Annotated in this window: 94 protein-coding genes and 1 tRNA gene; 67 read left to right on the forward strand and 28 right to left on the reverse strand. The window is 68.4% G+C overall.

Translation table 11 applies throughout. The features are described from left to right. Positions 1–1155 (reverse strand): DUF222 domain-containing protein (locus C566_RS0117630; RefSeq protein WP_018775679.1); only part of this gene is annotated, 1155 nt, incomplete at its 3' end. 290 nt (positions 1156–1445) lie between these two features. On the opposite strand from C566_RS0117630, the gene C566_RS0117635 reads away from it, so the two are divergent. Both C566_RS0117635 and C566_RS0117640 read left to right on the forward strand, forming a co-directional pair. Continuing rightward, on the forward strand, positions 1446–2618 hold the full coding sequence (locus C566_RS0117635; protein ID WP_018775680.1) for an NAD(P)-dependent alcohol dehydrogenase: 1173 nt from the start codon (positions 1446–1448) through the stop codon (positions 2616–2618). Next, the gene (locus C566_RS0117640; protein ID WP_018775681.1) at positions 2615–3043 is read left to right on the forward strand and encodes an HIT family protein; all 429 of its coding nucleotides are present in this window, start codon (positions 2615–2617) and stop codon (positions 3041–3043) included. Before C566_RS0117635 ends, C566_RS0117640 begins: the two co-directional genes overlap by 4 nt. Before the next feature lie 57 nt (positions 3044–3100). Here the strand turns inward: C566_RS0117640 and hrpA are convergent, their stop codons facing one another. Beyond that, the gene (hrpA, locus tag C566_RS0117645; protein ID WP_018775682.1) at positions 3101–7153 is read right to left on the reverse strand and encodes an ATP-dependent RNA helicase HrpA; all 4053 of its coding nucleotides are present in this window, start codon (positions 7151–7153) and stop codon (positions 3101–3103) included. Between the two features lie 158 nt (positions 7154–7311). Beyond that, positions 7312–7479 (reverse strand): hypothetical protein, encoded by a 168-nt coding sequence (locus C566_RS23015; protein ID WP_018775683.1) that lies wholly within the window; start codon positions 7477–7479, stop codon positions 7312–7314. An 81-nt stretch (positions 7480–7560) separates the two neighbouring features. On the opposite strand from C566_RS23015, the gene C566_RS0117655 reads away from it, so the two are divergent. Then, the gene (locus C566_RS0117655) at positions 7561–8526 is read left to right on the forward strand and encodes a GlxA family transcriptional regulator (RefSeq protein WP_018775684.1); all 966 of its coding nucleotides are present in this window, start codon (positions 7561–7563) and stop codon (positions 8524–8526) included. A gap of 10 nt (positions 8527–8536) precedes the next feature. On the opposite strand, the gene C566_RS0117660 is transcribed toward C566_RS0117655, so the two are convergent. Continuing rightward, a complete protein-coding gene (locus tag C566_RS0117660; protein WP_018775685.1) occupies positions 8537–8833 on the reverse strand; it encodes a protealysin inhibitor emfourin in 297 nt (98 codons plus the stop codon). A 43-nt stretch (positions 8834–8876) separates the two neighbouring features. Then, positions 8877–9950 (reverse strand): M4 family metallopeptidase, encoded by a 1074-nt coding sequence (locus C566_RS0117665; RefSeq protein ID WP_018775686.1) that lies wholly within the window; start codon positions 9948–9950, stop codon positions 8877–8879. Between the two features lie 421 nt (positions 9951–10371). Here C566_RS0117665 and C566_RS22175 point away from each other — a divergent pair, with 421 nt between their 5' ends. Next, a complete protein-coding gene (locus tag C566_RS22175; RefSeq protein WP_155846931.1) occupies positions 10372–12246 on the forward strand; it encodes a hypothetical protein in 1875 nt (624 codons plus the stop codon). A 175-nt stretch (positions 12247–12421) separates the two neighbouring features. On the opposite strand, the gene C566_RS0117675 is transcribed toward C566_RS22175, so the two are convergent. The 4 genes from C566_RS0117675 to C566_RS0117690 all read right to left on the reverse strand — a co-directional run bounded on the left by C566_RS0117675 (position 12422) and on the right by C566_RS0117690 (position 15624). Then, positions 12422–12494 (reverse strand) — tRNA-Arg (locus C566_RS0117675). Positions 12495–12693: 199 nt separating this feature from the next. Then, on the reverse strand, positions 12694–14295 hold the full coding sequence (locus tag C566_RS0117680; protein ID WP_018775688.1) for an FAD-dependent oxidoreductase: 1602 nt from the start codon (positions 14293–14295) through the stop codon (positions 12694–12696). Next, positions 14292–15164 carry an FAD:protein FMN transferase gene (locus C566_RS0117685; protein WP_018775689.1) on the reverse strand — a complete coding sequence of 291 codons (873 nt, stop codon included), beginning with the start codon at positions 15162–15164 and terminating at the stop codon, positions 14292–14294. Before C566_RS0117685 ends, C566_RS0117680 begins: the two co-directional genes overlap by 4 nt. A 22-nt stretch (positions 15165–15186) precedes the next feature. Beyond that, positions 15187–15624, reverse strand: a complete 438-nt coding sequence (locus C566_RS0117690; RefSeq protein ID WP_018775690.1) for an FMN-binding protein — start codon at positions 15622–15624, stop codon at positions 15187–15189. Between the two features lie 207 nt (positions 15625–15831). On the opposite strand from C566_RS0117690, the gene argS reads away from it, so the two are divergent. From argS to C566_RS0117745, 11 genes are all read left to right on the forward strand, one after another. Beyond that, positions 15832–17496, forward strand: a complete 1665-nt coding sequence (gene argS, locus C566_RS0117695) for an arginine--tRNA ligase (protein ID WP_018775691.1) — start codon at positions 15832–15834, stop codon at positions 17494–17496. Between the two features lie 5 nt (positions 17497–17501). Further along, positions 17502–19022 (forward strand): diaminopimelate decarboxylase, encoded by a 1521-nt coding sequence (gene lysA / locus C566_RS0117700; protein ID WP_018775692.1) that lies wholly within the window; start codon positions 17502–17504, stop codon positions 19020–19022. After that, on the forward strand, positions 19023–20339 hold the full coding sequence (locus C566_RS0117705) for a homoserine dehydrogenase (protein WP_018775693.1): 1317 nt from the start codon (positions 19023–19025) through the stop codon (positions 20337–20339). Next, positions 20340–21446, forward strand: coding sequence for a threonine synthase (gene thrC, locus C566_RS0117710; RefSeq protein ID WP_018775694.1), 1107 nt, complete (start codon positions 20340–20342; stop codon positions 21444–21446). A gap of 2 nt (positions 21447–21448) precedes the next feature. Then, complete coding sequence (gene thrB, locus C566_RS0117715; RefSeq protein ID WP_018775695.1) at positions 21449–22435, forward strand: homoserine kinase; 987 nt, start codon at positions 21449–21451, stop codon at positions 22433–22435. 88 nt (positions 22436–22523) lie between these two features. Next, on the forward strand, positions 22524–22685 hold the full coding sequence (locus C566_RS22795) for a hypothetical protein (RefSeq protein WP_155846932.1): 162 nt from the start codon (positions 22524–22526) through the stop codon (positions 22683–22685). 69 nt (positions 22686–22754) lie between these two features. Then, positions 22755–24878: a transcription termination factor Rho gene (gene rho, locus C566_RS0117725; RefSeq protein WP_018775697.1), complete on the forward strand. Its 2124-nt coding sequence runs from the start codon at positions 22755–22757 to the stop codon at positions 24876–24878. A gap of 258 nt (positions 24879–25136) precedes the next feature. Further along, complete coding sequence (prfA, locus tag C566_RS0117730; RefSeq protein ID WP_018775698.1) at positions 25137–26210, forward strand: peptide chain release factor 1; 1074 nt, start codon at positions 25137–25139, stop codon at positions 26208–26210. Between the two features lie 16 nt (positions 26211–26226). Next, positions 26227–27147 (forward strand): peptide chain release factor N(5)-glutamine methyltransferase, encoded by a 921-nt coding sequence (prmC, locus tag C566_RS0117735; protein ID WP_018775699.1) that lies wholly within the window; start codon positions 26227–26229, stop codon positions 27145–27147. Further along, on the forward strand, positions 27144–27893 hold the full coding sequence (locus C566_RS0117740; RefSeq protein WP_018775700.1) for an L-threonylcarbamoyladenylate synthase: 750 nt from the start codon (positions 27144–27146) through the stop codon (positions 27891–27893). The genes prmC and C566_RS0117740 overlap by 4 nt, the downstream gene beginning before the upstream one ends. Continuing rightward, positions 27890–28657 (forward strand): WecB/TagA/CpsF family glycosyltransferase, encoded by a 768-nt coding sequence (locus C566_RS0117745; RefSeq protein ID WP_018775701.1) that lies wholly within the window; start codon positions 27890–27892, stop codon positions 28655–28657. Before C566_RS0117740 ends, C566_RS0117745 begins: the two co-directional genes overlap by 4 nt. 21 nt (positions 28658–28678) lie before the next feature. Here C566_RS0117745 and C566_RS0117750 read toward each other — a convergent pair whose 3' ends face one another. After that, the gene (locus C566_RS0117750; protein WP_018775702.1) at positions 28679–29575 is read right to left on the reverse strand and encodes a glycosyltransferase; all 897 of its coding nucleotides are present in this window, start codon (positions 29573–29575) and stop codon (positions 28679–28681) included. A gap of 314 nt (positions 29576–29889) precedes the next feature. On the opposite strand from C566_RS0117750, the gene C566_RS0117755 reads away from it, so the two are divergent. From C566_RS0117755 to C566_RS0117815, 14 genes are all read left to right on the forward strand, one after another. Beyond that, positions 29890–31014, forward strand: coding sequence for an MraY family glycosyltransferase (locus C566_RS0117755; RefSeq protein ID WP_018775703.1), 1125 nt, complete (start codon positions 29890–29892; stop codon positions 31012–31014). Positions 31015–31143: 129 nt separating this feature from the next. Further along, positions 31144–31629 (forward strand): hypothetical protein, encoded by a 486-nt coding sequence (locus C566_RS0117760; RefSeq protein ID WP_018775704.1) that lies wholly within the window; start codon positions 31144–31146, stop codon positions 31627–31629. Next, positions 31622–31984: a hypothetical protein gene (locus C566_RS22500; protein ID WP_081627372.1), complete on the forward strand. Its 363-nt coding sequence runs from the start codon at positions 31622–31624 to the stop codon at positions 31982–31984. Before C566_RS0117760 ends, C566_RS22500 begins: the two co-directional genes overlap by 8 nt. Before the next feature lie 91 nt (positions 31985–32075). Next, on the forward strand, positions 32076–32876 hold the full coding sequence (gene atpB / locus C566_RS0117765; RefSeq protein ID WP_018775705.1) for a F0F1 ATP synthase subunit A: 801 nt from the start codon (positions 32076–32078) through the stop codon (positions 32874–32876). Between the two features lie 125 nt (positions 32877–33001). Continuing rightward, a complete protein-coding gene (atpE, locus tag C566_RS0117770) occupies positions 33002–33220 on the forward strand; it encodes an ATP synthase F0 subunit C (protein ID WP_003804776.1) in 219 nt (72 codons plus the stop codon). Between the two features lie 48 nt (positions 33221–33268). Then, positions 33269–33820: a F0F1 ATP synthase subunit B gene (locus tag C566_RS0117775; protein ID WP_018775706.1), complete on the forward strand. Its 552-nt coding sequence runs from the start codon at positions 33269–33271 to the stop codon at positions 33818–33820. Then, the gene (locus C566_RS0117780) at positions 33820–34647 is read left to right on the forward strand and encodes a F0F1 ATP synthase subunit delta (RefSeq protein ID WP_018775707.1); all 828 of its coding nucleotides are present in this window, start codon (positions 33820–33822) and stop codon (positions 34645–34647) included. The genes C566_RS0117775 and C566_RS0117780 overlap by 1 nt, the downstream gene beginning before the upstream one ends. An 83-nt stretch (positions 34648–34730) precedes the next feature. Further along, the gene (atpA, locus tag C566_RS0117785) at positions 34731–36368 is read left to right on the forward strand and encodes a F0F1 ATP synthase subunit alpha (protein WP_026266817.1); all 1638 of its coding nucleotides are present in this window, start codon (positions 34731–34733) and stop codon (positions 36366–36368) included. Positions 36369–36444: 76 nt separating this feature from the next. After that, complete coding sequence (locus C566_RS0117790) at positions 36445–37338, forward strand: F0F1 ATP synthase subunit gamma (RefSeq protein ID WP_018775709.1); 894 nt, start codon at positions 36445–36447, stop codon at positions 37336–37338. An 81-nt stretch (positions 37339–37419) separates the two neighbouring features. After that, positions 37420–38874 carry a F0F1 ATP synthase subunit beta gene (gene atpD / locus C566_RS0117795; RefSeq protein ID WP_018775710.1) on the forward strand — a complete coding sequence of 485 codons (1455 nt, stop codon included), beginning with the start codon at positions 37420–37422 and terminating at the stop codon, positions 38872–38874. Position 38875: 1 nt separating this feature from the next. After that, the gene (locus tag C566_RS0117800) at positions 38876–39160 is read left to right on the forward strand and encodes a F0F1 ATP synthase subunit epsilon (RefSeq protein WP_018775711.1); all 285 of its coding nucleotides are present in this window, start codon (positions 38876–38878) and stop codon (positions 39158–39160) included. A gap of 10 nt (positions 39161–39170) precedes the next feature. Further along, complete coding sequence (locus C566_RS0117805) at positions 39171–39602, forward strand: DUF2550 domain-containing protein (RefSeq protein ID WP_026266818.1); 432 nt, start codon at positions 39171–39173, stop codon at positions 39600–39602. Positions 39603–39607: 5 nt separating this feature from the next. Then, complete coding sequence (locus C566_RS0117810) at positions 39608–41017, forward strand: alpha/beta hydrolase (RefSeq protein WP_018775713.1); 1410 nt, start codon at positions 39608–39610, stop codon at positions 41015–41017. Between the two features lie 83 nt (positions 41018–41100). Next, positions 41101–43626 (forward strand): bifunctional lysylphosphatidylglycerol flippase/synthetase MprF, encoded by a 2526-nt coding sequence (locus C566_RS0117815; RefSeq protein ID WP_043467370.1) that lies wholly within the window; start codon positions 41101–41103, stop codon positions 43624–43626. Positions 43627–43801: 175 nt separating this feature from the next. Here the strand turns inward: C566_RS0117815 and C566_RS0117820 are convergent, their stop codons facing one another. Both C566_RS0117820 and nucS read right to left on the reverse strand, forming a co-directional pair. Next, positions 43802–44005, reverse strand: a complete 204-nt coding sequence (locus tag C566_RS0117820) for a cold-shock protein (RefSeq protein ID WP_011692441.1) — start codon at positions 44003–44005, stop codon at positions 43802–43804. Between the two features lie 287 nt (positions 44006–44292). Then, a complete protein-coding gene (gene nucS, locus C566_RS0117825) occupies positions 44293–44988 on the reverse strand; it encodes an endonuclease NucS (protein WP_026266819.1) in 696 nt (231 codons plus the stop codon). An 82-nt stretch (positions 44989–45070) separates the two neighbouring features. Here nucS and C566_RS0117830 point away from each other — a divergent pair, with 82 nt between their 5' ends. Both C566_RS0117830 and C566_RS0117835 read left to right on the forward strand, forming a co-directional pair. Then, entirely contained in the window at positions 45071–45442 is a 372-nt protein-coding gene (locus C566_RS0117830; RefSeq protein ID WP_018775716.1) for a hypothetical protein, read from the forward strand. Positions 45443–45452: 10 nt separating this feature from the next. Next, the gene (locus C566_RS0117835; protein ID WP_018775717.1) at positions 45453–46262 is read left to right on the forward strand and encodes an alpha/beta hydrolase; all 810 of its coding nucleotides are present in this window, start codon (positions 45453–45455) and stop codon (positions 46260–46262) included. 84 nt (positions 46263–46346) lie between these two features. On the opposite strand, the gene C566_RS0117840 is transcribed toward C566_RS0117835, so the two are convergent. Continuing rightward, on the reverse strand, positions 46347–47657 hold the full coding sequence (locus tag C566_RS0117840) for an AI-2E family transporter (protein WP_018775718.1): 1311 nt from the start codon (positions 47655–47657) through the stop codon (positions 46347–46349). A 193-nt stretch (positions 47658–47850) separates the two neighbouring features. Here C566_RS0117840 and C566_RS0117845 point away from each other — a divergent pair, with 193 nt between their 5' ends. From C566_RS0117845 to C566_RS0117880, 8 genes are all read left to right on the forward strand, one after another. Next, positions 47851–49737 carry a hypothetical protein gene (locus C566_RS0117845; RefSeq protein WP_051082358.1) on the forward strand — a complete coding sequence of 629 codons (1887 nt, stop codon included), beginning with the start codon at positions 47851–47853 and terminating at the stop codon, positions 49735–49737. Positions 49738–49854: 117 nt separating this feature from the next. Beyond that, complete coding sequence (locus C566_RS0117850) at positions 49855–50859, forward strand: tetratricopeptide repeat protein (protein WP_018775720.1); 1005 nt, start codon at positions 49855–49857, stop codon at positions 50857–50859. Next, entirely contained in the window at positions 50859–51959 is a 1101-nt protein-coding gene (locus tag C566_RS0117855; RefSeq protein ID WP_018775721.1) for an NADH:flavin oxidoreductase/NADH oxidase, read from the forward strand. Before C566_RS0117850 ends, C566_RS0117855 begins: the two co-directional genes overlap by 1 nt. A 118-nt stretch (positions 51960–52077) precedes the next feature. After that, the gene (locus tag C566_RS0117860) at positions 52078–52893 is read left to right on the forward strand and encodes an ABC transporter ATP-binding protein (protein ID WP_018775722.1); all 816 of its coding nucleotides are present in this window, start codon (positions 52078–52080) and stop codon (positions 52891–52893) included. Then, positions 52875–54446 (forward strand): hypothetical protein, encoded by a 1572-nt coding sequence (locus C566_RS0117865; protein WP_018775723.1) that lies wholly within the window; start codon positions 52875–52877, stop codon positions 54444–54446. The genes C566_RS0117860 and C566_RS0117865 overlap by 19 nt, the downstream gene beginning before the upstream one ends. Positions 54447–54505: 59 nt before the next feature. Next, on the forward strand, positions 54506–55288 hold the full coding sequence (nagB, locus tag C566_RS0117870) for a glucosamine-6-phosphate deaminase (RefSeq protein WP_018775724.1): 783 nt from the start codon (positions 54506–54508) through the stop codon (positions 55286–55288). A gap of 60 nt (positions 55289–55348) precedes the next feature. Continuing rightward, on the forward strand, positions 55349–55666 hold the full coding sequence (locus C566_RS0117875; protein ID WP_370122952.1) for a DUF3039 domain-containing protein: 318 nt from the start codon (positions 55349–55351) through the stop codon (positions 55664–55666). 227 nt (positions 55667–55893) lie between these two features. Continuing rightward, entirely contained in the window at positions 55894–57690 is a 1797-nt protein-coding gene (locus tag C566_RS0117880) for a DEAD/DEAH box helicase (protein WP_018775726.1), read from the forward strand. Positions 57691–57814: 124 nt separating this feature from the next. Here the strand turns inward: C566_RS0117880 and C566_RS0117885 are convergent, their stop codons facing one another. The 3 genes from C566_RS0117885 to C566_RS0117895 form a co-directional block, all read right to left on the reverse strand. After that, the gene (locus C566_RS0117885) at positions 57815–58162 is read right to left on the reverse strand and encodes a hypothetical protein (protein ID WP_018775727.1); all 348 of its coding nucleotides are present in this window, start codon (positions 58160–58162) and stop codon (positions 57815–57817) included. A 75-nt stretch (positions 58163–58237) separates the two neighbouring features. Next, a complete protein-coding gene (locus C566_RS0117890; protein ID WP_018775728.1) occupies positions 58238–58912 on the reverse strand; it encodes an isochorismatase family protein in 675 nt (224 codons plus the stop codon). Next, entirely contained in the window at positions 58913–60241 is a 1329-nt protein-coding gene (locus C566_RS0117895) for a nicotinate phosphoribosyltransferase (RefSeq protein WP_018775729.1), read from the reverse strand. 37 nt (positions 60242–60278) lie between these two features. Here C566_RS0117895 and clpS point away from each other — a divergent pair, with 37 nt between their 5' ends. The 6 genes from clpS (at position 60279) to rdgB (ending at position 64597) form a co-directional block, all read left to right on the forward strand. After that, positions 60279–60644 (forward strand): ATP-dependent Clp protease adapter ClpS, encoded by a 366-nt coding sequence (clpS, locus tag C566_RS0117900; RefSeq protein WP_018775730.1) that lies wholly within the window; start codon positions 60279–60281, stop codon positions 60642–60644. Further along, a complete protein-coding gene (locus tag C566_RS0117905; RefSeq protein ID WP_018775731.1) occupies positions 60637–61203 on the forward strand; it encodes a DUF2017 domain-containing protein in 567 nt (188 codons plus the stop codon). The genes clpS and C566_RS0117905 overlap by 8 nt, the downstream gene beginning before the upstream one ends. Before the next feature lie 85 nt (positions 61204–61288). After that, complete coding sequence (gene murI / locus C566_RS0117910) at positions 61289–62326, forward strand: glutamate racemase (RefSeq protein WP_018775732.1); 1038 nt, start codon at positions 61289–61291, stop codon at positions 62324–62326. Further along, positions 62323–63120 carry an MBL fold metallo-hydrolase gene (locus C566_RS0117915; RefSeq protein ID WP_018775733.1) on the forward strand — a complete coding sequence of 266 codons (798 nt, stop codon included), beginning with the start codon at positions 62323–62325 and terminating at the stop codon, positions 63118–63120. The genes murI and C566_RS0117915 overlap by 4 nt, the downstream gene beginning before the upstream one ends. Positions 63121–63164: 44 nt before the next feature. Beyond that, positions 63165–63923, forward strand: a complete 759-nt coding sequence (gene rph, locus C566_RS0117920) for a ribonuclease PH (protein WP_018775734.1) — start codon at positions 63165–63167, stop codon at positions 63921–63923. Continuing rightward, positions 63920–64597 (forward strand): RdgB/HAM1 family non-canonical purine NTP pyrophosphatase, encoded by a 678-nt coding sequence (rdgB, locus tag C566_RS0117925; RefSeq protein ID WP_018775735.1) that lies wholly within the window; start codon positions 63920–63922, stop codon positions 64595–64597. Before rph ends, rdgB begins: the two co-directional genes overlap by 4 nt. 127 nt (positions 64598–64724) lie before the next feature. Here rdgB and C566_RS0117930 read toward each other — a convergent pair whose 3' ends face one another. Continuing rightward, positions 64725–65492 (reverse strand): VTT domain-containing protein, encoded by a 768-nt coding sequence (locus C566_RS0117930; RefSeq protein ID WP_018775736.1) that lies wholly within the window; start codon positions 65490–65492, stop codon positions 64725–64727. A gap of 101 nt (positions 65493–65593) precedes the next feature. Between C566_RS0117930 and C566_RS0117935 the strand changes: the two genes are divergently transcribed. Together C566_RS0117935 and C566_RS0117940 are read left to right on the forward strand one after the other, a co-directional pair. Continuing rightward, on the forward strand, positions 65594–66610 hold the full coding sequence (locus C566_RS0117935; RefSeq protein ID WP_026266822.1) for an exonuclease domain-containing protein: 1017 nt from the start codon (positions 65594–65596) through the stop codon (positions 66608–66610). Positions 66611–66718: 108 nt separating this feature from the next. Further along, the gene (locus tag C566_RS0117940; protein ID WP_018775738.1) at positions 66719–67285 is read left to right on the forward strand and encodes a DUF4395 domain-containing protein; all 567 of its coding nucleotides are present in this window, start codon (positions 66719–66721) and stop codon (positions 67283–67285) included. Between the two features lie 750 nt (positions 67286–68035). Here C566_RS0117940 and C566_RS0117945 read toward each other — a convergent pair. After that, positions 68036–69211: an ADP-ribosylglycohydrolase family protein gene (locus C566_RS0117945; RefSeq protein ID WP_018775739.1), complete on the reverse strand. Its 1176-nt coding sequence runs from the start codon at positions 69209–69211 to the stop codon at positions 68036–68038. Positions 69212–69396: 185 nt separating this feature from the next. Between C566_RS0117945 and C566_RS0117950 the strand changes: the two genes are divergently transcribed. The 6 genes from C566_RS0117950 to C566_RS0117975 all read left to right on the forward strand — a co-directional run bounded on the left by C566_RS0117950 (position 69397) and on the right by C566_RS0117975 (position 77262). Then, complete coding sequence (locus C566_RS0117950; RefSeq protein ID WP_018775740.1) at positions 69397–69753, forward strand: YidH family protein; 357 nt, start codon at positions 69397–69399, stop codon at positions 69751–69753. Continuing rightward, positions 69750–70091 (forward strand): DUF202 domain-containing protein, encoded by a 342-nt coding sequence (locus C566_RS0117955; protein ID WP_081627373.1) that lies wholly within the window; start codon positions 69750–69752, stop codon positions 70089–70091. Before C566_RS0117950 ends, C566_RS0117955 begins: the two co-directional genes overlap by 4 nt. 229 nt (positions 70092–70320) lie before the next feature. Next, a complete protein-coding gene (locus tag C566_RS0117960) occupies positions 70321–71289 on the forward strand; it encodes an MIP/aquaporin family protein (protein ID WP_018775742.1) in 969 nt (322 codons plus the stop codon). 82 nt (positions 71290–71371) lie between these two features. Next, on the forward strand, positions 71372–72553 hold the full coding sequence (locus C566_RS0117965; RefSeq protein WP_026266826.1) for an exonuclease SbcCD subunit D: 1182 nt from the start codon (positions 71372–71374) through the stop codon (positions 72551–72553). After that, entirely contained in the window at positions 72550–75666 is a 3117-nt protein-coding gene (locus tag C566_RS0117970; protein ID WP_018775744.1) for an AAA family ATPase, read from the forward strand. Before C566_RS0117965 ends, C566_RS0117970 begins: the two co-directional genes overlap by 4 nt. Before the next feature lie 171 nt (positions 75667–75837). Further along, positions 75838–77262, forward strand: a complete 1425-nt coding sequence (locus C566_RS0117975) for an MFS transporter (RefSeq protein WP_081627374.1) — start codon at positions 75838–75840, stop codon at positions 77260–77262. A 106-nt stretch (positions 77263–77368) separates the two neighbouring features. On the opposite strand, the gene C566_RS0117980 is transcribed toward C566_RS0117975, so the two are convergent. Next, entirely contained in the window at positions 77369–78085 is a 717-nt protein-coding gene (locus C566_RS0117980; protein ID WP_018775746.1) for an IclR family transcriptional regulator, read from the reverse strand. Between the two features lie 189 nt (positions 78086–78274). On the opposite strand from C566_RS0117980, the gene C566_RS0117985 reads away from it, so the two are divergent. The 3 genes from C566_RS0117985 (at position 78275) to C566_RS0117995 (ending at position 81815) form a co-directional block, all read left to right on the forward strand. After that, positions 78275–78811 carry a flavin reductase family protein gene (locus C566_RS0117985; RefSeq protein ID WP_018775747.1) on the forward strand — a complete coding sequence of 179 codons (537 nt, stop codon included), beginning with the start codon at positions 78275–78277 and terminating at the stop codon, positions 78809–78811. 55 nt (positions 78812–78866) lie between these two features. Then, on the forward strand, positions 78867–80321 hold the full coding sequence (hpaB, locus tag C566_RS0117990) for a 4-hydroxyphenylacetate 3-monooxygenase, oxygenase component (RefSeq protein WP_018775748.1): 1455 nt from the start codon (positions 78867–78869) through the stop codon (positions 80319–80321). 159 nt (positions 80322–80480) lie between these two features. Beyond that, a complete protein-coding gene (locus C566_RS0117995; RefSeq protein WP_018775749.1) occupies positions 80481–81815 on the forward strand; it encodes an MFS transporter in 1335 nt (444 codons plus the stop codon). An 87-nt stretch (positions 81816–81902) separates the two neighbouring features. Here C566_RS0117995 and C566_RS0118000 read toward each other — a convergent pair whose 3' ends face one another. The 5 genes from C566_RS0118000 to C566_RS0118020 all read right to left on the reverse strand — a co-directional run bounded on the left by C566_RS0118000 (position 81903) and on the right by C566_RS0118020 (position 86702). Then, positions 81903–82730 (reverse strand): alpha/beta fold hydrolase, encoded by an 828-nt coding sequence (locus tag C566_RS0118000; RefSeq protein ID WP_018775750.1) that lies wholly within the window; start codon positions 82728–82730, stop codon positions 81903–81905. A gap of 4 nt (positions 82731–82734) precedes the next feature. Continuing rightward, entirely contained in the window at positions 82735–83064 is a 330-nt protein-coding gene (locus tag C566_RS0118005) for a biotin/lipoyl-containing protein (protein ID WP_018775751.1), read from the reverse strand. Beyond that, positions 83057–84139, reverse strand: coding sequence for a transketolase C-terminal domain-containing protein (locus tag C566_RS0118010; protein WP_018775752.1), 1083 nt, complete (start codon positions 84137–84139; stop codon positions 83057–83059). The genes C566_RS0118005 and C566_RS0118010 overlap by 8 nt, the downstream gene beginning before the upstream one ends. Continuing rightward, positions 84132–85169: a thiamine pyrophosphate-dependent dehydrogenase E1 component subunit alpha gene (locus C566_RS0118015; RefSeq protein ID WP_051082359.1), complete on the reverse strand. Its 1038-nt coding sequence runs from the start codon at positions 85167–85169 to the stop codon at positions 84132–84134. The genes C566_RS0118010 and C566_RS0118015 overlap by 8 nt, the downstream gene beginning before the upstream one ends. 114 nt (positions 85170–85283) lie before the next feature. Continuing rightward, entirely contained in the window at positions 85284–86702 is a 1419-nt protein-coding gene (locus C566_RS0118020) for an amino acid permease (RefSeq protein WP_026266828.1), read from the reverse strand. A gap of 183 nt (positions 86703–86885) precedes the next feature. Between C566_RS0118020 and C566_RS0118025 the strand changes: the two genes are divergently transcribed. From C566_RS0118025 to C566_RS0118050, 6 genes are all read left to right on the forward strand, one after another. Continuing rightward, a complete protein-coding gene (locus C566_RS0118025) occupies positions 86886–87359 on the forward strand; it encodes an Lrp/AsnC family transcriptional regulator (protein ID WP_018775756.1) in 474 nt (157 codons plus the stop codon). Positions 87360–87471: 112 nt separating this feature from the next. Beyond that, positions 87472–88224: an NUDIX hydrolase gene (locus tag C566_RS0118030; RefSeq protein ID WP_018775757.1), complete on the forward strand. Its 753-nt coding sequence runs from the start codon at positions 87472–87474 to the stop codon at positions 88222–88224. After that, positions 88221–89528 (forward strand): quinolinate synthase NadA, encoded by a 1308-nt coding sequence (gene nadA, locus C566_RS0118035; protein ID WP_018775758.1) that lies wholly within the window; start codon positions 88221–88223, stop codon positions 89526–89528. The genes C566_RS0118030 and nadA overlap by 4 nt, the downstream gene beginning before the upstream one ends. Continuing rightward, positions 89525–91297: an L-aspartate oxidase gene (locus tag C566_RS0118040; RefSeq protein WP_018775759.1), complete on the forward strand. Its 1773-nt coding sequence runs from the start codon at positions 89525–89527 to the stop codon at positions 91295–91297. Before nadA ends, C566_RS0118040 begins: the two co-directional genes overlap by 4 nt. Positions 91298–91332: 35 nt before the next feature. Further along, positions 91333–92259, forward strand: a complete 927-nt coding sequence (nadC, locus tag C566_RS0118045; protein WP_051082364.1) for a carboxylating nicotinate-nucleotide diphosphorylase — start codon at positions 91333–91335, stop codon at positions 92257–92259. An 8-nt stretch (positions 92260–92267) separates the two neighbouring features. Continuing rightward, positions 92268–93422 carry a cysteine desulfurase family protein gene (locus C566_RS0118050; RefSeq protein ID WP_018775761.1) on the forward strand — a complete coding sequence of 385 codons (1155 nt, stop codon included), beginning with the start codon at positions 92268–92270 and terminating at the stop codon, positions 93420–93422. An 80-nt stretch (positions 93423–93502) separates the two neighbouring features. Here the strand turns inward: C566_RS0118050 and C566_RS0118055 are convergent, their stop codons facing one another. Both C566_RS0118055 and C566_RS0118060 read right to left on the reverse strand, forming a co-directional pair. Then, positions 93503–93988: a GtrA family protein gene (locus C566_RS0118055; protein ID WP_018775762.1), complete on the reverse strand. Its 486-nt coding sequence runs from the start codon at positions 93986–93988 to the stop codon at positions 93503–93505. A 4-nt stretch (positions 93989–93992) separates the two neighbouring features. Next, a complete protein-coding gene (locus tag C566_RS0118060; RefSeq protein ID WP_018775763.1) occupies positions 93993–94667 on the reverse strand; it encodes a DUF1684 domain-containing protein in 675 nt (224 codons plus the stop codon). Positions 94668–94792: 125 nt separating this feature from the next. Here C566_RS0118060 and C566_RS0118065 point away from each other — a divergent pair, with 125 nt between their 5' ends. The 3 genes from C566_RS0118065 (at position 94793) to C566_RS0118075 (ending at position 97975) form a co-directional block, all read left to right on the forward strand. After that, the gene (locus C566_RS0118065; protein ID WP_018775764.1) at positions 94793–96235 is read left to right on the forward strand and encodes a M20/M25/M40 family metallo-hydrolase; all 1443 of its coding nucleotides are present in this window, start codon (positions 94793–94795) and stop codon (positions 96233–96235) included. A gap of 30 nt (positions 96236–96265) precedes the next feature. After that, entirely contained in the window at positions 96266–97087 is an 822-nt protein-coding gene (locus C566_RS21750; protein WP_026266831.1) for a hypothetical protein, read from the forward strand. A gap of 84 nt (positions 97088–97171) precedes the next feature. Beyond that, positions 97172–97975 (forward strand): transglutaminase-like domain-containing protein, encoded by an 804-nt coding sequence (locus C566_RS0118075; protein ID WP_018775766.1) that lies wholly within the window; start codon positions 97172–97174, stop codon positions 97973–97975. A gap of 63 nt (positions 97976–98038) precedes the next feature. On the opposite strand, the gene C566_RS0118080 is transcribed toward C566_RS0118075, so the two are convergent. Together C566_RS0118080 and C566_RS0118085 are read right to left on the reverse strand one after the other, a co-directional pair. After that, positions 98039–98500: a MarR family winged helix-turn-helix transcriptional regulator gene (locus C566_RS0118080; RefSeq protein ID WP_018775767.1), complete on the reverse strand. Its 462-nt coding sequence runs from the start codon at positions 98498–98500 to the stop codon at positions 98039–98041. Next, a complete protein-coding gene (locus C566_RS0118085; protein WP_018775768.1) occupies positions 98500–99633 on the reverse strand; it encodes an LLM class flavin-dependent oxidoreductase in 1134 nt (377 codons plus the stop codon). The genes C566_RS0118080 and C566_RS0118085 overlap by 1 nt, the downstream gene beginning before the upstream one ends. Positions 99634–99897: 264 nt before the next feature. Between C566_RS0118085 and C566_RS21755 the strand changes: the two genes are divergently transcribed. Together C566_RS21755 and C566_RS23370 are read left to right on the forward strand one after the other, a co-directional pair. Next, positions 99898–101325 (forward strand): MFS transporter, encoded by a 1428-nt coding sequence (locus tag C566_RS21755; protein WP_331271130.1) that lies wholly within the window; start codon positions 99898–99900, stop codon positions 101323–101325. Positions 101326–101368: 43 nt separating this feature from the next. Next, on the forward strand, positions 101369–101861 hold a 493-nt coding region (locus tag C566_RS23370; RefSeq protein WP_269210554.1), incomplete at its 3' end, for a M28 family peptidase.

Below are 101861 nucleotides of genomic sequence, written 5' to 3' on the forward strand. Positions count from 1 at the left end.
GAGCTCGCCGGTGCCGGGGTGGGTGTAGAGCCGCCGCAGCCAGAGCCGGAACGCGCGGTCATCGTCGCTCCCGGCGGTCCCGCCCGGGTGAGGGGGACCGCCGGTTGACTCGCCGGGTTCCCGGTTACCACTTTGCCCTTGTTCGGGTGAACCGACGCCGAATGTGCTGTCTTGAGCCTTTGTGCCGTTGATGAGGGTGCGGGCCCAGCCGGCGGGGACGGTGCCGTAGCCGGGGAGCCGGGCGGGTTCGGCGTCGGCCTGGAACAGGGTGCGGTCGGTCATGATGACCTGGATCTCGATGCCGCTGATCCCGCCGGGGGTGCCGGTGGTGCGGTCGACCAGGGCATCGGCCATCAGTTGCCCGCGGGTGCGGCTGTCTCCGGCGGCGTGGAGGGTGTCGGCGTGCACGGTGAGGGCCTTGTAGACGGCGACGCCGGCGGTCACGGGCAGCAGGGCGGTGAGGTGGCACATGGTGTCGGGGGCCGGGCGGAGGCTGAGGTGCCGGTCGGAGACGGCGTGCGCGGCACGTTCGGTCACGGAGCGGGGGTCACGCCGGTACGCGGCGGCCCTCGCGGCGGCGACCAGGGACCGGTCCCCGGCGCCGGCGAACGTTCCGGTGTCGGGCGCGAGTTCGGTGTCGACGGCGGCCCGGTCGGCGGGGGTCAGGCAGGCGGTTTCGCGCACGAGCAGGGTGGCGCGCCATTCGTTGAGCTGCCCGGTTTGCAGGGCGGTGAGGGTGTGGGGCATTTCGGTCACGAGGGCTTTGGCCAGGCCGAGGAGCCGGCCGCCCTTGGCGGGGGATTCGCGCCGGGCGAGGGCGAGCTGCGCGCCGATCCCGGCGCCGATCTTCTCGGCCGGGACCCCGGCGGCGGCCTGGTCGCGGCGCTGGAGCAGGTCGAAGGCCACGGCGAGCCGGGCCTGTTCCGCGGACGCGGCGGATTTCTGGTCTTCCAGTTCCCGGATCCGGTCGATGATCCCGGCACTGTCCGCGGCCGGTCCGGCGGCCAGCAGGCCCGCCAGGTCCGAGACGGCCGTGTCCATGGCGCCCGGTCCGGCGCCCAGCAGGCCGGCTGCGCCCGCGCGGCTCCCGGCGCGGCTGAGGCCGGTGTCGCCGTGTCCTGCCGGAACCACTTCGGGCCCATGATTGCCGTCCATGAATCCAGTGTTTCAGGGACCCCTGACAATAATGGCTGCGGGGTTTTGCCCGGGGTGCCAACTGCCCGGCGGCGGCCGATTCGTTAGCGAATGATGGCGGCTGTCGGTGCGGACGTCTTGGCGGCAGTTGAGTATCCGGCCTTCCGGCCAGTTGCTCGGACGGCGTCCCTAGGCTCCCAGTTCGTTGACGCACGACCAGTTGGGCAATGTGTCCGACCTGAATGACGAGCCGTCGCCAGCGAGCCACCCCAAAGTGGAATAGATGCCGGGACCGGGGGTAGCGTCAACGTATGACACCTGGACGTCCCGTACCCCCGCCGCTGGCCAAGCCGCTGCCGGATTCCGCCACTACCGCCGCCGCGGACAGCGCCGCGCAGACCACCGGCCCCACCCTCGCCGCTGCCTACGGCGCCACCGCACCGGACAGCGGACTTGTTCCCTTGACCGTGTCCCGACGGGCGCCGAAGGCGGACGACGTCGAGATCGCCGTCGAATTCTGCGGACTGTGCCACTCGGACGTGCACGCCACCCGGGGCGAATGGGGCGGCGACACGTACCCGTTGATCCCGGGCCACGAGATTGTCGGCCAGGTCACCCGGCTCGGTTCCGCCGTCGACGACTTCACGGTGGGTGAGCGCGTGGGCGTGGGCTGCATCGTGGACTCCTGCCGCGAGTGCGAGAGCTGCCTGGACGGCCTCGAGCAGTACTGCGAAAAAGCCGCGGTGGGAACCTATGGGGCCAAGGACGCCCGCAACGACGGCGCCATCACCCAGGGCGGCTATGCCACCTCGATCGTGGTGGACCGCCACTATGTCCTGCGGGTGCCGGAGGCCCTGGACCCCGCCGCCGCGGCGCCCCTGCTGTGCGCCGGCATCACCACGTATTCGCCCCTGAACCACTTCGAGGTCGAGGCAGGCGACGTCGTCGGCGTCGTCGGACTGGGCGGCCTCGGCCACATGGCCGTCAAGATCGCCAAGGCCATGGGCGCCGAGGTCAAGGTCTTCACGACGTCGGAGAACAAGTTCGCCGCGGCGCGCGAGTTGGGCGCCGACGACGTCATCCTCTCCACCGACCCGGCTGCGATGGAGGCCGCGAACCGCAGCATCGACGTCATCATCGACACCGTCGCCGCACCGCACGACCTCAACCCCTACTTCCGCACCCTGCGCCTGGACGGCGTGCTGTTCCAGCTGGGCCTGCCCGCCGAAGCGATGCCGCCCGTCAACCCCGGCGCGCTGATCCGCCGCAGGATCGCATATGCGGGTTCCCTGATCGGCGGCATCGCCGAGACCCAGGAGATGCTGGAGTTCTGCGCCGAACACGGCGTTGTGTCCGACGTTGAGGTGGTCGGCGCAGACCAGCTCAACGAAGCCTTCGACCGCATGGTGGCAGGCGACGTGAAGTACCGTTTTGTCCTGGACGTCAGCACCCTGGGGTCCCCGGCAGAAAAGGCGGACGCATGAGCACTCTCTTCACCAAAATCATCAACGGCGAGATCCCGGGCCGCTTCGTCTGGCGCGAGGACGACGTCGTGGCGTTCCTGACCATGGGCCCGCTGGCCCACGGCCACACCCTCGTGGTGCCCACCGAGGAAGTGGACCGCTGGACGGACGCCTCGCCCGAGGTCCTAGGCCGGGTCATGGAGGTTGCCCGTAAGATCGGCGCCGTCCAGGTGGAGGTGTTCGACGCCGCCCGGGCAGGGCTGATCGTGGCCGGCTACGAAATCAACCACATGCACGTCCACGTGTGGCCATCGAACTCGATGGCGGACTTTGATTTCGGTTCGGCGGACCACCACCCGGATCCGGCCAGGCTGGACGCCAACGCGGAGAAGCTCCGCGAAGGCCTCCGCGCGGCCGGCCATGCGGAGCACGTTCCGGCCGCCTAAGTCTCTCCGGACATTCCCGGCCACCAGAAGCTGGCGCTGGCGCAGCACCCCCAGGGTCTACGCCGGTGCCAGCACCTTGTTCAGCGCCGCCCGGATGCGCTTCTCGGACACCGAATAAGCCGTCCCGAGTTCGACGGCGAAGAGGCTCACCCGCAGTTCCTCGATCATCCAGCGCACGTGGGTTAACTCCGCGCCGGCCCGACGCCCGGGCAGCAGCGCGGACACGGCGTCGTCGTAATCGTCCTCCAGCGCCTGGACAGCGGCCATGTGCTGGGCGTCCCGCTGGACGTTGCCCGGCAGCTTCTCGAGGCGCTTTTCGATCGCCGCGAGGTAGCGGGGCAGCTGGCTGAGCTGGGCGTAGCCCGTGCGTGCCACGAAACCCGGATAGACCAGCTGCTCGAGCTGGATCTTGACGTCGTTGAGCGCGCTGATCAGGGCCAGGCTGGTGGTGCCCTTGAGCTGCTTTTCGATCCGGCGGGTGCTGGCCAGGATGCGTTCGACGACGGCGGTGACCGTGAAGACCGTGTCGATCAGCTCCGCCCGGACACTCTCGTAGAGCGCCTTGAACGATGCCTCGTCCCACGGCAGCCCGGCCGGCGTGAGCTTGTCGATCGCGGCCAGGGCGCAGTCAGCGATCAGCGCCGCCACGGATCCATGCGGGTTCTGGCTGAACGTCAGTTTCTCGGTGTTGTTCAGGTGCTCCAGGACATAGCGGTCCGGCGGCGGCACTTTCAGGGCCAGGAGCCGGATGACCCCGCCGCGCATGGCTTCCTGCTGTTCCGACGGCGTCTGGAACAGCCGCAGCGCCACGGAAGTTCCCTCGTCCACCAGGGCCGGATAGCCGGTGACAGTGTGCCCGCCAACGGTTCCCTGGACCTGGCGTTGGACGGTTCCAAAGGTCCAGTCCTTGAGCCCGGACATTTCGGTGAACCCGCCCGGGGCTGCGGCAGCGGCCGGGGCGGCCGACGGGGATGTGCCGGCCCGCGACGAACGCGCGCCATCCTTGCCGTTCGCCGTGCCCTTCCCGTCCGCGCCGGCTTTACCCCTCGCCGTGCCGTTTCCTCTGGATTGGGGTGCCGTGGTGCCCGGAGTGGCACCGAGGGATTCCGCGATGGCCCGGCGGGTGGCCGGGGCAAGCCGCTCCTGCAGCGCGTTCAGGTCCTTGCCCTCATCGAGCAACTTGCCGCGGGAATCCACCACGCGGAAGCTGACCCGCAGGTGCGACGGCACGGCGTCCCAGTTCCAGGAGCCCGGCGGAATGACCTGTCCGCGGATCCGGCGCAGCACGAGTTCCAGCGACGGCTCGAGCTCGTCCGTGGCGGGATCAAAGTCCGCTTCCAGCCCCGCGACGGCCTGGCGGGCCACGTCCGGGGCAGGAACGAAGTTCTTGCGGATCTGCTTGGGCAGCGACTTGATGAGCGCCGTGACGAGCTCCACGCGCTGCCCGGGGATCAGCCAGCGGAACGCGGCGTCGTCGAGCTGGTTCAGGAACAGCACCGGGACCTCGGCGGTGACGCCGTCGGACGGATTTGGCGGCGAACCGGGCGCGACGGGGTGGAACTCGTAGCTCAGCGGCAGCTCGAAGCCCTTGTGGAGCAAGGTCTTGGGGTAGGCCGAGTCATCCAGGGCCGCGGCGTCCTCGCTGATCAGCAGGGACTGGTCGAAGTCCAGCAGCGTGGGATCCTGCTGCCGCGCGTCCTTCCACCACTTGTCGAAGTGCCGCTCCGAGACGACCTCCGCGCCGATCCGGGCGTCGTAGAACTCGAACAGTGTCTCGTCGTCCACCAGGATGTCACGGCGCCGCATCCGGGCCTCGAGCTCCTCGACTTCGTGCAGCAGGGCGCGGTTGCGGTGGAAGAACTTGTGGTGGGTCTGCCAGTCGCCTTCAACCAGGGCATGCCGGATGAAGAGCTCGCGGCAGAGCTCCGGATCCACCTTGCCGTAGTTGATGCGCCGGCTCGGGATGATGGGCACGCCGTACAGGGTGACCTTTTCGTGGGCCATCACCGCGCCCATCTTCTTGGACCAGTGCGGCTCGCTGTAGCTGCGCTTGACCAGGTCAGGGGCCACCTGTTCGGCCCAAAGCGGATCGAACTTCGCCGCGACGCGGGCCCAAAGCCGGCTCGTCTCCACGAGTTCGGCGGCCATCACGAACGTGGGTGACTTCTTGAACAGGGCCGATCCCGGGAAGATCGCGAAGCGGCTGCCGCGGGCACCGGCATACTCGCGCTTGCGCTCGTCGAGGATGCCGATGTGGCTCAGCAGCCCCGAGAGCAGGCTGATGTGGATGCCGTCGTGGTTGCCCACGGGATCGGCCAGGCGCTTGTTGTCCAGGCTGATGCCCAGCGGCCGGGCCAGCTGGCGGAGCTGGGCGAACAGGTCCTGCCACTCCCTGACCCGCAGGTAGTTGATGAACTCGGTGCGGCAGAGCCGGCGGAACGCCGTGGACGACAGTTCCTGCTGTTTCTCCTGCAGGTAGTTCCACAGGTTCAGGTAGCCGGTGAAGTCCGAGTTCTCGTCCCGGAAGCGGGCGTGCTTCTCCGCGGCGAGCTGCTGCTTATCCGTCGGGCGCTCGCGCGGGTCCTGGATGGTCAGCGCGGCCGCGAGGATCATGACTTCCCGGACGCACCCGTGCTTGCCGGACTCCACGATCATCCGGCCGAGCCTCGGGTCCACCGGCAGCTGCGCCAGTTGCTGCCCGACGGCGGTGAGCCCGCCGCCGTTTCTGCCTGCAGCGCCCGCCGGCCGGCGGCCGTCGCCGTCGCCCGTTTCTTCCTGCGGGCGCGCAGCGCTCAGGGCGCCGAGCTCGCGCAGGAGGCTGACGCCGTCGTTGATGGCGCGTGAATCCGGCGGCTCGACGAAGGGGAAGTTCTCCACATCCTTCGGTCCGCGGGCCACGCCCATGGCCGTCATCTGCAGGATCACGGCCGCGAGGTTGGTGCGCAGGATCTCCGGGTCCGTGAACAGCGGCCGCGACTCGAAGTCTTCCTCGGAGTACAGCCGGATCGCGATGCCGTCGGAGACGCGGCCGCAGCGGCCCGAGCGCTGGTTGGCCGAAGCCTGGGAGACGCGCTCAATCGGCAGGCGCTGGACCTTGGTCCGGTGCGAGTAGCGCGAGATCCGGGCCGTGCCGGTGTCGATCACGTACTTGATGCCGGGGACCGTCAGCGAGGTTTCGGCGACGTTGGTGGCGAGCACGATCCGGCGTTTGCTGCCGGGGTGGAAGACCTTGTGCTGCTCCTGCAGGCTCAGCCGGGCGAAGAGGGGAAGGACCTCGGTGCCGGCCAGGCGCCGGTTGGACTGGATGCGGGCGTTGAGGGCCTCCGCCGCGTCGCGTATTTCGCGCTCGCCGGAGAAAAAGATGAGTACGTCGCCGGGGGCTTCCAGGGCGAGTTCGTCGACGGCGTCGCACACCGCATCGAGCGGGTCGCGGTCCTCCTCGAGTTCGTCGTCCGAGGCTGAGCCTTCTCCGTCTTCGGCGCCGGCCGCGCCGCCGGCGGGCTGGGAGAGCGGGCGGTAGCGGATTTCCACCGGGAAGGTCCGGCCCGAGACCTCGATGATGGGGGAGGGCTCTTCCTCGGTGCCGAAGTGCTTGGCGAAGCGCTCGGGATCGATAGTGGCCGAGGTGATGATGATCTTCAGGTCCGGGCGCTGCGGCAGGATGCGCTTGAGGTAGCCGAGGATGAAGTCGATGTTGAGGCTGCGTTCGTGGGCCTCGTCGATGATGATGGCGTTGTACTTGCGCAGCAGCCTGTCGCGCTGGATTTCCGCCAGCAGGATGCCGTCGGTCATGAGCTTGACCTTGGTGGACCGGCTGACCTCGCCGGTGAAGCGGACTTGGAAGCCCACCTCCTGGCCGATCTCGACGCCGAGTTCCTCCGCGATGCGCTCGGCCACGGTGCGGGCCGCGAGCCTGCGGGGCTGGGTGTGGCCGATCAGCCCCTTCTCGCCCAAGCCGAGCTCGAGGCACATCTTGGGGATCTGGGTGGTCTTACCCGAGCCGGTCTCGCCGGCGATGATGGTCACCTGGTTGGCCGCAATGGCGGCCATCAGATCTTCGCGGCGCTCGGAAACCGGTAGCTCGGCGGGGTAGGAAATATGGAATGTCATGGCTGGAGACAGTCTACTGGGGCGGACTGTCCGCTGGGGTGGCGACGGCGGATGTCCGGTCCGGCCGCTTAGGCAGAACCTGTGCAGGCCCGGCGCATGTTGAGGGCCCGGCTTGATGAGCCGGGCCCGATGGGCGGGTGGACGAAACGTGCGCGGACTCAGAAGATCCGCAGGGTGTAGTTGACGCTCGGCAGGTCCCGGGCCATCCAGTACTCTTCCGAGCGGACGGGCGGGGTATGACCGAGGCCGTCCTTCCGCAGGGCGGAAATGGTGGCGGCGAGGCCGGCGATGATCAGGACGATAACGGCGATTCCGAGGAGTTCCATACCTCTATGGTTCTCCCGTCCAGGAACTAAAAAAAGTGGCAGAAATGACCAAAAAGCTATAATTTCTGCCACACTGGAATCATGATCAAATCAGTGGCAATGATCGTGGTTCCCAACTTCTCGATCTTCGAGTTCGCGACCGCGTTCGAGGTCTTTGGCATCGACCGCTCGGACCGCGGAAACGGCGTGCCCGCCTTCGATTTCCGCGTCTGCGCACCCGAACCGGGTGACGTCCCGCTCAAATCCGGTCTGTCCATGCACGTCGGTCTCGGGCTGGAAGCGGCCGCGGACGCAGACCTGGTGGTGATGGCGCCGTACGGCCGGGACGAGGACGTTCCCGAATCCGTCCTGGAAGCGCTGCGGGCGGCCCATGCCCGGGGCGCCTGGGTGATGTCCATCTGTTCCGGTGCCTTCGCCCTGGCCCGGGCGGGCCTGCTCGATGGCCGGCGATGCACCACGCACTGGCATTACTCCCCGGAGCTGGCCAGCCGATACCCGGCCGTGCTGGTGGATGAAAATGTCCTCTACGTCGAAGACGGCCGGATCATCACGAGTGCCGGCACGGCCGCAGGGATTGATGCCTGCCTGCACCTGGTCCGTGTTGAGTTCGGCGCCAAGGTGGCCGCCGCCATCGCCCGGGACATGGTGGTCCCGCCGCACCGGGACGGCGGCCAGGCCCAGTACATCGACCGGCCCATTCCGCAGTGCGGCTCGGAGCCCATGGAGCAGCTGCTGCAGTGGATGGTCAGGCACCTGGACGAGGAACACGCGGTCAACGAACTGGCGGCCAGGGTCCATATGTCGCCGCGGACGTTCGCGCGGCGCTTCCGTGCGGAAACGGGGGCCACCCCGGCGGCCTGGCTCAATTCCCAGCGTGTGCTCCGCGCCCAGGAGCTGCTGGAGACCACAGAGCTCAATATCGATGAAATCGCGAGGGAATCCGGGTTCGGGCATTCGGTCCTGTTGCGGCACCACTTTACGAAGGCGCTGGACACCAGCCCGCAGTCCTACCGGCGCACGTTCCGGGGGCACCTGGCCACGGCATAGGGGGCGACGGCTAGCCAAAGCCCGGCGGCGCCGACTCCTCGGCCGCGGCCCGGGCGCATTCGACGAGGTCGCGCCACGGGCCCGTCAGCTCACGCTCGGGCAGGACCGCCCGGCGTTGATCGGCCCGGATGCTGTACATGAACCGGTCCGGCTGGCCGGATGTCCCGCTGATCCCGGCGACGTCGTCCCAGGGGCAGGCCTCGATCAGCGGCTGCCACCGGTCGGTGTCCTCGGGCGGCTCGGGTCGGACGGTCCACGTCCTTTTCATTCCGGCCACGCCGCCACTGCGCTGGACAGTAATCTTCATCGGACTCGGACCTTCATAGGACTCGGATCTGCAGGGGCTGGGCTTATCGCCGGGCTCCCGGGAACTTGACCTTCACAGTTTCCCACGCGGAGAGCACGGCGTCATGTTCCTTGGAATCCTCGCCGAAAAGCTCCTTGGCAGAGGCGGCAGTGGCCTTGGCGAAGGCACCGAACGTGGCAGTGGGGGACAGCGTGCCGCCCGTCAGCGTCTCGTACCAGATCTGTGCCGGTGCGTCCCAGGCATTGCCGCCGAGGGCCGTGGCCACCAGACAGAACGCACGGTTGGGGATACCGGAGTTGATGTGCACGCCGCCGTTGTCCGCGCTTGTGCGCACGTAGCCGTCCATCGAGTCCGGCTGCGGGTCCTTGCCGAGCACGTCGTCGTCGTATGCCGTTCCGGGTGCCTTCATGGAACGCAAGGCGGCCCCCTGCACCTGGTCGGTGAAGAGGCCTTCGCCGATCAGCCAGCTGGCTTCCGCCGTCGACTGCTTCCGCACATACTGCTCAACGAGGGCCCCGAAGACGTCGGACATCGATTCGTTCAGGGCTCCGGCCTGGTTGCGGTAGACCAGCCCGGCAGAGTACTGGGTCACGCCGTGGGTGAGCTCGTGGCCGATGACGCTCAAGGATTTCGTGAACCGCTCGAAGACCTGGCCGTCACCGTCGCCGAAGACCATTTGCTGGCCGTCCCAGAACGCGTTGTCGTACAGGCGGCCGTAGTGGACCGTGGCATCGAGGTGCAGGCCTTTGCCGTCGATCGAATTGCGTCCGAAGGCCTCGGCGTAGAGGCGGTGGGTGTGCCCCAGCCCGTCATAGGCCTCATCGGCGGCAGGATCGCCGGTGGGCGGTTCGCCTTCTTTGCGGACCACGCTCCCGGGCAGCTTCTCGGCGGACTTGGCGTCGTAGACCGTCCGTTCCGGCGGGGACGGCTTGATTTCCCGCAGGCCCGGATGACTGCCGGGCCGGGCCACCGCGCGGGAGGCGTGGAAGCTCGGGACGTGCTGCAGGGCTTCCTTTGCCGCGCGGGCCGCCCTGGAGAGCTCCGGCTCGCGCTGCGCGGCCAACCGGCGGAGCAAGTAGGGCGGAACGATGGAACAGTACACAGTTGAGAAGAACACTTGAGACCCCCTTCATGCTTCGGAGCCGGCAGGGTAGCCCGCCACCGATGAAAACAGCCTACGAGGGGGGACCGACAATCGGCAGGGGAAAAGCCGCTGGATTTCCGCGGTCTTTCGGCGGGATCCAGGGCACAAAAAACCTCGCCAATTGGTCCAGCGCCGGGCAGGCCCCCAGCCTGACCGCCAGCGTCCCGATACCGGCACCTTCCAGGTGCCGGTATGACATATCCACAATTGATGTTGGACGGCCACGTGGCTGGCTTCGCGCTCTAATGTCTCGGAAATTACCACCGGCCTCCGACACGTAGGCGCGATGAGCGGCGACATCATCCCTGCGCCCTGACCTGCGCAATCATTGCCGAACGCGGTGTCTGGGCACTATGCTCGGCGACGGGGGGAGCCGGGGAGCCGGCTCAAAGACTTGGGGGAACAATTGAAGAACAAGGCCATCCGTCTCGGCATCGCCGGGGCACTTACAGTGCTCTCGCTTACCGCGCTGTCGCTTTCCGGTCTCGCCGTTCCGGCCCAGGCCGATGAACTCATGCATGCCATTCCGCCAGCCCCCGCCGATCCCTGTGGCCCGGTCGCCGACTCCGTCAGATTCTGCACGGCGCCGGACGGGCATCCGTACCCGGTTACGGTCAGCGGCGCCGTGGTGCCCGGCAAAAACGGAACCCCCGGCATCGGGGGCGCCCTCCAGGTCGGCAGTACCCTGACCGTTGTTGACGGCACCTGGGATCCCACGGACGCGACGCTCACGCACCAGTGGCTTCGCAACGACGTGCCCGACCCGGGTGCCACCGGCCCCACCTACCTGCTCACCACGGCGGACCTCGACAAGGGCATCCGGGTCAAGACCACGGCAACAGCCCCGGGCTATGCGACGGCGACCCTGCAGTCCGCTAAAACCGCCCCCGTCACGAACGCCGGCGGCGCCGTCCCGTCTCTCGTTGCGGAGAGCGTTAGTTTCGCTACACCGAGCACCAACCCGGATATGCCCGGCGTGCTCGTGTACGGTGGCGGGATTTTTAAGGGCGCTCCGGACGTCCACCGCCAGTACCAGTGGCTTCGCGACGGCGCGCCCATCCCGGGTGCCACCGCGCAAATGTTCGACACGACGGGGTGGGGCCCGACGGGGCTGCTCAGCGTCCGGGTCACCGGCCACGCGCCCGGGTTCAATCCGGCCACCGGGACCTCCAAAGCGGAAAACGTTTCTAACTACAACCCCACTCCCGCCACCGTGGTCACCGGCGGCACCGGCCTGGGGGACGTCCTCACCGGCGCTGATGATGTTCCCTGGTCTTTCAGACCGTTCGAGCACCACTTCACGTGGCTGCGCGACGGCGTCGCGATTTCCGGAGCCACCGGGCTGACCTACACGGTCACGGCCGCGGACCAGGGCCATACCCTGGTCCTGAGGACCGACGAACTTGGATACGACGGCACCCACCCTTACTCCAACCGGGTGGCCGTGCCGGCGGCCGCGGGGGTGGAGCTGAAGCAGCTGACGAACGTCACCAAGCCGGTCGTGACCGGGACCGCCGTGACCGGCTCTGTGATGAAGGTGACGGCCGGCACCTGGTCCGTAGCGGCCGATAAACTGACCGTCACCTACGACTGGGTGGTCCCAGGCCGGGAGAAACCGGTCAGCGGAGCGACTTTCACCCCGGACCAGCCCCAAGTTGGCACGACCCTCACCGTCCTTGTGACCGCCTCTGCCCCGGGTTACACCACCGCCTGGGTAAAAGTCACAGCGCCCAAGCCCGTGACCGTGCGTGAGTCGACACGGGCCATCAGCGGGACCCTGACCGTCGGGTCGAAGGTGACCTTGACTCCCGACCCCTGGTATGACCGCGCAGGGATCACCTCGGACGTAATGTGGCTGCGCGACGGCGTCCAGATCGCCGGAGCCTACGGCTGGAGTTACGTCCTGACGAAGGCCGACGCCGGCACGAAGCTCTCGGTCAACGTGAACCCGACTGCAACGGGCGGCAGGTACCAGACGCTCAACGCCTCGGCGAGAGTGGCGGGTCTGCCCCTGACGTCGGCCACGCCGACGATTGCCGGCACCGTCAAGGCCGGAAACGTCCTCACCGTGAAGCGCGGCACCTGGACCTGGGGCACTGCCTTCACGTACCGCTGGCTGCGCAACGGCGTCCCGATCTCCGGAGCCTGGTATTCGACCTACAAGGTCCGGACCGCCGACAAGGGCACCAAGCTCACCGTCCGCGTCACCGGCTCCCGGTTCGGCTACACGACCGTCTCCCGGACCAGCGGGGCGCGCATCGCCAGCTAACCCAGGTGCCTCCCACTGATGAACCGAACCTAGCCCCCGGATCATCTGGTGCTGAGTCTTATGCATGCCGACGACGCGCGCTAGCCATTTGCTCCGATAGCCTGCAGGGAAATTCCCTGTCAAGCAGACAAGCAAAAACCCCGCCACTTCCTTGAAGTGGCGGGGTTTTCTTCTGTGCCCTCGATAGGATTCGAACCTACGACCTTCTGCTCCGGAGGCAGACGCTCTATCCCCTGAGCTACGAGGGCAGTCAGGGTTCCTGCCGTTACCGGCGGGACGTCCTAGAGCTTAGCAGGAAGGTGGCCTCCAACGGAAAATCGGCACTCATTTGTGGAGTCAAGCAGCGTCGGGCGCGTCTTAACCCGGCCCGAGATGCGTGACGAATCCGGGAACTGGCCGGCCGCCCCGTAACCGCTCCCTGGCCGGCTCAGTAGCCGCACCGTCACCTCAGTAGCCGGTGAAGGAGTCCACGTGCACCCGGCGGGCGCCCGCACCACGGGCCGCGGCCCGCAGCGAACGCACGCTGGCGGGCGAGCCGGAGACGAAGACTTCCCGGCCGCCGATGTCCGGCACCAGATCCTTGAGGGCCTCCGCGTCAATCCTTCTGGCGCCTGCGTCCTCCATGGTGGCCGGCGGCGCGGAGCCGTCGGCCAGCCGGGCCAGGATGCGCGCCCCGGAGCGCTGCAGCTCCTCGGCATAGCCCAGTTCGGCGGCACTCTTGGCCAGGTACAGCAGGACAATGTCGCGGTCCCCGGCCGGTGCCCCGGCCAGTTGGGCCATGTAGGGGGTGATCCCGATTCCGGCCGCGATGAGCAGCACGGGGGTGGCCGGATCCCGGGGCAGGACGAAATCGCCGCTGACCATGGTGGCGGTCAGTCCGTCGCCCGGTTCGAGGGCCAGCAGCGCGCGCTTGGCTGAGGACACCGGTTCGGCCGTCCCCACCCCGATCGTCAGCAGGGATGCTCCGGGTGCGCTGGTCAGGCTGAACACGCGCCGGATTCCCTTGCCATCACCCTTGCCGGGGGCCTTCCCATCGCCCCTGGCGGCGCGAGTGCCTCCGGCCGTGTCCGGGGGCAGGTGCAGCTCCAGGGCCTGTCCGGGAGCGAAGCGCACCGGACGCTCCGGGCGGAAGCTGAATTCCGTCGTCGTGGGCGTCAGCGGACGGCTCGCGACGAACCTCAGCCGGACCCCGCCCCGCTGTCCAACGGCGAAGGCAAGCACGTTGCCCGCGAGCAGCGCCAGCTCGGGGGAATTGGCCACGAACCCCAGGTTGTACGGGACGGCAAACAGCACCCCGACGACGGCGGCCAGCGCCACTTGCTGCCAGCGCCGCGGGGGCAGGGTGAGGGGCTCGGTGAGCATGAACCCGACGAAGAACATCACCGGACGCTGCGCGAGCGTCTGCCACAGGGCCTCGGGAAGCTCCATTCCGGCCCGGAGCAGATCCGCGGCCACAATGGACACGGCAACCACGGTGAAGACGGCGGCCATGGCGAACTTCCGGGTCCGGTAGAGCACCAGCAGTATCCCCGGCAGCACAAGCCAGAGCATGGCCGGCGTCGCGGCCCACCAAGTGGCAATGTTGAGCCCGGTCAGCCCGGCGAGGAACGCGCCGGCCGCGGCCGGATTGAAGATGTGCCGGCCGCGCCAGGCCAGCGCGTACTTCGAGGCCGAGGCCAGGACACAGGCAAGGGCGACGCCGGCGAATTCCGCCAGCTGGGGGCCTTGGGTCGGCTGGCTGGGCCAAAAAAGCTCGCTCGGCCAAAAAAGGAAGTACAGCAGCAGGCCGGTGATGAGCGAGGATTCCGTGTGCGGCCGCACATGGAACAGCGCGCCCAGCCCCTGGCTGGAGGCGTACGTCAGGCCCAGGCACAAGGCCAGATGGGCCAGCATTTCCGGCAGCCCGAACGTCAGCCAGCCCAGCACATTGAGCAGCAGGCTGTAGCCGGCCAGGACGGCCAGGACCCACAGCACCAGCCGGTACATCGTGAGCCGGCCCAAGGCGGTGTCCAGCCTCGAGCCGAGTGCGGCGGTGGTGATGGCAGTCATGAGAACAGGGCCCCTTCAAAGTCGGCTGAATATTCCGCGTGCCCGTCCGCATAAACCGTGAGCCAGGCGAACTCGAACTCCTGCTCCAGCCGCGGACCGTCGACAAAGAACAACGCAGTGGCCAGCGCATCGGCCACCATCGCGGTCCCGGCCATGGCCCAGCTGGCGACGACGGTACGCACCGGCGCTCCCGTGGTGCCGTCCAGGACATGATGGAACCCGTCACCCCAGGCCCGCCGGTTCGCGGCGGAACCGCACAGGGCGCCGGCCCCCAGCTGGACGGTGCCGATGGCCCGGGTGGGATCGTAGGGGTGCTCAAGGGCAACCGCCACAGGATCCTGCCCCGGATTCAGCAGGTCCCCGCTTGCATCGATGAAATGCTCGGCGCAGCCGCCGTTCCGGAGCCGGGCGGAGAGCAGGTCGGCCAGCTGCCCCTTTCCGGCCGCGCCGACGTCGATCACCACCGGAGCCGTGGTTGTCAGCGCGGTGCCCTGCCAGTCCAGCACATCCTCCCACCGCGGCGCGGGAAGCGGCGCACCGCCCGGGCTCAGGGTGTAGGCAGCGTCGTATCCCAGGCGCTCCAGGCTCCCGCCGATGAGCGGGGTCATCGCACCCTCGGTGAGCCGGTACAGGGTGCCGTACAGCTCGCCCAGGGCGGCCGCTTCGGCGGGCAGCTCAATGCGGCCGGGCGTCCGGGCTGCGTCGGCAATGAGCGAATCGGGACGGAACCGGGACCACGCGGCGTCGTACTCCTCCACCGCGGCGAGCAGGCCACGGCGGTGCCCGTCGGAGAGGCGGGACGGCGTGGAAATCTCCCAGCGGGTCCCGATCCCGTCAAAGCTGAAGTGCGCCCAGCCCGGATGCGCCACGATTCCTCTGTTCTCGTTTGCGCTATTGGGCCTGTGACTTGATCTTCGCCACGGCCTGGTTGAAGCCGCCACTGGTCAGCGAGGATCCGGCCACTTTGGAAACCTTGATTTCGTCGAGCTTCTTGCCAACAACCTGGGACTGGATGCCGCCGGCGAACTCGCCCTGGAACTTTCGGGTGTTCGGATTCGAGGGGTGCTGCGTGATCTTCACGTCGGACACGGCACCGCCGGCCAGGGTCAGCTCCACGCCCACGGTCTCGGTGCCGTTGGGGGAGGTGTAGTTCCCGTCAGCGCTGTACGTGCCGTCCTTGTAGGAGCCGGTACCGGCAGCGGACTCGGATGCCGGGGGCGCGCCCTGGGCGGCCGGGGCCTGCGCAGAAGGGGCGCAGCCGGCCGCGGTTCCGGCCACGGAGAGGCCGGCAATGCCGACGAGGACGCTTTTGCGGAAGGCGGTATTCATGCGGGACTCGATTCTGTGCGGGGATCGGACAGCGAACAAACAGCGGACAATGTGGAGGCATGACAGGCTTGCAGACGTTGAATTCAGGGTAACGGTTCACCCTGGGCGCGGGGCATTGGCGACCTTGGGTCTTCCCGGAACCGGCCCCCGCCGTCATGCCGGGCGCCAGATTCCGCCACACTCCGGGCCCACCGGTAGGCTAGAAGTGTGACCCCAGAAGAACTCTCCCTCGCCATATCCGCCTGCCTGAAGGACGCCGTCGCCGCCGGTGACATAGCCCTCTCCGCGGCTGACATCCCGGATGAGGTGCGCGTGGAGCGCCCCAAGAACAGGGACCACGGGGACTGGGCCACCAACGTCGCCCTCCAGTTGGCCAAAACGGCGGGCACCAACCCGCGGGAGTTCGCGTCCGTCCTGAGCGCCCGGCTCAAGACGATCGACGGCGTGTCCGCGGTGGACATCGCCGGCCCCGGCTTCCTGAACATCACCGTCGACGCCGCGGCCGCCGGTGCGCTCGCCAAGGCGATCGTCGAGGCCGGTGCGGACTACGGCACCAACACCGCGCTCGCCGGGCACGTGGTCAACATGGAGTTCGTCTCGGCCAACCCGACCGGCCCGCTGCACATCGGCCACACCCGCTGGGCGGCCCTCGGCGACGCGATCGCCCGCGTCCTCCGGGCCTCCGGTGCCGACGTCACTGCCGAGTACTACATCAACGACGCCGGGTCCCAGATGAACGTGTTCGCGAACTCCGTGTTCGCCAGGCTTCACGGCCAGGACGTGCCCCAGGGCGGCTACCCGGGCCAGTACATCGCGGACCTCGGCCACGAGGTGCTCACCGAGCATCCGGACATCCGCGAACTCACTGAGGTGGCGGCCCTGCCGGTGATCCGGGGCGCCGCCTACAAGGCGCAGATGCATGACATCAAGCAGACGCTGGCCGAGTTTGGCGTCGACTTCGATGTCTACTTCTCCGAGCAGGAGCTCCACGACGCCGGCGCGATCGAAGACGCCGTCGCCCGCCTGCGCGAACAGGGCCACGTGTTCGACGACGGCGGCGCAGTCTGGCTGCGCACCACCGACTTCGGCGATGACAAGGACCGCGTGATGGTCCGCGCCAACGGCGAACCCACCTACTTCGCTGCCGACGCCGCCTACTATCTGTCCAAGAAGGACCGCGGCTACACCGAGAAGATCTACCTCCTCGGCGCCGACCACCACGGCTACATCAACCGGCTCAAGGCCATCGCGGCAGCCGCCGGGGACGACCCCGAGGTCAATATCGAGGTCCTGATCGGCCAGCTGGTCTCCGTCAACGGCGCCAAGCTGTCCAAGCGCGCCGGCAACATCATCGAGCTCAAGGACCTCATCTCCTGGCTCGGCAAGGACGCCGTCCGGTACTCGCTGGCCCGGTTCCCCGCCGATTCGCCGCTGACGCTGGACCCGGAGCTGCTGAAAAAGCACAGCAACGAAAACCCGGTGTTCTACGTCCAGTACGCCCACGCCCGCTCCCGCGGCGCCGCCCGCAATGCCGTGGCCGCCGGCGTGGAGCGCCGAGTGGACGGCAAGGACAGCTTCAACGCCGCCCTGCTGGACCACGCCACCGAAAACGAGCTGCTCTCGCACCTGGGCAGTTATCCCTCGATCGTGGCCAAGGCCGCCGAGCTGCGCGAGCCGCACCGCGTGGCCCGCCACCTCGAAGTCATCGCCGGCGCCTACCACCGCTGGTACGACGCCTGCCGCGTGGCCCCCCAGGGCGAGGAACTCATCACCGACACCAACCGCACCAGGCTGTGGCTCAACGACGCCACCAGCCAGGTGCTGGCCAACGGACTGGAACTGCTGGGCGTCTCGGCGCCGGAACGGATGTAACCGCCATGACCGCAAATTCAGGACAGCCGGCCGAGGCACGCAACACCGGTAACGCAGGCTCACCGCTCGCACCGGACTGGCTTGAGGTCCCCGCCGACCTCAATGCCCTCCACGAGCCGCTGTGGGCCGGCGGCGTGGCGCGCAACGACGACGGCGAGCTCACCATCGAGGGGCTGACGGTCAGCGAGCTGCAGCGCCAGTACGGCACGCCGCTGTTCGTGCTGAGCGAGACCGACTTCCGTGCCCGGGCCCGGGCGTTCAGCGACGCCTTCAACGACGCCTTCGCGGATATTTGCGGGGGAGTGGACGTCTACTACGCCGGCAAGTCCTTCCTGTGCACCTCCGTGGTCCGGTGGGTCGAGGAAGAGGGGCTGCGCCTGGACACGGCGTCCGGCGGCGAACTCGCCGTGGCGTTCCGCGCCGGCATCCCCGGCGCCGACGTCGCACTGCACGGGAACAACAAGTCCGACGGCGAAATCCACCGGGCCCTGGACATGCAGCTGGGCCGGATCGTGGTGGACAGCCTCGACGAGCTCGAACGCGTCGCGGCAATCGCCGCCAACCGGGGCGACACCGCCCGGGTGATGCTGCGGCTGACCCCCGGAGTGCACGCCCACACCCACGAGTTCATCGCCACCGCCCACGAGGACCAGAAGTTCGGCCTGTCCATGGCCGGGGACTCCACAGACCAGGCCGGACTGTCCGCCGCAGAGGAAGCCGTGGCCGCGGCCACCGGGCACGCCAGCATCGAACTGCTGGGCCTGCACTGCCACATCGGCTCGCAGATTTTCGAACCCGACGGCTTCGCCCTCGCCGCTGAGAGGCTGCTGGACTTCCTGGCGGCGATGCAGTCGAAGTACTCCATCGTGCTGCCCGAACTTGACCTCGGCGGCGGCTACGGCATTGCCTACACCCCCGTGGATACCCCGCGCCCGGCCGCCGAGATCGCGCAGGCGATGGCCGCCGTCGTCCGTTCCAAATGCGCTGCCCTCGGCATAACCGCCCCCCGGATTTCGATCGAACCGGGCCGCGCGATCGTCGGAAGCACCACCTTCACGCTGTATGAGGTCGGCACGCTCAAGACCGTCCGGGTGGATGCGCCGGGCGCCGGGGCTACCGCTGGTGCCGTGGCCGGCAACGACGGAGCCGGGGACGTTACGCACCCCCGCCGCTATGTGTCGGTGGACGGCGGGATGAGCGACAACCCCCGGCCGGTGCTGTACGACGCGGATTATTCGGCGATTCTCGCCTCGCGGAGCTCCGACGCGGCGCCGCAGCTGTCCCGAGTGGTGGGCAAACATTGCGAGAGCGGCGACATAGTTGTTAGAGATGTATATCTGCCCGAGGACGTGGCAGCCGGTGATCTGCTTGCTGTACCGGGGACCGGCGCCTACTGCTGGGCCCTGTCAAGCAACTACAACTATCTGGCCCGGCCGGGCGTTATCGCTGTCAGCGACGGATCTGCCCGGCTCATTGTCCGCGGGGAAACCGAAGAAGATTTGCTCAACCGCGACATGGGAGTTTGAATGTCTGAATTGCGAACCCTGAAAGTGGCCCTGCTGGGCTGTGGCAACGTTGGGGCCCAGGTAGCGCGGATTCTCATTGACGACGCCGACGCCCTCGCCGCGCGCACGGGCGCCCGCCTGGAACTGCAGGGCATCGCGGTGCGCAACCTCGATGCCGAGCGCGACGTCGAGCTGCCGAAGGAGCTGTTCACCACTGACGCCGAAGTCCTCGTCAAGGACGCCGACCTCGTCATTGAACTCATGGGCGGCATCGAGCCGGCCCGGACCCTGATCCTGACCGCCATGCGGCACGGTGCCTGTGTTGTCAGCGGCAACAAGGCGCTCCTGGCCCAGGACGGCCCCACACTCTACGAGGAAGCGGACAAGGCCGGGGTGCAACTGTCCTACGAGGCAGCCGTGGCCGGCGCCATCCCCATCCTGCGGCCTATCCGTGACAGCCTGTCCGGCGACCGGATCACCCGGGTGCTCGGGATTGTCAACGGCACCACCAACTTCATCCTCGACCAGATGGACTCCACCGGCGCCCAGTTCGCCGATGCGCTGGCCGAGGCGCAGCGCCTGGGCTACGCGGAAGCCGACCCCACGGCCGACATCGAAGGCTACGACGCCGCCGCCAAGGCCGCGATCCTCGCCTCGCTGTCCTTCCACACGCGGTTTGCCCTCGAAGACGTCTCGTGCGAGGGCATCACGTCGGTCACCGCGGCGGACATCGCCGCCGCCAAGGAGGCCGGCTTTGTCATCAAGCTGCTGGCCATTGCGGAGAAACTGGTGGACGAGGACGGCAAGACCGGCGTCTCGGTCCGCGTCCACCCCACGCTGCTGCCCCGCGAGCACCCCCTCGCCGCCGTCCGCGGTGCGTTCAACGCCGTCTTCATCGAAGCCGAGAACGCCGGCGAGCTCATGTTCTACGGCCAGGGCGCCGGCGGCACCCCGACGGCGTCCGCCGTGCTGGGCGACCTCGTCTCCGCGGCCCGCCGCATTGTCCTGGGCGGACCCGGCCGGACCGAAACCACCACCGGGCACGTGCCATCGCTGCCCATCGACGCGGCCGTCACCAGCTACTACATCGGACTCGACGTCGCGGACCAGCCCGGCGTCCTGGCCCGGATCGCGCAGCTCTTCGCGGAGCACGGCGTGTCCATCGAAATTATGCGGCAGACCATCCACCGCGACGCCGACTCCAACGTGGAGTCGGCCGAGCTGCGGATCGTGACACACCGTGCACGCGAAGCCGCACTTGCAGCAACCGTCGAGGCCGTCAGGCGCCTGGACGTCATCAATTCCGTCACATCCGTACTCCGGGTAGAAGGAGTCTAAGTGGCTCACCAATGGCGCGGTGTCATCCGCGAATACGCTGACCGTCTTCCTGTCACGGAAGCAACCAAGGTCATCAGCCTGGGCGAGGGCGGCACCCCGCTCGTGCACGCCCGCCACCTCTCCGAGCTGACCGGCAGCACCGTCTACCTCAAGGTCGAAGGCATGAACCCCACCGGTTCCTTCAAGGACCGCGGCATGACCATGGCCATGACGGCAGCGGTGGCCGCCGGCGCCAAGGCCGTGGTCTGCGCCTCCACCGGCAACACCTCTGCCTCCGCCGCGGCCTACGCCACGGCGGCCGGGCTGCAGTGCGCGGTGCTGGTCCCGGAGGGCAAGATCTCCATGGGAAAGCTCAGCCAGGCAGTCGCGCACGGAGCCACGCTGCTGCAGGTGGACGGCAACTTCGACGACTGCCTCGACATCGCCCGCAAGCTCGGCGAGTCCTACCCGGTGTTCCTGGTCAACTCCGTCAACCCGGCCCGGATCGAAGGCCAGAAGACCGGTGCCTTCGAAGTGGTGGATTCGCTGGGCGACGCCCCCGACTTCCACGTGCTCCCGGTAGGCAACGCCGGCAACATCAGCGCGTACTGGAAGGGCTACAAGGAATACGCCGCGGCGTATGAGTCGCCCACCGCCGGGCCGCTGCCCGCCGTGTCCACCAAGACACCCGTCATGTGGGGTTTCCAGGCCGCGGGGGCGGCACCCTTCGTGGCAGGCCACCCGATCACCGAGCCCGACACCATTGCCACCGCCATCCGGATCGGCAACCCGGCCTCCTGGGACACCGCCGTGGCGGCCCGGGACGAATCCGGCGGCGTGATCGAGGCCGTCACGGACGAGGAAATCCTGTCCGCGCACCGGTGGCTCTCCGCCCGGGAAGGCGTCTTCGTGGAGCCCGGCTCCGCCGCCGGCGTCGCCGGGCTGATCAAGAAGCACGCGGCCGGGCAAGTGCCGGCAGGCAAGACGATCGTGATCACAGTGACCGGTCACGGCCTCAAGGACCCGCAGTGGGCCCTGCGCACCGAGGACGGCAGCGACGTGCAGCCGGTCAAGGTCTCCAACGACGTCGTCACCGTCGCCGCAGCACTGGGACTGGAAGAAAAATAACGTTGGAAACAACCCTCACCGTCCCCGCCGAATCAGCTGCCGGCTCCCCGGCCGTGCCGGCGGGCCAGCTGGTCACCGTGCGGGTCCCGGCAACGAGCGCCAACCTGGGCCCCGGGTACGACAGCCTCGGCCTGGCCCTCTCGCTGCACGACACGCTGACCGTGGAAACCCTGGCCAGCGGTGAACTTGAATTCGAGCTCAGTGGCGAGGGTGCCGAGTCCCTGCCCCGGGATGCGACGCACCTCGTGGTCAAGGCCCTCACCGAGGCCCTGCACCGCCTCGGGTTCCGGCACGAAGGCCTGCGGATCACGGCGGACAACGTCAACCCGCACGGGCGGGGCCTGGGCTCCTCGGCCTCGGCCGTGGTGGCGGCCGTCAGCGCCGCGAATGCCCTGGTCCCGGAGGCTTCCCGGCGTGGCCGCGACTGGATCCTGCAGCTCACCAGCGAAATGGAAGGCCACCCGGACAACGTTGCACCCGCCATTTTCGGCGGACTGGCGCTGTCATGGCAGGACAGTGACCAGTACAGCAGCACGTGCGCGTCCGTGGCCGCCTCGGTGATCCCGGTGGTCGCCGTGCCGGACTACGAGCTCTCCACTGAGGCCGCCCGGGCCCTTTTGCCCGCCTCCGTGGGCCACCATGCCGCGGCCATGAACTCCGGGCGCGCGGCCCTGCTGATCCATGCCCTGACCGCCGCCCCGGAATTCCTGCTGCCCGGCACCGAGGACTACCTGCACCAGAGCTACCGCGCCCAGGCCATGCGGCCCAGCGCGGAACTGATCGGGGCGCTGCGCCGGGCAGGGCACGCCGCCGTCGTATCCGGCGCCGGGCCCACCGTGCTGGTCCTGGCCAACGGCGAAGCGGAAGCCGGTGAGGTTGTGGACTTCATCAGCGCCCACACCGCGGGCAACACGCCGGAAGTGGGCTGGCGTGTGATGAAGCTGGCCGTGGACGTCGAAGGTGCTAAAGTGGAAGTGCACCGGCGGTAAATACGCAGGCGGTAAATTTAGTAACCGTTGTAAGACCGCGATGTTGGCCACGTAGCCTCTCTCATCTTTCACTGCGCAATATTTTCCGGTGCCACCTGCTTTCGGTCTGACGCAGGAATCAGCAGAATTGATCTGCCCCCTGAAACTCAGCCCGCCGTTCCTCATTCTCGGATCGTGCATGGTGAAGCAATATCCGGCCCTGCTGGCCGAAATCCATCCGGCAAGGCCGAAATCCCGGCTGCAGATCTGAACTGCAGCCCAGATCAAATCACCGCGTCCAGCTCCTAGCCTGGACGCCGTCGAGGGGGAAGGATCCTTCGTGACCGAAACCACTGAGCTGTCTCCGGCTGTGGATACATCTTCTGCTGCCGAATCAACGGCAGCACCCGCCAAGAGCAGCGGCCTTGCAGGCCTTAAGCTCGCCCAGCTCCAGGCCCTCGCCAGCCAACTGGGCATTTCCGGCGGTTCCCGCATGCGCAAGGGTGATCTGGTCACGGCCATTTCCGCCCACCGTGCAGGCACTCCGGTAAGCAAGGCTCCGGCCCGCGCTGCCGAAAAGGCGAGCGACAACGGCACTGTTTCCCACGCAGCCGCCCCGGCAGCTGCGCCCGCAACTGCGCCCGCCGCCGATGAGGCCCCGGCCCAGGAAAGCCCCCGCGCACGCCGTGGCCGCAGCCGCCGTGCAGGCAGCGACGGCGTCGTCACGGCGCCCGTCGTTGAGGCACCCGCCGCCGCCCCGGCTGAAGCCCCCGCGGTTTCCACCGACTCCGGAGCCACTGCCGAATCCGGTTCTGCGGTTTCCGGGACCGAAGGCAGCGACCGCACGAGGCAGCCGCGCACCCGCAACCGCCGCCGCGGCGAAGCCGCAGCCCAGGCCACCGAGACCGGCCAGACCGCCGTCGAGGCCCAGGCCGAACAGCCCGCCGCCGAGCAGCGCACCGAACAGCGCGAACAGCGTGAACAGCGCACTGAACAGCGCGAACAGCGTGAACAGCGCGAGCCGGGCAGCGAAGACGGCCAGCGGCGCGACACCCGCACCCGTGGCGGCCGCGACGAGTCCGCCGGCACCCGCGACAACACCCGCGACAGCGATGATTCTGACGGCGGAAGCCGCCGGAACCGCCGCAACCGTCGTGACCGCAACGACCGCGGTGACCGCCAGGGCCAGCAGGACAACCGCGACAACTCCTCGCGCAACGACCGCTTCCGCGACCGCAACGACCGCCGCCGCGGGCGCCAGCAGGGACCCGACGTCGACGACGTCGAGGTCACCGAGGACGATGTCCTGCTGCCGGTCGCCGGTATCCTCGATGTGCTCGAGAACTACGCGTTCATCCGCACCTCCGGTTACCTGCCGGGCCCGAACGACGTCTACGTCTCGCTCGCCCAGGTCAAGAAGTACAACCTGCGCAAGGGCGATGCCTGCGTCGGCGCCATCCGTGCACCGCGTGAAGGCGAGGACCGCAGCCAGCAGTCCGCCCGCCAGAAGTTCAACGCCCTGGTCCGCGTCACCTCGGTGAACGGCAAGACGCCGGAAGAGCTCAAGGACCGCGTCGAGTTCGCGAAGCTCGTCCCGCTGTACCCCTCCGAGCGCCTGCGCCTCGAGACGGACCCGAAGAAGATCGGCCCGCGCGTCATCGACCTCGTGGCCCCGATCGGCAAGGGCCAGCGCGGTCTGATCGTTTCGCCGCCGAAGGCCGGCAAGACGCTCATCCTGCAGTCCATCGCCAACGCCATCACCACCAACAATCCTGAGGTCCACCTCATGATGGTGCTCGTTGACGAACGTCCCGAAGAAGTCACGGACATGCAGCGCACCGTCAAGGGCGAGGTCATTGCCTCCACCTTCGACCGTCCCGCCGACGACCACACCACCGTGGCCGAGCTTTCCATCGAGCGCGCCAAGCGCCTCGTGGAAATGGGCATGGACGTTGTGGTGCTCCTGGACTCCATGACCCGCCTGGGCCGTGCCTACAACCTGGCAGCACCGGCCTCCGGCCGAATCCTGTCCGGTGGTGTGGACTCCGCAGCGCTGTACCCGCCGAAGCGCTTCTTCGGTGCAGCCCGCAACATCGAAAACGGCGGCTCGCTGACCATCCTGGCCACCGCGCTCGTCGAGACCGGTTCCAAGATGGACGAGGTCATCTTCGAAGAGTTCAAGGGCACCGGCAACATGGAACTGCGCCTGTCCCGCCAGCTCGCGGACAAGCGCATCTTCCCGGCCGTGGACGTCAACGCGTCCGGTACCCGCCGTGAGGAAAACCTGCTTTCCCCCGAGGAAGTCAAGATCATGTGGAAGCTGCGCCGCGTCCTGTCCGGACTCGAAACGCAGCAGAGCCTTGAGCTGCTGACCAACAAGATCCGGGAGACCCAGAGCAACGTCGAGTTCCTCATGCAGGTGCAGAAGACGACGCTTGGTGCGAAGTCCGATAACGACAAGTAGCTGGCTTTCGCCGCTCAAAATATGCCGGCCCCGCCCCTCCGCCGGGTGGCTCACGATCTGCGATCGAGAGCCACCCGGCTACGGCAGGCCCGAAGCCACTCCCTGGCCGGCATATTTTGAGCGGCTTCTGGTTTAACTCACCACCACCTGGCCGGAGCAACGCGGGGTCACCTACGGCCCATCAGGGCCGTTGGAATGGGCGGTAAGTGACCCCGCGTTGCAGTAACTAGACTTGAGAGAGTCGAAAGAGGTTTGAAAATGTTTGAGTCCGTACAGGGCCTGTTGGATGAGCACGACTCGATCCAGGCCCAGCTGGGGGATCCTGCTTTCTACGCTGACCAGCGGCTGGCCCGGAAGCTGGGGCGGCGCTCTGCCCAGCTGAACGGCATTGTGGAGGCCTACCACCGCTGGGAAAGCATCCGCGATGACCTGGCCGCTGCCAAGGAAATGGCGGACGAGGACCCCGAGTTCGCGGCCGAGGTGCCCGAGCTGGAGGCCGCGCTGGAGACGGCGGCGGCCAAGCTGCGCCGGCTGCTGATCCCGCGCGACCCGGACGACTCCCGCAACGTGATCCTCGAGGTCAAGGGCGGCGAGGGCGGCGACGAGGCTGCCCTTTTCGCCGCGGACCTGCTGCGGATGTACAGCCGTTACGCGGAATCCCGCGGCTGGAAGACCGAGATCATCTCCGCCACCGAATCGGACCTCGGCGGGTACAAGGACGTCCAGATGGCCGTCAAGGGCAGCTCGGCCGATCCGGCTGAAGGCGTGTACGCCCGGCTCAAGTTCGAAGGCGGCGTGCACCGGGTCCAGCGTGTCCCCGTCACCGAATCCCAGGGCCGCATCCACACCTCGGCCGCCGGCGTGCTGGTGCTGCCTGAAGTGGACGAGCCCGAGGAACTCGAGATCAACCAGAACGATCTCAAGATCGACGTCTACCGCTCTTCGGGTCCCGGCGGGCAGTCGGTCAACACCACCGACTCCGCCGTGCGCATCACCCACCTTCCCACCGGAATCGTCGTCGCCATGCAGAACGAGAAGTCGCAGCTGCAGAACCGTGAGGCCGGCATGCGCGTGCTGCGGGCCCGCATCCTGGCGCACCAGCAGGAGCTGATCGACGCCGAAAACTCGGCGCAGCGCAAGTCGCAGATCCGCACCATGGACCGCTCCGAGCGCATCCGCACCTACAACTACCCGGAAAACCGGATCGCGGACCACCGCACCGGCTACAAGGCCTACAACCTGGACCAGGTCATGAACGGCGACCTCGAACCGGTGATCCAGTCGGCCATCGAACTGGACGAGCAGTCCCGGCTCGACGCCATCGGCGAATAGGCGCGGGCCACTGGTGATGACTGCAGGTGATGGTCCGAGCCTCGCGGCGGCGGTCAGCGAGGCGACGGCGGTCCTCAAGGCGGCCGGCGTGCCCAGCCCGCGCGTGGACGCCGAGCTCCTGGCCGGACACCTGCTCGGCGTCGGGCCCGGCCGGCTGCGCGCGCTGATGCTCGGCGACTCGCCGGCGCCGGAGGGCTACGCGGACCTCGTCGCCGAACGGGCGCAGCGGATCCCGCTGCAGCACATCACGGGCGTCGCGCACTTCCGCTACCTCGAACTCGCCGTCGGTCCCGGCGTGTTCATCCCGCGGCCGGAGACCGAATCCGTGGTGCAGCTGGTGCTGGACTGGCTCAAGGGCAGGGACGGCCTGGCGCACCCAAAGGTCGTGGACCTGGGCACCGGATCCGGTGCGATCGCAGGGTCGATCGCCCACGAGGTTCCCGGCGCGGAAGTCCACGCGGTCGAGTACAGCGAATTCGCACATGCCTGGGCCGCGAAAAACTTGGCTCCACTGGGTGTCCACCTCATCCGAGGCGACCTGCGCGACGCGCTGGGCGAACACAACGGCACGTTCGACGTCGTCGTCTCCAACCCGCCCTACATTCCCGCCGAAGCGATCCCGAACGAACCCGAAGTGGCGCTGCACGACCCGCCCGAGGCGCTTTACGGCGGGGGAGCGGACGGGATGGAACTTCCGACGGCGGCGGCAGCCTCGGCTGCCCGCCTGCTGGTCCCCGGCGGTTACTTCGTGATGGAGCACGCCGAGGTCCAGTCGGAATGGATCGCCGCGATGCTCAACCGCGCCGGGGTGTTCGCCGACGTAACAACGCACCGGGACCTCAACGGCAAGGACCGGGCCACCAGCGCCGTCCTGGCACCGTTGGAGCCGGAACCTGCGAAAAATCGTGTGACAAGTGATGAAAGAATGGGCCAGTGACGACTAGCTACGATTGCACGGCAGCCGAGGAGCGCGCTGCGGGACTTGAGCACGCGCAGCGGGCCATCCGGGAGAACAAGTGCGTGGTCTTTCCCACGGACACGGTCTACGGCATCGCCGCCGACGCCTTTTCACCGCTCGCCGTGACCCTGCTGCTCGCGTCCAAGGGCCGGAGCCGGAAGATGCCGCCGCCCGTGCTGATCCCCAGGCTGAACGCCCTCGATGGCCTGGCCACGGACGTTCCGGCCGAGGCGCGGCGGCTGGCCGAGGCATTCTGGCCCGGCGGCCTGACCCTGATCCTGCATGCCCAGCCTTCTTTGGACTGGGATCTCGGCGAGACCAAGGGCACGGTCGCCCTGCGGATCCCGGCCGACGAGATCGCCCAGGACCTGTTGACGCTCACCGGGCCCCTCGCGGTGTCCTCCGCGAACCGCACCGGGCACGCAGCGGCGCAGACCGCGGCGGACGCCGAGGCCCAGCTGGCGGAATCCGTGGAGGTTTACCTTGAGGGCGGGCCCCGGCCCGCCGACGGCGCCGAGGCCCTCGCCTCGACCATCGTCGACGCGACGTCGCTGCCCTTGCGCGTCGTCCGGCAGGGAGCCATCAGCCTTGAACGCCTGCGCGGCGTGGTGCCCGGCGTCCTGGACGTCGACGGCAACGCCCCCGATGCTGCGGAAGCCGTGGAGCCTGCTGTGGAGCCCGACGCTGCGCCGGGCGACGCTGCGCCGGAGCCCGGTTCCGCATGACGCTGGAGCGCCAGCGCGTCCCCTTCCTCGAGGTTGAAGCGACCCCCGTGACTGTGTCCGAGCTGACCGCGGTCCTCAGCACCTTCATGGCCGAGGGCCGGACCCGGATCGTGGTGGGGCACAACCTGCACAGCGTGACGCTGCTGCACTCCGATCCCGCCTTCCGCTCTTTCTACGAGCGCAGCGACGTGGTCCTGATCGACGGCGCACCGGTGCTCTGGCTCTGGGCGAAGACCGGCGAAGAGGACGACGGCCGGGAACCGGTGATGGACTACCGGCTGGGGTCGACGGACTGGATTCCCGCACTTGGCAATGTCGCGGGCTTGGAGCGCATAGCGGTCATCGGCGCAGGCGCCGTGGCCAACGCCGGCGCCGTGGCCAGGCTGCGGGAGATCGTCCCCGGCGCGCGGGTCGACGGTATGCCCGGCGAAGGCTGGAACAAGGACGTTGAGGAAGCCGCGGTCGAATGGCTGAACCGGCTGCGCCCGCAGCTTGTGCTGCTGGGCCTCGGGATGCCGCTGCAGGAACAGGTCCTGGCCCGCCGGCTTGCCGCACTTCCGCCGGCCGTGTACTGCGCCGTCGGCGGCGCCATCGAGCAGATTGCCGGTGTGCAGAAACTGGCGCCGCGCTGGATTGGCCGGCTCGGGCTCGAGTGGGCCTGGCGGCTCCTGCTCCACCCGCAGCGGGTGGCCTACCGGGTGTTCGGTGAGCCCTGGGTGCTGCTGGGCCTGCTGCTTCGCCGGCGCCTGCGCCGGCTGCCCTAGGCTGCCGGCGGCCGGCGGCGGTTAGAACTTCTGGTCCTCCAGCGGGCCGAAGCCCTTGCCGCGGAGCCCGGCGGAAAAGGCACGGAACCAGTCAGCGAGCCCGCGGAAGTCGCCGCTGCGCAGGAAGTAGCCGAGGTAGCCGCCCACATCCGCGATGAAGGACTTGACCCGGAAGTGGCGGCGGATCATGTACCCGCGGTTCCGGTAGTAGAAGTAGCGCTTGAACGCGGAATCCGGAACTATCACGTGCCACCGCGCACCGAAGACGTGCTTGGTCTCAGAGAAGGCATGCGGGTGCGTGATGGCGGCGGTGGTCACCGTGCCGAAGCGGATCCCGGCCTTCCTGAGCCTGAGCGTGAAATCCACTTCGTCGCCCCGGATGAAAAGGCGCATGTCCGGCAGGCCGACTTTGAAGAAGACATCGGAACGGATCAGGGCGCCGTTGAAGAAGTGCCCGTCGTCGGGCAGGAAGCCGACCTTTTCCACTTCCGCGCGCTCATGCGTGACCTTGCCGCCCAGTCGGAAGAAAAAGGACAGCTGGTCCGGGTGGCCGGGGGCCACCACGAGGGGCACGACGGCGTCCAGGTCACGGTCCTGCGCCTCACGGAGCAACGTGGCAAGGCAGCCGGGATCTGCCGGTTCGGCGTCGTCGTCCATCATCCAGATCCAGTCAGCCCCGCTGGCCACGGCCTTGAGGATGGCCAACGAGAATCCGCCGGCGCCGCCAAGGTTTGCCTCGGACCGGACATAGTCCACGTTGGCGTGCTTGCCGGCAACCTCCTTCGAGGGCACGGTGCCACTGTCGACAAGGCAAATGGACTGCACTGGAGCGGTCTGGTTGTTGATGGCGTCCATCAGGACCGCCAGCTCCCTGGGACGGTCAAACGTCACGGCAGCGACTGCAACCGAGGGGGTCATCGCGGGGTCCTTTCAGCACGACCGTCAGTGGTTTTCCCGCCGGCAGAGGGCCGTGTGACGCGAAGACAGGTGGCCGTTGGCATTAGTATCTTGACTAGAGTCCACTGTAATACAGCCCTGTCAGGCACTACGCACTGCCTGCCCTGCGCACGGCGACGGAGAAGTTTCATTTTTCGAAAGACAGTTCCACGGCAATTGAATCCACCCCATTTCCGCAGCTCACCGGCGTGTCCGGTGCTGCGGGACGTGCCGGCGTGTGGTGCCTGCGCTGACGGTACTGACGGTACTGCCTGTGTTGGGCTGGTGGCCGTCCAGTGATCATGTACCTGCTCATGATGCTGACGGCAGCGATCGTGACCTACACGGCCACATGGGGTGCCCGGCTCGCGGGCAACAAGCTGGAGCTGTATTCCCCGATCCGCAGCCGCGACATGCATTCCACCCCGATCTCCCGGCTCGGCGGCCTGGGCATCTTCGCCGGCGTCCTGGTTGCCCTGGTCACGGCCAGCAACTCGTTCTTCGTCAAGGACATCTTCCGGAACAACACGGCGCCATGGGGAATCCTGGCCGGGGCCGCCGTGATCGTCGTGGTCGGCGTGGCGGACGACCTGCTCGATCTACGGTGGTGGGTCAAGCTGATCGGCCAAAGCGCCGCGGCACTGGTCGTAGCCACCTGGGGAGTCCGGATGACGATCATCCCGTTCATCCCCGAGCCGATCGTGATTCAGAACGAGGCCGTGAGCATCGTGCTGACGGCCGGTCTGATCGTGACCACCATGAATGCGTTCAACTTCATCGATGGACTGGACGGCCTCGCCGCGGGCGTAGCGATCATCGGCGGGGCGGCGTTCTTCCTCACGGCCTACTGGGTCCACCGGACGGCCGTCCTGCTGGACCGCTCGGACCTCGCCACCCTGCTGACCGCCGTTGTGGTCGGCAGCTGCGTCGGTTTCCTGCCGCACAACTGGTTTCCCTCCAAAATCTTCATGGGCGATTCCGGGGCCATGCTGATTGGCCTGCTGATGGCCTCGGCCGGCGTCGTCTCGACCGGTCAGATCAGCTCCGGCCTCTACGACCGGGCCAACGGCATCCCCACGATCATCCCTATCCTGTTGCCGTTCGCGGTACTGTTCCTGCCGCTGCTGGATCTGTGCCTGGCGGTGGTGCGGCGGACAGCGCTGGGCCGGTCGCCGTGGTCGGCGGACCGCGGTCACCTGCACCACAAACTCCTGGACATCGGATACTCGCACCGCGGCGCCGTCGTGCTGATGTATCTGTGGACGTGCATCCTGGCCTTCGGCGGCCTCGCCTTTGCGATCTTCCCCTGGCACATAGTCCTCGCCGTCGATCTGGCCGCCGCGGCAATCATGGCCGTGGTGACAGCCTGGCCCTACCTCCGCCAGCGGGGTCCGCGACAGATGGCCCGCACCCCCGAATAGCCTGCCCGGCATTCCGGAGGAACCTGCTCCGGCGCGCTTTTCCGAATAATTTCTATCTAATGTAGAATTCAGGGGCGGTACTTCGCCGCCTGCCTTGACCAGCAATACGCCAGCGACGATTGGGATCTCATGACCTCCAACGCCGAACCGGAACCCGCTTCCGGCAACGGACCCGTTGGCGTCTCCGGCCCCACAAAATCCCTGTGGCTCAGGCTGCTGGCAATGAGTTCCGCCGCCTCCGCCGCAGCCCTGCTGCTGACCGGCATCGCCGCCTTCGTCTTCAACGGCGCCGTGGGGTTCTGGTCCGCGCTCTTCGGGGGCGCGCTGGTGATGGCCTTCTTTGCCATCAGCCTCGCGGTGGGCCACTTCGTCGGCCGCAGCAACCCCTCCGGAGCGATCGGACTGTTCGTCGCGACGTACTTCGTCAAAGTGGTCGGCTTCGCCGTGGTCCTCTTCTTCATCGGCGCTCCGGCCTGGCTGCACGGCCGCTGGTTCCTGATCGGCGCCGTCGTCACCGTCGTGTTCTGGCAGGCAGCCGAAATTTACGGTTTCAGCAAGGCCAGGCTCCAGATTTACAACGATCCCGAAACCCGAAAAGGCGGCACCGATGTTTAGCCGCAAAACCGGCCGCAAGCCGGTAACCGGACCACGTAGCGGACCAAAAAACCAGCCAGCCAAATCACCCAAAACTACGGCCGGTGCCCCCGGTGTATCGACCGACGGAAGCGACGGCGGATACAACGCCGGAATCGCCGTCTTCAGCTACATTGTTGGCGGAATCATCGTCTGGAGTTTGATAGGGTGGGGTCTGGATAATCTGTGGGGAACCCGCTGGATTGTGCTCGCAGGCGCTCTGCTTGGAGCTGCGGGAGGGTTCTATCTTTCTCATATGCACGGCCTCACCAGTAACAGAACTTCAGCTGATGACGGCACTGCTGCACGTGGCCCGTCCCAGGACGAGGAACAGTAATGCCAAATAATTTCACAGGGGGAGAGGCGGGCACCAATGTCGCCGGTCCCCGCCCAACGCCCAATGATGGACACTGCAGAGAGGAAACGCGTTGATCGCGCTTGCGCTCCCGGCCCAAGATTCAGGAACCTTCACGCCTCCTGGAATTGAAGAACTTCACCTGCCGGCTATCATCCCCTGGGGTGCTGCCGACGGATTTTCCAAGCAGATGCTGCTGGTCATCCTGTCGGTCGTCATTATCGGTACATTCTTTGTGATCGCTGCGCGGAAGCAGCAGCTCGTTCCCGGCAAGCTGCAGTTCGCAGGCGAGGCCGCCTATAGCTTCGTCCGCAACAGCATCGCCAAGGACATTATCGGCGGCCGGGACTTCATGAAGTATGTCCCGCTGCTGTTCACGCTCTTCTTCTTCATCCTCGTGAACAACATCTACGGGGCAATCCCGCTGATCCAGCTTCCGACCTTCTCGCACGTTGGCGGGGCCTACGTGCTCGCAGCGATCGTGTACGTCACCTGGATCGCCGTCGGCGTCCGGAAGAGCGGCCTGAAGTACTTCAAGCTGGCCACGGTCCCGTCCGGTGTGCCGTTCTACATTCTCCCGATCGTCGTCCCGATCGAGATCATCTCCAACTTCCTGGTCCGCCCGGTCACGCACAGCCTCCGTCTGTTCGCCACCATGCTGGCCGGCCACCTGATCATCATGATCTCCGGTGCTGGCATCGAATACCTCGTGATGCAGGAAAACGTCCTCCTCAAGGGCGCGTCCGTACTCGTCCTTGGCGGTGCGATCGCCATGTACATGCTCGAAGCGCTGATCATGGTGCTGCAGGCCTACGTCTTCACGCTGCTGACCGCCATCTACATCGAAGGCGCGCTGCACGCCGACAGCCACTAGGCGAATGACTTCAGGCGCAAACGCCAGAAGGCACAACCCCAGCCGGCACAACATAGTCTTCCCCTCACGGGGATGAAGCAACCCAAACAACCTGCCACATGGGTGGCATCTTGAAAGGAAGAAAAATGGAAGGCTCCATCAACGGCTCCCTCAACCTCATCGGCTACGGCCTCTCCGCCATCGGCGGTGGTATCGGTGTGGGTCTCGTGTTCGCCGCTTACATCAACGGTGTGGCACGTCAGCCGGAAGCCCAGCGCGTCCTGCAGCCGATCGCATTCCTCGGCCTCGCGCTGACTGAAGCCCTCGCCATCCTTGGCCTGGTCTTCGCGTTCGTTCTCAAGTAAACAGAACAACCGAACATCCAGAACCGAGTAGATAAGGACGGGTGAAATATGAATCAAGCGATCATCTCAGCCGCCACCGAAGGCGGTACTAACCCCCTCGTTCCCAATCCTTGGGAAATGCTTGTCGTCTTCGCCGGCTTTGCTCTCCTCATGTTCATCGTGGTCAAGTACGTTGTCCCGATGTTCGAGAAGACCTTCGCAGAGCGGGCCGAAGCCATCGAGGGCGGTATCGCCAAGGCCGAAAAGGCCCAGGCCGAGGCCTCCGCAGCACTCGAAGAGTACAAGGCACAGCTCACGGAAGCCCGCACCGAGGCCAACCGCATCCGCGAGGAAGCACGCGCCGAAGGTGCCCAGATCCTTGCAGAGCTGAAGGAGAAGGCGGCTGCCGAGTCTGCCCGCATCACCGCACAGGCCCACACGCAGATCGAGTCCGAGCGCCAGGCGGCCGTTGTGTCGCTCCGCGCGGAGGTCGGCACGCTGGCCACGACGCTGGCAAGCCGCATCGTCGGCGAGGCACTGAGCGACGATGCACGGTCGGCCCGAGTGGTGGACCGCTTCCTGGCAGATCTGGAGAACCAGAACGCGGGTGTAGCTAAGTAATGGCAGGTGTATCGAGCGAATCGCTGGCCGCTGCGCTGGCGGCACTGGAAGCCAAGCTTCCCACCGCGTCGCTGCAGTTGGCAAAGGAACTCTTCGGAATCCTGGGAACGGTCGACAGCTCGGCCGGCTTGCGCCGCGCCCTGACCGACCCGTCCCGCAGCGGTGACGAAAAGTCGGCGCTGGTCAAGCAGCTCTTCGGCGGGAAAGTATCTGCTGACGCTGTTGAAATCGCAGCCGGACTGGCCAGCTCCCGCTGGGCATCGGCACGGGATATCGGCGATGCACTCGAGACTCTTGCCGCTTCGGTGGTCATCGCTGTTGCCGAGAACAAGTCGGCCGTCTCTGCCTCCGGGCTCACCGGATTGGAAGAGCTGGAGAACGATCTGTTCTCCTTCAACCACGCCGTTGAGTCCAGCCACGAGGTCCAGCGTGCTCTGTCCGAGCCGCAGGCCAGCCCGGCCGCCAAGGTGGCCCTCGCCGACAAGCTCGTACCCGGTGCGAGTGCGGAAGCGAAAGTCCTGATCGGACAGGCCGTCACGGCTCCGCGCGGGCTTAAGGTCACCAGGCTGGTTCGCCGTTTCGCCGAGCTTGCCGCCAAGCGCCAGCAGCGCTGGATTGCAACGGTCGACGTCACCCGTCCGCTGACGGAGACGCAGATCAGCCGCCTGCAGGCGGGGCTGAACACCCTTTACGGGCGCGAGCTCAAGATCAACATGAACGTTGACCCGGCACTGATCGGTGGCATCCGGATCCAGGTAGGTGACGAAGTGGTTGACGCTTCGGTCGCCGGCCGCCTGGGCCAGCTCCAGCGTCAGCTTGCCGGCTAGCCGGACAAGCACAACCTAACGACAAGAAACCCCGGTCATCGTGAGCAACGATGATCACGAAAACAGGAGAGCAGGGACTGCAGATGGCCGAATTGACCATCAACGCCGACGACGTCCGTAATGCGTTGAACGAGTTCGCGGCGTCCTACGAACCCGGAAACGCAGAGCGCGTAGAGGTCGGCCGTGTAACAACCGCAGGTGACGGCATCGCCCGTGTTGAGGGCCTTCCCTCGGTCATGGCGAACGAGCTGCTTCGCTTCGAAGACGGCACGCTGGGCCTGGCCCAGAACCTCGACGTCCGCGAGATCGGCGTCATCATCCTCGGTGACTTCACCGGAATCGAAGAAGGCCAGGAAGTCCACCGCACCGGGCAGGTTCTGTCCGTGCCGGTTGGCGACGCCTTCCTCGGCCGCGTGGTTGACCCGCTGGGCCAGCCCATCGATGACCTCGGCGAGATCAAGGCCGAGACCACCCGTGCCCTGGAACTCCAGGCACCCGGCGTGACCCAGCGTAAGTCGGTCCACGAGCCGATGCAGACCGGGCTCAAGGCTATCGACGCCATGATCCCGATCGGCCGCGGCCAGCGCCAGCTGATCATCGGTGACCGCCAGACCGGCAAGTCCGCCATTGCCATCGACACGATCATCAACCAGAAGGCCAACTGGGCTTCCGGCGACGTGAAGAAGCAGGTGCGCTGCATCTACGTGGCGATCGGCCAGAAGGCATCCACGATCGCAGCCGTCCGCCAGACCCTCGAGGACAACGGCGCCCTGGAATACACCACGATCGTGGCTTCCCCGGCGTCCGACCCCGCAGGCTTCAAGTACCTGGCACCGTACGCCGGTTCGGCCATCGGCCAGCACTGGATGTACGGCGGCAAGCACGTCCTCATCGTGTTTGATGACCTGTCCAAGCAGGCCGAGGCCTACCGTGCAGTGTCGCTGCTGCTCCGCCGCCCGCCGGGACGCGAAGCCTACCCGGGCGACGTCTTCTACTTGCACTCCCGTCTGCTGGAGCGTTGTGCCAAGCTCTCCGACGAGCTCGGTGCAGGCTCGATGACCGGTCTGCCGCTGATCGAGACCAAGGCGAACGATGTTTCCGCCTACATCCCGACCAACGTGATCTCCATCACCGATGGCCAGATCTTCCTGCAGTCGGACCTCTTCAACGCCAACCAGCGCCCCGCTGTCGACGTCGGTGTGTCCGTCTCCCGTGTTGGTGGCGCCGCCCAGGTCAAGTCCATGAAGAAGGTCTCCGGTACCTTGAAGCTGGAACTGGCCCAGTACCGCGACATGCAGGCCTTCGCCATGTTTGCCTCGGACCTGGACGCCGCATCGCGCCAGCAGCTGACCCGCGGTGCACGCCTGATGGAACTGCTCAAGCAGGGCCAGTACTCGCCGTTCCCGGTCGAGAACCAGGTCGTCTCCATCTGGGCTGGCACCAACGGCCACCTCGACGAGGTTCCGGTTGAAGACATCAACCGCTTCGAGACCGAGTTCCTGGAGCACCTCAAGCACAAGTCCTCCATCCTGACGACGCTGGCCCAGACCAACGTCATGGACGATGACACCGCTGAAGCACTGAAGACCGCAATCGTGGACTTCAAGAAGGGCTTCTTCGGCGAGGGAGACAACCTCCTGGTCGGTGCGGGGCACGAGGAGCACGCCCCCATCGGCGAGGATCAGGTCGACCAGGAAAAAATCGTCAAGCAGAAGCGCTAGTTTCGCTGGCAGGGACTGCCGGGACCCGCACGGGTTCCGGCAGTCCCGGCCATCGGGATCTTAGGAAAGGATAAGTATGGGAGCCCAGATCCGGGTCTACCGCCAGAAGATCAGCTCGACGACGTCGATGCGCAAGATCTTCAAGGCGATGGAACTGATCGCTACCTCGCGCATCGGCAAGGCCCGCGCACGCGTAGCAGCTTCACTGCCTTACGCGAACGCGATCACGCGTGCCGTTTCTGCTGTCGCAAGCCAGAGCGAAATCGACCACCCGCTGGTCACCGAGCCGGCGCAGATCCGCCGGGCCGCCGTCCTGGTCATCACCTCGGACCGTGGCCTCGCGGGATCTTACTCGGCGAGTGTCCTCAAGCAGGCCGAAGGCCTCAACGAGCTGCTCCACGGGGAAGGCAAGGAAGTCAAGACGTTCCTGGTCGGCCGCAAGGCGCAGGCGTACTTCGACTTCCGGAACCGTGAATACGCTCGCGTATGGACCGGCAACACGGATGCACCGGAGTTTGCGACCGCCCGCGAAGTCAGTGAAGCACTGCTGGCCGAATTCGCTACCGCCTACGAAGAGGGCGGCGTCGACGAAATCCACGTCGTCTACACCCGCTTCAAGTCGATGGTGACCCAGGAGCCGACGGTCGTCCGTCTGCTGCCGCTCGAGGTTGTCGAAGAGAAAGCCGCGTCCGAATCGGACCTGCTACCCCTCTACGAATTCGAGCCGGAAACGGAGCAGGTCCTCGATGCCCTGCTGCCGCGCTACATCGAATCACGTATCTTCGCCGCCATGTTGCAGGCAGCAGCTTCCGAGCTCGCAGCCCGCCAGCGTGCGATGAAGTCCGCCGGCGACAACGCGACGGATCTCATCAAGAAGTACACGCGTCTGCGCAACACTGCCCGTCAGGCTGAAATTACGCAGGAGCTTTCCGAAATCGTTGCCGGTGCCGACGCGTTGTCCGCGTCCTAGCCAGCACGAGCCCGGATCCAGCTGTACCTGCACCAAGAGATAAACTTAACCCCACGCCATCTACTGAGTGAAGTGAGAGAGATGACTGCCACTGCTACCGATCACGTAGCCGCAACGTCCGGTGCTACCGGTCGTATTGCACGTGTTATTGGCCCGGTTGTCGACGTCGAATTCCCGGCTGACGCAATCCCCTCGATTTACAACGCACTCACCACCGAGATCACTCTCAACGGTGAGACCCGAACCATCACGTTCGAGGTTGCCCTGCACTTGGGTGACAACCTGATCCGTGCCATCTCCCTCCAGGCCACCGACGGACTTGTCCGCGGTACCAACGTGGTGGACACCGGTGCCCCGATCTCCGTGCCCGTGGGCGACGGCGTCAAGGGCCACATCTTCAACGTGCTGGGCCAGCCCCTCGACGTTGCCGAGTCCGAACTCCAGATCAGCGAACGCTGGCCTATCCACCGCAAGGCTCCGGCCTTCGCGACCCTGGAAGGCTCCACCGAGATGCTGGAAACCGGCATCAAGGTGATCGACCTCCTCACCCCGTACATCAAGGGTGGCAAGATCGGCCTGTTCGGTGGTGCCGGCGTCGGCAAGACCGTGCTGATCCAGGAAATGATCACCCGTGTGGCCCGCAACTTCGGTGGCACCTCGGTGTTCGCCGGTGTCGGCGAGCGTACCCGTGAAGGTAACGACCTCTGGGTCGAAATGGAAGAGGCCGGCGTTCTCAAGGACACCGCCCTTGTGTTCGGCCAGATGGACGAGCCGCCGGGAACGCGTCTGCGCGTTGCACTGTCCGCCCTGACCATGGCGGAGTACTTCCGCGATGTGCAGAACCAGGACGTGCTGCTCTTCATCGACAACATCTTCCGCTTCACCCAGGCAGGCTCCGAGGTTTCCACCCTCCTCGGCCGCATGCCGTCGGCCGTGGGCTACCAGCCCAACCTGGCTGACGAGATGGGTCTCCTCCAGGAGCGCATCACGTCCACCAAGGGCCACTCCATCACCTCGATGCAGGCCATCTACGTTCCCGCAGATGACTACACCGACCCGGCTCCGGCCACGACCTTCGCACACCTCGACGCGACCACGGAACTTTCCCGTGAAATCGCCTCCCGTGGTCTGTACCCGGCCGTTGACCCGCTGACGTCGACCTCGCGCATCCTGGATCCGCAGTACATCGGCCACGACCACTACAACACGGCCGTCCGCGTCAAGCAGATCCTGCAGAAGAACAAGGAACTTCAGGACATCATCGCCATCCTCGGCGTTGACGAACTCTCTGAAGAAGACAAGATCGTCGTGTCGCGTGCACGCCGCATCCAGCAGTTCCTCTCGCAGAACACCTACACCGCCAAGCAGTTCACCGGCGTCGAAGGCTCCACCGTGTCCATCAAGGACACTGTTGAAGGCTTCACCGCTATCTGCGACGGCGACCTTGACCACGTTGCAGAGCAGGCGTTCTTCAACGTCGGCGGCCTGGACGACGTCGAGCGCCAGTGGGCCAAGATCCAGGAACAGACCAAGTAATATGGCTGAGCTTGAGGTTGAGATTGTCGCAGCGGACCACTTCGTGTGGTCCGGAGCGGCCAAGATGGTCAAGGCCCGCACCAGCGATGGTGAAATCGGAATCCTGCCCGGCCACTCGCCCCTGCTGGCGATTCTGGCCGAAGGTGAGCTGGCAATCGAGCCGGTATCCGGTGACCGCATCGCTGTAGTTGTTGACGGGGGATTCTTCTCTGTCGACAACAACAGGGTGGTCATTGTTGCTGACAACGCCCAAATGGGCGAAGCGGCTACTGCGGGGATCCGCTAGCACGACCTTGATGAACGATATTGGTTTGCCGTTCATCGTCCTGGCAACTGCGTTTGCGTTGCTGGTATTTGCACTGTGCCTTTCGGGGGTGCGCCGCTTCAATCTGCGGCGCGCCCTCGGCACGGTGGACGCCTCCATCTGCACGGCTGGAAAAAGCTGGCAGATGGGGGTTTGTCGTTATCAGGACAACGACCTCGAGTGGTTCCGCTTGGTCTCACTCAGCGTCCGGCCCAAGCACACTTTCCGGCGCAGCTCGCTGGAGCTGCTTGGCCGGCGCAAGCCCACCGAATCCGAGCTCCTCAAGGTCCAGCCCGACGCCGTGATCGTGGAGCTCCGCTACGAGGGGCAGCAGGTCCTCCTCGCCATGCGCTTCGATGCCTACACGGGGTTGTCATCCTGGCTTGAGGCCGGACCCGTTATCGGCGTCGGCACCTGGCGCTAGCCCCGGTGGACTACCTCGATGGCCTCAGCCTGGTCGACGGCCCGGTGGTGTGGCTCGCGTGGGCTGCCGCCGCGGCGGGCCTGGCCTACCTCCTCCGGCACGCCGCCCTCCGGCGCACGGGTTTTGCCCACACCGGCCGCCGGCCGCCCGGCGCGGCCGTGGCCGTCGCGGCTGCCGTGACCCTGATCGCCGCCGCGCTCGTCGCGGCCGTGCACTGGTTCCTGCTCTATGCCGTCACGGTCTTCCCTGCCGAACTGCCGGGGGAGACCCTCGCCTGGTCCGTTGCCGGCGTCGTCGCCCTGCTCCTGTGGCTCATGCGCCTGCTGGGACTCTGGGGCCGCGGACGGGGCGGCACCAATCCGGGCGGCACGAATCCGGGCGGCACGAATCCGGGCGGCACCCATCGCTGGCGTTCAAGCGCAGCAGCCACGGCGGCCCTCCTGGCCGTCCTCGCGCTGTCCGCCGTCCAGATCAACATCTACTTTGGCCTGAACCACACTGTGGGCGACCTCACCGGAGCCGCCGCAGCCCGGATCCAGCCGCTCGAGGCGGACCTGACGCGCGCCGCCGGTGTCCCCGCCGCCACCGGGCTGGCCCACTGGCAGGCACCGGCCCACCTTCCCGACGGCGTCATCCGCAAGGCGGTCATCCCCGGCACCGTCTCCGGCTTCCAGAGCCGGGACGCCTACATCTACCTCCCCCCGGCCTACCTGAGTTCGCCCCGGCCCGCGCTGCCGGTGCTGGTCCTCTTTTCCGGCCAGCCGGGCAGCCCTGCCGACTGGCTGACCGGCGGCGCACTCCGGAGCCGGCTGGACCGCTTCGCCGCGGAGCACGCCGGGGTGGCGCCCGTAGCGGTGGTGGTCGATCCCAACGGCTCGCCGTCGGGAAACACGCTGTGCCTCGACAGCCGGATTGCCCGGGCGGACACCTTCCTGGCGCGGGACGTGCCGGACTGGATCAACCGCACGCTCGACGTCGACCCGGATCCCCGGCAGTGGGCCGCGGGCGGATTCTCCTTCGGCGGCACATGCGCCATGCAGATGCTCACGCGGCATCCCGCCGTCTACACCGCCGCCCTGGCCTTCTCCAGCGAGGAGGAGCCGGCCCTCGCGAAGGTGCGTGCCAAGACCATCGAGGCCTCCTTTGGCGCCGACACCGCGGCCTTCGACCGGCTGACCCCGCTGCGCGTCATGGCGGAAAACCGCTTCGACGGCCACGGCGTGTACTTCGCCGCCGGGGACCGCGACCCGCAGTTCAGCGGCTATATGGACGTGCTCTCCGAGGCGGCCCGCCGGGCCGGGTTCGGCGTCGAAACACACCGGATCGCCAACGCGGGGCACTCCTGGGACGTGGCATCCGGCGGCCTTCCCGGCGGCCTGGACTTCCTGGCCCGGCGCTGGGGGATCGCGCCATGAGCCAATCCAAGACCGGCAGCCCCCGGACCGCGGCGGGCCCTGGGCCGGAGGCCCCGCCGTTCCAGGGCGTCTGGCGCCAGGGCATGCGCCGGACGCTGGCGCACTTCCGTGCCGTACCCTTCACGCTGGCGGTCCTCGCGGTCTTCCTCGGTGCCGGGGCCGTCACCGGCAGCTTCCTGTCGGGCCCGCCCGACGCCCTGCTGCCCATCGCGTCCGTCAACGCTGCCGGGCTGAAGGCGGGGCACTGGTGGTCCTTGTTCACCTCATTGTTCTTCGCCACCAACCTGCTGGCCTACCTCGCCGCGTCCCTGATGATCCTCCTGCTGCTGGGTCTCGCTGAACGGCATCTGGGGACGCTGCGGACGGCCGTGTTCTTCTTTGTAGGCCAGTTCGCTGCTGTAACGGTCTTCCTGCTGGTCACCCAGCTGGCCCGGTATCTCGGCGACGGCTGGCTGGGGCTCATGGTCAATGCCCGGCTGATCGGCCCCTACGCCGCCATCCTGGCCGTGACATTGGCCGCCAGCGGGCTGCTGCCCACGCTGTGGCAACGCAGGCTGCGGACCGCCGTCCTGTCCGCGTCCCTGCTGCTGGTGCTCTACGTCGGGCACCCGGAGACGGTGGTGGGGCTCGCCGGCGCCCTTGCCGGCCTGGCCGCGGGCTGGTGGATCCAGGGCGACCGGGGGACCCTGCACCGGCACCGTTCAACGGGACGCGAAACACGCAACCTGCTGGCGCTCACGGTCGCGATCTTCGCGGTGGGGCCGATCCTCACGGCCGCTGTCAGCAGCCCCACCGGGCCCCTGGCCCTGTTGCGCGACGTCGTTCTGAACCCGCTGCCCACGCTGGGCCAGCTGGAGCAAAACTGCGGCGGAACGGTTGACGTCAGCTGCCTGGAGGCAGGCCGGGCCGGACTCGCCGGTCCGCTGGGCCTCGCGCTGGCAGTTGTCCCGGTGGTCCTGCTGTTGATCTGTGCGGACGGCATGCGGCAGGGCCGCCGCCTGGCCCTGCGGATCGCCATCATCGTCCAGCTCGGCGTTACAGCCCTGGCAGCCGTGTACCTGGCCCTGTTCGCCCGCATTCCGCACTACCCCAACCGGCCGCACACGGCTGTGATGGGCTCCGGCTTCGTCCACGTCCTTCCGCTCGTCGCCGTTCCGTTGCTGCTCGCTGTGCTGCTCTGGCTAAACCGCCGGCAGTTCCGCGTGGAGACGGCTCCGCAGGCCAGACGGATCCTGGGCATCGTGGTCGGCGGCACATGGCTGGTGCTCGCCGGGACCTACGCGGTGGCCTGGCTCGCCGCCGGCGGAATGGACCGCGACGGGGGAGTGCTGGGCCTCGCGGCGGAACTCGCCCGGCAGTACCTGCCGCTGCCCATTCCGGGCGCCTACAGCCGGCTGTTCCAGAACCGTAACGCCGTGGAGTCCTTCCTGTTCGCCTACGCCGGCATCATCTTCTGGGGGGTGGCCCTGGCGGCGGTCTGGTTGGTGCTGCGGCGGCGGCTGCACGGTACCGGACTGAACAGCACCGACGTCGGTTCCGGGGACCGGGACACGGCCCGTGACCTGATCCGCCAGGGCGGGGACTCACTGTCCTGGATGGCGCTCTGGGAACCGAACAAATACTGGTTTACGCCGGACCGGCGCAGCGGCGTGGCCTACCAGCAGCACGGCAACGTGGCCCTGACGCTGGCGGGCCCGTTCGGCCCCGCCGCCCTCCGCGAGGAGACCGCGGCGGGTTTCATGCGCTACTGCGCCGAACACGCCCTGATCCCGTGTTTCTACTCCTGCACCGCCGGGCTCTGGCCGATGCTCCGGGCCCGCGGATTCCGCCGCGTGGCCGTGGCCCAGGAAACCAGGCTCGCCGTGCGCGAACTGGAGTTCAAGGGCAAGGAATGGCAAAACGTCCGCACCGCCCTGAACCGGGCCGCGAAGACCGGTGTCCAGGCCGTGTGGGGGCGCTACAGCGAATTCCCGGCCCCGCTGCGGACCCAGCTCAGCGAGGTTTCCGAAGAATGGGCGGCACAAAAGCACGTGCCGGAGATGGGCTTCACGCTCGGCAGCATCGACGAGCTCGACGACGACGAGGTGCTGTGCTGCCTGGCGGTGGACGCCGACGGACGCGTGCAGGGCGTCACGAGCTGGCTGCCGGTGTATGCGGACGGACAGCTCGTGAGCTGGACCCTGGACTTCATGCGCCGGCGCGGGGACGCGTTCCCGGGTGTCATGGAGTTCCTCATCGCGTCCGCCGTGCTGGAGCTCAAGCGCACGGTTGAGGTGATCTCCCTGTCCGGCTCGCCGCTGGCGAAGGACCGTGACGGAGACGTCGCCGGCGGCAGCGACTCCGAGGACAGCGACTCCGGGGACAGCGACTCCGGGCCGGAGGGGCTGGCCGGGATCCTGGACGTCGTGGGCCGGGCCCTGGAACCCGTCTACGGCTTCCGTTCGCTGGCAACCTTCAAGTCGCGTTTCAAACCGGACTACCGCACGTTGTACCTCTACTACCAGGATCCGCTGCAATTGCCCGCGATGGGCCGGGCCCTGAGCCGCGCATACCTTCCCGGGTTGTCCGTCCGGCAAAGCGCCCGCCTGCTGCGCACGTTGGTGAGATAGGCGGGGCCGGCGGATTAGTGCCCGGCGTGAGTGCGCAATTCGGCTGAAGAATGCATCCGGCACAATGCGGAGGACCTGAAACGCCGCGCCCAAGAATGCACAAAAAATGATCCCCGGCACAAATGCCGGGGATCATTCCTTGTGCGGAAATGCCTAAAGACTTCCCGACTGGAGACTAGACCAGCGTTACGCCGGTGGCCTGGGGGCCCTTGGCGCCCTGGCCGATCTCGAACTGAACACGCTGGTTCTCGTCGAGGGTCTTGAAGCCGCCGGTCTGGATCTCGGAGTAGTGAACGAAGACATCGCCATCGGAGTCATCCGGGGTGATGAAGCCGAAGCCCTTTTCTGCGTTGAACCACTTGACGGTTCCCTGAGCCATTTGTTTCTCCTCATTGTGGATCTTGAATAAATCCGGCGCACTTCGCACCGGACTTGGTCACTCTGCGAGAAGAACCTTTGGCAACGGAACCGGATTCACGGACCGTGCGGCAGGAGCTTCACGCTCGCAACATGTCTTGCGAGCATGAAAAACACCTACACAAAGACTTGTATAAGAATTTCATGACACTTGCGTCAGGTCAACGGGCGAACGGAAGAATTGCATAAAAATTGTGCAAAGAACGGCTTAACGCGAATCGTCACCGCGGAAAGCCTGCCGCGGGGTGCCTAAAAGAGCCGGGATTCGCTGTCGTCAACGCCGCGCATGGCGTCGTAGTCCAGGGTGACGCAGTCGATTCCGCGGTCCTTCGCGAGGACCTTGGCCTGCGGCTTGATCTGCTGGGCTGCGAAGATTCCCCGGACCGGGGCCAGCAGTGGGTCCCGGTTCAGCAGTTCCAGGTACCGGGTGAGCTGCTCGACGCCGTCGATGTCGCCCCGGCGCTTGAGCTCAATGGCCACGGTGGCGCCGTCCGCGTCCCGGGCCAGGATGTCCACGGGGCCGATCGCGGTGAAATACTCCCGGCGGATCAGCGAGAACCCGGTGCCGAGCAGTTCGATCTGGGCGGCCAGGAGCCGCTGGAGGTCCGCCTCGACGCCGTCCTTGATCAGGCCCGGGTCCTGGCCCAGCTCGTGGGAGGTGTCGTGCAGCTGCTCGTGGATGTTGATGATGAGCCGGTCATCGGTCTTGGCCGACTGGACCGTCCACTGCTCGACGACGCCGACCTCGACGTCGACCTCATCCGGTGTGGAGACCCGCAGGGACGCAGGAGGGCTCATCCAGTTCAGCGGCTTGTAGGACCCGCCGTCGGAATGGACCAGGACCGAACCGTCGGCCTTCACCAGCAACAGCCTGGTGGCCAGCGGCAGGTGGGCTTTGAGGCGGCCGACGTAATCAACGGAGCAGCGGGCTATGACTAAACGCACCCGGTCCACTCTACCGCCTGCGCGGGCGGCGGCGTGGCGGGGGAGGCAAGGAGCGGCAGCCGGACTGGGGCAGAATGGAGGCATGCCCCGTTCCAACCGACCCCGCCGCGCCGGCTCTGCGAAGACAGGCTCTGGCAAGGGCGCAGCGCCCGGAAAGAGCAAAGCCGGCGGAGCCAAGCACGGCCCGGCACCGGAACTTGACCTGGAGCGCGCCCGCTCAGGGTTCGCCCGCCGGGAGAGCGCACCGGACGGCGAATGGATGGTCCGCCCCATCACCGCGGGCCGTGCCGAGAAGACCTACATCTGCCCGGGCTGCTCCACCGCCGTGCTGCCGGGGATCGCGCACCTGGTGGTCTGGTCCGAGGACCACCTCTTTGGCGCCGCCGCGGGTCTCGCCGAACGGCGCCACTGGCACAGCAACTGCTGGACATCGCGGAGCTACCGGTATCGCTAAGCTGGTCAGCATGAGCTTTGATCCCGCGTCGTACGTCTTCACCCAGCCCTCTGCTCCCACTGCCATCCGTGCTTCCACCGTCCTGCCGGCCCGCCGCGAGAACGTCGAACTGCGCACGTCGGACGGACACCGGCTGGTGGGAGAGCTCGCCGTGCCGGAATCCGGCGGGATCAAGGCAACGCTCATCACGCTGCACCCGCTGCCGACGCACGGCGGCTTCATGGATTCACACCTCTACCGCAAGGCCTCCTACCGGCTGCCCGCCCTCGCCGGCATCGCCGTCCTGCGCTTCAACACGCGCGGCACGTCTTCGCCGCGGGGGACCAGCGGGGGAGCCTTCGAGGAAGGCATCGGCGAGCGTCTCGACGTCGAGGCCGCCGTGCAGTTCGCCGTGGACCGGGGCCTGCCGAACCGGTGGCTGGTGGGCTGGTCCTTCGGCACCGAGCTGGCCCTGATGTACGGCGCCGCCGAGCCCGTCGCCTCGGAAATCGAGGGGGCCGTGCTGCTCTCGCCCCCGCTGCACCGGGCCACGGACGTGCACCTGAAGGAGTGGGCCGAGTCCGGCAAACCGCTGAAGGTCCTGGTCCCGGAGCACGACGACTACCTGCAGCCGGCGGCTGCGGCCACGAGGTTCGCGCTGGTGCCGCAGGCACAAGTGCTGGGGGTCGACGGCGCCAAACACCTGTGGGTGGGGGAGAAGTACGCCGGGCGGGTGCTCAATGAAATCGTGGACGAGGTCATCCCCGGCGGCGCCGCAGGGGGTGCCGGAACGGTGCTGCCGCAGGAATGGGACGGGCCGGTCGCCACGGCACACGCCTGAGCCGCATAGAGAAAACCGCGCCGAAAAAGGACAGCCGCACCGTGGATCCACGGTGCGGCTGTCCTTTTTCGGCGCGGAAACCGGTTAGCGGCTGTCCTGGCGGGCGATGAAGATTTCCTTGACCAGCAGCAGGATCGCCGCCGCAGTGGGGATGGCGATAAGGGCCCCGAGCACGCCGAGCAGGCTGCCGCCGGCGATGACTGAGATGACGGCGACGGCGCCGGGGACCGCCACGGCCTTCTGCATGATCCGCGGCGAGATGAAGTAGGCCTCGAACTGGAGGTAGGCGAAATAGCAGATGGCAAAGACAAGCGCCGTCTGCCAGCCGGCGGTCAGTGCCACGATCGTCACCAGGAACCCGGCGATCATGCCGCCCACCAGCGGGATGAACGCCAGCAGGGCCACCACGAATGCCAGCAGCGTGGCGAACGGAACTCCGATGACCGACATCACGATGAAGGCGAAGGTGGCGTTCAGCACTGCCACCGCGGCCTGGCCGATCACGTAGTTGCCCACCGAACCGGTGATTTCCTCGGCCAGGGCTTCGACCCGGGGCCGGCGCGAGCGCGGCGCGAGCCGGTAGCCCCACTTCTTCATGGCGGGAAGGGCTGCGAGGAAGTACAGGCTCAGGACCAGCACGATCAGCGCGCCGAACAGCCCGTTGGCCACGGTGGAGCCGAAGCCGACAACTCCGCCAAAGATGCCGCCCATGGCCTCGGGGTTGTTGACGAACTTCTCCAACTCCTGGCTGATGCGGTCCCGGATGCCGAACTGGCTGTCAACGCTCCGGAAGAATTCCGAGTCGATGAACTCCTGGACCCACTTGGGAGCCTGCTGCACGATCTGCGTCACCTGCTGCACGATCGTGGGGATCAGGGTGGCGAAAAATGCGGCAACTGCCACGGCCAGGGCGGACACAGACAAGAGGATGCCGGCGGCCCGGGGGACATTCCGGTGTTCGAGCCAGCGCACCACCGGGTCCAGCCCCAAGGTGATGAACAGCGCCGTGATGATCCACAAGAGCAGCTGCGTCGTGTTCGAACCGATCCAGTAGACCAGGAGCGCGACACCAACGCCGACCGTACCCATGAAGCCCATGTACAGGGGGTGCTGGGTGGACATCCGGGGACCGGGACTGCCGAACGGGGCATCGGACCCGTCCCCGGCAACAGCCTCATGCTCCGGGGGCATCTCGAAGCGGATTCTCGGCTGGGCCCCCGGCAGGGGCTGGCGCAGGCGCCGGGCCGCGGACAGGAGGACATTTGCCGCGGCAATCCGGGGGCGGGAGGTTGTGGGCCGGGGACTGGAAGCGTGCTGCTCGGGGCCGGGTTCCGGGCTGTCGGATTCCTGCGCTTCTATTGGTCCGGCGGAGGACGAATCCGTATGTTCAGTCACTGCGTTGAATGCCCTTAATTCCTTGCGGCGCCACACAGGCGGCACTGGTGTGATGATCACCGCAAACACTATCAGCAGGCTTGTCAGCTCAAGGGCGGAGCGCCCCCGCGGGCACCGCTCACGGGGGCCGCCCGGGTCCCCGATCTGACTCGCGGGTAACAAAATGGTTACTATTGAAGCTAACTGTCCGCTGATGATAGGTAGTATTTTGCGTTTCAAGACTGCAGTCGCCCTGGTGCTGCTCGGCCTCCTGACACTCCTGGCCGGGATTGGCCAGAAGACGTTCTGGGCTCCCCCGGAGACGATTACGGCCACCGCTCCGGCCGGCACGGCCGCGCCGCTGACCGTTTTCGAGGAGAAGCTGAGGACTCTGCACCCCGGGACCGTGAAGATCCAGGTCAAGGGTGAAGGGGCCTTCCTGCTGGCCGCGGGACGGCCGGACGACGTCGACGCCTGGGTGGGTAAGACGGCCCACAACACCGTCGACGGCGTCTCGGAGGACGGCAAGGCGCTGCAGCTGACGCATACCGACGGCGAAGCTACCGCGCCGTCGCCCGCCGGATCGGATCTTTGGGTCACCACCGAGAACGCCACCGGCGAAATGGACTACGCGTGGAACGCGCCGGCCGACGGCGACTGGTCCCTCCTCCTCGCGGCGGACGGCACCAAGCCCGCCCCGAGCTCCATCACGATGACTTTCCCGAACGACACCTCCACGCCCTGGGCCATTCCGCTCATGGTGCTCGGCGGCCTGCTGATCATCGCCGGCGGGGCGCTGTTGGTCCTCAAACCGAAGTCAGGCAACCGTTCAGGCAACGGCACCGGCGGCAGCACGTTCGCCCGCCGCGCGCAGGCCAAGGCCGCGGCACGCCGCGGGGATCAGGGCCCGGCAGCAAGCACCCAGGAAACCGCAGCCCCCGAGACTGCACCGCAGCCGGCCACCCCCGAGAAGACAGTTCCGGAGAAAGCAGGGCCGGAGAAAACCGCGCCGGAGAAAGCAGCGGCCGGTCAGAAGAAGGGTTCCGGCACCGCTCGCCGTTCCGGCATCGTGGTGGCCGTGCTGACCGCCGCTGCCGTCGCCGGAACGTCTGTGGCCGCCCAGGCCAGCCAGACGCCGTCGCCCAGTGCCCCGGCCTCCAGCGCCCCGGCCTCCGACGGCGCTACGCCGGGCAGTTCCGCTGAGGGCCAGACCGGCGATGCGCCGGTGCTGCTGGACGCGCAGTTCCGCCGCGTCCTGGAACAGGTTGCCGGTGCCGTCGATGCCGGAGACGCTGCCAAGGACGCCGCAAAGCTGGCGCCGCGGGTGGCCAACTCCGAACTCCAGGTGCGCACACAGAACTACAAGATCCGCTCGCAGGTCGGCTCCTACGAGGCCCGGATGCCTGTCCGCTCCACTAAGCTGCTGACCACGGTGGTCACCAACAAGCGCAGCTGGCCGCGCTCGGTCATGGCTGTGACGCAGGGCGAGGGCAACGTCGTCCCGCAGCTGCTGACCCTCACCCAGGCCTCCCCGCGGGAGAACTACAAGCTGGTCAGCAGCACCCCGCTGCAGCCGGGTGCCACCTTCCCGGGGATCGGGCGGGCCGGCACGGAGACGCTGGCGCCCGCGGACAAGACCGGACTCGCGTACAGCGGCGACGAAGCCCTCGCCGGGCTCGGTGACCGCCTGACCAAGGCCGACTCCACGTTCAAGGACAAGCTCGTCGAAGGCCAGTCCTCCCCGTACATCGCGGACACGCTCGCCTACCAGGCCGACGTCGTCAAATCAGGCGTCAACGGCACCTTCGCCTTCACCCACAAGGCGGCCGCGGACAACACTGTCGTGTTCCGTACCGCTGACGGCGGGGCCCTGGTCCTGGGCCGGCTGAACTTCTCGTTCGACGGCACTCCGAAGGCCGACGGGGACAAGCTCACCATCGGCGACGACGCGGCCGCCCTGGCCGGCGGCAAGGAGACCAGCACCGGCATGGTGCTGGACTTCGCAGAGTCCGTGGCTGTCTATGTTCCGCCGGCCGGTTCCAAGGATCCGATGAAGCTCGTGGCTGCCACCCGCGGCCTGGTCGGGGCCAAGTTCAAGTAGCCCCCGCAGGAACCTGCCCCCGCTGAGAATCACGGCCGGGGCACAGCACCGCAGACGACCGGGCCGCCATCGCGGCCCGGTCGTTGCTGCGTGTGGCGTAGTGGATAGAGTGGAGCTATGACTACGCCAGCTTCCCGCCCGGTCCCGCCAGTTGCCGCCAGCCCGCTGAACCTGCGCGGCGCCGTCGATCTCTCCGCCCTGAAACAGCGGCCGGCGCCATCCGCACCCGGCGCTGCAGCCCCCGGCCCCGCCGGTGCTGCCGGTGCCCCGGCAGAGCGCCCGGCCGACCATGCAGGCCGGCCGTTGCGCGTGGATGTGACCGAGGGCAACTTCCAGGAGCTCGTGGACCTCTCGGCCCAGGTGCCCGTGGTGATTGCCCTCTGGGCCTCCTACTCGCCAGGCTCCGGCCAGATGGTGGACGTCCTCGAAGGCATCGTCGAGAGCTACGACGGCCGGCTGGTCCTCGGGGCCGCGGACATCGACGTCTTCCCGGAACTTGCCCAGGCATTCCAGGTCCAGGCCGTGCCGACCGCCGTCGCCGTCGTCAAGGGCCAGCCCGTTCCGCTCTTCCAGGGCGGCGCGGACGAACAGCAGGTACGCAGCCTGTTCGATGAACTCCTCAAGGTTGCGGCCGCCAACGGCGTGACCGGACAGATCGGTGCCGGCGGGCCCGGCGGTGCGGAACCGGAGGCACCGCCGTTGCCGCCGCTGCACCAGGCGGCGTTCGACGCGATCGAGGCCGGCGACTACGCGGCCGCGGCCGCCGCCTACCGTCAGGCCCTGAACGAGATGCCCGCCGACGCGGAGGCCAAGGCCGGCCTGGCGCAGGTGGAACTAATGGATCGCCTGCAGGCCATCTCCGGGCCCGAGGCGGATGCCCTGCGCCGGCTCGCCGCCGACGAGCCGGACAACCTCGAGGCCCAGCTCGGCGTTGCGGACCTGGACATCGCCGGCGGCCACATCGAGGACGGACTCGGCCGGATCGTGACGTTCATTGGCCGCAACTTCGGCCCGGAACGGGAGACCGCCCGGGTCCGGCTGCTGGAACTCTTCGACGTCGTCGGCACCGGTGACGGGCGCGTCGCCAAGGCCCGCCAGGGGCTGGCCCGGGTGCTCTTCTAGTGGGATCGGCACTCTTCGCGCCGCTGGATCTGAGGTCCCTGCGGCTGCAGCACCGCGGCTGGGTGTCCCCGATGTGCCAGTACAGCTGCGAACCCGAAACGGGCGAAGGCGTGCCCACCGACTGGCACCTCATGCACCTTGGCTCCTTTGCCACCGGGGGAGCGGCCCTGATCCTCACCGAGGCCAACTCCGTGAACGCCGCGGGCCGGATCAGCCCCCGCGACGCCGGCCTCTACAACGACGACCAGGCCGCGGCCTGGGAACGCATCACCGCCTTCGTGCACCGCCACGGCACCGCGGAGACCAAGATCGGCACCCAGCTGGCGCACGCCGGCCGGAAGGCGTCCTCCTACTGGCCGTTCTCCGGCGCGAAGGGCAGCGTGCCGGCGTCCGAGGGCGGCTGGGACACCGTGGGTCCTGGCACGGGCGCGTTTGACGGCTACGCGCCGCCGTCGGCCATGACGGAAGCGCAGATCGACGGCGTGATCGCCGATTTCGCCGCGGCCGCCGTGCGGGCCGTTGACACCGGGTTCGACACGATCGAAATCCATGGCGCGCACGGCTACCTGCTGCACCAGTTCCAGAGCCCGCTGGTCAACGACCGCACGGACCGCTGGGGCGGCGACGAGGCGGGCCGGAACAGGCTGACGCTTGCTGTGGTGGACGCCGTCCGCGCGGTCATCCCGGACTCCATGCCCCTGCTGCTGCGGATCTCGGCCTCGGACTGGGCGCCGGGCGGGATCGAGGCTGACGCCTCGGTCCGGATGGCCGCTGCCGCCGCCGAGCGCGGAGTGGACCTGGTGGACGTTTCCAGCGGCGGGGCCGTTGCCCACCAGCAGATTCCCGTGGGCCCCGGCTACCAGACCGGGTTCTCCGCCCGGATCCGGCGCGAAACCGGGGTCAGGACCGGCACGGTGGGACTCCTGACGTCCGCCGGGCAGGCCGAGCACGCGGTGGCCACCGGCCAGGCCGACGGCGTGTTCATCGCCCGTGCCGCACTGCGGGATCCGCACTGGTGGCTGCGGGCCGCGTTCGAGCTCGGCCATGACCTGGCGTGGCCGCCGCAGTACGAGCGCGCCCTGCCCCGGCATTCGTTCTAGAACCGGCATTCGTTCCAGAACCGGCCTTCATTCCAAAAGCAGTGGCCGGTTCCCGGGCGTGAAAACCTACGCCTTGCGGACGATCCTTTTCGCGCCGCCGGGCGGTTAGTCTGGCGTCATGACATTCCAACCCCCTGGCCAGCAGGGACAGCCAGCCCCGCCCGGCCCGTCTTCGCCGCCGGTTCCTGCCCTGTCCCTGCTTGGCCTCGCCAAGCGCTTTGGCGACAAAATCGCCGTCGACGGCATCAGCCTGGACGTTCCGGCCGGCTCCTTCTACGGGGTGGTCGGGCCCAACGGGGCCGGCAAGACCACCACTTTGTCCATGGCGACCGGCCTGCTGCGCCCCGACTTCGGCACCGCGCTGATCCACGGCGTCGACGTCTGGCAGCATCCGCTGGAGGCCAAGAAGCTGATGGGGATCCTGCCCGACGGCGTCCGGCTGTTCGACCGCCTCAGCGGCGAGCAGCTGGTCACCTATGCCGGCCTGCTGCGCGGAATGGACCGGGAAATGGTGGCGTCCCGGGTGGCGGAGCTGCTCGCGGCGCTGGACCTGGACAGTGACGCCGGCACGCTGGTGGTGGACTATTCCGCCGGCATGACCAAGAAAATCGCGCTGGCCTCGGCGCTGATCCACGCCCCGCGGCTCCTGGTCCTGGACGAGCCGTTCGAATCGGTGGATCCGATCTCCGCGGCGAACATCCGCGACATCCTGGACCGCTACGTTGCCTCGGGCGGAACGGTCATCGTCTCCAGCCACGTCATGGACCTGGTCCAGCGCATGTGCGACCACGTCGCCGTCGTCGCCGGCGGCCGGGTCCTCGCCGCGGGCACCGTGGAGGAAGTCCGCGCCGGCGCCAGCCTCGAGGACCGCTTCGTGCAGCTCGTGGGCGGCCGGAACCACACGGAGGGGCTGGAATGGTTGCGCACCTTCTGAGGCTCAAGCTGACCCTGCTGCGCAACAGCGTCCGGCGCAGCCCGTGGCAGCTGGTGGGCCTCGGGATCGGCGCCCTGTATGCCCTGGGAATCGTGGGTGTTTGCGTGGCCGGGCTGTTCGTCCTGCGCGGGGTGGAGATTGAACTCGCCCAGACCGTGGTGGTCCTCTGCGGCGCCACGGCACTGCTGGGCTGGGCCATCATTCCCGTCGCGGTCTCCGCCGCGGACATGACGCTGGACCCTGCCCGGTTCACCACCTTCGCCGTGCCCATGCCGCAGCTGCTGGCCGGGCTGGCGCTCGGCGGCCTGATCGGCATACCGGGTCTCGCAACCTCCCTGGTTGCACTCGCCACGGTGGGCACCTGGTCCCGCAGCCTGCCGGCCGCGGCCGGCGCCCTCGCCGGTGCTGTGCTGGGCGTGCTGAGCTGCATCGTGCTCTCCAAGGTCGTGACCACGGCCACGGCCGGACTGGCAAGCTCCCGGCGCTTCAAGGACATCAGCGCCGTCGCCTTCCTCATCCCGCTCGTGCTTACGGGTCCCATCGTGGCGGGCATTGCGAGGGGAATCGCCGGATCCGGCGATTTCCTGACCGGCCTGGCCCGGGCCCTGTCCTGGACGCCGGCCGGGGCGGCCTTCTCTCTCGGCGGCGAGCTCGCTGCCGGCAGCTACGCGGCCGCGGCCGTGAAATTCCTCATCGCCGTGGCCACACTGGCGGGCCTGGCCCTGGCGTGGAAGCTCCTGCTGCAGCGCGCCCTCGTGACCCCGCCGTACGCCGGGACGTCCAAGCGCCGGACCGGCGGCACGGGCCTGTTCGGGCTGTTCCCGGCGACACCGGCCGCCGCCGTCGCCGCGAGATCCCTGTACTACTGGCTGCGCGACCCCCGCTACGCCGGCGCGCTCGTGGTCGTTCCGCTCCTGCCGGTGCTGTTCCTCTTCCAGGGCAGCCAGAGCGGGTTCTACGGCCCGTTCCAGTTTGTCGGGCCGCTGACGGCCTTCCTCCTGTCCTGGTCGATCTCCACGGACGTCTCCTATGACAGCACCGCCTTCGCCCTGCACGTGGCCACGGGGGTGCGCGGCGCCGACGACCGGCTCGGCCGGGCGCTGGCGTGCCTGAGCTTCGCGCTGCCGGTGGTGGTCCTCTTCAGCGTCGGTCCGTTCTTCTTCACCGGCGACTGGGACAAGCTGCCCGCGGTCCTGGGCCTCTCCCTCGGTGTCCTCTTCACCGGCCTGGGTCTGGCGTCGGTGATCTCGGCGCGCTACACCGTGAGCGTCCCGCTGCCGGGGGACAGCCCGTTCAAGAAGCCTCCGGGCAACGTGGCCCAGACCCTCGCCGTGCAGTTCGGCGGCATGGCCGTCCTCATGGTCCTCGTGGCGCCCGAGGCGGCGCTCGTGGCCGCGCAGTTCATCACCGGCAGCCCCGTGCCGGGCTGGATCACTCTGGTTCTCGGGCCCGTGCTGGGCCTGGCACTCTTCGCCGTCGGCATCCGGACCGGCGGAGCATGGCTGGACCGGCGGGCACCGGAGCTGCTGGCACAACTGGCCGTCAACCGCTGACGGGTGCATGCTGGGAGTGCGCAGACTCGGACACCAGGTAGGCCAGCAAAGGCAGGATCATGGAAGTTGTCATCCTTCCCGGCAGCAAACAGATCGCGTCGCTTGCCGCCGATGCGGTGGAGGCCCTTCTCCGCCGCAAGCCCGACGCCGTGCTGGGTCTGGCGACCGGTTCCACGCCGCTGCCGGTCTACACCGAACTGGCGGCCCGGCACGAGCGGGCCGGCCTGGATTTCAGCCGGGTCCGCGCCTTCGCCCTGGACGAGTACGTGGGACTGCCGGCCGGCCATCCGGAGTCCTACCGCGAGGTGATCGCGCGCGAATTCACCGCCCGGGTGAACATCAGCCCGGACAACGTCCACGTGCCCGACGGCGCCGCGGCGGACATCCCGGCGGCCTGCCGGGCCTATGAAGACGCCATCCGCGACGCCGGGGGAGTGGACCTTCAGCTCCTCGGCGTCGGAACGGACGGCCACATCGGGTTCAACGAACCAGGTTCGTCGCTGGCGTCCCGGACGCGGATCAAGACCCTGATCGAGCAGACACGCCGGGACAACGCACGGTTTTTCGGCAGCCTGGCCGACGTGCCGCACCACGTCCTGACCCAAGGCCTGGGCACCATCCTGGATGCCCGCCACGTGATCCTGGTTGCCACCGGCGCGCAGAAAGCCCAGGCCGTCCGGGACCTCGCGGAAGGCCCCGTCGCCGCCATCTGTGCGGCCTCCGTGCTGCAGTTGCACCCGCACGCCACCATCCTCCTGGACGAGGCGGCGGCGTCGTCGCTGCGGCTGGCGGATTACTACCGCCACAGCTACGACCACAAACCCGCCTGGCAGGGCCTCTAGGCCCCGCCGCCGGCACCCGGCAGGTCCGGCGGCGCCCTTCCTACGGCTAAGATGGGTGTCATGACTAGCATGACCGATCCTCTCGAAAACGATCCGATGCGCGAGCTCTCCGGAGCCGGGACGTCAACGGCCACGATCGAGCGCGAGGAACTGCGCCAGGAAGTTGAGCCCGGTGACCGGGAACGCTTCTCGCACTACGTGCGCAAGGAAAAGATCATGGAATCGGCGCTGACCGGTGAACCGGTGATCGCGCTCTGCGGCAAGGTCTGGACTCCGGGCCGGGACCCGCAGAAGTTCCCCGTCTGCCCCGAATGCAAGGAAGTCTACGAGGGCCTGCGCCCCGGAAACGACGGCGGCAAGGGCTCCGGCGACAAGTAAGGGCAATCAACGGAACAACAGGTTCCGTTAGCCGTCCCCGGACGGCGTTTCCCCATGGCGGCGCGCCGTCGCGCCCCTGATTTTCTGCTTTCCTGATTGCCGGTCCGTGCTGTCCGGGTTCCGCCCGGTGCGGGGTTCCGCCGGGTCCATCCGAAAAAGATTGGTGTTTTTGTGCTTAATTGGGTTTCTCCGTCGGCTGCAGCCATGCGCGGATGGAGGGCGCCTTAATGACGGAGACACTTTTCGGCGGACCCACGCTGCCCCCCGCCTATCCCGAGCGGGCCGCCTGGGGCACCGCCCCCAAGCTGCGCGCCTGGCAGCAGGAGGCGCTGGACAGCTACTTCAGCACCCATCCCAAGGATTTCCTTGCGGTCGCAACCCCCGGCGCGGGTAAAACCACCTTCGCCCTGCGCGTGGCGTCCATGCTCATCGAGTCCGGCGTGGTCAACCGCGTGACCATCGTGGCGCCCACCGACCACCTGAAGCGCCAGTGGGCCGACGCCGCTGCCCGGGTCGGCATCGCGATCGACCCGAACTTCAAGAATGCCGACGGCCAGCACGGCCGCGGGTTCATCGGCGTCGCCGTGACCTACGCCCAGGTGGCCAGCAAGCCCATGCTGCACCGGGCCAAGACCGAAGCCGCCCGCACGCTGGTGATCCTGGATGAAATCCACCACGGCGGCGAGGCCCTGTCCTGGGGCGACGGCCTTCGTGAGGCGTTCGACCCGGCGGCCCGGCGGCTTTCCCTGACGGGCACCCCGTTCCGTTCGGATACCTCGCCCATCCCGTTCGTGGAGTACGCCGAGGACCGCGACGGGATCCGGCGCTCCAAGGCCGACTACACCTACGGCTACGGCAAGGCGCTGCGCGACCACGTGGTCCGCCCGGTGATGTTCATGGCGTACTCCGGCCAAATGCGCTGGCGCACGAGCGCCGGGGACGAGATGGCCGCCTCGCTCGGGGAGTCGGCCGTCACGAAGGACATCACCTCCCAGGCATGGCGCACCGCGCTGAACCCGGCCGGCGAATGGATCCCCGCGGTCCTGGCCGGCGCGGACAAACGTCTCAGCGAGGTCCGGCGCAGCGTTCCGGATGCCGGCGGCCTGGTCATTGCCACCGACCACGAGGACGCCCGCGCGTACGCCGGCCAGCTGAAGAAGATCACCGGCGAATCGCCCACCGTCATCCTCTCCGACGACGCGAAGGCCTCCAGCAAGATCGAGGAATTCACCGCCAGCGAGAAGCGCTGGATGGTGGCCGTCCGGATGGTTTCCGAAGGCGTGGACGTTCCCCGGCTGTCTGTCGGCGTCTACGCCACCTCGACCTCCACCCCGCTGTTCTTCGCCCAGGCCGTCGGGCGCTTCGTGCGTGCCCGCAAGCGCGGCGAGACGGCGTCGGTCTTCCTGCCCTCGGTGCCGCAGCTGATGGCGCTGGCCAACTCGATGGAGGCCGAGCGCGACCACGCGCTGGACCGCCCGGAGAAGGAAGACAGCGACGGCCTCTTCAATCCAGAGGACTCGCTCATGGACGAGGCGAACCGCGAGGAGAAGGCCTCCGACTCCCTGATGAAGGGCAAGTTCGAGGCCCTCGACTCCCAGGCGTCCTTTGACCGGGTGCTCTTCGACGGCGGCGAGTTCGGCACCGGCGGCGAGGTGGGCTCGGAGGACGAGCTCGACTTCCTCGGGATCCCCGGCCTGCTGGACGCCGAACAGGTCGGCACGCTGCTGCGCCAGCGCCAGCACGAGCAGCTGAACCGGAAGAACAGGCGCTCCCCGCAAGCTGATGCCTCGAGTGCCGCCGCGGCGGCCGCCCCGGCCGTCCCGGACCACCGGATGCTCATGGACCTGCGCACCGAGCTGGCCAAGAACGTCGCGGCCTGGTCGGCCCGCACCGGGACCCCGCACGGCGTCATCCACACCAAGCTCCGGACCGTCTGCGGCGGCCCGGCCGTCGCACAGGCCAACGAGGAACAGCTGCAGACACGTCTGCGCAAGCTCCAGGACTGGTTCATCGGCCGGAAGTAGCCCCGCGCAGGGTTATGGGCAGGAGCATGAGCAAAGGCCACTAGGCGCAGGGCAACGAGCAGAGGGACCAGTTCACTGTGAACTGGTCCCTCTGCTGTTTACTCTGCTGTGAATTTTGCTTCGACTACTGGCCGGCGCCGCAGACCTGGCCGTAGGTCTGCCCTGCCGCGGTGTAGTCGGCCTTCATGTCCTCGAGCTTGGCGGTGTCCGGGGAGGGCTTGGCCGACTCGTCGAAGTATTCGATGATGGTCTGCAGCGGAGCCTGCAGGTCCTCGGAGGCCGCCGCCTTGATGGGCCGCAGCTGGTTGGCCACCCTGGTCATGCCGGCTTTGTCCGACGTGGCCGACTGGGCGGAGACCACGGTCTTGACCCGGGCGCAGGTTTCCTCGTTGGTCAGCTGCGGCGTGGCCGAGCAGCCGGCCGCGCCGAGCAACGCTCCGACGGCAATCAGGACGGTCAGGGTCTTCTTCATGGTGTACTCCGGGGTTCTACGGGACTGTCAATATGGCAAGACTGGCGATAGGGCAAGGATTTCGAGTCTACTGGCTCAGAGGACATCGACGCCGCCGAGCTCCATCTCGGCCACGGCGTCGTCCAGGTCTTCGGCAATGCCGACCGTCAATCCGCGCAGCACCGTGACGGAGTAGCCGGCCTGGACGGCATCCAGGGCGGTCGCCTTGACGCAGTAGTCCGTGGCGATGCCCACCACCACGATGTCCTCGACGTCGTGGCTCTGCAGCCAGTCGTCCAGTCCGATCGCATCGTCGCTGACTGCGAAATCACCGGCGAAGGAACTCACGGCGTCTTCGGAGTCTCCGGCGCCGGCGCCGGTAACGGGCATGGCGCCGGGCTGGCGGTCCCCGGTGGGGACGTCGTCCTCGGGGGCCAGGAGCCCTTCGAAGCCGGAGTAGGCCGCGGCGAACTGTCCCTTGCGGAAGTACGCCTGGATGTGTTCGGGATCCAGATCGGGATGCAGTTCGGCCCCGCGGGTGCCCGCCACGCAATGCCGCGGCCAGCTGTCCACGAGATCGGGTTCCTCCGAGAAGTGCGCACCCGGATCGATGTGCCAGTCCTGGGTGGCCACGACGTGGTCGAACTGGCCGTGGTGGGCGTCGACGTACTCGCTGATTTCCCCGGCCAGGCTTGCCCCGCCGGGGACGGCCAGGGCACCGCCCTCACAGAAATCGTTCTGGACGTCAACAATGATCAGGGCGCGGGACATTCAGTCCTCCTCGTAGATGGTGGGGATGGCCGCCTCGCCGCGCTGGAGCCGGTTGACCACCGCGGGAAGCTCCCGCATGGTCTCCGCGTGGCGGCGGCGCGCGCGCTGGACCCCCTCGGGCCCGGTCCACCCGGGCAGAAGCTCGCCGTTCTTGACGAACTGCTGCAGCAGGGGACGGTCGTTGCCGTCGTCCTCCGGGTGATGGCCGACGCCGACGATTTCCGCCGTGGCGGTCCCGCGCTCGTTGAGCTTGCGCAGCGCGTACTTCCGGCCGCCCTTGCTGGCTTTGTTCTTGGCGGCCTTGGCGACGGAGATGAAATCGCCGGCGTCGTCGGTGCGGCTGACGAGCTTGTAGACCATGCTCGCCGTCGGGGCCCCGGAACCGGTCACGAGCGAGGTGCCCACGCCGTAGGAGTCCACCGGCGCGGAGGCCAGGGCCGCGATCGCGAATTCGTCGAGGTCTGAGGTCACCACGATCTTGGTGTGGTCGTTGCCGAGCTCGTCAAGCAGCTGGCGCACCCACTGGGCCTGGGCCACGAGGTCGCCCGAGTCCAGCCGGACCGCGCCCAGCTTGTCGCCGGCGAGGTCGACGGCGGTGCGGACGGCCGTTTCGACGTCGTAGGTGTCCACCAGCAGGGACGTGTCCGGCCCAAAGGCGGCAATCTGCGCCTCGAAGGCTTCCCGCTCGGTGTCATGGAGGAGGGTGAAGGAATGGGCGGCCGTGCCCACGGTCTTCAGCCCGTAGCGCAATCCGGCCTCCAGGTTCGAGGTGCTGTCGAACCCGGCGATGACCGCGGCCCGGGCGGCGGCGGCCGCCGATTCCTCGTGCGTCCGGCGCGATCCCATCTCGATGCACGGGCGGGTTCCGGCCGCGGAGATCATCCGGGAGGCGGCCGAGGCGATGGCGCAGTCGTGGTTGAGCACGGAGAGCAGGTAGGTCTCCAGGATGCAGGCCTCGGCGAACGTGGCCTCCACGATCAGCACGGGGGAGTTCGGGAAGTACGCCTCACCCTCCGGATAGCCCCAGATGTCGCCGGAAAAGCTGTAGCCGGCCAGGTACTCCAGTGTCTGGTCGTTGACCACTTTGGTCCGGCGCAGGAAGTCCAGTTCCGGCTCGCCGAAGCGGAAGTTCGCGATCCCCTCCAGCAGGCGGCCGGTGCCCGCCACGATCCCGTAGCGGCGCCCGTCCGGGAGCCGCCGGGCGAAGGCCTCGAAGACCGATTTGCGGTGGGCTGCGCCGGACTGCAGGGCACCCTGCAGCATGGTCAGCTCGTAATGGTCGGTGTACAGGGACGTGCGGGGACGGTCCCAGCCAGCGGAGGTACTCACAAATTCACTCTAGTGTGCATCCCCATAGAATGGACAGATGACCCTCAGCGTTGCGCTCGGCCCCGACACACGGGAGAGCACCCAGACCGGAACAGTGACGTCCGGCGACGTCCTGACCGCCCCGGACGTCCCCTGGAACCTCGTGATCTGGAACGATCCCGTGAACCTGATGAGCTACGTGAGCTATGTGTTCCGCAGCTATTTCGGCTACTCGGAGGCCAAGGCCAACAAGCTCATGATGGAGGTCCACAAGAAGGGCCGCTCGATCGTGGCGCACGGCAGCAAGGAACAGGTGGAGCAGCACGCCGTCGCCATGCATGGCTACGGCCTCTGGGCGACGGTGGAAAAAGCCACGGGCGGCAACGCGGGCGGTTCCGGCAAAGGCAAGGGAAAACGTGGCTAAGGCATTCAAGTACGGGCTCAAGGGCATCAAAGGCTATCTGGAGCCGGCCGAGCGGGAACTGCTGCGCAGCCTTTTCGACGACGTCATCTCCATGCTGGAGCCGGAGCAGCGCGCCAACGAGGACCCGCTGGCGGCCCTGGTGGGCCTGGACACTGAAGCCCGCGAGCCGTCGGACCGCGCCATGCGGCGGCTGTTGCCGAACGTGATGAAGAACGACGACGACGCCTCCCTGGAGTTCCGCCGGTACACCGAGCGCTCGCTGCGCGAAAGCAAGATCGGCGCGCTGAAGGCGGCCGCCCTGAGCCTGGACCGGGAGAACCTCGTCCTGACCCCGGACGACGCGCGGCACTGGGCCACCGCGCTCAACGATGTCCGGCTGGTGCTGGCCGAACGCCTGGACATCCGTGACGACGCCGACGCCGACAATGTCCACCTCATGCAGGACTGGGCCCAGGCCGAGGACGTGGAAAGCTACCTGGCCCTGGTGTACAACTTCACCACGTGGCTGCAGGAGTCGCTGGTCCAGGCCATGGTGCACTCGCTCGATGCCCGGCGCTGAGCGCGGGCGTGTGACCCATGAGACACGAGTTGCACACCACAATGTCATGGCCGCCCCGCAGGCGTTGTCCTATCCTCGAATAATCATGACTTCAGCATCAAATACGGATCCGGCAGCGGCTGCCGCGGACTCCCCAGCGAGCAGCACCCCCACTGGCCCCACGGGACCCGCACCGGCATCAGAGCTGGCGTCGCGCCCCATCGGCGTCTTCGACTCCGGCGTCGGCGGCCTCACGGTGGCCAGGTCGATCATCGACCAGCTGCCCAACGAATCCATCCTGTACGTCGGTGACACTGCGCACGGCCCCTACGGGCCCCTTCCCATCGCCGAAGTCCGGGCCAATGCCCTGGGCGTCATGGACGAGCTCGTGGATTCCGGCGTGAAGCTGCTGACCATTGCCTGCAACTCCGCGTCCGCCGCCGTGCTGCGTGACGCCCGCGAACGGTACACGGCCCGGTACGGGATCCCCGTGATCGAGGTGATCCAGCCGGCCGTGCGGCGTGCCGTCGCGGCAACCCGGACGGGCCGGGTGGGCGTGATCGGGACCTCGGCCACGGTGGGCTCGCGCGCCTACGATGACACCTTCGCCGCGGCCCCGGACCTGGAGATCACGTCCGTCGCCTGCCCCGCGTTCGTACCGTACGTGGAGGCCGGGATCACCACCGGACCGGAACTGCTCGCCGTCGCGCGGGACTACCTGGCACCGCTCATTGCCGCCGGGGTGGACACCGTGGTGCTCGGCTGCACCCACTACCCTCTGCTCACCGGCGTGATCTCCTTCGTCATGGGCGAGGACGTCACGCTGGTTTCCAGCGCCGAGGAGACGGCCAAGGACGTCTACCGGGCCTTGGCCTCCCGGGGCCTGGAGCGCACGGACGCCGCGGCGCCGGAGCACAATTTCATCGCCACCGGCGACGCCGCCCAGTTTGAGCACCTCGCCCGGCGTTTCCTGGGCCCCGAGGTCCTCAGTGTCCGCCACGTGGACCACGTCGCGGCGCAGTACCCCACCGGCAGCCTCGCCCGGATCACCCCGGAGATGATCGCCGCCGCCCGGGCCGGCGCGGGCCGGCCGCGGATCTCGAACTTCGTGGGCGGATCCGCGGGCGGGGGACCACTGCTGTGAAGCTGACCATCGTGGGCTGTACCGGCTCCTTCCCGGGGCCGGGTTCGCCGGCGTCGTGCTATCTGCTGACCGCCAACGACGGCGAGCGGAACTGGAAGATCGTCCTGGACCTCGGCAGCGGGGCGCTCGGCGCCATCCAGCGCTACACGGACCTGGAGGACATTGACGCGATCTTCCTCACCCACCTGCACCCGGACCACTGCATGGACCTGTGCGGGCTCCATGTTGCCGTGCGCTGGAAGCCGGGCGGCTGGGGACGGGGCAGGATTCCGGTGTGGGGGCCCGCCGCGACGGCAGACCGGATGGCCACGGCCTACGGGCTGGACCTGGACCCGGGCATGCACGAGGAATTCGACTTCGGCAACTGGTCCGAGCGCAAGCCGGTGAGCGTCGGCCCGTTCACGGTGACGCCCTACGCGGTGAACCATCCCGTCGAGGAGGCCTACGCCCTTCGCGTGGAGGTCACCGAGCCTGCCAAGGACGGCACGCCCGTGACCCGCATCCTGAGCTACTCCGGGGACACGGACTCCTGCGCGGGCCTGGAGGACGCCGCGCGGGACGCCGACCTCTTCCTGTGCGAGGCGGCGTTCGAGGAAGGCCGCGACGACGCGATCAAGGACGTGCACCTGACGGGCAAACGGGCGGGGGAGGCCGCCGTCGCCGCCGGCGCGCGCCGGCTGCTGCTGACGCACATTCCCGTCTGGACGTCGCCGACCACCGTCATGGCCGAGGCCAAGGAGATCTTCGGCAAGGACGTGGCCGTCGCCGTCGCGGGTGTGCACTACACCGTCTAGCTGAACTGCCCGGGCCGGACCGGGTGAGTCGATAAGCTAAAGGCATGACTTCCCAAGCTCCCAGTGTCCCCGTCATCCGCGCCGACGGCCGTACCCCCGACCAGCTGCGCCCGATCAGCATCACGCGCGGCTGGTCCAAGCAGGCCGAGGGGTCGGCCCTGATCGAGTTCGGCAACACCCGGGTCCTGTGCACAGCCTCCCTGACCGAAGGCGTGCCGCGCTGGCTCAAGGGCGAGGGCCGCGGCTGGGTCACGGCCGAGTACGCCATGCTGCCCCGGGCCACGAACACCCGGTCCGACCGCGAGTCGGTCAAGGGCAAAATCGGCGGCCGCACCCACGAGATCTCCCGGCTGATCGGCCGCTCGCTGCGCTCCATCATCGACACCAAGGCCCTCGGCGAGATGACGATCGTGCTGGACTGCGATGTCCTGCAGGCCGACGGCGGCACGCGCACCGCGGCGATCACCGGCGCCTATGTGGCACTGGCCGACGCCATCCGGTTCGCCCGCGAGAAGAAGATGATCGCCCGCAACGCCCAGCCCCTGGTCGATACGATCGCCGCGGTGTCCGTCGGCATCATCGACGGCGTCCCGATGCTCGACCTGCCCTACGTCGAAGACGTGCGCGCCGAGACCGACATGAACGTCGTGGTGACCGGCTCCGGAAAGTTCGTGGAAGTCCAGGGCACCGCCGAGGGCGCACCCTTTGACCGCGACGAGCTTAACAAGCTGCTGGACCTGGCGCTGCTGGGCACGGAGCAGCTCGCCGCGATCCAGCGCGACACCCTGGCGGAGGCCCCGTGACGGAGGCGCCCTTCGCAGGCCAGCCGGAAGCCGATAGCCCGGGCCCGCGGCTCGTCCTCGCCACGCACAACCAAGGCAAGCTCCGGGAACTCCGTGAGCTGCTGCGCGGCCAGGTTCCCGGGCTCGACGTCGACACGCAGGTGGTGGATGCCGGCGCCGTCGGCGCCCCCGACGTCGCCGAGACCGGCGTGACCTTCGCCGAAAACTCGCTGCTCAAGGCCCGGGCGGTGGCACAGGCCACGGGCCTTGTGGCGATCGCCGACGACTCCGGACTAGCCGTGGACGTCCTCGGTGGCGCGCCCGGGATTTTCTCGGCGCGCTGGTCCGGCCGGCACGGCGACGACGCCGCGAACCTGCAGCTGCTGCTCGCCCAGCTGGCCGACGTGCCGGAGGAGTACCGCGGGGCCGCGTTCGTCTGCGCCGCGGCGCTGGCGGTGCCCGGGTCCTCGCCCGACGGCGGCCGGGAAGTCGTGGAATACGGGCAGCTCGAAGGGACACTCCTGCGGGAGCCGCGCGGGGAGGGCGGCTTTGGCTATGACCCCGTCCTGCAGCCGAGCGGTCTGGACCGCAGCTGCGCCGAGCTCAGCTCCGAGGAAAAGAACGCCATCAGCCACCGGGGCCATGCGTTCCGGGCGCTCCTGCCGGCCATCGTCGAGGCCCTGGCCGGGAAGTAGCCGGCCCACGCCGGCCAGACGGACATACCGGCCAGGCCGGGCAGGACGAAGGAAGGCGCCCCACACCGTGGGGCGCCTTCCTTAGTTAACGGCTGCAGTTGACTGCTGCGTCTACTGCGGCACTGCGCTAGGGGGTCCGGCGCTCTTCTTCCGGCTCGTGCTCCTCGATGAATTCGTCCACGACGCCGGTGCCGTATTTCTCAGCCTGGCGCTTGGCGATCATGCCGCGGACCACCTCGATGCCGATCGGGATCACGGAGACCAGCACGATGGCGATGAAGATGATGTCCAGGTTGTCCTTGACCCACGGGACCTTGTCCCCGAGCAGGTAGCCGAGGAGCGTGACGCCGCCGCCCCACAGCACCGCGCCGATCACGTTGTAGGTAAAGAACTTCCGCTTGCTCATCTGCGCGACGCCCACGATCACCGGGACGAAGGTGCGGATAATCGGAACGAACCGGGCCAGAATCAGGGCCTTGCCGCCGTGCTTTTCGAAGAAGGCATGCGCGCTTTCCACGTTTTCACGCTTGAACAGCTTGGAATCGGGCTTGTTGAACAGGGCAGGTCCGGCCTTGGACCCGATCAGGTAGCCCACCTGGTTGCCGATGATCGCGGCGACGATGATGAGCGCGGTCAGGACCCAGATGTTGACCTGAATGGTGCCGGTGGCCACGAGCAGACCGGCCGTGAACAGCATGGAGTCGCCGGGCAGGAAGAAGCCGATCAGCAGCCCGGTCTCGGCAAAGATGATGCCGCAGATCAGCAGGACCACCCACGGCGCGAACGCGGGATTCGCCAGGAAAACCTGCGGGTTGAGCCAGTCGGGCAGGAAGGAGGCCATCTGCGGCTGGACGGGGCCGGCGCCGCCAAGGGCGGACACGGCGAGGTCGCTCATTGCTAGTACGTTCACCCGTTAAGGGTACTTGACGGCCGTCGGCGGGCCCCGGCGGGCCGGTCCGGTGCGGGGGTGCCGCCCGCGGACGGTAAAGTTGGGCCGTGGCTTTGGACTTTACGGCGATCGACTTTGAGACTGCGAACGGCTTTCGCGGTTCGCCGTGCGCTGTCGGCCTGAGCAAGGTCCGGGGCGGCGTCGTCGTCGAGGAAGCCTCATGGCTCATGCGGCCGCCGGAAAACCATGACACCTTTGACCACCACAACGTGCGGATCCACGGCATCAGGCCGGACCAGGTGGCGGGACTGCCCCGGTTCGGGGAGCTGTTCCCGGAGATCGGCGCGTTCATCGGCGGCGACGTGCTGGCGGCGCACAATGCAGCGTTCGATCTGGGCGTGATCCGCTCCGGCCTGGAGGTGTCCGGGCTGTCCGGACCCGCCTACGACTACGTCTGCACGGTGATGTTGTCCCGGCGCTGCTACTCCCTGGTGTCCAATTCGCTGCCCTACGCCGCCGAGGAGGCCGGCGTCCCGTTGCTCAACCACCACGATGCCGCCGAGGACGCCCGCGCCTGTGCCGGCATCCTGATCGACATCGCCGCCCGCAACGGGGCAGCAAGCATCGCGGAACTCTACCTGTCCCTCGGCCTGGCCGTGTCGCACCAGCCGGCGTTCGACCCCCGGCGCGACCCGCTGTCCAAGGCCACCCTGGCCGCGATGGAGGCGCTCGCGGGGGGAACCGCCGGCTCGCCCCCGGGCCGTCGGTTCGTGGCCGGGTGGCCGGAGGAAGGCCCCAACCCGGCCCCCAACGCCGCCGCCAGCCCCGACCACCCGCTGTTCGGCCAGACCGTCGTGTTCACCGGCGAACTGGCAATTCCCCGCCCCGAAGCCAAGGCCCGTTCCGCAGAGCTTGGCGCCAGGCCTGAAAGCCGGGTCACAGCCCGTACCACCGTCCTGGTGGTGGGCGACGGGTTTGTGGCCGCGGACCTGCGCTCCGGCCGGCTGACCGGCAAGGCGCGCCGCGTCCTGGAACTTCACGAACGCGGGCAACGCATCGAGGTCCTGTCCGAGGGCGAATTCCTGCAGATGGTCGGCGGACACCTTGCCGCCGCACCTGCCTGACCTGGCCTGCCTGACCCTGGTGCTGCCTGACTTGGGCCTGCCTGAAGCGGCAGTCACACGGCGCAACAATCATTCCCCCCACGGCGCGCCCGCCCATAGCCTTGGCGGATGAGCAAACCCACGGATGCACAGGCCTCCACAGCGCCGGCTGCGTCAACGCCGTCGGACTCAGCGCCGTCGACGGGCGGCATCGACTGGCGGCGGGTGTTCGCGTTTCCGAACCCGGTGAACGAGTACGCCGCCCGCATCACCGCGGCCCTGGTGGTGGCGCTGTCCGCCGTGACCCTGATGACCGGTTTCGGCTGGGGGCTCGCCGTCATCGCGGCCGGGTTCTGGCTGCGCGTGCTGTTTGGCCCCCGGATCTCGCCCCTGGCCCAGCTCTCGGTCAAGGTCCTGACGCCCCGTCTCGGGCGGACTCGCCTCGTTCCCGGTCCGCCCAAGCGGTTCGCCCAAGGCATCGGCGCCGCCGTGTCGACGGCGGCTGCGGTGCTGCTGGCTGCCGGCCTCGCTCCCGCGGCGTGGGTGCTGCTCGCCGTGCTGATAGCCGCCGCGTCCCTTGAAGCGTTCGCCGGGTTCTGCCTCGGCTGCACCATCTTCGGCTTCCTGCAGCGCCGCGGGCTCATCCCCGCCGACGTCTGCGAAGCCTGCAACAACATCTCGCTCCGCGGCGCCTAAGATCCGGGGCGCTTAGGTCCGGGGAGCGTGGGTTCCGCCGAAGCTGTGAGCCGGTGACGGACATGTCCTGAGGATGCCGCGGCCGGGGATGGGCATGACCTGACGATGCCGCAGCCGGGGATGGGCATGTCCTGAGGAAGCCGCAGCCGGGGATGGACATGTCCTTCGCAGCGAGGGAGACCGCACATGCCCGGGGGGTGCGTCGCAGGGAGGAACGGACGTGTCCTTGGGAGGCTCTGACGGGTGGACATAGTGGCAATATGTCCAGTCCCCGCGTCAGGGGATGGGCATGTCCTGAGGATGCCGCAGCCGGGGATGGACATGTCCTTCGCAGCGAGGGCGACTGGGCATGCCCTGGGGTACGTTGCAGGGAGGGGCGGACATGTCCTTGGGAGGATCTGACCGGTGGACATAGCGGCAATATGTCCAGTCCCCGAGGCCAGGGATGGGCATGTCCTGAGGAAGCCGCGGCCGGGGACGGACATGTCCCCTTCGCAGCGAGGGCGACTGGGCAGGTCCTCGTTACGCGGCAATGGCCGATGGACATGTTCATGGCACTCGGCCACGACTGGGCATGTCCTGAGGATGCAGTAGCCGGGGAAGGACATGTCCATCGCAGCGGGGTCGAACGGGGTATGTCCCGCGGCCAAGCCGAGGCCGCGGCTCCCGAGCGCAGCCTGCTGCGCTGCGCGAATGCCGAAGGCCCGACGCCTGGCACACAGGAGCCCTGCTGACAGTTGCCCGCCGAAGCTATGCGCCGGTGACGGTGGCCAGCTTCGAGGCCATGCCCCGGATGACCTCCGGCGCCTGAAGCGCCGCCAGCCAGTCTGCCGGCAGGCACCGCTCGCCGTAGAACGCGCCCAGGATGTTCCCGGCGATCGACGCCGTAGAATCGCTGTCCCCGCTGTGGTTCACCGCCACCGCGATTGCGGCACGGAAATGGGCCTGGGCGGGGTCGGCCCCGGCACGGACGGCGTCCGCAGTCCCTGTTTCTGTCCCGGTTCCTGGGGCGGTGGCCAGCACGGCGTAGAGGGCGACGGCGAGGGCTTCCTCGGCCACCCACCCCTCGCCGAGTTCGCCCACCAGGTCCTCGGGGCTGAGCACGTCTCCGCCGCCGAGCGCGTCTCCGGCCAGCCGCAGGGCCGCCTCCAGCCGCGCCACCACATCCGGATCCGGATTTTCGCCCTTGCGCAGGACGCCGCCGAGCAGCTGCCCGAGGGCCGCTTCCGCCGCCTCGCGCAGCCCGTGGCCGGAGGACAGGGCGTGGATGAGAAGGCTGAAAACTCCGGCGCTCTGCCGTGCCGCGGGGTGCCCGTGGGTCAGGGACGCGGCATCGGCGCTGAGCTTATAGACCGTTTCCGCTTCGAGGTGGGGGATCAGGCCGAACGGCGCCGACCGCATCACGCTGCCGCAGCCCTTCGAATCCGGATTGACCGGCCGCTTCACGGTACCCATCTCGCCCGTGGCCAGTCCGCTCAGGCACGCGTTGCCGGGTGAGCGCCGGCTCTTCAGGACATCCTGGGCATCGATCCAGCGCGGCGGCTGGAACGGGGCCGACGCCGGCACGGCGACGCCCTGGGTTCCCAGCCAGCGCAGGTACGCGAGCCACAGGCATGCGTTGATGTCCGCCGCCACGCCGTCGTTAGCCCATTCCAGTGCCTCGAGGAGGCCGTCAGCGGTGTACAGCGTCATTTGCGTGTCGTCCGAAAAGGGGCTGCCGGCGTCGAGCGCGGAAAAATCCTGCAGGCCCGCGGGGCCGAACCGGGCGCGGATGGCGGAAATGCTGTCGAACTCGACGGCGTAGCCCAGCGAATCTCCGAGCGCGCCACCCAGCAGGCAGCCGTGGATGCGCGAGCCGTGGGCAGGGGAGTGTGGCTGGCCGGGTGTTGGGGCGGGTGCGGGGCTGGTCCCGGGCTCGGTGCTCATGCCCTCAAATTTACCCGGCGCTGCACCGCACTTCGCAATGCCGCCGCCCCAGCCGGGGACTTAGCGCCGGTGACTTGAGGCTGGGCGGCGGCGGATGCGGAACGCCGGTAGGGTGCTGGTAGGACCCGTCCAGCGGTCAGACGAGGCAACCGCCGGCGCGTATCGCCGGGCAGCGGAGGAAACGAATGCGCGAACCAGCGTGGCGGAAGACCGGGACCACCCCCGACTACAGGTTCTCCCTGGCCAACGAGCGGACGTTCCTGGCCTGGATCCGCACGTCCCTGGCCCTCATTGCCGGAGCCCTTGCGATCGACCAGCTGGCCCCGGAGATCGCGCCCGGCCCCGTGCGGATCGTGTTGTGCGTCATCCTCGCGTTCCTGGGCGCGGGCCTGGCCGCCCTGTCCTACCACCGGTGGGGGCTCATGGAGGCCGCCATGCGGAACAACAGGGAGCTGCCGTTCTCCGGGGTGATGCTGGTGATGACCATCGGCGTCGCGGCTGCGGCACTGGTGTTCGCGGTCCTCATCCTGGTGGCGCGGTGAGACCAGATGCAGTCCGGGACCCCGGGCTGCAGCCCGAGCGGACGTCCCTGGCCTGGCGCCGGACATTGCTGGCCCTGATCGTGGCGGACCTTTTGGTCTGGCGCAGCTGGGCGCTCGCAGGGTCCCGGGGCGGGGCTGCGGGTCCTATTGATTTCCTTGGCCTCTGCGCCCTGGCCGCAATGGCCGCGACGCTGGTCCTGGGTGTGTGCGTGCTGGTCCGCGGGCGGGAGCTCCGGCGGTCCAACGCTGCGCCGCCGGCGCCGCTGCTGCGCTGGGCCGCCGCCGCCGTCGTGGTTCTGGCCGCCAGCGCCGTGGCCGCGCTCGCCCTGGGGCGCTGAGCTGGGGCACTGAACTGGGGCGCTGAACTGGCACTGAGCTGAGGCACTGAATCGCGGGCCGGAACGGGCACCCAGCCGGAATCCAGCCAACATCCAGATTGCGCTGGCAGACTGCTGGCGGACCCAATCTCCAGGCGGCCGAGGCCGCACCCGGACCACGAACCCGGCGGCGGTCCAGCGACGCCGCAACTGCAGCCCTGGGCGCGCCGCCAGCAAAGGAATCCTGACCATGACCCTGCTTGTGCCAGCCCCCGAGAACGTTGGCGTCCAGCCACCGGCCGCCAGCGATGTCACGCCCCGGCCCGGGCTCGTGGCCCGGCTGTCCGCCGAGGCCCTGGGGACCCTGATCGTCGTGGTTGCAGGCCTGGGCGTGCCGCTCTTCACCATCCCGCAGTCAAGCCCGCTGCCCGCCGCCCTGGCTGCCGGCCTCGCCCTGACGGCGGCGATGCTGGCCGTGGGCTACGTCTCCGGCGGCCACTTTAACCCCGCCGTCACCGTCGGCAATGCCATCGCCGGCCGGATCCGGCTTGCCGACGCCGCCGCCTACATCGGCGCGCAGCTTGTGGGCGCCCTGCTCGGGGCCGTCGCCCTGTTCGGCGTCCTGCGCACCGTGCCGACCATCGACGACTCCCAGGCCGCGTTCACCACGGTGGCCGCCGGATTCGGTGAGCACTCGATCATCCAGGTGCCCATGGCCGGGGTCCTGCTCGTGGAGGTCCTCGGCATGGCCCTGCTCGTGGCCATCTTCCTTGCCACCACAGCCCACAGGAATCCGGCCAGGGCGGCGGCGCCCTTCGCGGTCGGCCTGACGACGGCGATGCTCCTGCAGTTGGGCCAGGCCCTCGGCAATGTGCCGTTCAACCCGGCCCGGGCAACGGCGTCGGCCATCTTCAGCGGCCCGGATGCGCTCGGGCAGCTGTGGCTGTTCTGGGTGGCACCGGTGGTCGGTGCGGCCATCGCCGGGCTGGTTTTCCGCGGCTTCGTCCAGGCCAGTGTCCAGGCGGCCCGGACCACTGACCAGGCCACTGGTGCGGTCACTGCCCCGACCGACGGAAAGCTCACGGACGCCGATGTGGATGGCGCCGGCTTCGATGACGCTGAGCTGGCCGACGTCACCGCCACCACCGCGTCTGCTTCGGCCGCCCCCGCCGGCAACGACGAGGCCCGCAGCTTCTTCGACCGCAAGGGTGGGAAGTAGCCCCTGCTGACTACTTTTAACCTCCGTCACACCTCCGGGGTGGTGGCGCAAGAGTGTCGGTGGCAGCCGATACCGTAGGAATATGCGGTTATTGCACACCTCCGACTGGCACTTGGGCCGGTCCTTCCACGGCGTCGGCATGCTGGATGCCCAGCGCGCCTTCATCGATCAGCTCGTGGCCTTTGTCCGGGAAGAGAGCGTCGACGTCGTCCTCATCGCCGGGGACGTCTATGACCGCGCTCTGCCGGGCGTCGACGTCGTCGGCCTGCTGGATGACGCCCTGGTGCGCCTCACCGGGGCCGGCGCCGAAGTTGTGCTGACCAGCGGCAACCACGACTCCGCCATCAGGCTGGGATTTGCCTCGCGGCTGCTTGAGCGCGGGGGAGTGCATTTGCGCACACGGCTGAACGAACTGGACGTTCCCGTACTCTTTCCGCTCGGGGACGACGCCGGGAACGAGGCAGCGCCGGTGCTCGCCATTTACGGGATCCCCTGGCTGGAGCCCCGGCTGGTCGCCGAGCAGCTGGGCGTCGAGACCGCGAGCCACTTCGAGGTCACCCGCGCCGCCACCGAACGGATCCGTGCCGACGTGCGGCACCGGAGCCAGACCCGGACTGTGCATTCGGTGGTCCTGGCGCACACCTTCGCCAGCGGCGGCATCAGCTCCGACAGCGAACGGGATCTGAGTATCGGCGGCGTCGGCGCAGTCCCGCTGGATCTCTTCGACGGCTTTGGCTACACGGCACTGGGCCACCTGCACGGCCGGCAGGAGCTCTCCCCGGCGGTGCGCTACTCCGGCTCGCCGCTGGCGTACTCCTTCTCGGAAGCGAAGCACCGGAAGGGCAGCTGGCTCGTGGAGGTCGACGCCGAGGGAATCGGCGGCGTGCGCGAGGTGCTCTGGGACGCGCCCCGGACCCTCGCCGTGCTCCGCGGGAAGCTGGATGAGCTCCTGGAGTCGGAGGACTTCGCGTGGGCCGAGGCCGCCTATTGCCAGATCACGCTGACGGACGAGGCCCGCCCGGCCCAGGCGATGGACCGCCTGCGGGCACGGTTCCCCGACACCCTGGTGCTCGGCTTCGACCCCGATGGCCCCGGCGCGGCGCCCAAAGCCAGCTACAGCAGCCGGCTTGCCGAAGCCGAGGACGACCTCTCCGTCTGCTGCGGATTCCTCGACCACGTCCGGGGCCGGCCCGCGTCCGACGCCGAAGCCGCCGTTCTCGCCGAGGCGCTCGACGCCGTGCGCCTGGAAGGGGTGTCCCTGTGAGGATCCATCGCCTGGAGATTTCCGCCTTCGGCCCGTTTGCCGGCACGGAACGGATCGACTTCGACCGCCTGAGCGCACACGGGCTGTTCCTGCTGAACGGCGCCACCGGCGCGGGCAAGACCAGCGTGCTGGACGCCATCTGTTTCGCCCTCTACGGATCGGTTCCCGGGGTCCGGCAGGACGGCAAGCGGCTGCGCAGCGACCACGCGGAGGCCGCCGCCGAGCCGCGCGTCACCTGCGAATTCTCGGCCAAGGGCCGGCACTTTGAAGTCTCCCGCTCGCCCGCGTGGGACAAGCCCAGTGCCCGGGGCAGGAACGGCTTCACGGTCCAACAGGCCAACACGCTGCTGCGCGAACGCATCGACGGCGCGTGGGTGGAGAAATCCGGCCGGAATGATGAGGCCGGAGCGGAGATCGCCGACGTCCTGGGCATGAACCGGGACCAGTTCACGCGCGTGGTCATGTTACCGCAGGGGGACTTCGCGGCGTTCCTGCGCTCCAAGGCGTCCGACCGTCTGGAGTTGCTGCAGAGCCTTTTCGGCACCCAGCGCTTTGAAGCCGTGGAACAGGAACTGTCCCGGCGGGCGCAGACTGCCAAGGCCGAGGTCGCCAACCTCAACGCGAAGCTGGACCTGCTGCTGGCGCAGGCGGAGTCCGAAACCGCGGCGCTCGAACTCGACCCCGACGGCGCCCCCGGCCGGGACGAGCCGGATGCCCTGTTGGCCTGGCTCGACAACGCCGCAACAACCGCAGCGGAGGGACGCCGCAGCGACGCCGCGGCAGCCGAGAAGCAGGCCGCCGACCATGCGTCCCTGCTGGAGGCGGCGAACGCGCGGGCGAACCGCCACGCCAAACTTGCCGCCGCGGAACAGCGGCGGATTGAAGCCGACGCCGCCGCCCCCGTCCTGGCGGGCAAAGCCGTCACACTGGGACTGCACCGCCAGGCCGAGATGCTCGGCGGCCAGTTGCAGGCAGTCGAAAGCGCCGCGGCAGCCGAGGACCTGGCAGGAACGGCCCTGCTGGCGGCCGAGCGGCAGCTGCGGTCCGCGGCCGCCACAGACCCGGAGCTCGCCGGGCAGGACCTCCTCGCCGCCGGCGCCCGAGGCGACGACGACGGCGCTGGCGACGATGGCGCTGGCGACGACGCCGTCCGGGCGGGCAAAGCCGTCCAGTTGGACAGCGCGGCCGTCCGCAGCACCCTCGCCCGGCTGCGGTCCCTGCATGCCGTGCTCACCGAACGCCTGCCCGACGAAGCCCGGTTCCTCGGGCTCACTGACCGCGGCAGCCGGCTGCGCCTGCAGTTGCAGGAGCTGGAATCCGGACGGCTGGCCGGCGCCGCCGCACTGGACACCCTGCGCACAGAGTCGGCGGCCCTGTCCGCCGGACTCCGTCCCCTCGAGGAGCTGGCCGCCGAAGTCCAGTTGCGCACCAAGGAAGCCACGGCAGCGGATGAACTCGTGACCATCGTTGGCCGCTTCCTGGCCGCCGAGGCCGAGTGCACGGCAATTGCCGAACAGCACGCCGCGGCCCGCAACGCGCACCAGGACCGGAGGCAGCAATGGCTGGACCTCCGCGAGCAACGGCTCACGAACGCCGCCGCCGAGCTCGCCACCCAGCTCCTGGCCGGAGTTCCATGTCCGGTCTGCGGCAGCCCTGAACACCCGGCACCCGCCCCCGCGGCAGCCTCCGCCCTGGCCGTCGCCGAGGCCGAGAAAGCCGCGCAACTGGCCAGCGACATGGCTGAAGAAGCCGTCGCTGCCTTTGGGCGCGAGCTCGCCGAGGCCCAACAGAACGTCGCCGTCCTGGCCGCCCAGGGCGGCAACACACCTGCGGGGGAAGCCCGTGAGGAGGCAGCCTTGGCCCGGGAGCGGGCTGATGACGCCGTCCGCGCTGCCACGGACCTTGCTGCCAGCCGGGCCCGGATGGCAGAACTCGAAGCGGCGATCGCCGACGCGGAGCGGGCGCAGGCCGACGCCGCCTCCGGCATCGCGCAGACGCAATCGACGATCGCCGAAATCGACGAGCAGGCACGGGCCCTCGAGCACACCCTGGACAAGCTGCGCGCCGGCCACGCGAGCCTCGAACAGCGGATCGCCGCCCTGACAGCAACAACAGCGGTCCTGGAGCACGCCGACGCCGCACAGTCGGCCCACGAACAGGCCGCCGCCCGCACCGCGGAGGCACGCCGGCGCCTTGAAGAAGCCCTCCCCGGGGCCGGTTTCAGCACCGAGACCGCGGCGCGGAAAGCACTGCTGCCAACGCCGGTGGCAACAAGTCTCGAAACGGCCATCCGGGCCGGACAGGATGAAGCCGCCAGGATCCAGGAACTGTTCGCCGGCGAGGACCTGGCGCTGGCAGCAGCCGAGCGGGCCGCCGGGGACATCGTCAGCGACGCCGCCCTCGACGAGCTCAGGACCGGGTCGGCGGCGGCTGAACGCAAAGCCCGGGAAGCCGTGCTTGCGGCCGGGCTGGCGGAAAACTCGCTCCGGACCCTCGGGCGCATCGCCGCAGACTACGCGGACCTCGCCGCCGCGGGAAGGGAACCGCGGGACCGGGCCGCGATGCTCACCGCCGTCGCCGACGCGGCCAAGGGCGGCGGAGACAACACCTACCGCATGAGCCTGAACAGCTACGTCCTCGCCGCCCGGCTCGAACAGGTGGCCGTCGCTGCCTCCGAACGCCTGATCGGCATGAGCGATGGCCGCTACACGCTGCAGCACACCGACGCCAAGGCAGCACGCGGCGCGAAGTCCGGCCTTGGCCTGGAAGTCGTGGACGAGTGGACCGGCCAGCGCCGGGACACCGCCACCCTCTCCGGCGGCGAGTCCTTCATGGCCTCACTGGCGCTGGCCCTTGGACTGGCGGACGTCGTGCAGCATGAGTCCGGCGGCGTGGACATCGAGACTCTCTTCGTGGATGAGGGCTTCGGCAGCCTCGACGAACAGGCGCTGGAACAAGTCATGGACGCCCTCGAAGGCCTCCGCGACGGCGGCCGGGTGGTGGGGCTCGTGAGCCATGTCGCCGAAATGAAGCAGCGCATCGGCACCCAGCTCCAGGTGGTCAAGGGCCGCAGCGGCTCCACCCTGCACATCAGCGACGACACCCGGGTCTGAGACCATCCCGGGGGCCCGGGCCTGAGCCCGTTCCGGGGCCCGCTCTGGGCCCCGGCCCGGGGCCTGGTCCCCGGGGCGGCCATTCCGGGATCAGGTATCATTGATCTGTTACCGGGTCGCGCGCATCGGGAGGAGGGACGATGCGCACTATTTTGAACGAACCCGGAAACCATGAACCCTTCACCGTCTTCTTTGGCGTCTACTCTTGACGCCCCACTTTCGACCGACGCTCTGCCGGCCGCCCCACTTTCGACCGACGCTCTGCCGGCCGCCGCACTTTCGACCGACGCCCTGCCTACCCCGGCGCCCGCCAAGGGCGGCCGCTTCGCGCGGCTGCCGATGCTCGCCGGCCGCAGCTTCATCCCCTTGGGGCTCTTCGCCCGACTGCCGCTGGCCATGCTCACCGTCGGCGCCCTGACTTTAGCCACTGCTGTCACCGGCTCTTACGCGGTCGGAGGGGCAGTGGCCGGCGCCGTCGGCATCGGCTCGGCGCTGGGCGCTCCCGTCCTGGGCGCAAGTGCGGATCGGCTGGGCCAGCGACCCGTGTTGCTGTTTACCGCAATCCTCAACGCTGTGGCAGTCGTCGCCCTGATCATCGCGGCCTACCTGATCCCCAGCGGATCAGCTCCCGGAACCATCATTCCTGTCCTTGTGATTGCGTTCGTGGCCGGAGTCAGTTGCCCGCAGGTCGGCTCCCTGGCCCGGGTCCGCTGGATGGCACTGACGTCCCGGGGCGGGACTAAAGCCGACGCCACGGATCTGGACACGGCACTCTCCTACGAAAGCACTGCCGACGAGTTGACCTTCGTCCTCGGGCCGGCGCTCGTCGGAATCCTTGCCAGCCTCATCGCGCCCTGGCTTCCGCTGGCCCTCGCCGCTGCCCTGACCATCACCCTGGTTCCGGCCTTCGCCGTGCACCCCACCCACCAGGCGGTGGTCCGGACTCCGGCACGCACCTCGGCGGTGTCGGCCCTCGAGAAGCAGCGCCGCGCCGCCATGCCGGTCGCGCAACGCGTTCGGACCTTCGCCGCCGTTGCCCTCCCCGTGCTGGCGATGGCCTGCATGGGCGCATTCTTTGGCTCCACGCAGGCGTCCCTGAGTTCCTTCTCGGCCAGTTTCGCCACCTCCGAACTCATGGGGTTGTTGTACGCCGTGATGGGCCTGAGCTCCGCAGCGGCCGCTCTCTCGGTTGCCTACTGGCCCCGGCGGTTTACCCTCAACGCCCGCTGGATCGCGTGTGCGGCCCTCATGGCCGGCTTCGCATCACTGCTGCTGCTGCCCTCGACGGCGTTGCCCATGGTCCTTGTGCTGCTGGTTCTGGGCCTGCCGGTGGGGCCGCTCATGGTGACGGTCTTCGCTGTGGGAGGACTAGTCGCCCCCGCCGGCAAGCTCGGCACGGTCATGACGGCCCTTGCCAGCGGTATTATCGCTGGACACGCACTCGGATCGTCCGTCGCCGGACAGCTGGCGCAGAACTTCGGGTATTCGACGGCGTTCCTGGTCCCGGTGTGCGCCGCCACGGCGCTGTTCCTGCTGGGAACGGCCGCCGCCGTCGTACTGCGGCAACGCGGGAAGAAGCCGGTACAGGCCGACTAACCCCGCTAACCCGCCGTTGCGCTATCACTTTTGGTCCCCAAAACGGCGCCAGGAGGACATCTACTGATTGGGCATCGGAGGAAACGGGCGACGGCAGTGCACACGCTTAGCCCAGCTGCGCCTCGATGCGACGCGCCGCCTCGGTCAGGGCCGCGGCGACCTCGTCCGGATCCTGCGCTGCGCGGATATAGACGACGGCGAGGGCGGCCGGCCGGCCGCCCGGCACGCGCAGCGGCACCGCAATCGAGGACACGCCGGGGATCACCTCGTCATGGCTGGCGGCGAAGCCGCGGCGCCGGGCCTCGGCCGCTTCGGGCCGGTACGGGATGCCCGGGACCAGGGCCCGCCAGTCCTGCTCCGGGAAGGCGGACTGGATCGCAATGCCCGGCGCCCCTGCGCTGATGGGGTGCCGAGACCCCGGGTGCTGCACCACCGCGGCGCCGCTGTGCCGCGGATCCACCGTCACCAGCGTCACGCACTCCTCCCGGTCCCAGACCGCCACGAAGGCGCTCATGGTCAGGGTGTTGGCCAGCAGGGTCAGTTCCGGCAACGCCGCCGACTGCAGGTTCCGGGAGACCCCGCGGGCCAGGACCGCGAGGCCCGGGCCGGGCTGGACGCGCCCGCCGTCGTCACGGACCAGCAGCGAGTGGTCCTCGAGGGTGCGCAGGATCCGGTAGGCCACGGAGCGGTGGACGCCCATGGCATCGGCGAGCTCGGCAATGGTCAGCGGCTGCTGGGCCTCGGCGAGGATCTCCAGCGCCCTGATGCCGCGGGACAGCGTCTGGGACGGGGAAGCCTGGGCGGTGCCGGCGTTCGGGGTCATGGGGTCCATCCTAGGGGCGGGGTCGCTGGACGCCGGGTGCGCCGGGCAACCCTTGTGTTCCGGCTCATGGTCCGCTAGCGTTCTATATGGGAACTGTTTGTTCGATTATAGAACACGATTATAGAACACAGCTGATCGAAAGCACACCCACACCACAGCCGGGGAAAACGCAACGAACGCAAGGGATCAATGATGATTGCCACGCCGCGCGGCCACGCCGGGGGTGCCCAGGGCCCCCTGTCGGCGCCGCGGGCCAACCACTTCCGGGGCAGCCTCGGCAGGTTTGCCACCGGCGTCGCGATCGTGACCTTCGACGGTGCCACGAAGCGCCACGGCATCACCGTGAACTCCTTCACTTCGGTCTCGATGGACCCCCCGCTGGTGCTGGTGAGCATCTCCCGCACGGCCAGGGCCCACGACGAGCTCGCCGGCCGGCCCTTCACCGTGAATATCCTCGGCGCCGAGCAGCGGTACCTGGCCATGCACTTCGCCGGCCGCCCCGGCCCCGAGCCGCTGTGGGTGGAAGGGAAGACCGCGCCGCGGCTGTCCAACGTCCTCGCCTATTTCGAATGCAAACCCTGGGCGGCATACGACGGCGGAGACCACACCCTGTATGTCGGCGAGGTGGTGGACTTCAACTACCGCAACGGCGATGCCCTGGCCTTCGCCAACAGCACTTTTACCACCATCCCGGAAAGCCAGCTTGGCATGGAGGATCTGCTCTAGCGCCGCACCGCATCCCTTCCCGGCATTTCAGCTCAACGACGACTGGAGGAAGACCGTGGGTATCCGTACCGGACGGCAGTACCTGGACAAGCTCAACGCCATGACCCCGCACGTGGTGATCGACGGCGAGGTGGTCAGCGAGAAGATCGCCGAGCACCCGGCCTTCCGCAATGTGGCCCGCTCCTACGCCAAGCTCTTCGACATGCAGCATGATCCGCAGTATCAGGACGCGCTCACTTACGTCTCACCCAGCACCGGGGACCGGGTCAATGCCTCCTTCCTGGTGCCGAGGTCCATCGAGGACCTCCAGCGGCGGCGCCGCGCCATCTCCACCTGGGCCGAGTCTTCCAACGGCTTCCTTGGCCGCTCCGGGGACTATATGAACTCCGCGCTGACCGCGCTGGGCACGGCAGGGAAGTGGTTCTCGCAGGCGGACCCGAAGTTCGGCGACAACATCCGCAACTACTACGAGTGGGCCCGGGAAAACGACGTCCTCGCCACGCACACCCTCATCCCGCCGCAGGTCAACCGCTCGGTCTCCGGTTCGGAGCAGCTCGGCGGCCAGCTCTCGGCCCGGATCGTGGAGGAGCGCGGGGACGGGATCGTCATCCAGGGCGCGCGCATGCTCGCCACCATCGCCCCGATCGCCGACGAATTGCTCGTCTTCCCGTCCACGGTCCTGCGGGGCACCCCGGAAGACGCGCCCTATTCCTACGCGTTCGCCATCCCCAACGATGCCCCGGGCCTGCGCTACCTCTGCCGCACCTCGCTGTACAACGGCGGGAGCACCCACGACGAGCCGCTGGCCTCCCGCTATGAGGAAATGGACGCCGTCGCGGTTTTTGACCACGTCTTCGTGCCCAACGAGCGCATCTTCATGCTCGGCCACCCGCAACTGTGCAACAGCTTCTACACCGAGACCGGCGCCGGCGCGCTCATGACCCATCAGGTGGTCACCCGCACCGTCGCCAAGAGCGAGTTCTTCCTGGGCCTGGCCTCGGAACTGGCCGAATCGATCGGCATCGACGGATTCCAGCACATCCAGGAGGACATCGCCGAACTGATTATCGACGTCGAAATCGGCAAGGCGCTGGTCCGCGCGTCCGAGGCCGACGCCGGGCTCAACGACGCCGGCGTCATGCTGCCGAAGTGGACCACCCTGAACGCTGCCCGCAACTGGTACCCGAAGATCGCCCAGCGCTTCCCGCAGATCATCCGGAAGTTCTCGGCGTCGGGCCTCATGGCCCTGCCGGGGGAGGCGGACGTCAACAGCGAGGCCCGGGAGGACATCGAGCTGTACCTGCAGGGCAAGACCCTGACCGGCCCCGAGCGGGTCCGGCTGTTCAAGCTGGCCTTCGACGCCTCGATCTCCGGGTTTTCCGGGCGCCAGTCGCTCTACGAGTACTTCTTCTTCGGAGACCCCGTCCGCATGGCCGGCGCCCTGGTCAACACCTACGACCGCGAGCCGGTCCGGGCCAGGGTCAGAGAGCTGCTCAACCGCTCTGACTGACCCGAGGAAAACACTCCCCGGAAATATGTGTGCCTTATCACATCTTTCATAGTAGTATCAGGATACTAACTGACCGTTCGATCAGTAATCCACGAGGCATCAGTTATCCACTTCGCACCCACCCCGGGCAGTACCTCTGCCCCCAGCAACGGAGTTCCAATGACCGTAACTTCATCCGTAGATTCTGAGGCGGGTCCCAGCAGCAAACACGAGGAACGCAAGGTCCTCGCCGGGACACTGGTCGGCACCACCATCGAGTGGTACGACTTCTTCATTTTTGCCCAGCTGACCGCAACGCTGCTGTCGCCGCTGTTCCTCGCCCCGCTGAACGCCTCCAACCCGGGCCTGGCGCAGATCCTGTCCTTCGCCCTCATCGGCATCAGCTTCCTCTTCCGCCCGCTCGGCGCGATCGTCGCCGGCCACCTGGGAGACCGCCTCGGCCGCAAGGCCATGCTGGTCTTCACCCTGATCATGATGGGTGCCGCCACGGCCCTGATCGGCATGCTGCCCACCTACGCGCAGATCGGCGTCTGGGCCCCGATCCTGCTGATCCTGCTCCGCGTCATCCAGGGCTTCTCCGCCGGCGGTGAATGGGGCGGTGCTGCCCTGATGGCCGTGGAGCACGCTCCCAAGAGCAGGCGCGGCCTCTTCGGCGCCTACCCGCAGATCGGCGTTCCGGTCGGCATGATCCTGGCCACCGGCCTGCTGTACTTCCTCAACACCTCCATGTCCAAGGAAGACTTCGCGGCCTGGGGCTGGCGTGTGCCGTTCCTGCTCTCCATCGTGCTGATCATCGTCGGCTACCTGATCCGCCGGGCGGTCGCCGAGAGCCCCGTCTTCAAGGAGATGCAGGACCGCAAGGAAGAAAGCAAGGCGCCCCTGGGCGAGCTGCTCCGCAAGCACAAGAAGGCCGTCCTCTACTCGACGATGATCTTCATCGGCAACAACGCCGCCGGCTACCTGCTGATTGCCTTCTTCATCTCCTACGCCACCAAGACGCTGAAGATGCCCACCCCGCAGATCCTGCTCGCCACCACGCTGGCCTCCTTCGGCTGGCTGATCTTCACCCTGGTCGGCGGCTGGCTCTCGGACAAGATCGGCCGCGTCAAGACCTTCCTGATCGGCTACGGCATCGTCTTCGCCTGGATGATCCCGATGTTCGCGCTGATTGACACCAAGAACATCGTGCTCTACGGCGTCGCGCTGTTCGTCCTGACGATCGGCCTGGGCCTGTCCTACGGCCCCATGTCCGCCATGTACGCCGAGATGTTCCCGGCGAACGTGCGCTACTCGGGGATCTCGATCGGCTACGCGTTTGGCGCCATCCTCGGCGGCGCATTCGCGGCCACCATCGCGGAAGTCCTCCTGCAGGGCACCCACTGGACCGGCTCCATCGGCATCTACATCATGGTCCTCTGCGTCATCTCCGCCGTCGGCGTCCTGCTGGCCGGGGAAACGAAGGGCCGCCCGCTCGGCGTCAGCAGCCACCACTAGCCACACACAAACAACGCGGGGTCACTTACGGCCCATCCGGAGCTCCCGGACGGGCCGTAAGTGACCCCGCGTTGCTTTAAGGAAGGCCTAGACGCCCAGGAAGCTGATGGCGCCCTGCTTGAAGGCACGGCTGGTGATGGCGTTGGTGTGGTTGCGGCCCGGCAGCACGAGCTGTTCGACCATGCCGCCGGCCTTGGCGCCGAGGGCGGCGAGTTCCGGCATGGAGGCGGCCCGGTCGTCGTTTTCCCCCGCCACGAGGAGCATCGGCATGTGGGGGACGGCTTCGGCGGGGTCGTACGGCTCGGTCTTGATCGCCTCGACCAGGGACAGCAGCGCGAAGATGTTGTTGCTGGGCAGCAGCATGGCCATTTTCAGCAGCCCGGCAGTCGACTCGTCCGCGATCGGCGTGCCGTCGGCCAGGTACCGCTGCGCGGCGATCAGGTCGAAGTCCGCCAGTGGGTCGGCGACGTTCGGGCCGCCCAGGACCAGCCGGTGCACCAGCTCGTGCTGGGTGGCCCCGAACTCCCAGGCGAGCCGGGACCCCAGCGAATAGCCGATCACGTCGAGCCCGCTGGACGGGTCCCCGTCGCGCAGCGGACGCGCGCCGGCGTCGAACACAATCTGCAGCAGGTCCGCGCGGATCCGGCTGGGGGAGTAGGAGTCCATGTCCTCCGGGGCGCCGCTGCGGCCGTGGCCGGGCAGGTCCACGGTGATGACGCGCCGGCCGGCTTCCAGGAGCGCGGTGAGCCAGCCGCTGTCCTCCCAGTTGAGCTTGGAGGAGGAGGAGAAGCCGTGCAGCAGCAGGACGGGACGGAGCCCGGCGTCGTTCTGGGGCTCGTGCACCTGCACATACAGCTGGGGGTCGGTGCCCTCAACGGTGTGCGAATGCTGTTCGCCGGTGTGTCTGCCGCTCATGCTCTCAGTCCTCATCAAGTACGGCGCTCAGGCGGACCCGGCGCTTAGGTGCCTCTTCCTTCGGGACCGTGCCCACGATGCCGGCGGTGTTGTCCGGCACCTCAAACACAATCAGGGGCTCGCCGACATTGATCTTGTCGCCGGGCCCGCCGTAGATACGCACTACCTTACCTGCCTGCGGGCTGGGCAATTCAACGGCCGACTTGGTGGTTTCGACCTCCACGAGCGGCTGGTTGCGCTCCACCTGCTCGCCCGGGGAAACCAGCCATTCCAGCACGGTGGCCTCGATCAGGCCCTCGCCGAGATCCGGGAGCGGGAAGGAAATTTCAGCCACGTTTGTACTCCAATACTCGCTGGATGCCGAAGAGGATCCGGTCAATGTTCGGGATGTATTCATCTTCCAGGTCGCCCGAGGGATACGGGACGTCGAAGCCGGTGACGCGCTCCACCGGCGCCCTGAGGGTGTCAAAGCAGCTTTGCGTGATCAGCTGCGCCACCTCGGCGCCGAGGCCGGAGGTCAGCGGCGCTTCGTGGACGACGACGGCGCGGCGCGTCCTGCGCACGGAGGCGGCGAGGGCCTCGGCGTCGATCGGCTTGAGCCAGCGCAGGTCCAGGACCTCGATGTCGATCCCGTCCTCGGCCGCGAGCTCGGCCACCTGCAGGCAGCGGGCCACCATGGCGCCCCATGCGACCAGCGTGAGGTGGCGGCCTTCACGCATGACCTTGGCGCCGGTGGGGGAGCCGCCGCCTGCATCGTGCCTGGCGGTGTCTACCTCACCCTTCTGCCAGTACCGCGACTTCGGCTCCATGAAGATCACCGGGTCCGGCCGCGTGGCGGCGTACTTGAGCAGGTGGTAGGCCTCATGCGGGTTCGACGGCGAGACCACCTTCAGGCCCGGCACGTGGGCGAAGAGCGCCTCCAGGCTTTCGCCGTGGTGTTCGGGGGCGCGGATGCCGCCGAAGCTGGGCACCCGCAGGGTGACGGGCATCGGCAGGGTGCCCCGGCTGCGGTAGTTCATCCGGGCGATCTGGCAGACGATCTGGTTGATGGCCGGGTAGGCGAAGCCGTCGAACTGGACCTCGGGAATGGGGTGGAACCCGGCCATCGCCAGGCCCACGGACATGCCCAGGATGCCGGATTCCGCCAGCGGGGTGTCAAAGACGCGCTGCGCGCCGTGCTTGGCCTGGAGTCCGTCGGTGATGCGGAAGACGCCGCCGAGCCGGCCGCAGTCCTCGCCGAAGATCACGGCTTTGGGGTTGTCCGCGAGGACCTCGTCGAGGGCGCGGTTGAGCGCCTGCTGCATCGACATCACCGTGGTGGCGGGCTCGCTTCCGGCCGGGGTGGCGACGGTGTCGTCGGCAGTGCTCTCGCCTGCGGCGTTTGTGCCTTCGAGAATCGAGTTAGACATGTTCGGACTCCTCGCGCCAGTTGGCGGCCTGGGCCTGCAGGGCAGGGGTGGTTTCCTGGAAGACCAGGTCAAACATTTCAGTTCCGGGCCGGGAGCCCAGGGCCTGGATGCCGGTGCGGATCTGCTCCTCTTCGGCCTTGGCCGCGGCCAGCGCGCCGGCGAAGAACGTCTCGTCGGCGATTCCATCGGCCTGCAGCCGCTGCCGGAGCCGCTCGATCGGGTCGGTGCCGGCGCCGTCGCGTTCCTCGTCGAGGGAGCGGTAGCGGCCCGGGTCATCGGACGTGGAATGCGGGCCGCGGCGGTAGGTCATGGCTTCGATGAGCACCGGGCCGTTGCCGGAGCGGGCATGCGCGAAGGCTCGGCGGGTTGCCTCCAGGACCGCGGCGACGTCGTCGCCGTCGATCTTCAGCGCCGGCATCCCGTAACCCGCGGCGCGGGCCGCGACGGAGCCGCCAGCCACCTGCCGTTCGGTGGGGACCGAGATGGCCCAGCCGTTGTTCTGGACGAAGAACACCACCGGCGCCTTCATCACGGCGGCAAAGTTCATCGCCTCGTGCACATCGCCCTGCGAGGAGGCGCCGTCACCGAAGTAGGTCAGGGCGACGCCGTCTTTCCCATCCAGCGTCTGGCCGTGGGCCCAGCCGACGGCGTGCAGGACGGACCCGGCGACGACCGCCTGGATCGGGGCCAGCCGGGATTCCAGCGGGTTGTACAGGCCGCCGTGCCACGTGGCCTTGTGGGTGGACATGTAGGCCACCATGTCCACCCCCATGGTCCGGGCGACGCCCATTTCGCGGTAGGTGGGGAAGACGAAGTCCCGGGTGGTGTCCACGGCGTAGCCGCTGCCCACCTGGGCCGCTTCCTGCCCGAGTTCGGGGGCGTAGCCGGGGATGATGCCTTGCCGCTGCCAGGCGATGGCCGAGGTGTCGAGGTGACGGACGGCCACCATGAGCGAATAGAGCTCGCGGAGTTCGTCGGCTGTGAGCGGCCCGGCAGCGCTGCCGGAAGCCACGGGGAGAAGTGTGTCCATGCCTGTGACCCTAGTCACCGGCGGCGGGGTGGGCAATCAGCCTAGGCGGGGGTGCCCAGACTGCATACTTTTGCCGCCCCGCGCGCCGGTGAGCTTGGCAATTTGTCTAGCGACTTAGCTGGACGGCTGATCGGCTTTTGCGGCGGCGGCGGCGTTGCGGTTCCGGGTGATCCGGGCGCCCGTCCAGCACGCCACGGCGATGCCGGCCACCAGCACCAGGGTGCTGACCAGCTGCTTGCTGCTCTCCGGGCTGCTGAAGCCGACGGCGAAGATCAGCGCCAGGAGCACGAGCCCGAAGATCGTCAGCCCGGGGAAGCCCTTCATCCGCAGCGGCAGCGCAGTGCCGTCGCGGTCTGCCCGGCGGCGCAGGATCAGCTGGGACACCAGGGCCGAGCCCCACACCACGAGGCAGGTGGAGCCGACAAGCTGGAACAGGGCCGGCAGGATCTGGTCCGGGAAGAGCAGTTCCAGGACGGCGGCCAGGAAGCCGAAGGCCACGGAGACGCTTACCGCCACGACCGGGACCCGGGCCGTGTTGAGCTTTGAGAGGACCCTGGGGGCTTCGCCGCGCTCAGAGAGCGAGTACACCATGCGGGACGCGCCGTAGAGGTTGGCGTTCAAGGCGGACAGCAGCGCGATGACGGCGACAAGGGTGATCGCCGCACCGGCGCCGGGGATCCGGGCGACGTCGAGGACGCCGGCGAAGGGGGACTTCAGGGCCGCGGAGGTTGAGGGCAGGACGGCCGCGATGACGAATACCGAGCCGATGTAGAACACGAGGATCCGCCAGACCACGGTGCGGATCGCCTGGGCGACGCTGCGCTCCGGGTTTTCCGTCTCGGCCGCGGCCACGCTGACAATCTCGGTGCCGCCGAAGGCGAAAATCACGACGAAGAGTGCGGTTGCGATGCCGCCCAGGCCCGCCGGGGCGAAGCCGGACGTGAAGTTGCCGAGGCCGGGGGACGGGACGTCCGGCAGCAAGCCCAGCAGCAGGGCCGTGCCGATGGCCAGGAAAATCACGATGGCGGCGACCTTGAGGATGGCGAACCAGAATTCGAACTCGCCGAAGTTCTTCACGCCCGCCAGGTTGATGGCGGTGAACAGGGCCATGAAGATCAGGGACAGTGCCCAGACGGGGATCACCGGCCACACGGTGAACAGGAGCCCGGCGGCACCGAGGGCCTCGGCGGCGATGACCACCACGAGCTGCAGCCACCAGAGCCAGCCGACGGTGGCCCCGGCGGTCTTGCCCATGGCCTTTTGCGTGTACACGGAGAAGGCGCCGCTGTTGGGATTGGCCGCGGCCATCTCCCCGAGCGCCCACATCACCAGGATGATCAGGGTTCCGGCGACAAGGTAGGAGATCAGCACGGCCGGTCCCGCCGCCTGGATTCCTGCCCCCGAGCCGAGGAACAGGCCCGCGCCGATGGCGCTGCCCAGTCCCATCATGGTCAGTTGGCGTGGCTTCATGCTGTGCCCCAGGCTCGGGGCGGGGACCGCGGTGGGTAGCGTCGCGGTGGACTTCATTGTCATGGCGAACCTTTGTGTGGTTTGGATCTTTGCGTCCTTATGGGACCTATTGAATTTACCGGATTTGGGCCCGGCCCCCGGCCGCCGGGGGGCCTCCGCCGTGAGAGCATGGTGGCAGTTTGCTAACTGAATCAGGGCATCGACGGCTGTTTGTCCGGCCTGGTCCCGCTTGGGAAGGAAAAATCCATGGATGTTGATCCGCTTGATGCAAAGATTGTCCGATTTTTCACGGATTCCCCCAGGTCCTCCGTGCTGGAGGCCTCCCGGGTGCTGAAGGTTGCCCGCGCCACGGTGCAGTCGCGCCTGGACCGGATGCAGGACGCCGGCGTGATCGGCTCATGGGTGCCGCAGCCCGATCCGGCGCACTTCGGCTATCCCGTGGTGGCGTTTTGTTCCCTCACGATCAACCAGGACCTCGGCCATGACGCCGTCGTGGAGGCCCTGGCGCGGATCCCCGAGCTGATTGAGATCCACACCGTCTCCGGGAGCTCGGACCTCATGGCCCGGATAGCAGCACGCTCCAATTCGGACCTTCAGCGCGTCCTCGATGCCATGATCGCGACCAGGTCCGTCCTGCGCTCGTCCTCCGTGATCGTGCTCAATACCCACTTCCAGGGCCGCACCCTGCCGCTGCTGGAAGCCGCGGCCGCCGCCAAGTGAGAAGCATGTGACCTGAAACATTTTGCGACCGGGCGGCTCGGCCGTATCATTAGTTCTAGTCACTTTGACTATAACTAATCCGGCGGTCGGGCCGGATCCAGCCGGGCAGTCCATGACGGACCCGCCCGGGACCCAAGAGGGCGGGTGGATCACCGTTTACACCACAGCAGCCAACGTCTCGGAGCGCCAGACCGCGCCGCCGTCGTTGGCCATCTCCACTGTGATCTTTGCGCTGCGCCCCAGCGAGCGCTCCGGACGGCCCACGCTGTGGATCCCGCTCGTGCGCCGGATCCGCGAACCGTTCAAGGGCCTCTGGGCACTGCCGGGCGGCCCGCTGACACACTCCGAGTCACTCCAGGACGCAGCGTCGCGGAACCTGCGCGAGACCACGGGCCTGGCCCCGAACTACCTCGAGCAGCTCTACGCCTTTGGCGGGCTGCACCGCTCGCCCACCCAGCGCGTCGTCTCGATTGTGTACTGGGCACTCGTCCAGCCCACGGAGGCCGCGCTTGCCGACGAATCGGAGAACGTGCGCTGGTTCCGCGCCGACCGGCTGGGCGAGCTGGCCTTCGACCACAACTCGATCGTCGACTACGCGCTGTGGCGGCTGCGCAACAAGATGGCCTATGGATCCATCGCCTACCACCTGCTGGGCGAGTACTTCACCCTCGCCCAGGTCCGGGAGGTCTACGAGGCCGTCCTGGACCGCGAACTCGATCCCGCCAACTTCCGCCGGCAGGTCAAGGCCACCCCGGAAATCGAAGAAACCGATCACTATCTGCAGGGCGGCAAGCACCGCCCGCCCCGCCTCTACCGCTTCACCGGCCGCCCAGGCCTCGACCCAGACAACAGGAGCACACCATGAGCAGCGTCAACACGGCAATCCAGCTGATCACGCGCGAGCAGGCCACCACCATGGCACAGGGCGCGGCCGCCTCCACCTGCAGCCCCGCGCTGGCCCGCGGGCCCTGGGACTACGACCTCGCCGAGGCCCTCGCCGGCGTGCCCGCCTACGGCCCGGGTGCCTCCTCCACCGACGTCGCTCCGGCCTCCACTCCCCGGCAGGGCCAGCTCCCCGAAGAGTACAAGCTCGCTTCCGACGCCGAACTCGACACCCGGATCCGCGCCGCCAAAGCGGCACTGGGGGACCGCGCCGTCGTGCTGGGGCACTTCTACCAGCGCGACGAAGTGATCGAATACGCCGACTTCGTGGGCGATTCCTTCCAGCTCGCCAACGCCGCCCTGACCCGGCCGGACGCGGAGGCCATCATCTTCTGCGGCGTGCACTTCATGGCCGAGACGGCGGACATCCTGTCCCGCCCCGACCAGGCCGTGATCCTGCCCAACCTCGCCGCGGGCTGCTCCATGGCGGACATGGCGGACATCGACTCGGTCACCGAGTGCTGGGAACAGCTTGAGGAAGTCTTCGGCACCGAGCTCGACGCCGAGGGCCGGGTCCCGGTCATCCCGGTCACCTACATGAACTCCTCCGCAGCCCTCAAGGGCTTCTGCGGCGAGCGCGGGGGGATCGTCTGCACCTCCTCGAACGCCGCGACGGTGCTGGAATGGGCGTTCGAGCGCGGCCAGCGGGTGCTGTTCTTCCCGGACCAGCACCTGGGCCGCAACACCGCCAAGGCCATGGGGGTGCCGCTGGAGCAGATGCCGATGTGGAACCCGCGCAAGGACCTCGGCGGCAACGACGAGGCGACCCTGCTCGATTCCCGGGTGATCCTCTGGCACGGCTTCTGCTCGGTCCACAAGCGCTTCAACGTGGGCCAGATCGAAAAGGCCCGCGCCGAGTTCCCCGGCGTGCAGGTGATCGTGCACCCGGAATGCCCCATGGAGGTGGTCGATGCCGCCGATTCCGCCGGCTCCACCGACTTCATCAAGAAGGCCATCGCCGCGGCCACGGAACCCACCACGTTTGCAATCGGCACCGAGATCAACATGGTGAACCGTCTCGCCGCGGAATACCCGCAGCACACCATCTTCTGCCTGGACCCGGTGATCTGCCCCTGCTCCACGATGTACCGCATCCACCCCGGCTACCTTGCCTGGGTCCTGGAAGCGCTGGTCCGCGGCGCGGTGCTGAACCGCATCACCGTGGACGAGGACGTGGCCGCCCCGGCCAAGGTGGCCCTGGAACGCATGCTGGCGGCGCGGCCGTGACCAGGCGGCTCGTGATTGTCGGCAGCGGGATCGCGGGGCTCTACGCCGCGCTGCTCGCCACCGACGCCGCCACCGCAGGCGGCCGTGACATCGAGGTGGTCCTGCTGAGCAAGGGGACGCTGGAGCAGAGCAACACCTTCTACGCCCAGGGCGGCGTCTCGGCCGTGCTGGCACCGGAGGATGCCGCCCCCGGGGACTCCGTGGAGGCGCACATCGCGGACACCCTCGCCGCCGGCGCCGGGCTGAACGATGCCGAGGCAGTCCGGGTCCTGTGCACCGAGGCTGTCCGGGACATCGCCGGCCTGGGCCGCTACGGCGTGCAATTCGACGCCGGTCCGGGCGGCGGACCGGCCCTGGGCCTGGAAGCGGCACACTCGGCGCCGCGCATCCTGCACGCCGGCGGGGACGCGACGGGCGCCTGCATCGCCCGCGGGCTGGTCGCCGCCGTCCTGGAACGCGCGGTCCTGGATCGTGCCGGCCACGGCCGGCTCCGGGTGGAGACCAGCGCGTTCGTCACCGCGCTCCTGACCGAACCGGCAGAGCTGACTGAAGAGCTGACTGAAGAACTGGCTGAAGCACTGCCGGCAGAACTGTCACAGCCCGGCAGCACACCTCCGGCGCCGGCACGGGTCACCGGCGTGGCCTACCTGGCCGGCGGGCGGCCCCAGGAGTTGGCTGCCGACGCCGTCCTGCTCACCACCGGCGGTGCGGGGCGGCTCTTTGCCCGCACCAGCAACCCCTCCGTCGCCACCGCCGACGGCCTGGCCCTGGCCTGGCGTGCCGGCGCCGCGGTGCGGGACCTCGAGTTCTTCCAGTTCCACCCCACCACCCTTGCCGCTGAGGAGGTCCCCGGCGGGCCGCCGGCCCTGCTCATCTCCGAAGCGGTCCGCGGCGAGGGCGCGGTGCTGCTGGACGCTGCGGGATACCGCTTCATGCCCGACTACCACCCCGACGCCGAACTGGCCCCCCGCGACGTCGTCTCCCGCAGCATCGCCCTGCACCTGGCCGCCACCGGGGCCGCGCCGGACAGCCCGGTCTACCTGGACGCCCGCGGCCTCGAGGCAGAGCGGGGCGCGGGTTTCCTGGCCCGGCGGTTCCCGACCATCACGGCGGCCACCCGGGCCGCCGGCTACGACTGGACCGCAGAGACCGTACCCGTGTCCCCGGCAGCCCACTACTGGATGGGCGGTGTGTGCACCGACCTGCGGGGCCGCACGTCGGTACCCGGGCTGTATGCCGCCGGTGAGGTGGCCCGCACGGGCGCCCAGGGGGCCAACCGGCTGGCGAGCAACTCGCTGCTGGAGGGCCTCGTGTTCAGCCGCCGTGCGGTCGAGGACTTCCTGCGCGCACCCGTGCCGGCGACGGACTGGCCCGCGCCGGCCGCCCGGGACTTCCACCCCGGCAGCCCCGTGACGTCCCCGCCGGCTGAGACTCCCAGGACGGGGGCGACCGGCGCCGCCGGTGCCGTGGAGGTCCCGTTCAGCCGGGCGGCCCTGGGCAGGCTCATGACAGCGGCCGCGGGAGTCACGCGCACGGGCGCCGACCTCGAGGCCGCCGCGGCCCAGCTGGCGCAGTGGGGAACCGTCCTTGAAGGCCGCGACCTGGCCGGGCTGGACCAGGCCGGCCATGAGGACCGGAACCTGCTGCTGGCCGCGGAACTCCTCGTGGCGGCGGCCCGGCAGCGCACGCACTCCATCGGCGCCCACTACCGGGCAGACACCGCCGCCACCTCAGCCTTCACCCATTCCATGCAAAGGATTTCCTCGTGACCACCACTGCCCACGCAACCGCTGCCCCGGAAACCCTGCCCACCAGCGCCGCGGCGCTCGCCGGGAGCCTGCCCGAGGCCGCCGTCCTGGCCGTCCTCAGCGCGGCGCTCCAGGAGGACGCCCCGTACGGGGACATCACCTCCCAGACGCTCATCCCCGCGCAGGCGCGGGCCACCGCGGTGCTCAATGCCCGCGTTCCCGGCGTGCTGAGCGGCGGGGAGGTCTTCGCCGCGGCGATGCAGCTGACCGACCCGGGCGCCGTCGTCGAACTGCTGGTCCACGACGGCGAGGCCTTCGCCGCCGGAACCGCCCTGGCCCGCGTGACCGGAAACGCCAGGGCCGTGCTGCTGGCCGAACGCGTCGCACTGAACCTGGTCCAGCGGATGAGCGCCATCGCCACCAAAACCGCCGAGTTCGTGGCGCTCGTGGACGGCACCGGGGCCCGGATCACGGACACCCGCAAGACGACGCCGGGGCTGCGGGTGCTCGAACGCTACGCCGTGCGCTGCGGCGGCGGCGCCAACCACCGCTTCAGCCTCTCCGACGCCGTCCTGGCCAAGGACAACCACCTGGCCGTCCTCACCGGCGGCGACCCGGCGAAGCTGACCGCGGTGCTGCGCGGCGCCAAGGCCCAGCTGGGCCACACAACTCACTTCGAGGTGGAGGTGGACACCATGGAGCAGATCGAGCCCGTCCTTGCCGCCGGGGTGGACACCATCATGCTGGACAACTTCTCCCTGGCCGAGCTCGCGGCCGGCGTGGGGCTGGTGGGCGGCCGGGCCCGCGTCGAGGCCAGCGGCAACGTCAACCTTGCTACCGTGGCGGACATCGCGGCCACGGGGGTGGACGTCATCTCGATCGGCGCGCTGACGCACAGTGTCACGGCCCTGGACCTCGGCCTGGACATTGAGCTGGATGTCGAGCCGGCCCTTGAGTCCGGCGCCGGTCCGGCGGCCGGCTGAGGCGCACCGTGATCTTCCTCGACGCCGCAGCCACCACCCCGGTCCGCCGCGAGGTGCTGGAGGCCATGTGGCCGTACCTCACGGGCGAATTCGGCAACCCGTCAAGCCATCACTCCCTGGGTGAGGCGGCTGCCTCGGCGCTCGCAGGGGCCCGCGCCGCAACCGCCAAGGCCCTCGGCTGCCGGCCCGGGGAAGTCGTCTTCACCTCCGGCGGCACGGAAGCGGACAACCTCGCCGTCAAGGGCATCGCGCTGGCCCGGCGCGCCGCCGATCCGCGCCTGGACCGGGTGGCGATCAGCGCCGTCGAACATCCCGCGGTGGAAGAATCCGCCAGATACCTCGAACGGGTCCACGGCTTCGCCGTCGACGTGATCCCCGTGGACCACTTCGGGCAGGTGAGCGAAGAGGCCCTCGCCGCCGTGCTGCAGCCCGGGACGGCCCTGGTGAGCATCATGTACGCCAACAACGAGGTCGGCACGGTCCAGCCCATCGCCCGGCTCGCGGCGCTGGCCCGCGCCCACGGGGTGCCGTTCCACACCGATGCCGTCCAGGCCGCCGGCTGGCTGCCGCTGGAGACGGGCGCGCTGGGCGTGGACGCGCTGAGCATTTCCGGCCATAAGCTGGGCGCGCCCAAAGGCAGCGGCGCGCTGTTTGTGCGCGGCCGGGTCCGGGTGGAACCGCTGGTCCACGGCGGCGGGCAGGAACGGGGCCGCCGCTCGGGCACCGAAAACGTCGCCGGCGCGGTGGCGCTCGCAACGGCCCTGGCGCTGCCGCGGGAGCCGGCCGGGAGCGTGGCTGCCCTCCGCGATGGGTTCATCGACGCCGTGCTGGCCGGTGTTCCCGGCGCGCAGCTCACCGGCCACCCCACCGAGCGGCTGCCCTCGGTGGCGTCGTTCTGTTTCCCGGGCACCAGCGGCGAGTCCGTGCTGTTGGAACTCGAGCGCCAGGGTGTGGTGTGCTCCAGCGGGTCCGCATGCGCGGCGGGCTCGGATGCGCCCTCGCCGGTGCTGCTGGCCATGGGCATCGCCCCCGAGATCGCCCAGACGGCGGTACGGTTCAGCTTCGACTCGACCGTGACGGCAGCGCAGTTGCAGGAGGCGGCGGCCGCGGTCCGCACCGCCGTCGCCGGCGTCCGCACCCTCGGCACCCCCTCCACCGGTTGACCTATCAGTAGATGTCCTTATCGGTCACCCGTGGCGGCTTGAACTGACAGCTCAACCGGGGGTGGGGGCACTGGGCGAAGTCAGCGGTGGCGGGCGCGGCGGAAGATCCAGTGCCGCAGCATCGTGAACCGCACGGCGGTGGCGGCGAAGCCGGAGAGGGTGGTGGTCCACAGCTCCTCGGCCACGGTGGCCTCCGGGTTGACCCAGTGCAGGACGGCCAGGCTGCCGCCGGTGATCAGCAGCGCGACGAGGATCACGATCAGGCCGTTGAGGTGGTCCCGCTTCATCCGGCGGCGTTCGGTGATCTTGAACGTCAGGCGCCGGTTGAGGGCGGTATTCATGAACGATGTCAGGATCAGGGCCGCCGCGTTGGCCGGCTGGGCACCGAGCCAGGGCCGGGACAGGGCGTACAGGGCCAGGGAGGTCAGGGTGCAGACAATGCCGACGCCGGTGAACCGGATGAGCTGCCGGACCACGGGGTAACGGAGGATTCCGCGGTACCGCCGGGTCTTCGGCCCGCGGACGACGGCGGGGGCAGGGTCAAGCTGTTCGAGCTGGGACTCCATCCGCTCAGTACAGCTCGCCCACGGGGATGTCCACGGCCAGCCGGTTCGCCGGGCCCGCCAATGGACATGCCCAGGCCTCGTTGTAGGCGCACGAGGGGTTGTAGGCGAAATTGAAGTCCAGGATGAATTCGGCCTGGGGCCCGGTGCCCCGCACGCCGTGGAAAGCCCCCTTGATGGTGTCCAGGAGGTAGCGTCCCGCGCCGTAGCTGCCGCCGGGCTGGCCCGCGGTGGCGTCACGGAACGGCACGAAGATGCCGCCGCCGTAGCCCCTGAGCTTCCAGACCGCGAGCTGTCCCATCTCGGGCAGGTCGAAGGTGCCCAGCCGCACAAACCGGACCAGGCCGTCGGTCCCGGTCTCCACGTTCATCTCCCGCCCGGCGCCCTCGGGGGTCAGCGGGACGTGGAAACGGTAGATCGGATCGTAGTCCGCCGTCTTCAGGCCGCCGAAAGTGGCCTTGGCCTCGGCGGTCAGCGCGGAAGCCGGGTGGGTGCCGAACATGCGGTCCCGCTCCTGGCGCCAGTAGGAATGCGCCTCGGCCGGGCTGTCCGCGGCGATCTTCCGCGTCGTGGCGTAGAGGGCAAAGGTCCGCAGCCGCCAGTCCGCGATATCGAGGGCCGACATGCCTGCCACGTCGCCCTGGTCCCCAAAGTGCGTTCCGTCAATGTGCTGTTCGGCCATGCCCCCAGCGTATCCGCTTTCCCGGGGCCGAAATTTGGGCGCCGAAATTGTGCCCGGATTCCGGGGCCGGACCCGCGCGCCGAATAGCCCGTTCCGGCGGACCCTCCGGCCGTAGACTTTCGCGCATGCGCAACCCCCTGCAGAACGCGGCCGCCGGCATTACCCCCAAGAGCCCCGGCGGCACACCGGGCAGTCCCGGGCACGCGCCGGGCGCCGGGCACGCGGCGGCGTCGCTGGCGGAGCTCGTGACGTACCGGACCGTGTCCATCCGGGCCGGGGGGACCTCCCGGGCCGGGGCCGGAGGGGAGACAGCCGAGTTCGAGTCATTCATCGCCGCGCTGCCCCGGTTGTATCCGGCGGTCCATGCCGCCATGGAACTGGAGCGTGTCAACGGCCACGCCCTCCTGTACCGGTGGCCCGGCAGCGCCGTGGCGGAGGACCCGGCGGCCGGGCACCGGGCGTCGGTGCTGATGGCGCACTACGACGTCGTTCCGGCGGACGACCCGGGGGAGTGGACACACCCGCCGTTCTCCGGCCACAACGACGGCACCTTCCTGTGGGGCCGGGGGACACTGGACGACAAGGGCCAGCTCGTGGCCATCCTGGAGGCGGCCGAGCGCCTGCTGCTGGCGGGGTATGCGCCCGCACATGACCTCTACTTCTCGTTCGGCAACAACGAGGAGACGGCCGGCAACAGCGCGGCGGCTGCCGCGGACCTGCTGGCCGGCCGCGGTGTGCTGCCCTGGCTCGTGCTGGACGAGGGCGGCGCCGTCGCGGGCGGCGCCTTCCCGGGGGTGAGCCGGCCGGCCGCCGTCGTCGGCGTGGCCGAAAAGGGAATCCTGGACGTGGAGCTGCTGACCCGGGACCCGGGCGGACACGCCTCCACGCCGCCGCGGATGGGGGCGACGGCGCGGCTGGCCCGCGCCATCACCCGGATCGAGCGCAGCCCGTTCCCGCAGTCGCTGCCGGAAGTGACCGCCGAGATGCTGCGCCGCTTCGGCCCGCACACGCCGCCGCCGCTGCGGGCCGTGTTCGCGAATGTGGCACTGCTCCGGGCGCCGATCACCTGGCTCTTCGGCCGGCTCGGCAGCGAGACCAACGCCATGACCCGAACCACCGTCGCCATCACCACGCTCGAAGGCAGCTCCGGGGCGAACGTCCTCGCCGCCACGGCGAAGGCCAACGCCAACATCAGGGTGGCGGTGGGGGAGACGGTCGAGGGCACCATGGCACTGCTGCGGAGAATCATCCGCGACCCGAAAGTCGAACTGCACGTCGTGGAGGGCAACGGCCCGTCCCCGGTGTCGCCGTCCTCGGGGGCCCAGTGGGACCTGCTGGCGGACTGCATCGGGCAGGTCTTCCCCGAGGCGATCATCACCCCCTACATCATGATGGGCGGCACCGACTCGCGCCGTTTCACCGGGATCTGCGGTGCCGTGTACCGCTTCGCGCCGTTCTTCATGGACGTCCGGGCCCGCGGCTCCATCCACGCCGTTGACGAAAAGATCGGCCTGGAGACGCTGGAGCAGGGCGTCCGGTTCTACGAAACACTGATGCGGGAGCTCTGAGTCATGCGGCGCCCCGGCTACGCTGGCACCATGACTGGGAGGGCCCCTTCTTCAGGATCAGGCACCGCAGGAATCCGGAGTGCTGCGCTGCGCACCGGCGCGGCGCTCGCGGTCGCGGCGGCAGCCCTTTCGGGCTGCAGCAGCGACGGCAAGGGGACGCCGGTCTGGACCGCAGGGAGCAGCGCGGCGGACAGCGCGAGTGAGAGTGCGGTGCCCTCTGCCGCCACTGGTCCCGCCCCCTCGGCCAGCGCTTCCGCCTCTCCGGGCTCGAGCGCGGCGGCCTGGAAGGTCTTCACCGACCCGGCAAAGACCGTCAGTTTTGAGGTGCCGCAGGACTGGATTGTCCAGTCCGTAGCTCCCGACGCCGGTGCGCTGCCCGGGGCGCTGAAGATCACCGTCAAGGACGCCGACGGCGCCTACCTGGCCACCTTGCAGACCGGCCTGCCCCGGCAGCCTGCCGCGGCCTGCGCGGCCGACGCAGCACGCAACTACGTCGTGGTCAGCAGCGTGCCGGTTGACCTGCCGCACGCCGGCGGCGGGGGAACGATTGACCCGCACGTGGTGTTCCGGGTGATCCAGGGCTATAAGTACTTTGGCTCCTACGGCATCACCAATGTGGTGGGCGGCGACGGCGGGAAGGGCTGCGCGTTGCAGAACGTGGTCCGTGGCCCGGCCGGCAAGGGGGACTATTCATTCGGGGACCTGACGGTGCTCAAAGCGTTGGCCCCGGACCAGAAGGTTGCCCCCGCCAAGGCGTTCGACACACTCGACCAGGCGGCCAAGTACGTCAACGAGGGACCCGAATTCGCGAACGTCCAGCGGATGCTAATGTCTCTGAAGATCAAAAACTAGTCCCGCCCGCCCGCACATCCCCGGGCCGTTGACGGCGACTTCCCTTGCACCCACCTCACATCCCACACCCGGAGACAGAGATACATGGAACGCGCCGTAGCCGCCCGCCTGGCCTTCAAGACCGTTGCCGAGACCAAGGTGGCTCTGGCCGTGGCCGTGGCCCGGAACGCAGGGTACGACTCGATCGAAGAATCGCTCAGGGTGACCGCGGGAGGCGGAGACGTGCCGCTGACCGAACTCTCGGACCACCACGGCGGGCGCTTCCACTACATGGAATTCGCCGAGCCCACCGACGTGCTGGTTGAGTACTCGGCCACCGTCACCGGCTTCGCGCTGCCCGAGGAGCCCGGGCTCATGGAACTGATCCGCTATGTCCGGCCCAGCCGTTATGCAGAGTCGGACCGGCTGCTGCCCACTGCCTATGCCGAATTCGGCGGGCTTCAGGGCGAGGAGTTGCTCCGCGCCGTCCGCGACTGGGTCTTCAACGAACTGCGCTACGTCAGCGGATCCTCGCGGGGGACCGACGGCGCGGTCGAAACCCTGCTGCACCGCCGCGGCGTCTGCCGGGACTTTGCCCACCTCGCCATTGCCCTGCTGCGATCCAAGAACGTCCCGGCCCGGCTGGCCGCCGTCTACGCCCCAGGCCTGACCCCGATGGACTTCCACGCCGTGGCCGAGGCGCACATCAACGGCGCCTGGCACGTCATCGACCCCACGGGGCTGGCGCCGCGGGCGAGCATGCTGCGGATCACGGCGGGGCGTGACTCCTCGGACACCGCCTTCCTGTCCACCGTGGGCGGCAGCCTGTCGCTGAAGGAACTCAGCGTCACCGCCGTCGTCGACGAGCTGCCGCAGGAAGACCCGGCGCAGCTGGTCGCCATCCACTAGGCCGGCCGGCGCGCCGGCGCACGCCCGGCGTACGGTTTCAGCGGACGGTCTCAGCGCACGGTTTCAGCGCACGGAGACCGCGGCGCGGAGCTTCTCGGTCAGCCGCAGCAGCTCCTGCTGTTCGGCGGCGGAGAGGGCCGGGCCCACAAGCGCGGCGATGTCGCGCACGTGTTCCCGGCCGATCTGCTTCTGCAGGTCCCGTCCGGCAGCGGTGAGCCGGATGAGGATTCCGCGGCCGTCCTCCGGGGCCGGTGTCCGTTCAACGAGCCCGCGCTTGTCGAGCCGCTCCACCAGCCGGCTCAGGCTGGACTGGCTCAGCAGCACATTGTCGTTGAGCTCGTTCAGGCGCAGCCACCCGGAGGGGCAGCGGGAGAGCGTGAACAGGACGTCGTACTCATTGAGCGCCAGGGCTTTGAACGCCGGCGCCGCCTGCAGCTTGCGCATCACCGCCACCTGGGCCCGGAACAGGGATTCCCAGGTTTCCGCGGCCAGGCGTACCGGCGATTCTGTGGCCTTGGCGGGCATCATGACCCCTGGACGGTGGTCTCAGACGCGGCGGCCGCGGCGGCATCGGTGGGCCCCGCTGCCAGCGCGGCGGCCACCCGGCCGGCGTGCGTCGGCGGTTCGGGCACGTGTGCCGGCTTGAGCGCGGCATATTCCTTGCGGAGCACCGGCAGCACTTCCTCGCCGAACAGATCCAGCTGTTCCAGGACGGTCTTCAGCGGCAGGCCCGCGTGGTCGATCAGGAAGAGCTGGCGCTGGTAGTCGCCGAAGTACTCCCGGAACGTCAGGGTCTTTTCGATCACTTCCTGCGGGCTGCCGACGGTCAGCGGGGTCTGGGACGTGAAGTCCTCCAGCGAGGGGCCGTGGCCGTAGACCGGGGCGTTGTCGAAGTAGGGGCGGAACTCCTTGACGGCGTCCTGGGAGTTCTTCCGCATGAAGAACTGGCCGCCGAGGCCCACAATCGCCTGGTCCGCCTTGCCGTGGCCGTAGTGCTCGTAGCGTTCGCGGTAGAGGCCGATCAGCTGCTGGTAGTGCTCCTTGGGCCAGAAGATGTTGTTGGCGAAGAAGCCGTCACCGTAATACGCCGCCACTTCGGCGATCTGCGGCGTGCGGATCGAGCCGTGCCACACGAAGGGGGCGACGCCGTCGAGCGGGCGGGGGGTGGAGGTGAAGTTCTGCAGCGGCGTGCGGTGCTTGCCGGACCAGTTCACGGTGTCTTCGTCCCACAAGCGGCGCAGCAGGGAGTAGTTCTCGATCGCGAGTTCGATCCCGTCCTGGATGTTCTTGCCGAACCAGGGGTAGACGGGGGCGGTGTTGCCGCGGCCCAGGACCAGGTCCACGCGTCCGTCCGCGAGGTGCTGGAGCATCGCGAAGTCCTCGGCGATCTTCACGGGGTCGTTGGTGGTGATCAGGGTCGTGGCCGTGGACAGGATGATGCGCTCGGTCTGGGCCGCGATGTACGCCAGCGTGGTGGTGGGGGAGGACGAGAAGAACGGCCGGTTATGGTGCTCGCCGAGGGCATAGACATCCATGCCGATCTCTTCGACCTTCTTGGCGATCGCCACGGACGCCTTGATCCGCTCGTGCTCCGTCGGGGTGCGGTCCGTGGTGGGGTCGGTGGTGATGTCGCTGACGCTGAATACGCCGATCTGCATGGTGTGCCTTTCCGTGGCCGGGATGGATCCGGGAGCTGGTTCTACTATAGCCGATATACATGCGTTTGCATCTATCGACCGGTATAACGCCCGCCACGGACGAATATTCCCGCACGTTCCGGCCGGGTTTCCCGGCCCGTCTTCCCGGCCGCGTTCCCGCCTTCGGAGCTGGCGCGGGCCTAGGATGCAATCAACCGGCTGGCCGCGAGGTGCCCGCCCTCCCGGAAGGCCGCCATGCGCCGTGTTGTCGCTTTTCTGTGTCTGGTGGAGCTCACCAGCGGAATCCTGCAGGGCTATTACACGCCCATCCTCACCGATATCGCCCGGCACCTGGGGATCCACGACGCCGACGTCAACTGGTTCGAGGCTGCGCAGCTCATGGTCAGCGCCCTCGCCGTGCCGGTGCTGGCCAAGCTGGGGGACATGTACGGGCACAAGAAGATCCTGCTGGTTTCCACGCTGGTCACCGCTGCGGCCTCCTGGGGCGTCGCGCTCGCCCCGGACTTCTGGACCTTCCTGGCCGCGTGGTCGTTCCAGGGTTTCTACGTGGTCTGGCTGCCCCTGGAAATTGCCCTGATCTTCAGCCGCGTCCATCAGCTGCCCGACGGCGCCGCCCGCACCCGGCGCGCAGCCGGCGTCCTCGTCGGGGCGCTGGAGGCCGGTGTCATCGCCGGAGCGCTCGCCGCCGGGGCGCTCGTGGAAGTGTTCGCGGGCCAGCTGCAGCTGGTGCTCCTGGTCCCTGCGGTGGCCGTGTCCGCATGCTGGTTCGCCGTCCGGTTTGGCGTGCCGGAGTCGCGTGAGCGCAGCGGCGGACGCGTGGACACCCGCGGCTTCACGCTCCTCGCCCTCGGACTGCTGCTCATCACGTCGGGACTGACATTTATGCGCCTCAATGGAGCCGGCGCGTGGTGGCCATGGGCGCTGGTGGGAGCCGGAATTCTGGTGTTCATTCCGTTCGCGCGGTACGAGCTGCGCGAGGCCGATCCGCTCGTGGACATCCGGATGCTGCGGGGCAAGTCCATGTGGCCCGTCCAGCTGACCGCAGCGCTCTTTGGCGTCTCGGTCCTGGGCGCGCAGGCCCCGCTGTCCACCTTCGCCCGGACCGACCCCGCGCTGCACGGCTACGGTCTCGGGCTGCGCGCCGGGCAAGTCTCCATCATCATCGGCGTCTATGTGCTGGCGCTGCTGGTGGGCGCCCTGCTGTATCCGGTCGTGACCCGCCGGCTCACCCCGCGCTGGACCCTCGTGGGCGCCGCCACGCTCGTGGGCCTGGGCTACCTGCTGTTCCTGCCGTTCCATGGCAGTCTCACCCAGGCACTGGTCAACATGGCGATCGCCGGTGTCGGCTCCGGGGCCCTCGTGGCGGCGCTTCCTTCGGCGGCCGCGGCGGCGGCGCCCCTCAACCGGACCGCGATGGCCACGGGCCTGACCAACACCACCAAGACCATCGGCGGAGCCTTCGCTTCCGCAGTGTTCGGCATCGCCCTGCTCAGCCACGTCCTGGCCGAGGCCGGGGCCGGCGCGGGGGACGCCGGTCAGACCGCGGCGCCGCTCGCCGGCTACCTCACGGTATGGACCATCTGCGGGGTCACCGGGCTTGCCGCGGCCGCCGCGCTGGTGATGGTGCCCCGCCTGGCCTTCTCCGACCCGGCGGCCGTGGCCGCCGCACCGCTCGGGGCCGGCTCGCACTAGCGGTACCCTTCCTCCTCGGCGACTGAGCAAGTATGTTCTTAGCGTGACGGGTACGCGGAGGTACGAGTGGGGGCGGGCGGCGGCCGCGGCCGTCCTGGTGGCAATCAGCTTCGTGCTTTCGGGATGTTCCGCGTCGCGGCTGGCACCGGCCAGTACGGTGGATGCGCGTGCGGTGCTGGCGGCGTTCAAGTCCCGGGACATGGTGGGGCACCTGCAGGCGCTGCAGCGGGTGGCCGATGCCAACGGCGGGAACCGGGCCTCGGGCACCTCGGGGTATGAGGAATCGGCCCGCTACGTCGAGGAGCAGCTGCGCGCGGCCGGGTATGCGCCGGTGCGGCAAAGCTTCACGTTCAAGGAGGACGGCCGGCGCGGCAAGACGGTGGAGTCCTTCAACATCCTGGCCGACACCGGGGGCAGTGCCGAGCACACCGTGGTGGTGGGCGCGCATCTGGACTCCGTGCAGGAGGGCCCGGGCATTGATGACAACGGCAGCGGGGTCGCGGCGGTCCTGGAGACCGCGCGGTGGATGAAGGAGG

Source organism: Arthrobacter sp. 131MFCol6.1, assembly GCF_000374925.1.
GTDB lineage: Bacteria > Actinomycetota > Actinomycetes > Actinomycetales > Micrococcaceae > Arthrobacter.

Excerpts from the sequence above, each read along its gene's own strand:
- C566_RS0117680 (WP_018775688.1), bottom strand. The coding sequence starts at position 14,295 with ATGACTGCCATCACCACCGCCGCACTCGGCTCGAGGCTGGACACCGCC.
- C566_RS0118060 (WP_018775763.1), bottom strand. The coding sequence starts at position 94,667 with ATGGCCGAACAGCACATTGACGGAACGCACTTTGGGGACCAGGGCGAC.
- prmC (WP_018775699.1), top strand. The coding sequence starts at position 26,227 with ATGACTGCAGGTGATGGTCCGAGCCTCGCGGCGGCGGTCAGCGAGGCG.
- C566_RS0117640 (WP_018775681.1), top strand. The coding sequence starts at position 2,615 with ATGAGCACTCTCTTCACCAAAATCATCAACGGCGAGATCCCGGGCCGC.
- C566_RS0117945 (WP_018775739.1), bottom strand. The coding sequence starts at position 69,211 with ATGAGCACCGAGCCCGGGACCAGCCCCGCACCCGCCCCAACACCCGGC.
- C566_RS0117705 (WP_018775693.1), top strand. The coding sequence starts at position 19,023 with ATGTCTGAATTGCGAACCCTGAAAGTGGCCCTGCTGGGCTGTGGCAAC.
- C566_RS0117875 (WP_370122952.1), top strand. The coding sequence starts at position 55,349 with ATGACTAGCATGACCGATCCTCTCGAAAACGATCCGATGCGCGAGCTC.
- atpE (WP_003804776.1), top strand. The coding sequence starts at position 33,002 with ATGGAAGGCTCCATCAACGGCTCCCTCAACCTCATCGGCTACGGCCTC.
- lysA (WP_018775692.1), top strand. The coding sequence starts at position 17,502 with ATGACCGCAAATTCAGGACAGCCGGCCGAGGCACGCAACACCGGTAAC.
- C566_RS0117960 (WP_018775742.1), top strand. The coding sequence starts at position 70,321 with ATGACCCTGCTTGTGCCAGCCCCCGAGAACGTTGGCGTCCAGCCACCG.
- C566_RS0117780 (WP_018775707.1), top strand. The coding sequence starts at position 33,820 with ATGGCAGGTGTATCGAGCGAATCGCTGGCCGCTGCGCTGGCGGCACTG.
- C566_RS0118085 (WP_018775768.1), bottom strand. The coding sequence starts at position 99,633 with ATGCAGATCGGCGTATTCAGCGTCAGCGACATCACCACCGACCCCACC.
- C566_RS0117660 (WP_018775685.1), bottom strand. The coding sequence starts at position 8,833 with ATGAAGATTACTGTCCAGCGCAGTGGCGGCGTGGCCGGAATGAAAAGG.
- C566_RS0117965 (WP_026266826.1), top strand. The coding sequence starts at position 71,372 with ATGCGGTTATTGCACACCTCCGACTGGCACTTGGGCCGGTCCTTCCAC.
- C566_RS0117865 (WP_018775723.1), top strand. The coding sequence starts at position 52,875 with ATGGTTGCGCACCTTCTGAGGCTCAAGCTGACCCTGCTGCGCAACAGC.
- C566_RS0118020 (WP_026266828.1), bottom strand. The coding sequence starts at position 86,702 with ATGACAATGAAGTCCACCGCGACGCTACCCACCGCGGTCCCCGCCCCG.
- C566_RS0117885 (WP_018775727.1), bottom strand. The coding sequence starts at position 58,162 with ATGAAGAAGACCCTGACCGTCCTGATTGCCGTCGGAGCGTTGCTCGGC.
- C566_RS0117950 (WP_018775740.1), top strand. The coding sequence starts at position 69,397 with ATGCGCGAACCAGCGTGGCGGAAGACCGGGACCACCCCCGACTACAGG.
- nadA (WP_018775758.1), top strand. The coding sequence starts at position 88,221 with ATGAGCAGCGTCAACACGGCAATCCAGCTGATCACGCGCGAGCAGGCC.
- C566_RS0117850 (WP_018775720.1), top strand. The coding sequence starts at position 49,855 with ATGACTACGCCAGCTTCCCGCCCGGTCCCGCCAGTTGCCGCCAGCCCG.
- rph (WP_018775734.1), top strand. The coding sequence starts at position 63,165 with ATGACTTCCCAAGCTCCCAGTGTCCCCGTCATCCGCGCCGACGGCCGT.
- C566_RS0117940 (WP_018775738.1), top strand. The coding sequence starts at position 66,719 with ATGAGCAAACCCACGGATGCACAGGCCTCCACAGCGCCGGCTGCGTCA.
- nagB (WP_018775724.1), top strand. The coding sequence starts at position 54,506 with ATGGAAGTTGTCATCCTTCCCGGCAGCAAACAGATCGCGTCGCTTGCC.
- atpD (WP_018775710.1), top strand. The coding sequence starts at position 37,420 with ATGACTGCCACTGCTACCGATCACGTAGCCGCAACGTCCGGTGCTACC.
- C566_RS0117985 (WP_018775747.1), top strand. The coding sequence starts at position 78,275 with ATGATGATTGCCACGCCGCGCGGCCACGCCGGGGGTGCCCAGGGCCCC.
- C566_RS0117745 (WP_018775701.1), top strand. The coding sequence starts at position 27,890 with ATGACGCTGGAGCGCCAGCGCGTCCCCTTCCTCGAGGTTGAAGCGACC.
- C566_RS0117980 (WP_018775746.1), bottom strand. The coding sequence starts at position 78,085 with ATGACCCCGAACGCCGGCACCGCCCAGGCTTCCCCGTCCCAGACGCTG.
- C566_RS0118000 (WP_018775750.1), bottom strand. The coding sequence starts at position 82,730 with ATGAGCGGCAGACACACCGGCGAACAGCATTCGCACACCGTTGAGGGC.
- C566_RS0117930 (WP_018775736.1), bottom strand. The coding sequence starts at position 65,492 with ATGAGCGACCTCGCCGTGTCCGCCCTTGGCGGCGCCGGCCCCGTCCAG.
- prfA (WP_018775698.1), top strand. The coding sequence starts at position 25,137 with ATGTTTGAGTCCGTACAGGGCCTGTTGGATGAGCACGACTCGATCCAG.
- C566_RS0117790 (WP_018775709.1), top strand. The coding sequence starts at position 36,445 with ATGGGAGCCCAGATCCGGGTCTACCGCCAGAAGATCAGCTCGACGACG.
- C566_RS0117975 (WP_081627374.1), top strand. The coding sequence starts at position 75,838 with ATGAACCCTTCACCGTCTTCTTTGGCGTCTACTCTTGACGCCCCACTT.
- C566_RS0118055 (WP_018775762.1), bottom strand. The coding sequence starts at position 93,988 with ATGGAGTCCCAGCTCGAACAGCTTGACCCTGCCCCCGCCGTCGTCCGC.
- C566_RS0118015 (WP_051082359.1), bottom strand. The coding sequence starts at position 85,169 with ATGGACACACTTCTCCCCGTGGCTTCCGGCAGCGCTGCCGGGCCGCTC.
- C566_RS0117635 (WP_018775680.1), top strand. The coding sequence starts at position 1,446 with ATGACACCTGGACGTCCCGTACCCCCGCCGCTGGCCAAGCCGCTGCCG.
- C566_RS0117890 (WP_018775728.1), bottom strand. The coding sequence starts at position 58,912 with ATGTCCCGCGCCCTGATCATTGTTGACGTCCAGAACGATTTCTGTGAG.
- C566_RS0117835 (WP_018775717.1), top strand. The coding sequence starts at position 45,453 with ATGAGCTTTGATCCCGCGTCGTACGTCTTCACCCAGCCCTCTGCTCCC.
- C566_RS0117995 (WP_018775749.1), top strand. The coding sequence starts at position 80,481 with ATGACCGTAACTTCATCCGTAGATTCTGAGGCGGGTCCCAGCAGCAAA.
- C566_RS0117845 (WP_051082358.1), top strand. The coding sequence starts at position 47,851 with ATGATAGGTAGTATTTTGCGTTTCAAGACTGCAGTCGCCCTGGTGCTG.
- C566_RS0118065 (WP_018775764.1), top strand. The coding sequence starts at position 94,793 with ATGCGCAACCCCCTGCAGAACGCGGCCGCCGGCATTACCCCCAAGAGC.
- C566_RS0117750 (WP_018775702.1), bottom strand. The coding sequence starts at position 29,575 with ATGACCCCCTCGGTTGCAGTCGCTGCCGTGACGTTTGACCGTCCCAGG.
- C566_RS0117860 (WP_018775722.1), top strand. The coding sequence starts at position 52,078 with ATGACATTCCAACCCCCTGGCCAGCAGGGACAGCCAGCCCCGCCCGGC.
- C566_RS0118080 (WP_018775767.1), bottom strand. The coding sequence starts at position 98,500 with ATGCCCGCCAAGGCCACAGAATCGCCGGTACGCCTGGCCGCGGAAACC.
- clpS (WP_018775730.1), top strand. The coding sequence starts at position 60,279 with ATGACCCTCAGCGTTGCGCTCGGCCCCGACACACGGGAGAGCACCCAG.
- C566_RS0117805 (WP_026266818.1), top strand. The coding sequence starts at position 39,171 with ATGAACGATATTGGTTTGCCGTTCATCGTCCTGGCAACTGCGTTTGCG.
- hrpA (WP_018775682.1), bottom strand. The coding sequence starts at position 7,153 with ATGACATTCCATATTTCCTACCCCGCCGAGCTACCGGTTTCCGAGCGC.
- C566_RS0118025 (WP_018775756.1), top strand. The coding sequence starts at position 86,886 with ATGGATGTTGATCCGCTTGATGCAAAGATTGTCCGATTTTTCACGGAT.
- C566_RS0117830 (WP_018775716.1), top strand. The coding sequence starts at position 45,071 with ATGCCCCGTTCCAACCGACCCCGCCGCGCCGGCTCTGCGAAGACAGGC.
- murI (WP_018775732.1), top strand. The coding sequence starts at position 61,289 with ATGACTTCAGCATCAAATACGGATCCGGCAGCGGCTGCCGCGGACTCC.
- C566_RS0117880 (WP_018775726.1), top strand. The coding sequence starts at position 55,894 with ATGACGGAGACACTTTTCGGCGGACCCACGCTGCCCCCCGCCTATCCC.
- C566_RS0118075 (WP_018775766.1), top strand. The coding sequence starts at position 97,172 with ATGGAACGCGCCGTAGCCGCCCGCCTGGCCTTCAAGACCGTTGCCGAG.
- C566_RS0117815 (WP_043467370.1), top strand. The coding sequence starts at position 41,101 with ATGCGCCGGACGCTGGCGCACTTCCGTGCCGTACCCTTCACGCTGGCG.
- C566_RS0117800 (WP_018775711.1), top strand. The coding sequence starts at position 38,876 with ATGGCTGAGCTTGAGGTTGAGATTGTCGCAGCGGACCACTTCGTGTGG.
- C566_RS0118010 (WP_018775752.1), bottom strand. The coding sequence starts at position 84,139 with ATGTCTAACTCGATTCTCGAAGGCACAAACGCCGCAGGCGAGAGCACT.
- C566_RS21750 (WP_026266831.1), top strand. The coding sequence starts at position 96,266 with ATGACTGGGAGGGCCCCTTCTTCAGGATCAGGCACCGCAGGAATCCGG.
- C566_RS0117760 (WP_018775704.1), top strand. The coding sequence starts at position 31,144 with ATGACCTCCAACGCCGAACCGGAACCCGCTTCCGGCAACGGACCCGTT.
- C566_RS0117820 (WP_011692441.1), bottom strand. The coding sequence starts at position 44,005 with ATGGCTCAGGGAACCGTCAAGTGGTTCAACGCAGAAAAGGGCTTCGGC.
- C566_RS0117775 (WP_018775706.1), top strand. The coding sequence starts at position 33,269 with ATGAATCAAGCGATCATCTCAGCCGCCACCGAAGGCGGTACTAACCCC.
- C566_RS0117690 (WP_018775690.1), bottom strand. The coding sequence starts at position 15,624 with ATGAATACCGCCTTCCGCAAAAGCGTCCTCGTCGGCATTGCCGGCCTC.
- C566_RS0117655 (WP_018775684.1), top strand. The coding sequence starts at position 7,561 with ATGATCAAATCAGTGGCAATGATCGTGGTTCCCAACTTCTCGATCTTC.
- atpA (WP_026266817.1), top strand. The coding sequence starts at position 34,731 with ATGGCCGAATTGACCATCAACGCCGACGACGTCCGTAATGCGTTGAAC.
- C566_RS22500 (WP_081627372.1), top strand. The coding sequence starts at position 31,622 with ATGTTTAGCCGCAAAACCGGCCGCAAGCCGGTAACCGGACCACGTAGC.
- C566_RS0118030 (WP_018775757.1), top strand. The coding sequence starts at position 87,472 with ATGACGGACCCGCCCGGGACCCAAGAGGGCGGGTGGATCACCGTTTAC.
- C566_RS23015 (WP_018775683.1), bottom strand. The coding sequence starts at position 7,479 with ATGGAACTCCTCGGAATCGCCGTTATCGTCCTGATCATCGCCGGCCTC.